Consider the following 112,286-nt stretch of genomic DNA (forward strand, 5'->3'; position numbering starts at 1 on the left):
GATGCGGGCGTGCGCTGGCTGGAACCAGCATGGAAAAGCATTATCTCTAACAAAGCTCTGCTGCCGATGCTGTGGGAAATGTTCCCGAACCACCCAAACCTGCTGCCAGCGTATTTTGCAGAAGATGATTTCCCGCCGATGGAGAAATACGTCGTTAAGCCGATTTTCTCCCGCGAAGGCGCGAACGTGTCGATTATCGAAAACGGCAAAACGGTGGAAGCGGTTGAAGGACCGTACGGCGAAGAAGGGATGATCGTCCAGGCATTCTATCAACTGCCGAAGTTTGGCGACAGCTATACGCTGATTGGCAGCTGGCTGATTAACGACCAGCCCGCCGGGATTGGCATTCGCGAAGATCGCGCGCTTATCACGCAGGATCTGTCACGGTTCTATCCGCATATTTTTGTAGAGTAAGATCTGCCGGGTGGCGGCTTCGCCTGACCCGGCCTACGGTTTTGTAGGCCCGGTAAGCGTAGCGCCACCGGGCATGTTTTCACCCTACCTGCACCGACAGCATACTCAAACTACCCATCTCAATACCATCGACCGGGAGTGTCACCGGCTCCTGACCATCCCACGCGCCAAGAACGTACAGCAGCGGCAGGAAGTGTTCCGGCGTCGGGTTAGAGAGCGAACCGCCTTCGTGATCCAGATAGTTCACTAACGGGTGCTCTTCACCCGGTCCCTGCCAGGTCAGATTGGCTTTCACGTAATCGTTGAAAGCAGTAGCCCACGGGTACGGCGTATTTTCACCGTGCCAGCGTGCCGTGCGCAGGTTATGCACCACGTTGCCGCTCGCCACCAGCATGATGCCTTCATCACGCAGCGTCGCCAGCTTACGCCCCATTTCCAGATGCCAGGCTGCCGGTTTGGTGCTGTCGATGCTGAGCTGCACCATCGGGATATCCGCATCAGGATACATTTTAATCAGCACGCCCCACGAGCCGTGGTCAAAGCCCCAGGCCTCTTTATCCAGCGCTACAGGAACAGGCGCCAGCAGTTCGACCAGACGCTCTGCCAGTGCAGGCGAGCCCGGTGCCGGATAGTGCGTGTCATAAAGCGCCTGCGGGAAGCCGCCAAAATCATGTATGGTTTTTGGCGTTTCCATGGCGGTCACGCCCGTTCCCCGGGTGAACCAGTGTGCAGATACCACCACAATCGCTTTCGGCCGCGGCAACGTCTCCCCCAGCTGACGCCAGGCGCGGGTATAGACGTTGTCTTCGAGAACATTCATTGGGCTTCCGTGGCCTATAAACAGGGCGGGCATACGGGAAGAAGTCATGATGATATCCTTACAGAAGGTGTTAATTTAATGGTGCTACATTACGCGCAATCTGGCGCAGATGAACGCAGATAAGCATGAAGATCATCATCAGGAAATTTGAACATCCGGAACAACTTAAGAAAAGATGAATGTCAGCGATGGGATTGAGCCTGGTTCTGCGCCAGGCAGCAGGCATCGGCGGTGGCAAACATACTAAAAATTAATAAATTCAATGAAAAAATAGTACTCACTGATAGTCTCTTTTTTTTACACGTATTTTTACATTTATTTATTTCCTGAAAGTCAACTTTTAAATAAGACATTATTATCGCTAATATGACCATTGTTTCACGCGACTGAAAAATCCATTTTTCGCTGTTAATCCGATACTAAAGATCACTTCAGATTATATTTTAATGTTGACTACATTTATTTTTAAGAGCAATTAATCGCACTCACTCTTTTTTCACAGGTATAATCTCATGGTAATTTTCTGAAAATTAATATTCAGAGTATGAATTCATTGGAAAAGGATATTTTCATGCATGCAGGTAAAAAAGCACTGTTAGCCGTTGCGATGGCAACAATTGTCTCTGGTTCAGCATTTGCCGCCGATCAGGGCTCCGGGAAAATTAAATTTAAAGGCGTTGTTATTGACGCGCCTTGCAGCATTGCACCAGACAGCGTTGATAAAGAGGTGGATCTCGGTGAAGTGACCACCGCCGTCATCAATGCAAACAAGAAGTCCACCCCCGTTGCGGTAGATATTAACCTGCAGAACTGCGTTCTGTCAGATCCCGACGATGAGACGGCGACGCCAATAACCAAAGTGGAAGTGACGTTCAGCAGCACCGCCACCTACGCATCAGATACCAGCCTTCTGAGCAACACCTATGCAAGCGGTGCTGAAAACGTCGGTGTCCGTCTGCTGGACAACGACGAAGCAAACATCACCCTTGGCTCGGCAAAAACGGTGGATCTGCTGCCTAATTCAGACACCCAGACGCTGCACTTTAAAGCGCGCATGGAAGTGCCAACAGGTACCACTGCCACCGCGGGCCAGGTTGAAGCTAACGCCAACTATGTGCTGATGTATAAATAACGATTAAACATGATCCGTTATACCGACTGGTGATGTTTACCAGTCGGCTTTTTTATTTATTCGAGTAACAGAATGATGAAAAATAAATCACAATCGATAATCATCATTACTGCCATCTTGCTTGCGCACGCCGCCTCTGCCACTGAATTTAATATTAATGCTATCGATAAAGATTTACGGTCTGGCATTGATCTCTCTCGCTTTAAAGAAGAGACGTCCGTTACGCCAGGACGTTATTTTGTCACCGTCGCGATCAACGATATTCCACTGGCAAACGGCTGGGAACTGACCTGGAAAGAGGTTGATAACAAAGCCGAAGTCTGTATTCCCGCAGAACTGGCAGACACCTTTGGCCTGCAGGACACTATTCGTCAGACCCTAACGCTTAAACAGGGCTGCGTGGATTTTACCCCGCAGGCGGATATTAAATTCCGCTTCGAGCAATCAACCCAAACGCTGCACGTCACCGTACCTCAGGCCATGATGCAATTTCGTCCGAACGACTGGATGCCCCCCTCCACCTGGGACAACGGCGTGGCCGGCGTGCTGCTGGACTACAACCTCTTTGCCAGCCATTATCAGCCACAGGAAGGTAGCAGCACGGATAACGCGAACGCCTACGGTACCGCAGGTGCCAACCTGGGTGCATGGCGTCTACGTAGCGATTATCAGTACAATCAAACGCATGCCGAGGGAGGGTCAACCCATAACGGCCGCTTCTCACGCGTCTATATGTTCCGTCCTCTGCCGACGCTTGGCGCGAAACTGACGCTGGGTGAGACAGACTTTCAGTCCGCTATCTTTGATGCCTTTACCTATACCGGGGCGTCGCTGATCAGCGATGAGCGCATGCTGCCCTGGTCTCTTCGCGGCTATGCACCGCAAATCGCCGGGATTGCGCAAACTAATGCCACCGTCACGGTGAGTCTCGCTGACCGCGTGATTTATCAAACTAAGGTGCCACCCGGCCCGTTTGTCATTCAGGATTTGAACCAATCCGTCCAGGGCACGCTGGACGTTAAAATTACCGAAGACGATGGCCGCGTGAGCACGTTTCAGGTGTCCGCCGCCTCCGTGCCCTTCCTGACGCGTAAGGGCCAGGTTCGCTACAAGCTTGCCGTGGGCAAACCCCGCGAAGATGCATCGCATGCCCTTGAAGACAGTGCCTTTATGAGCGGCGAGTTCTCGTGGGGCCTGTTCTCCAATACCTCACTGTACGGCGGCACGCTCGCCGATGGCGATAATTATCGCTCCATCGCAGCGGGCATCGGACAAAACCTCGCGCTGATCGGGGCCCTCTCCTTCGATGTGACCCAGGCGACCAGCCAGCTCCCGAACAAGCCCTCTCAGACGGGTTACAGCTATCGCTTCAACTACAGCAAACGCTTTGATACCACGGGAAGCCAGCTTACCCTGGCCAGCTACCGCTACTCCGACCCGCAGTTCCTCAGCTACGCACGCTTCCTGGACAGCGAAAATAATGACAGCCAGTCGGAAAAACAGACGTTTAGCATCACGGCCAGCCAGTACATTCCCGCGCTGTCACTCAATCTCTACCTTAGCCTGCTCCGACAGACCTGGTGGGACGAAGCGCCATCCAATACGGGCAGCCTGACCGCGGGGTATAACTTCGATCTGGGCCGCTGGAAAAACCTTGGCGTTTCGGCATCGTTCAGCAAAACCCACTATCAAGATCGCGAGGACGACAATCAGTTCTACCTGTCTCTCAGCGTGCCGCTGGATCCTGACCATCGCCTCAGCTATGACCTGCGCAACAGCGACAACCTGAGCCAGACCCTCTCGTGGTACGACACCTCTGACAAGAACAACACCTGGGGCGTTTCTGCCGGTACCGAAAGTCAGCAGACCGATGCAGGCGCGCAGTTCAGCGGAAACTACCAGCACTACTCCCCGCTCGGCGATCTCAACGTTTCCGGAAGTTATAAGGCGAATGACTACAGCTCCCTCAGCGCCAGCTGGAATGGGTCCTTCACCGGTACGGCAAAAGGCATGGCCCTGCACCGCCGCAGCTACGGCAACGAACCGCGTGTCATGGTGAGCACGGACGGCATCAGCAATATTCCGCTAAACATGTCGCGTGACCAGACCAACGCCTTCGGGATCGGTGTGCTTCCTTCGTTCTCCAGCTACTCACCGTCGAGCGTGCAGGTCAACCTGAACGATCTCCCCGAAGGCGTAGACGTGGATAACCGCGTCATGACTTCGACCTGGACAGAAGGGGCCATCGGCTACCGCCAGATCGCCACCCGGGCGGGAAATGATGTTCTGGGCATCCTGCGAACCGCGTCAGGCATGCCGCCGCTGGGTGCCCGCGTCCAGATGGCGGATAGCGGTAAAGACGTGGGTATCGTCGCCGACGAGGGCCATGTCTGGCTGGGCGCCGTACAGCCCGAGCAGCAATTCCTGGTAACCTGGGGCGACGCCAGCCAGTGTCGCTTCACGCTACCTTCACACCTCACTAACCTTTCGCAGCTTATGCTGCCGTGTCAGTAAATTATGATGAAACTCACTCCACTGAAAAGCCTGTGCCTGATGTTGATCGGTACAGCATTCGCTACCCAGGCGGCCATCAATCTGGATCGTACCCGCATCGTCTTTCCCGAAACCGACAAGGCCAGCAGCCTGAAGGTCGATAACCAGAGCAAAACGCTCCCCTATCTTGCGCTCTCCTGGATCGAAGACGAAAACGGTCGTAAGGAAGACAGCCACTTTATGGCGCTTCCTCCGATCCAGCGCATTGAGCCCGGATCGTCATCCCAGGTCAGGATCGTGAAGCAGGCGGCCACCAGCGCGCTGCCAAAAGATCGGGAATCGCTCTTCTACTTCAACCTGCGCGAAGTGCCACCAAAAAGCGCCAGCCTCGACGATGATCGCAGCGTCATGCAGGTCGCCATGCAGAGCCGTATCAAGCTGTTCTGGCGCCCGAAGGCTATCGTGAAAAAAGCAGGCGATCGTTCTGAAATGCGCATGGAGGTGACGGCAACGGCAAAAGGGCTGACAATTCATAACCCTACACCTTATTACCTCACCCTCGCCTGGCTAAGCAAAAATGGTAAAGCCATGCTGCCCGGCTTTGACAGCCTGATGCTGGCACCCTTTGCCAGCGCCTCTGTCACCACCGGCGGCTATCACGGCAGCTATTACAGCATTGGTTATATCGACGATTACGGCGCACTGCGAAAGCTTGACGCGACCTGTCAGGGGACGTCGACCTGCCAACTTAAGGATGCGAAGGCCACAAGCGATGCGAAAGCTCACTAATGTTTTGATCGCGATGCTGCTGGCGCTGCTGCCCTTAAAAGCCGCGCTGGCGCTCGATTGCTATCTGGGCGCTCAGGGCGGCCCGGTGGAAGAGACAAAAACGATCAGTCCGTTTGCTATCCCCAGCAATGCACAGGTGGGGCAAAAGATCTGGGAATCTGACGACATTAAAATCCCGGTCACCTGCAACCACGATGTGGCCGGCAGCTTCGAAAAAGAGGACGTCTATGCCTGGGTCAACCCCTATCCAGCCGCTTCCGACCCTTACTACGAGCTGGGGGTCACCTATGAAGGCATGGATTATGACGCGACGGGACAGCCAAACGGCGTAGATACCCGCCAGTGCCTTGATAATAACAACATCACCATGTACACCCCGGAACAAATCAAGCAAATGGGGTGGGAGAACCGGCTATGCTCAGGCAATGCCAATGATATTCACACCACGCGCACGTTCATTGCCCGACTGCGCCTTTACGTTCGTATAAAGGCCGTTCCGCCGCACGGCTATAAAAGTTCGCTGGGGGACTACGTCGTGGTGCAGTTTGACGGAAAAGGCGGGGTCAACCAGATGGCCGATGCAAAAAACCTCAAGTACCACATTAACGGATTAGAAAACATTACCGTCCTCGACTGCGGCGCAACGTTCAGTATTTATCCTGAAAACCAGGAGATTGATTTCGGTACCTTCAGTGCGCGCGACATCGTGAATCAGCAAACGCGCAACCGCACCTTTACGGTTAAAACCACGAAAGTGCAGGACGCCCAGTGTTCAGATGGCTTTAAAATGGACTCATCGTTTTACACGACGGAGTCGCTCTCCGAAAACGACACTGCCCTGTTGATTGGAAATGGCTTAAAGCTACGTATCCTCAATGGAACCCAGCCTTATACCTTCAACCACTACGAAGAGTATGCGGATTTCACCGGGAGTACGTTGAACTATGAACAAACCTATACCGCGGAGCTCTCCCCCGACGCGGGAAAAGCCATTCAGTCAGGTCCGTTCGAAACGGTGGTGCTGTTTAAAATTAACTACCACTAGCCACAAAAAAGCCGGGTTTCCCCGGCTTTTTCACATCAGCGGTTTCAGCTGGCTTTGCGCTCGTGCACCTGGCGGTACTCCACCAGATCTTCAATCGTGACTACCGGCATGTTGTGCAGACGCGCAAAGGTAATGCACTCCGGCGCGCGCGCCATGGTGCCATCATCGTTGGTCAATTCACACAGCACGCCAGCAGGTTTAAAGCCTGCCAGGGTCACCAGATCGATAGTCGCTTCGGTATGACCACCACGGGTCAGCACGCCGCCCGGCTGCGCACGCAGCGGGAAGACGTGGCCAGGACGGTGCAGATCGGAGGGTTTCGCCCCATCCGCAATGGCTGCACGCACGGTGGTCAAACGGTCAGCCGCCGACACACCAGTGGTTACGCCATGTGCAGCTTCAATGGTCACGGTAAAACCGGTCCCAAAGGCGCTGGTGTTGTTTTCAACCATCATTGGCAGATCAAGCTGCTGGCGGCGTTCTTCGTTGATACACAGGCATACGATGCCGCTACCGTGACGGATGGTCAGCGCCATCTGCTCAACGGTCATGTTTTCGGCAGCGAAAATCATGTCGCCTTCGTTTTCACGGTTTTCATCGTCAAGCACCATCACACCGCGGCCTTCGCGCAGTGCATCCAGTGCATGTTCAACACGTTGAATTGAAGTGCCAAAAGAGGAAAGTAGCGTCTGATTCATGGTAAAAAAACCTCATTAACATTATGGTTACCAGAATCAGGGCAGTCTTAGGAGCGCCGAACAAGCGGCAAAAAGATAACGTGAGCGGGCCCATGCCCGACTGGATCGTTACTCTCTCCCATCCGGACTCTAACCGTCGGCCCCGGAATTACACCGGATCTGCTGACCTTTGAGTAGTCACCCAAAGCGCTCGCGGGCTTTCAGCGTGAAGCTGATTTACCGCCGGTGGGGAATTTCGCCCCGCCCTGAGAATAAGCGAGATAACTATAACGCTATTGATTATGCTGGGCAATGCATAAGCATCAAACAATTTTGTTTACCCCGGGCATGACGCGCTACAATGGACACTGACACCTTTCCATCAAGGGAAACGACAATGATTGACCCAAAGAAAATTGAGCAAATTGCGCGTCAGGTTCATGAATCCATGCCAAAAGGCATTCGTGAATTTGGTGATGACGTTGAGAAGAAAATCCGCCAGACGCTGCAGGCGCAGTTGGTTCGCCTTGATTTAGTTAGCCGCGAAGAGTTCGACGTGCAGACGCAGGTTCTGCTGCGCACCCGCGAGAAGCTGGCGCTGCTGGAACAGCGTCTGAGCGAGCTGGAAAACCGTCATGCACCGGATGAAGTGAAGCCGGCACCGGCGATTCCACCGGTGGATGATCAGGCATAAGTGCGGCCTGTTGTGCCCGGTGGCGCTTCGCTTACCGGGCCTACATGATCCCGGCGCAGCCGCCACGCGACATGAAAAAAACGGGCCAACTGGCCCGTTTTTTTTACTGACTGTCTTTCTGGATCTTCCTGATGATGTTGGTGGTTGAACATCCGTCCTCAAAGTTGAGCACCATCACTTCACCACCGTTGGCCCAGACCTCTTCGCTACCTGCGATTTGCTCCGGCTTGTAATCACCGCCTTTGACCAGCAGGTCCGGCAGAATGCCAGCAATCAGGCGCTGCGGGGTATCTTCTTCAAACGACACCACCCAGTCCACCGCTTCCAGCGCGCCGAGCACAATCATGCGCTGCTCCAGCGGGTTCACCGGACGTGTTTCGCCTTTCAGACGTTTGGTCGACGCATCGCTGTTGACCGCCACAATCAGACGATCGCCCAGCTTGCGCGCATTCGCCAGATAAGAGACGTGACCCGCATGCAGAATGTCGAACACGCCGTTGGTCATCACCACTTTCTCGCCGCGTTTACGCGCAGCGGCAACAGCCACTTTCAGCTCGTCTTCGGTCATGACGCCAAAACCGGTGTCGGCACGCCCGCGCACCGCGTTTTCCAGCTCGATAGGGGAAACGGTTGAGGTCCCGAGTTTGCCGACGACCACACCCGCCGCAGCGTTCGCGAAGTAGCAGGCCTCTTCCAGGGAGTTACCCGCTGCCAGCGTCGCCGCCAGCACGCCGATCACCGTATCACCGGCACCGGTCACGTCGTACACTTCCTGCGCCTGGGTTGGCATATGTAGCGGCGCTTTGCCCGGCTGCAGCAGCGTCATCCCCTGCTCGGAGCGGGTCACCAGCAGCGCAGACAGCTCGAAGTCAGCAATGATCTTCATGCCGCGTTCAACCAGTTCTTCTTCGGTTTTGCACTTGCCCGCCACCGCTTCGAACTCAGAGAGGTTTGGCGTCAGCAGCGTCGCGCCGCGATAGCGCTCAAAATCGGTGCCTTTCGGGTCAATCAGCACCGGCACGTTAGCCTTACGCGCCAGCTGAATCATCGTCTGCACGCTCGCCAGCGCACCTTTCGCGTAGTCGGACAGCACCAGCGCACCGATATTACCCAGCGCCTGGTTAATGCGCTCGTGCAGCGGCTCAGGATCAACGCCTTCAAACCCTTCTTCAAAGTCGAGGCGGATCAGCTGCTGGTTGCGCGACAGCACGCGCAGCTTGGTAATCGTTGGGTGGGTCGGAACAGAAACGAAGTCGCACTTCACGTTCACGTCCGCCAGCGACTTGCTCAGCGCACGCGCCGCATCGTCGATGCCGGTCAGGCCAACCAGACGCGACTGTGCGCCCAGGGAGGCAATGTTCATCGCCACGTTTGCCGCGCCGCCGGGACGCTCTTCAATGGTGTCGACCTTAACCACCGGTACCGGCGCTTCCGGAGAGATACGGCTGGTTGGCCCATACCAGTAGCGATCCAGCATCACATCCCCGACAACCATTACTCCAGCACGTTCAAACTCTGGCAGTGTTACTTTCATTCCTGACTCCAGAAAGATTCACAATTTGCGCGCGATAATATCACACTTGATTTGTTACGCACGGCTCCACCAGCCATTTCTGCCAGCTTGCCGTCACCTGGGCGCGCTCTGCGGCAAAACAGTCCAGCGCGACATGTCCCGGCTGCTCCTGCAACGCCAGGTGATGAAGTTCATCGCGCAGCGTGGTGTAGGCGCGGGTTAAGGCCTGCGCCTCTTGCTCGTCCATAATATCGTTTTGCGCCAGCAGTTCCAGAATGCGCACGTTATCCGACCAGCGCGTCAGCTTCGGCTTATCGTGTGCGTGCAGCAGCACCAGATACTGAGTGATAAATTCAATATCGGTAATACCACCCTCGTCGGCTTTAATATCAAAGCGATCGCGATGCTTATTGCCCAGATGCGCGCGCATTTTCTCGCGCATCTCGCGCACCTCGGTCTGCAACGTACTGCCCTCGCGCGGGGTGGTCATGACCGCCCTGCGAATCGCATCGAACTGCGCGTGCAGCTGCGGATCGCCATAGACCACGCGGGCCCGCACCAGCGCCTGATGCTCCCACGTCCAGGCTTCGTTTTTCTGATAATCGGCGAAGGATTCCGTTGAGGTCACCAGCATGCCCGCCGCGCCGGACGGGCGCAGGCGCGCATCTACTTCATACAGAATGCCGGACGAAGTGCGGGTGCTGAACAGGTGCATAATGCGCTGGGCCAGGCGCAGATAGAACTGACGCCCGTCGATTTCGCGCTCGCCGTCGGTCATCACGTCCGCCGGGCAATCATGCAGGAAGATCAAATCCAGATCGGAACTGTATCCCAGCTCCCAGCCGCCGAGCTTGCCGTAACCCACCACCGCGAAGCCGCGCCCTTCTCGATCGGCCAGATGTTTTGGCTGACCGTAGCGGGCCACCATCTGCCCCCACGCCTGATGGACAACCGCGTCAATAATCGCTTCCGCAAGCCAGGTTAAGTGATCGCTCACTTTCATCACCGGCAGCGTTCCGGCAATATCGGCCGCCGCCACGCGCAGCATCTGTGCCTGTTTAAACTGGCGCAGCGCCTCAAGCTGTTGCTCTTCGTCCTCTTCAGGCACGCGCAGCAAATACTGGCGCAGCTCGTCACGATACGCATCCGTCGCCGTCGGCTGATAGAGCGTGTTCGGGTCGAGCAGTTCGTCCAGCAGCAGCGGGTAACGCGCCAGCTTGTTCGCCACCATCGGCGACGCGGCGCAGAGCGTTATCAGGTGCTTCAGCGCGCCCGGAAACTCGCTCAATAGCTCAAGATAGGTGGTACGCGTGATAATCCCGCTCAGCAGCGGCATCATGCGCGACAGCGGCACCGGCGCGTCTTCTCGCGAGCAGACCTCGCTCAGCAGATGCGGCATCAGATGATCCAGCACCTGACGACCGCGCGGCCCGATGGCGCGTTTGTTCAGTTCGAGACGGAAATCGGCAATTAAGGCCACCACACGATGACGGGCATCATCGCTTAAGTGCGTCAGCACCGGCGTGGTGTCATCTTCCTGGAGCGCATCCTGCCACAGCTCGCGCCAGTGCTCGGAGAGCGCATCATCCGGGGATTCACTTTCATCGTCGCCAATCAGATCGTTAAAGATGCGGCGCACGCCTGCCATGTGTGCGTCCAGCGTTTCGGTCAGTGCCGCCCAGTCGTCCGCACCCATGCCCCAGGCCAGACGCGCCCGGTTCAGCTCATCGCCCGGCAATGTCTGCGTCTGCTCGTCATTGATGCTTTGCAGCAAATTTTCCAGACGGCGCAGGAAAAGATAGGCTTCGCGCAGGGTTTGCGCGTCGCCATCCGGCAGCAGGTGCAGTTGCTCAATGGCGCTCAGCGTCGGCAGGAGCGAGCGCGACTGCAGCGACGGCTCTCGCCCGCCGCGAATGAGCTGGAAGACCTGAACGATAAATTCAATTTCACGAATGCCGCCCGCGCCGAGCTTAATATTGTCCTTCAGCCCACGGCGGCGGACCTCGCGGGCAATCATCCCTTTCATATTACGCAGGGACTGGATCACGCTGAAATCAATGTAGCGGCGGAAAACGAACGGGCGCAGCATGGCGCGAAGTTCGTTAGCATAAGCGTCGTCGCTGTCGCCCATGATCCGCGCTTTGACCATTGCGTAACGCTCCCAGTCGCGTCCCTGCTCCTGGTAATAATCCTCCAGCGCGGCAAAGCTCAGCACCAGTGGACCGCTGTCGCCAAACGGGCGCAGGCGCATGTCCACGCGGTAGACAAAGCCGTCCTGCGTCGGCTGGTCCAGTGCCTTGATCAGACGCTGGCCGAGGCGGGTAAAGAACTGGGCGTTGTCCAGCTCGCGGCGCCCGCCGCGCGTCGAGCCGTTTTCCGGCCAGGCAAAAATCAGGTCGATATCTGAGGAGAAGTTCAGCTCGCAACCGCCCAGCTTCCCCATCCCCAGAATCAACAGCGGCTGCGGAACCCCTTCTTCACTGCACGGCGTGCCCCACTCTTTACAGCAGGCGGCGTAGAGCCAGTCTCGCGCGGCGATGATCAGCGTTTGCGCCAGCTCGCTCAACTGCTGCAACGTACTCTCTTCGCTCACCAGCGCCAGCGACTGCGCCCAGGCAATGCGTACCATCACCCGGCGGCGAAACTGACGCAGAACGCGCATCAGCGTCGCTTCATCAGCCACATCTGCCAGCGCGGCTTGCAGCCAGCTGGCATACTGCCGCCACTCGTTCGCCTGCGGCGGTGCGCTCTCCAGCTCTGCCAGCCAGTCCGGGTTGGCACTCACACTTTCCTGAACAAAATCACTGAACGTGAGCACGCTTTTGGCCTGCTCACTTAACGATGACGCCGGTAAAGACTCGGGCAGACGTTCGCAAACGGTCTGCCAGTGCTGCTGTAACTGCGAAGAAAGCGGCATATCAGGGGTTCCTTGCCAGAATTAACGTTTTCCGCTGTGCAGCCAGTACGGATCCTGCGAAATGGCCTCGTTGCGGAAATGCTCGATCTCAATCTGCTGACGGGTTTCAATGGCATGCTTGAGCCCCTGCCAGTTTTCCAGCCAGGCCTGCGCCTTCACGCCCTCATACGCCCCCGACAGCAGCAACATGCTGTCGATATTACGCGCCAGACGGGGAAGCTGATCGCCGTACTGGTCACCCAGCGGATGTGCAAAGGTCGTTCTCAGCTCGGCAGCGTGACGGGATAGATGGATATCCGCGAAGCGTTTAAAATTATCCGCGATTTTGGTCTGCGCTTTTGCATCCAGGAAGCTGCGCCAGCCGCGCGTCACCAGAAACTCGGTCAGCGCCAGTTTTGCCGCGGCGTTTTGCGGGCTGTAGATCACCGTTTGCGCGGAGACATCGGAATGCATCAGCGTTTCAGTTTGGGTCAGCAGGTCACGTAAGTGAGCACTTGCTTTACGCGGTACGATACCGCCAAACAGTGCCAGGGCATGACGCACCAGCCCAATGGCGGCCAGCACCTGTTTGCTGGCATTTTTCACGTTACGCGCCCAGAGTTCCTCATGGTACTGCCATTGAGAGAGGGCCAGCTCCAGCGCCGCTTCCATGCCCTGTTCAATGCTGGCCTTCGGAACAACACGCAGAATCGGGGTCTCTCTCAGCAGGCGTGGCGCATTCCCGGCCGCCAAATGGTAACCGCGCGCCGCTTTGCTCAGGCTGCCCTGACGTAAACCCGGCTGGCTCACCAGCTTGCGCGCCAGTTTCAGCACGTCGCTCGCATCTCCTTCCAGCAGTTCCAGCTCCAGCTCGCAAATAGGCTCCTGGCACTCACCCGCCTTCACTTCGCCTAAATCCAGCGCGATTTCAATGCGGCTCTTACCTTCCGTCACCAGCCATTTCTCACGGCAAAAATCGGTGCTGAACAGCGGCTGTACCTGCTCTGCCAGCGTGGCAGGTAGTCCACCTTCCGGCCAGACCTCCGCCGGGAAACGATCCAGCTCAAGTTCTGGCTTACTGATGTCGATATTGTATTCCGGGCGCTGGTGCAAACCGCCGACCACGCGGCCGGCGATTTTCATCGTCATCTCGTAGCGCCCGTTTGCGCCGCGGATGCGCAGCCCCATATCGTGGCTACGCAGCCAGTTGTCCGGCGTTTCGTAGTAGATGTTGAGCAACTGTACGGGTTCATGGTGCTCGCCGGAGAGCGTATGCAGATGCTGGCGGAGCGCGTCAACGCTGTCTTTTTCGACGATAAATTTTAATTCGATTTCCTGAGCCATAGCCTTGTACTTTTGCGGGCGTCACAGACGCGTCAATGAGGGCGAACTTCCTCGCCATTTGTTTGTCAGTACATAGTATTTTGCGCCAAATTGCCATGCAATGAGCAATTTGACGGGCGTAAATGTGTAGAGTCGTGACACAGATGATTCTGATTGCTGACGAATGCTTTGCGTAGAGACACTGTTGCCACTACTATCGTTCCACTATTTATGAAAATAACGACTAATGATGCTTAAATTACGCCTGATTGGACTTACTTTACTCGCTTTTAGCGCCGCAACCGCAGTGCACGCTGAAGAGAAGCGTTACGTTTCTGACGAACTGAACACCTGGGTACGCAGTGGCCCCGGAGATAATTATCGCCTCGTGGGCACGGTGAATGCCGGCGAGGAAGTCACCCTGTTACAGACCAACGCGGACACCAACTATGGTCAGGTTCGCGACAGTACCGGTCGTACTTCCTGGATCCCGCTGAAAGAGCTGAGCACCGTACCAAGCCTGCGCACGCGCGTTCCGGATCTGGAAAACCAGGTGAAGACCCTGACCGACAAGCTGAACAACATCGACGGTACCTGGAACCAGCGCACCGCAGAGATGCAGCAGAAAGTGGCACAGAGCGACAGCGTGATTAACGGTCTGAAAGAAGAGAATCAAAAACTCAAAAACGAGCTGATCGTCGCGCAGAAAAAGGTAAACGCCGCGAATCTGCAGCTTGATGACAAGCAGCGCACCATCATCATGCAGTGGTTTATGTATGGCGGCGGCGTGCTGGGCGTGGGTCTGGTGCTGGGTCTGGTCCTGCCGCATCTTATCCCAAGCCGCAAGCGTAAAGACCGCTGGATGAACTAATTCGTCTTCTCTGCCAGACTTACGTATCATTCTGGAAAAGAGAAAACGGGAGAGTTGGGCGTGAAGAGTTATCTGGTCGGTGGTGCGGTACGTGATGCGTTGTTAGGTCTGCCGGTCAAAGATAAAGACTGGGTTGTCGTTGGCGCCACCCCGGAAGAGATGCTCGACGCGGGCTACCAGCAGGTAGGCCGCGATTTTCCCGTGTTTCTTCATCCGAAAAGCCGCGAAGAGTACGCTCTGGCGCGTACCGAACGGAAATCCGGCTCCGGCTATACGGGTTTCACCTGCTACGCCGCGCCGGATGTGACGCTGGAGCAGGATTTGCTGCGCCGCGATCTCACAATTAACGCCCTGGCACAGGACGAAAACGGCCATATCATCGATGCCTACGGCGGGCAGGATGACCTGCGCAACCGTCTTTTACGTCACGTCTCCCCGGCATTTTCTGAAGATCCGCTCCGCGTTCTGCGCGTGGCGCGCTTTGCCGCGCGTTACGCCCATCTGAGCTTCCGCATTGCGGATGAGACGATGGCGCTGATGACGGCCATGACCGAGGCGGGCGAATTAGAACACCTGACGCCGGAGCGCGTCTGGAAAGAGACGGAAAATGCCCTGACCACCCGCAACCCACAGGTCTTTTTCCAGGTCCTGCGTGACTGCGGCGCACTGAAGGTGCTGTTCCCTGAAATCGACGCGCTGTTTGGCGTACCCGCGCCGGCAAAATGGCATCCGGAAATTGATACCGGCGTGCACACGCTGATGACGCTGAGCATGGCGGCCATGCTCAGTCCTGAAGTAGACGTGCGTTTTTCCACCCTCTGCCACGATCTCGGCAAAGGCTTAACGCCGAAAGAATTCTGGCCACGGCATCATGGTCACGGCCCGGCAGGCGTAAAGCTGGTAGAAGGGCTTTGCCAGCGCCTGCGCGTGCCGAATGAGATCCGTGACCTGGCAAAACTGGTCGCTGAATTCCACGACCTGATCCACACCTTCCCGATCCTGAAACCCGCCACTATCGTGAAGCTGTTCGATAATATCGACGCCTGGCGCAAGCCGCAGCGCGTGGAGCAGATCGCACTCACCAGCGAAGCCGACGTTCGCGGCCGCACCGGGTTTGAAGCATCCGATTACCCGCAGGGGCGACTGCTGCGCGAAGCGTGGATTGTGGCAAAAGCGGTGCCGACGAAAGACGTTGTCGAGGCAGGATTTAAAGGCCCGGAAATTCGTGAAGAGCTGACGAAACGGCGAATTGAGGCCGTAACGGCGTGGAAGGAAAAGCGTTGCCCTCAGCCGAAAGACTGAGGGCAGTGGGTCATCAGAAGAAGACCACGTAAACGGCAGCCGCGACAATAAAGCGGTAGATCGCGAACGGAATGAACGAGATACGCTTAATCAGCTGCAGGAAGGTTTTGATGGCAATCAGCGCCACGATAAAGGCGGTGATAAAGCCCACGGCAAACATCGGAATGTCACCCGTGGTCAGGAAGCCAATGCTTTTGTAGAGATCCAGCGCGGTGGCGCCCATCATCATTGGCACCGCCAGCAGGAACGAGAACTCCGACGCCGCGTAACGGCTCACGCCCATCAACATCCCGCCGGAAATCGTTGCCCCAGAACGGGAGAAGCCCGGCCACAGCGCCAGACACTGGAAGCAGCCAATGATAAATGCCTGACGATACGTCATATCGTCCAGCCCTTCCGCACGCGGGGTTTTAGGCTTCAGCACTTCGGCAGCAATCAGCAGGAAGCCACCGACCACCAGCGCGTACATCACGTTAATAGGGTTAAACAGCGATTTGATGGCATCGTGGAAAACCAGGCCCAGCACCACTGCGGGGATCATCCCGAGCAGAATATGAATGAGCGTCAGGCGTCCCGAGCCTTCGCCTTCACGCTGCGGCAGACGGCCAAAGTGGATGCCGATCAGGCCAAACAGGCGACGCCAGAACATCACGACCACCGCCAGAATAGAACCGAGCTGAATGACGACTTCAAACGTCTTTGCGGTATCGCCTTCAAAGCCCAGCAGATGGCCAACGATAATCATATGGCCCGTACTGGAAACTGGCAAAAACTCCGTCAATCCTTCGACCACACCCAGTATTGCCGCCACCAGCAGCGAGTGCATATCGCTCATCTATAAACCCCTAAAAAGATATAAAAAAACGGTCGCCCCAACGGCTCCCGTGAAAGATACAGCTATAAGACCGATATAACCTAAAATGGTTTAGCAATTATGACGTTAAATCTTGCCTTTCAGATTTGTGCCACGCTCGATAATCACGCCCACATTGGCCGCACGCGCTACCGCTCCCGGCTTGCTCAGCTTGATGCGCACCCACGGTGAGTTGAATTTGGTCAGCAGCAGTTCCGCCACCTCTTCCGCCACACGTTCCACCAGCGCAAAACGCTGTCCTTCCACATGGCCGATGACCGTTTCACTGATGTCGGCGTAGCTCAGACAGTCATTCACATCATCGCTTTTTGCTGACTTGCGGTTGTCCCAGCCCATTTCGATATCGAACACTAACTTCTGCTCGATGGTCTGTTCCCAGTCGTAAACACCAATTGTGGTGATTACCGAAAGTTGCTCTATAAATACAATATCCATCACGACCTGCCTGCTTTTTGGCTAAACCGGATACCACTTCCGGCGAATTATGCGTATTATCCACAGATGCTGAGAATACAGATACATTTTCAAAACGGAACAGCGTTATGAGTGCAATCGCGCCTGGAATGATCCTCCTCGCCTATCTTTGCGGCTCAATCTCCAGCGCCATTCTGGTCTGCCGCATTGCCGGGTTACCTGACCCGCGTGAAAGTGGTTCCGGGAATCCGGGAGCGACCAACGTACTTAGAATTGGCGGCAAGGGAGCAGCCGTAGCGGTTTTGATTTTTGATGTTCTGAAAGGGATGCTACCCGTCTGGGGCGCTTATGCGCTGGGCGTCACGCCGTTCTGGCTGGGGCTCATTGCGATTGCGGCCTGCGTCGGCCACATCTGGCCCGTTTTCTTCGGTTTTAAAGGTGGTAAAGGCGTTGCAACCGCCTTTGGCGCTATCGCCCCTATCGGCTGGGATCTTACCGGCGTAATGGCGGGCACCTGGCTGCTCACCATCTTGCTGAGCGGTTATTCCTCGCTCGGCGCCATCGTCAGCGCGCTCATCGCCCCGTTTTACGTCTGGTGGTTCAAACCCCAGTTCACCTTCCCGGTGTCAATGCTCTCCTGCCTGATCCTGCTGCGTCATCACGATAATATTCAGCGTCTGTGGCGTCGTCAGGAGACCAAAATCTGGACGAAGCTCAAGCGAAAGAAAAAAGATCCGGAGTAAAACGCGCAACGCCGGCAGCAGAAAACGTATCCATAAGCGACTCATATGACAGCCTTCATTTCCGCCAGGGCATACTGAAACGTATCCCGATGGTGTGGAAATGGATGCAGCATGTTAGCAGCTCAGGTTACTGATAATACGTATAAAGGCTGGCAGGCATCGCTTGCCCTGCTGTTTTGTCACACCCCTGAGAAAACCCTCCTGCACGCCGCCCACCACGTCGGGCCGCTCACCGTTCAACGCCCGTTTTATCCCGAAGGGGAAACCTGTCACCTCTATTTACTGCATCCGCCCGGCGGCATTGTGGGCGGCGATACGCTGGACATTTCCGTTCGGCTGGACGCCAAAAGCCACGCGCTTATCACCATGCCCGGCGCCAGTAAGTTCTATCGCAGCAGCGGCCCGCAGGCCTGTCTGAATCAACACTTTTATCTCGATGATGGATCCACGCTGGAGTGGCTGCCGCAGGATACCATCCTCTTTCCCGGTGCCAATGCCGCACTGCGCTCCGTCTTCCACCTGAAGGCCTCCAGCACGCTGCTGGCGTGGGAGTTGTATTGCCTGGGTCGCCCGGTAATCGGTGAAACCTTCAGCCACGGCACGCTGGAGAGCCGCCTTGAGGTCTGGGTAGACGATGAACCGCGCCTGATTGAGCGTCAGCACCTGAGCGACGGCGATCTTGCGCCCGTTGACGGACATCCGTGGCTCGGAACGCTGCTGTTCTATCCGGCCGGGGAAACGCATCTTGATACGGTCCGCGAGCGCCTCGCACCGCTGGGAAATTATGCAGGTGCAACGCTTACCGACGATCTGCTGTCGGTGCGTTTCCTCTCCCACGATAACCTGATATGCCAGCGGGTGATGCGCGACATCTGGCAGTCGCTTCGCCCGCTTCTCACCCCTAAAAATGCCTGTTCGCCGCGTATCTGGCAGACATAAGAGAAACGTTATGGAACTGACCCCCAGAGAAAAAGACAAGCTGTTGCTGTTCACCGCCGCGCTGGTTGCCGAACGCCGCCTTGCGCGCGGGGTTAAGCTCAATTATCCGGAATCGGTCGCGCTGATCAGCGCCTTTATTATGGAAGGCGCGCGCGATGGCGAAACCGTCGCCTCGCTGATGGAAGCGGGTCGTCACGTACTGACGCGCGACCAGGTAATGGAGGGCGTACCGGAGATGATCCCGGATATTCAGGTGGAGGCCACCTTCCCGGACGGCTCCAAGCTCGTCACAGTCCACAATCCGATCGTCTAAGGAGCACGTCATGATCCCTGGCGAATACCAGATCCAGCCCGGCACGGTTGCCCTCAACGTCGGGCGTGAAACCCAACAAGTGATTGTTGAAAACCACGGCGACAGGCCGATACAGGTCGGATCGCACTATCACTTTTACGAGGTCAACCCGGCGCTGAAGTTCGACCGGGAAGCCACCAGAGGCTACCGGCTGAATATTCCGGCAGGCACCGCCGTGCGTTTCGAGCCCGGCCAGAAGCGGGAAGTCACGCTGGTACAGGTGACGGGCGCGCAGCGTATTTTCGGGTTTCGCGGCGAGGTGATGGGGGAGGTGAAAAATGGCTGACATTTCACGCCGGGCGTATGCCGATATGTTCGGCCCCACCATCGGCGATAAAGTGCGGCTGGCCGACAGCGAGCTATGGATCGAAGTGGAAGACGATCTCACGGTCTACGGTGAAGAGGTCAAATTCGGCGGCGGAAAGGTGATCCGCGACGGTATGGGCCAGGGGCAGATGACCGCCGACGACTGCGTAGATCTGGTGCTCACCAACGCGTTGATCGTCGATCACTGGGGGATCGTGAAAGCCGATATCGGCGTCAAGAACGGGCGGATCTTTGCCGTCGGTAAAGCCGGTAACCCGGATATTCAGCCCGGCGTGACGATCCCAATCGGCGCCGCAACGGAAGTGATTGCCGCCGAAGGGAAGATCGTGACCGCGGGCGGGATCGACACCCATATTCACTGGATCTGCCCGCAGCAGGCGGAAGAGGCGCTGGTTTCCGGCGTGACCACCATGATCGGCGGCGGCACCGGCCCTGCGGCGGGCACCAACGCCACCACCTGCACGCCAGGGCCGTGGTACATCGCGCGTATGCTGCAGGCAGCCGATACGCTACCAGTGAATATCGGCCTCCTCGGCAAAGGTAATGGCTCTAACCCGGACGCCCTGCGCGAGCAGGTCGCGGCTGGCGCTATTGGGCTGAAGATCCACGAAGACTGGGGCGCAACGCCCGCGGCGATCAACTGCTCGCTGGAGGTTGCCGAAGAGATGGATATTCAGGTGGCGCTGCACAGCGACACGCTGAACGAGTCCGGGTTTGTCGAGGACACGCTGGCCGCGATTGGCGGGCGCACCATCCACACCTTCCATACCGAAGGCGCGGGCGGCGGCCATGCGCCGGATATTATCACCGCCTGCGCGCATCCGAATATTCTGCCCTCCTCCACCAACCCGACGCTGCCCTACACGGTGAACACCATCGACGAGCATCTCGACATGCTGATGGTCTGCCACCACCTCGACCCGGATATTGCCGAGGACGTGGCGTTTGCCGAGTCGCGCATTCGCCGGGAGACCATCGCCGCTGAAGACGTGCTGCACGATATCGGCGCGTTCTCGCTCACTTCGTCAGATTCACAGGCCATGGGCCGCGTGGGAGAAGTGATTATCCGTACCTGGCAGGTTGCGCACCGCATGAAGGTCCAGCGCGGCGCCCTGCCGGAAGAGACCGGCGATAACGACAACTTCCGCGTGAAGCGCTATGTCGCTAAGTACACCATCAACCCGGCGCTGACCCACGGCATCGCCCATGAGGTCGGTTCCATTGAGGCGGGCAAGCTGGCGGATCTGGTGGTCTGGTCACCGGCGTTTTTTGGTGTCAAACCTGCCACCATCGTCAAAGGTGGAATGATCGCCTGCGCGCCGATGGGCGATATTAACGCCTCGATCCCCACGCCGCAGCCGGTGCATTACCGCCCGATGTTTGGCGCGCTGGGTGCCGCGCGCCACGCCACCCGGCTGACGTTTATCTCCCAGGCCGCCAGCGCGAACGGCGTCCCGCAGCAGCTCAATCTGCAAAGCGCCACGGCGGTGGTGAAAGGCTGCCGGACGGTGAAGAAGACCGACATGATCCACAACGGTTTACTGCCCAATATTACCGTCGATTCGCAAACCTACGAGGTGCGCGTCGACGGTGAACTGATAACCAGCGAACCGGCCGACGTTCTGCCGATGGCGCAACGCTATTTCCTGTTCTGAGGAGTGATGATGATCTATTTAACCCAACGCCTGGACCACGCGCACCCGATTACCGCCAGCGTGACGCTGCCGATTGACGTGCGGGTGAAAAGCCGCGCCCGTGTGGCGCTGAACGACGGCCGCGACGCCGGGCTGATGTTGCCGCGCGGCCTGCTGCTGCGCGGGGGCGACCTGCTGACGACAGACGACGGTAGTGAGGTCATCGAAGTGATCGCAGCGGCAGAGTCGGTCTCCGTGGTGCGCTGCGCCGACCCGTTCCTGCTCGCCCGCGCCTGCTACCACCTGGGCAACCGCCACGTGCCGCTGCAGATCATGCCCGGCGAACTGCGCTATCACCACGATCACGTTCTCGACGACATGCTGCGCCCGTTCGGGCTGGAGGTGACCTTCGACTCCCTGCCGTTTGAACCGGAAGCGGGCGCCTATGCCAGCGATGCCCACAGCCATAGCCACTCTCACGCTCATTCACATTAAGGATTAATTATGCGCAAGCTCCTCCCCCTGTTACTGCTGGCCTTTTCCGTTCCGGCGCTCGCCCATCCAGGCCATGGTGCCGACAGCTTCCAGGCCGGTTTTTTCCATCCCCTGACCGGGCTCGATCACCTGCTGATGCTTACCGGCGCGGGCGTGCTCTCGGCGCTGAGTGGCCGCAAACTCCTGCTACCGTTTGCCACTCTCGGGATGATGCTCGTTGGCGCTGTTGCAGGCAGTCTGCTCGGCGGATTTAGCGGCATGGAGATGCTGATTATCGCCTCGCTGGCGGTCTGCGGCGTGATGATGTTTAAAACTGAAAACCGTCTGCTGCTGGCGGTACCTGCTCTGGCGATGTTCCACGGCTGGGCACACGGTGTGGAGATGTCCGGCCACAGCTTCTGGCTTTTCACCAGCGGGTTTATGTTCGCCAGCGCCACGGTGCTGTGCGCCAGCTTCGCGGCAGGTTTACTGCTGCGCCGTCATGACGGCCTGCGTAAAACGTTCGGCGGTGGGTTGATTGTCTCTGCCCTGCTGGCGTTGATGAGCTGATGGAGCACGCCCGCCAGTGGCTGCGCCTGATGCAGCTCTCCAGCAGTAGCCTGCCGGTTGGGTCGTTTACCTGGTCGCAGGGGCTGGAGTGGGCGGTAGAGGCAGGCTGGGTCACGAATGCCGACGCCTTTAAACGCTGGCAAATCCAGCAGATGGAGCAGAGCTTTTACTGCGTCGATCTGCCGCTCTTTACTCGCCTGTATCTCGCCTGCGAACAACAGGATTGGGTGGCGGCAAAACGCTGGACGGCATACCTGCTCGCCTGCCGGGAAACGCGCGAGCTGCGCGATGAGGAGCGCAACCGTGGCGCGGCCTTTACGCGCCTGATTAAAAGCTGGGAGCCAGACTGCCCGACTGAATGGCTGACACTGTGTATGCAGAGCCAGCTCTGCGGCATGGCGTGGCTCGGCGTGCGCTGGAGCATTGGCGCGCGCGAACTGGCGCTCAGTCTCGGCTACAGCTGGATTGAGAGCGCGGTGATGGCGGGCGTTAAGCTGGTGCCGTTTGGGCAGCAGGCGGCGCAGCAGTTGATTATCGACCTGAGCGACCACTTCGCCGCCGGGTTCGAAGAGGCATTTTTACGTGACGACGACGCACTGGGCGCAGCCACGCCGCTGTCTGCCATCGCCTCCGCGCGGCACGAAACACAATATTCACGACTATTCCGTTCCTGAGGAGTCAACATGGCTGATTACAAACATCCCCTGCGCGTCGGCGTCGGCGGCCCGGTAGGGTCGGGTAAAACCGCCCTGCTGGAAGCGCTCTGCAAGGCAATGCGCGATACATATCATCTTGCGGTAGTCACTAACGATATCTACACCAAAGAGGATCAGCGCATCCTGACCGAGGCGGGCGCACTGGAGCCAGAGCGCATTGTTGGCGTGGAGACCGGCGGCTGCCCGCATACCGCCATCCGCGAAGATGCCTCGATGAACCTGGCGGCGGTGGAAGCGTTAAGCGAGAAATTCGGCAATCTGGACCTGATCTTCGTCGAAAGCGGCGGGGATAACCTGAGCGCGACGTTCAGCCCGGAACTGGCGGATCTCACTATCTACGTGATAGACGTGGCCGAAGGGGAAAAAATCCCGCGTAAGGGCGGGCCGGGGATCACCAAATCTGACTTTCTGGTGATCAACAAAACCGATCTCGCGCCCTACGTGGGTGCGTCGCTCGACGTGATGGCGCGCGATACCAACCGCATGCGTGGCGAACGTCCGTGGACGTTTACCAATCTGAAAGCGGGTGACGGTCTGGCGACGATTATTGCGTTTCTGGAAGAAAAAGGGATGTTGCGGGTGTAATGCGGTTTATCGCCGGGTGGCGGCTTCGCCTGACCCGGCCTACGGTTTTTGTAGGCCCAGTAAGCGCAGCGCCACCGGGCAAAAAACTCACGCCTCAGGCAGTTCCGCCAGCGGCCAGCGCGGACGCACGGACACGCTCAGGTCAGACGTTGCCCCCGCGTTAAGACGCACCATCCCGGCGTAAGCGATCATCGCGCCGTTATCGGTACAGAACTCTGGACGGGCATAAAACACTTCCCCGCGACGCTTTTGCATCATCTCAGCCAGCTTCGCGCGCAGCGTGCGGTTGGCGCTGACGCCGCCCGCCATCACCAGACGCTTAAAGCCGGTCTGATCCAGCGCGCGCTTGCACTTGATCATCAGCGTATCGACCACCGCATCTTCGAACGCGCGGGCGATATCGGCACGGGTCTGTTCGCTGTCGTCGTTATTACGAATCGTATTCGCCGCGAAGGTTTTCAGCCCGGAGAAGCTGAAGTCCAGCCCTGGACGGTCGGTCATCGGACGCGGGAAGACAAAGCGCCCTTCCGTTCCCTGCGACGCCATTTTCGAGAGCATCGGGCCGCCAGGATAATCCAGCCCCAGCAGCTTGGCGGTTTTGTCGAACGCTTCACCGGCGGCGTCGTCGATCGACTCGCCCAACAGCGCGTATTTGCCAATGCCCGTTACGCTAATCAGCTGCGTATGACCGCCGGAAACCAGCAGCGCAACAAAGGGGAACTCAGGCGGATTCTCTTCCAGCATCGGCGCCAGAAGGTGACCTTCCATATGGTGAACCGGAATGGCCGGCACGTCCCACGCGAACGCCAGCGAACGGCCTACCGTCGCGCCAACCAGCAGCGCACCCACCAGACCCGGACCCGCGGTATAGGCCACGGCATCAATATCAGTTGAACGTAACCCGGCCTCTTTCAGCGCCGCCTGAATCAGGGGAACCGTTTTACGCACGTGGTCACGAGAGGCCAGTTCCGGCACGACGCCGCCGTAGTCAGCGTGCAATTTCACCTGACTATACAGTTGGTTGGCCAGAAGGCCTTTTTCGTCGTCGTAAATGGCGATGCCGGTTTCATCGCAGGATGTTTCAATACCCAGTACACGCATGACTTGTTTTACCTCGTTTCACTACCGCGCAGTGTAGAGCCTGGGCGGGGTGATGTAAAACTTTGTTCGCCCCAGGAAGAAGGCTCGTGTATACTCCTCACCCTTATTAAAGTCCCTTTCAAAATCGCATCGGTGCTTTACAAAGCAGCAGCATTTGCAGTAAAATTCCGCACCATTTTGAAATAAGCTGGCGTTGATGCCAGCGGCAAACCGAATTTATTAAAGGTGAGAGTTACATGCCGGTAATTAAAGTACGTGAAAACGAGCCGTTCGACGTAGCACTGCGTCGCTTCAAACGTTCATGCGAGAAAGCAGGTGTTCTGGCTGAAGTTCGTCGTCGTGAGTTTTATGAAAAACCAACGACCGAACGTAAGCGCGCTAAAGCTTCCGCTGTGAAACGTCACGCGAAGAAACTGGCTCGCGAAAACGCACGCCGTACTCGTCTGTACTAATCGCTTGAGGGCCTCAGCCCTCAATTGACAGACAGAGTAGTAGTCGTAAGGCCGTGCTTCCGGAAGGAATGCGCGGCTTGTTTTCGTTTATAAGTCGCTTAAATTTTTGGGGCATATGGCCGGAAGAATCCCACGCGTTTTCATCAACGATCTGCTTGCCAGAACCGACATCGTCGATCTCATCGACGCGCGGGTAAAGCTGAAAAAGCAGGGCAAGAACTACCATGCGTGCTGTCCGTTCCATAACGAAAAAACCCCCTCTTTCACCGTTAACGGTGAAAAGCAGTTCTACCATTGCTTTGGCTGTGGCGCACACGGTAATGCCGTCGATTTTTTGATGAACTACGACAAGCTCGAGTTCGTTGAAACCGTCGAAGAGCTGGCGGCGATGCATAACCTTGAAGTGCCGTATGAAGCAGGCAGTGGGCCAAGTCAGATCGAGCGCCATCAACGGCAAACGCTGTATCAACTGATGGATGGCCTGAATTCGTTTTACCAACAGTCTCTTAAGCACTCTGCGGCTGAGCCTGCGCGTCAATACCTGACAAAGCGCGGACTGAGCGACGATGTGATTGCGCGTTTCGCTATTGGTTACGCCCCGCCCGGCTGGGACAACGTGTTAAAACGTTTTGGCGGCAATAGCGAAGATCGTAAGTCTCTCATCGACGCAGGCATGCTGGTCACCAACGACCAGGGACGAAGCTACGACCGCTTCCGTGAACGGGTGATGTTCCCGATCCGCGATAAGCGTGGCCGGGTGATTGGTTTTGGTGGTCGCGTGCTGGGTGATGCCCTGCCGAAATACCTCAACTCCCCGGAAACCGATATTTTCCATAAGGGCCGCCAGCTTTACGGTCTTTATGAGGCGCAGCAGGATAACGCGGAACCTCCGCGTCTTCTGGTCGTCGAAGGCTATATGGACGTTGTCGCGCTGGCGCAGTACGACATTAACTACGCGGTGGCGTCATTAGGAACGTCCACGACGGCAGACCATATCCAGCTGCTGTTTCGCGTCACCAACAACGTGATTTGCTGTTACGACGGTGACCGCGCAGGACGCGATGCCGCCTGGCGTGCGCTGGAAACGGCGCTACCGTATATGACCGACGGGCGTCAGCTACGCTTTATGTTCCTGCCGGATGGCGAAGATCCGGATACGCTGGTGCGTAAAGAGGGCAAGGCGGCGTTTGAAGCGCGGATGGATCAGGCTCAGCCGCTCTCCACGTTTCTGTTTAACAGCCTGATGCCGCAGGTGGATTTAAGTACCCCTGACGGGCGCGCGCAGCTCAGTACGCTGGCGCTGCCGTTAATCAGCCAGGTGCCCGGCGAAACGCTGCGTATCTATCTGCGTCAGGAGTTAGGCAACAAGCTCGGCATTCTGGATGACAGCCAGCTTGAACGTTTAATGCCTAAACAGGCTGAAAACGGCACGGTTCGCCCCGCGCCTCAGCTAAAACGCACAACCATGCGTATACTGATAGGGTTACTGGTACAAAACCCCGAACTTGCGCCGCAAGTGCCATCGCTGGCGGGTTTGAACCACGAAAAATTGCCCGGACTTGGCTTATTTTCAGAACTGGTCAACACGTGTTTGTCTCAGCCAGGTCTGACCACCGGACAACTTTTAGAACATTATCGCGGCACAAAAGAGGCCGCTACCCTTGAAAAATTGTCGATGTGGGACGATATAGCAGATAAGGACATTGCAGAAAAAACGTTCACCGACTCGCTCAACCATATGTTTGATTCGATGCTTGAGTTGCGCCAGGAAGAGTTGATAGCTCGCGAGCGCACGCACGGCTTAAGCAGCGAAGAACGCCGGGAGCTCTGGATGATTAACCAGGAACTGGCGAAGAAATAAGTGAAAGACAAAAGTATTTAACGGCTTAAGTGCCGAATATCGATCGGGGAGCCCCCGGCAGCCGCACTGAGAGGCAGCGGCAAAAATATAAGTACGCCCTCGCTTTAAAGGTTGGCAGCCCCATCGCCGACACCAATCAAACGAATTAAGTGTGGATACCGTCTTATGGAGCAAAACCCGCAGTCACAGCTGAAACTTCTTGTCCAACGCGGTAAGGAGCAAGGCTATCTGACCTATGCCGAGGTCAATGACCATCTGCCGGAAGATATCGTCGATTCAGATCAGATCGAAGACATCATCCAAATGATCAATGACATGGGCATTCAGGTGATGGAAGAAGCACCGGATGCCGATGATCTGTTGCTGGCTGAAACCTCCAACAATACCGACGAAGATGCGGAAGAAGCTGCCGCACAGGTACTGTCCAGCGTTGAATCTGAAATCGGGCGTACCACTGACCCGGTCCGCATGTACATGCGTGAAATGGGTACCGTTGAACTGTTGACCCGCGAAGGCGAAATTGACATCGCAAAACGCATCGAAGACGGGATCAACCAGGTTCAGTGTTCTGTTGCCGAATACCCTGAAGCGATCACCTATCTGCTGGAGCAGTACGATCGCGTTGAAGCGGAAGAAGCGCGCCTGTCTGACCTGATCACCGGGTTTGTTGACCCGAACGCGGAAGAAGATCTGGCGCCTACCGCGACTCACGTTGGTTCCGAACTGTCTCAGGAAGAGATGGATGACGACGAAGACGAAGATGAGGAAGAAGACGACGACAGCGCGGACGATGACAACAGCATCGACCCGGAACTGGCGCGTGAGAAGTTTGCCGAGCTGCGTACCCAGTACGAAGTCACGCGTGACACCATCAAAGCGAAAGGCCGCAGCCATGCCGCCGCGCAGGAAGAGATCCTGAAACTGTCTGAAGTATTCAAACAGTTCCGCCTGGTGCCAAAACAGTTCGACTACCTGGTAAACAGCATGCGCGTGATGATGGATCGCGTACGCACCCAGGAACGCATCATCATGAAGCTGTGCGTTGAGCAGTGCAAAATGCCGAAGAAGAACTTCATCACCCTCTTCACCGGCAACGAAACCAGCGAAACCTGGTTCAACGCCGCTATCGCGATGAACAAGCCATGGTCTGAAAAACTGCACGACGTGAAGGACGATGTCTATCGTGGTCTGCAGAAGCTGCATCAGATTGAAGAAGAGACCGGCCTGACCATCGAGCAAGTCAAGGACATCAACCGTCGTATGTCTATCGGTGAAGCGAAAGCCCGCCGTGCGAAGAAAGAGATGGTTGAGGCGAACTTGCGTCTGGTTATCTCTATCGCCAAGAAATACACCAACCGTGGCCTGCAGTTCCTGGATCTGATCCAGGAAGGCAACATCGGTCTGATGAAAGCGGTAGATAAGTTCGAATACCGTCGTGGTTACAAGTTCTCCACCTACGCTACCTGGTGGATCCGTCAGGCTATCACCCGCTCTATCGCGGATCAGGCGCGCACCATCCGTATTCCGGTGCATATGATTGAGACCATCAACAAGCTCAACCGTATCTCCCGCCAGATGCTGCAGGAGATGGGCCGCGAGCCAACGCCGGAAGAGCTGGCTGAGCGCATGCTGATGCCGGAAGACAAGATCCGTAAAGTGCTGAAGATCGCCAAAGAGCCAATCTCCATGGAAACACCAATTGGTGATGATGAAGATTCGCATCTGGGTGATTTCATCGAGGATACCACCCTCGAGCTGCCGCTGGACTCTGCCACCACCGAGAGCCTGCGCGCTGCGACGCACGACGTTCTGGCCGGCCTGACCGCCCGTGAAGCAAAAGTGCTGCGTATGCGTTTCGGTATTGATATGAACACCGACCACACGCTGGAAGAAGTGGGTAAACAGTTCGACGTGACCCGCGAACGTATCCGTCAGATCGAAGCGAAGGCGCTGCGTAAGCTGCGTCATCCAAGCCGCTCTGAAGTGCTGCGTAGCTTCCTGGACGATTAACCTGTCCTGACAGTGAAAAAGCTCCCTTCGGGGAGCTTTTTTTTTGTGTATTCCATCTTCCTGTGGGCTGTGGGATCCCAGTAATTTATAAGCAGAAGCAATAACGTTGTTTCAGAGCGAATGCAGGCTTTCAGCGATGCTCTGATCCGGCTGTAAATCGCTGAGGCGTTTTCTGCAGGCCGGGGCGAGGCGCATGGATGCGCCGAGAGGGCGGGCTTTACAGGGACGTTACCTCCGCCCGTCCCCGATAAGCCGGAAGGAATAAGCCGAGGGCACCGCGAAGCGGCGATTTACCGCCGGGAGCCCGGGTCGCCAGGGTGGTGGCGACTGAGCCACCCTGGCACGTTCACAGGTCATGTCGTGACAGAGTAGCAAGGAACATAAAGTGAACGGAATGACCACCACAGCCGTATATTCCCCTCACCCTAACCCTCTCCCCGGAGGGGCGAGGGGACTGTTCCGTGCTGCTATAACGTTGTGGAGATCCCTTAGTCATGTGAGGTGAGGGCGTCAGGCCGCAGAACCCCTAAAGCCCCCGCACCATTAGCGCCTCATCCAGCTCCCGATACGCCTCCACCAGCTTATCCAGCGTTGCCCTGTTGAGCCCGCTCGGGTTCGGCAGCACCCACACCTGCGTCACGCCGATGGTGATGCTCTGCTTACCCCATTTAGCGCCGCGCTGACTAAACGCCTGCTCGTAGGCCTGCTTGCCGAGGATCGCCAGCGCTGCGGGCTGATAGTCCTCAATCTTTTTGACCAACTCCCGTCCGCCGCTGCGGAGCTCATGCAGATTGACCTCGCTCGCCTGCACCGTCGGGCGCTCAACAAGCATAGTAATGCCGCAGCGCGTATCCAGCAGGTGCTGTTCCTCTTCGGGCCTGAGTAATCTGTCGGTAAACCCGGCCTGGTGGATCACTTTCCAGAAGCGATTGCCCGGATGGGCGAAGTGAAAGCCGGTGTGCGCCGAGGACTTACCCGGGTTGATTCCGCAGAACACCACCCGCAGGCCAGGGGCCAGAATATCGTTGATCATTTTTACTCCCGATCAATCCATCGTAAGGGAAGTATAAAGGATTGATTATGCATTGTTTATAAAAACAGCAGGCAGGTGTGAATGGCTGGATTGCTGTAGAGAGTTACTTTATAATTCACCGCCACGGCCCCTTAGCTCAGTGGTTAGAGCAGGCGACTCATAATCGCTTGGTCGCTGGTTCAAGTCCAGCAGGGGCCACCAAATTTTAGCTTTAAAATCAAAAATTTAAGCCACTCAAATGAGTGGCTTTTTTTATTGGTTATTTTGAGCCGGTGGCGTAGCCGCTAACTTCGCGCCAGTGAAGCCGTTCGGACACTCTCAGAGGCGCCGGGCGTCGCAATCAGACGCTCCACGGACTCCATCGTCACGAACGTACAGCTGCAGTCCACATTGGTACACTGGTGGTAGCGCTCTTTGGTATTTTCACTGAGATAGCGACTGGTACGCGCATGCGCTGAATGCTTGCACTTAGGACAATGAAACATGTACCCCTCCACTTGATTCACATTTTGTGAATCAATAATACCCAAAATAAAACCAATAGCAACTACATTACTCACTATCAACAGTAAATTTTTCGTCGCTGACGTTCAGCTCAAGCTTAAGCTGCGTGGTAAATCCGCTATCGTTGAGGGTATGCACCACCTCGCTGATGATCCACGCCTGCTCGTCAATGACGCGTTTAAAACCGTTTACCAGCACCGGCGTTTCGGGGAACAGATCGGCGCGTCCCAGCGCAAGCTGGATGGAAAACTCCACGGTTCCCCGCTGAAGCGCGCGCCACTTCGCCTCTGCAGCCCTGAGCGCCTGTTCTTCAGAGGCATAAACCGTGGTGAGCTCAAATACGTTCTCCGCCGATCCCACCAGCCTCTCTTGCGGTTTCTGCTCCTTGCCTGCTGCTCCCGCTACCGGTGCGGCGGCATCCGGGTGGTGCAGTGCTTCTGTCTGCTGCCCTCCGGACTGACGATTAATACTCAATTGAGGATTTTGTTGTTTGGGGTCACGCGTTTGCAGCCATTTGGCCGTTACGCCGGAATAATTTTCACGGTCAGCTACGGAAAAAAGGTGCTTATCTCCATCCCCACGTTCAATCATCATTAAGGAAAGCGGAGTGCCGCTGGCCGTCACGGCCTGGCCCGCTTTCATAAAGATAATCTTCCCGGCTTTGATTGAAACAAATGCTCCATTACGTTCAGCAAGGCGGGAGAGGAACGCCGCGTCTGTCTCCTGAGACTGGTCAATATGAGAGATGGCGATGGATGCAAGCCCCGACCCGACGCTGGCGGTCAACTGGTTACGCTGAGCGATGGTATCGACTATCGCGCCAATCGTCGTGTCATGCCACGACTGTTCGCGCCGCACGTTTAGCTTTCCACGAAAATCTGCGCTGAATCCCTGGATGGTCAGCGTGTCCGGCGCGCCCCGGAATCGAATCGAATCAATCGTAAAGTCCCCTTTCTCCTCGAGCGGGGTTCCCTCCCATCCCAGCCATAAGGACAGCCTTGCCCCCCGGGCAGGCAAGTCCAGCAGCCCGTCGGAATCATCCAGTTGAATATCCAGCTGATCGGCTTCCAGCCCCCGTTTGTCGGTCATGGTCAGGCTGATAAGACGATGGCTGAAATTTTGCGTGATATCACGATCGTCAAGCTTAAGCATAAAATCAGGGGCGATTTTTCCACCCGCCCGGATATTCATTTCGGTGATCATCCCACCAGCCCTCCAATGCTATTCCGTGCGCTTTCCACCAGCTCTGAGGCCTGCGTTCGCAGGTCGCCAAACGTCGTCATCAGCGATTCATCCACGCGTTTAAGCTCCAGAGTAAAATTAATTTTTCGAGCGGTACCGTCACTGTAAAAATCCGAATGCGTGTGCGTGACTTTCTCAATGATAAACATGCCATGAATGATGCCGGTACCGTCTATCAACGGCCATGCCCGCCCCTCATTCGCCATCAGCTCAACCGCCTTGAGCGAAAGCCGCCCTCCCGTGAGTTCCGGGTAAAGTAAGCCGGAGAGGCTAAAGGATGTCTCACCTTCGCCAAGGTACTGCCAGGCTTTGGGTTTCCCGATGCGAGCGCTGGATGCCCAGCGGTAGTCTTTTGTGAATATCATTGACTGATACGGTAAGGTTCGTCGTTCAAAGACAAACAGACCCAGCACCATTAACATTTTCTCTCTCCTCAACTATACATAAAGCTGGATTGCTGCCGTCTCGCTTTATCCTGTTCAATATTATCTATCGTCTCCCGGATTTGACGCGTCAGATCCATTCCGGAGGCCGTGCCCCCCTGCAGCGTGATGTTATATTCGCTTTTACTCTGATCGACGTAAGAGCGTCCTCCAGTAGCGATGGTCGGCTGATACCCCAGGCTGCCGCCAGAGATCCCCGTGCCCGGAATATAAGCGCTGCCCGCCGGTGAGGATGCCGATTCTGCTTTTGCCGCAGCGGCGTCGAGATCGCCCGACTCGTTTTTGATAATACCGAGCTTCTCCAGCAGCCAGCTGGCCTTACCGCTCAGGCTGTTAAAGAGATTCAGCGGTGCCATTAGCGCCTCTCCCAGCGCCTGCCCAAAAATCACGCCTGCATTTTTACAGCCATCCAGCGTTTCCTGCGTCGCCTTAATCGGCGAGATCAGGTCAGTGAACCACTGCCAGATACCGCCCACCTTCTCCGAGATAACATCAAATACCGTCATCAGCGGTGAGAACAACTCGCCTAACGGTGCGAAGGCCGCCGAAAGCCCCTCCATCACGCCGCCAAAGAAGGCGCTGATGGGCTCCCAGTATTTGAAAATGAGTAATGCGCCTGCGGCAATCGCTGCGCCAAGGGCAATCACCGGCCAGCTAAGGGCACCCAGCACCGTCATGATGGCGCCGCCCACCACGCTGAATACCGTTCCCAACATCCCGGCTGCGGTAATGACCATATTGACGCCCGTCAGAACCGGGCCGATAGCCATACCGACTCCCCCCAGCACGCCTGAAAACGCCTGCGCACCGACAACGATGCTGGCGAGGGTCTGCGTCAACGCGGGGTTGGCATTCACCCAAAGGGAGGCCGTGCTAAGCCAGCCGGTTGCGGTTGTTATCAGTTTACGCAGAGCGCCATCCGCTTTATCGAACACGTCAATCTTCAACCCGCTCCACGCGGCCTGAAATCGGTTGATATCGCCGTCAAGATTATCGGTCTGCACGGACGCCGCAATCGCGGTACTGCCTTTTGCCCCCTGCAACTGCTGGCGTTTTTCATCAAGCGATCCATCACCCGCAGCGGAAGCCAGCGCCCCCGCGGCTTTTATGGCATCCGGCGTCTGAACGTGACGCAACATCGCGCTGAGCGCGTCCCCGGCGGCGGCGCCTTTCATCCCTTTTTCCGCCAGAACGCCCAGCAGCGCGGTGGTCTCTTCAAGCCCCATACCGGATGCATCCGCAGCGGGCGCAGCGGAGGTGACGGCCGCCACCATCTCAGCGAGGCTGGTATTTGAAGAGGTAGAACCGCGCATAAGCACATCTGCGATGCGTCCCGCGTCCGTATCGGCCAGGCTATACGCGGCCTGCGTGCTGGCGATCATATCGGCCGCTTTAGCCGCGTCGACACTCCCCGCCAGGCTGAGGTTGACCGTTGGCGCGGTGGCCGCAAGCAGCCCATCGGCGTCATAGCCTGAACGAGTCAGTTCGGTTTGTGCCCGGAGGACCGTATCTGCAGGTACTCCGGTGCTGGCGCTGACCTCCCGCGCCTGCTGGCGAATCGCCTCAAGCCGGGAATCCCCCTTCGCCAGGCCAAGGTTTGCCTGAATGGCCGACATCTGCTTTTCAAAGCTGATGCCAGGCGCCATAAACCGGGACGTCTGGTCAAAGCCCGCTTTTGCCATTCCCACCCCCGCAGTCGCCAGCTGGTTCACCCGCGCGGTAACGCGTTTGCCTGACTCGTAGCGATTCTGAACGGTACTCAGCCGCTCCTGCTGCTGATTGACGCGGGCCAGCGCATCCCGCTGTCGGTTAAGCTGCTGCGTTTTTTCGCTGATGTGAGTTCGTAAACGACGCTCATCAGACGAGAGCGTGCGCGTGTTGACTCCCGCCTGAGCGAGTTCAGCGCGCTGACGCTGTAACGAGTAGCGTAAGCTGTTGTACTCAAGCTTAAGGTCGGCCGCCGATTTTCGGGCTGCAGTCAGCGCATCAGCCTGCGCCTGGCTGGGGTTTTGCGTGTTTTTAAACTGCACCGCCAGCGCCGCGGCCTGCTGTTTCGCCTGAGCAAGCGACTGCTCCGTCGTGGCGAGCCGGGCATTTGCTTTTCTGAAGCCGTTAATGCGCCCCGCCTGCTCATCGAGCGCCCCCAGCGCCGTCTGTGAATCACGGATATCGCTTGCGAGAGTGCGGCTCGCGTTATGGAGAGCGTTAAGCGGTCGGGTTGCCCGGTCGACTGCCTTAAGCAGCTCCTGAAGTCTGACATTATTACTCATGGTGGTTTCCGCTTCGCTGCAGCGCTTTTTCGCGCCATAAGAGGAGTTCGGTCACGCTCAGGGAGTACAGTTCTGACGGCGGCCAGTGAAAGATCACCGCGATATCCGCCATCAGATCGTCGACCGACAGGTTTTCGGGAAATTTCAGCGAGCCGAAGCCGGTGACAAAAAACCGATCACCTTACCTGCAAAAGAGAGCAGATCGCAGGCATCCAGGCGCGCGACCTCATGCTCGGTCAGTGCTGGTGAGGTCATTCGCGGCAGCACCTTGATCAACGCATCGACATCGGATTGCGCCAGCGACGCCAGCGATACCCCACGCAGGGTTCCCGCATTGGGTTTTGCAACGGTCACTTTTTCAATTTTTTGCTCGCCGCGCAAAACGGGGCTATCAAGCGTGACGATGTATGGATTTTCACTTTCGTTCATGGTGGTCTCGTTGATATTTTCCATTTCGATACTCTTCAGAAAGTTAACTTACCGGCCGGCGATCCCGGCCGGTTAAAGGGTTACAGGCCGATGGCCTTACGGTGTTCTGCCAGGCGATCAACGCCATCGACTTTCAGCACCATGTTGATGATGTCGATTTCAATGATCTCTTTGCCATCGATGGTCAGCTGGTAGTACGCGCATTCGGTGGACATCTTGGTGGTGCCGCTCTCGCCCTGCTTGTTTTCACCGCCATCAAACTCTTTGTGACGGCCGCGCATGACGATTTCGACGGCGGAGATTTCGCCGGTATCATCGCGCTGATAAGAGCCGGTAAAGCGCAGAGGCACGCTGTCCGCGCCCGGAGAGGCATACTGTGCCCACAGCGCGGCGTCCGGCAGACCGCCAACGGTCCACTCCAGCGCCAGGGCATCATCGTCCAGGCCAAGGTCAACAGAGACCGAGCCCGGCATGCCGCCACCGCGATACTTCTCCAGCTTGCGGGTAAGTTTGGGTAAGGTGACAGACTCAACAACGCCCATATAGCTCAGGCCATCGTTGAACATATTCAGATATTTCAGTTTGCGTGGTAACGCCATGCTTCAGCTCCTTAGCTATTAACCGAATCTGACAGGTCAGCCAGATAGGTATCGGTGATGCGCTGGCGCAAGGTCAGATTTTCCAGCGGCGGGACAGGGGTGTAGTCGTAATCGATATACAGTTTCCCCGCTTTCAGGGTGGATGCATCGTTCGATTCAGGGTCATACCAGCAGGAGCCGTCAACGATATAGCCGTTGGTTTTGAGCTCGCGGAACTTGGCATTGATACCGGACACGATGTCGCGGATAAGCGTAGGGGTAATGGGTTTATCCATCGCCCATGCATGCGCTTCAGCCATGGTATCGGCCAGCACCTGTGCGGTACGGGTGTAGTTTTCAAAGACGAATAACGGATCGTCTGAACAGGTACGGTTGCCCCAGAATTTGAATCCATCGTTACGAATCAACGTGGTGACACCGGCCTGGTTAAGCAGGTTGGCATCGGTCGCTTGCTCCTGCAGATCCCAGGAAACAGAGGCGCTTACGCCCGTGACGCCGTTGACGCCCACGTTCGACAAGGTTTTATGCCAGCCCATTGTCTGGTCGATTTTGGCGCGCAGGCCAAGGGCGCGAGCGGTCGCCCATGCCATCGTCGTCGCATTCGTGGTGGTATCCCATGCCAGAAAATCAGGGTGGATAACCATCAGCTCGCGCTGGCTGAAGTTTTTGCGGTACTCGATCGCGTCAGAAATGGTTTTACAACCCCATGCGCTGACATAGCCGAAAGCGCGCAGGCTCTGGCACATTGCGGCCAGTGCGGTTGCCACTTCCTGAGAGTCCAGCCCCGGTACGCCGAGAATACGCGGCTTAACGCCGGTGACCGTTTTCGCGGTCAGAAGCGCCTTCAGGCCGGTGTATTTGCCGTTTTCGTCGGTAGTACCGATGATGTTAGAGATAGTCTCTTTCTGCGCCGCTTCAGGATCTTCCGGGTCGTCGATACCTTCGGCAACACGCACAACCACAACGACCGGCTTGCACTGGTCAGCGATAGCCTGGAGGGAAGCGGACAGCGTCCCCTGTTTACCAGCTTTCGCAATGGCGGATTGCACATTAGTAATGAGCACGGGCTCGTTAAGAGGAAATGTCTGTTCGTCAGCATCGCTGGCCGTACAGACCATGCCGATGATTGCCGTCGAGACGGTGGAAATAGTGCGGGTGCCATCGTTGATTTCAATGACTTCCACGCCGTGGTGATAGTCGCCCATCCGTTTAACTCCTTCGTTTAGTGGTGAGGCTATTGTCTGCGGAGAGCGTGATTGATGCGACGAATTGGGGTTGGGGAGAGGATTACACAACAAACGAAAAACCCTCCGGATGGAGGGTTTGGGGTCAGGCTGGGCGTTTGGGCCATTGAATTTCTGGCGCTTTGCTGGTATCAACACGATTGAGCAGAACCCTGTATTTTTTCCATTCGACTAACAATTCAGACTCTTCTTTTGTGGCCATACCCAGGCCGGAAGCATCCTCCAGCGGGGCAATTGCTGTTGTTGCGGCACTCATAAGGCTCTGTTTTTTTGATTCAGCCTGATAAACATAATTGACGGGCACAGGAATTATTTTTTCACCATCAAACATCCATTCTCCTTTGTCACTAAGGCCATCAGGAACAAGTTTTTTGCTGATATCGGCAACCGATTTACCAATCGGCCAAAGCATAGACACATCATATGAATAACGCGTGATAATGCCCTTCTCATCATATTCGAACTTTAACTTATCCTTATCAAATAAAGCTTGAGACTCATACCAATCCTTATCATCCTCTGAAACAAGGTTTGCTATGTTGTAATCCTGAATTTGTTCTGTACCAGCCAGACGGAATTTTTCAATAATCATAAAACACCTTCATGAAGTAATTGTTTTCCATGTACCGTTTATATTTATCTGTAAGGCGCGGGTATACCACACGGAATAACGTGCATCACCATTGTTACTGTTTCGACCCGTTATGAAACTTCCTACTGGTGCATCAATATCGGCTGAACCGCTTGAAGCCGACCCCATGCTTCCCCTTGCGCCAACACGCATGCCAAGAACAGTTGTTGTTTTAAGCGGATAACGCCCATCCGATTCAGCTTTAGTGTAAGCCTGACCAGCAGGTGTGTAACTACCTTTTGCCTGAAACCTCGAATCACTTTCAGTTTTGGTGTAATAGCGGGCGTCAAAATACTGAAAGTTTGTTAAGTTCAGCTTACCTATGGTTAAATCACCAGAAGACAAGCTAACCGCTAAAGGGCGAAGGCCGTTATAATTACCATACTGGTCACCGCTGTTAGTCAGCATGAGATATAAATTACTCCCATCCTGCCGCCAGAATGTACCGTAATTACCGTACACCATGCGATAGCTGTTGGCAGAAATACTTTGAAATTCTGCTGAGTTTCTTACTACCCCACTTACAGCGGTGCTGCCCGCCAATGGGATCGCACTAACATCTATTGCCGTAGGTTTATTTTCCGCGTCATATTGTTTAGTCCAGGCTGACCACGTTCCACTGTAGAGGGTTCGAATGTAGGTGCGAGAACTATTATAAATCCGATAAATTTGTGTATTACCGGCATGTTTATATACCTCAAGCGAGCCGGCATTCGATTCAGGATAGTTTTTACCTGTCTGTGCCTGGGCATTCGCTGGCTGGTAATACAGCCCGGGGGTGGTATAGGCATTAAGATCCTCTGCATTACCAATCCCCACAGCCTGACCGTTAAAGATATCCTGTGCAGTAACATTAATGTCGCCTGTTAACGCACGGCCATTAACCTTACGCCCAGACGGTACTCTCCCATTGGCATTATCATTGGCTGCCTTAACCGATTTTGCTGTTGCCGCTAGCGTCTCAGACGCGCTATCGGTTGCACTGCTAAGCTGAACGATGCCCTTTTGCGTCGTCGTTGCATCTGCAGCCGTATACTTCCCTTTCGCCAAATCATACGCTGCCTTCACCGCCTTCGGCGTCGCCGCCAGCACCTCAGAGACACTATCAATAGCGCTGCTTAGCTGGACAATTCCTTTGCGCGCAGTTGTCGCATCCACCGCGGTGTACTTACCATTTGCCAAATCGTACGCCGCCTTCACCGCTTTCGGCGTTGCAGCGAGCACCTCGGAGGCGCTGTCGATTGCGCTGCTAAGTTGTGTAAAACCCTTAGCGGCAAGGGTCGCGTCCGGATGGCGCCGCGACTGTTCATGCTCCGCGAGCTTACCGTCTACATAATCCTGCGTCGCCATCACCGTTGAGGTGTCAATCGTCAACTCAACCGAAGAAATATCGCTCACCATAATGACCATACGTACAGTCTGTGCGCGTCCCGAGCCCTCTTCCAGCTTGGGCTTGTAACTTTCTGCCATATTCCCGACCGCAATCAGCGTCCCGGTATCGTCATACAGCCCCATCTCGCGCATCCAGAAACCGCCAACCTCAGGAGGAATCAGCAGCTCCGCCACGACATAGTTTTTATTCTTTTTGTCCTGGCTAATTTTATTCAGCGCATGCCGCCAGACTTCATTGACGAGTTTCGTCTGGTTTGCGTTTGGCGCTGGCAATGTACCGCCACCGTCACCTACGGCCATCGCCGTAAAGTTCACTTTCTTGCCGTTCGGGACGGTCGCGGCAGCCAGTTTTTCGGCACCGGCTTTGGTGATAACCGTTTTATATTTCACTGTCATTGTGCTCTCACTTATCCGGGATAAACCGTGATGATGTCGCCGTCATAGCTCAGGGCACCGGTGTAGAGATAACCCGGTATGTCCTGGATGATATTCAGGCCAATAAGGTGGCGGCTGGCAGGCTTTGCATCAGCAATAAGCCTCTCCATTTCGTAATACATTTCCTCGGTGATGCCCGTATCCAAGACGCCGATATCAAGGCGAAAGGTGCCGGGCGGATCGTTGGTTTGCCACCATTCGGTGACGTTGATCAGATAGCCAAGCGGTTCCACCACACGACGCACGGCGCCAATCGTCCCCTTATGGGCATGAATAAACCACGCCGCGCGAATCACATCCCGCCTGGTGGCTTCCGGCCAGTTCTCATCCCAGCGATCAACCGAAAACGCCCACGCCAGCCAGGGCAGCAGATTCGCCGGGCAAGTGTCCGCACTCCAGAGATGCCGCAGCGGAACAGGCGTATTTTCAATGTCTGCACAGGCGCGCGCGGCCGCCACCTCAAGAGATGACGAGCCAACCGGTAAAAGGCGGGTATTACTCATCGTTCCCCCCCACGGTTACGCTGTAGTGGCTGCACCATGAGGCCTGAGTTTCATCAAGTACAATGTCAGCCGCGGGCGCGGTCAGCTCTACGCGTTGCACCCCTTCAACATGCAGTGCCGCGTAAATGGCGGACTTGCGAATATCGCGTCCAAGCCGATGTTGAGCCGTGATATAGGCCTGTAACCGGGCTCTTGCCGCGCTGAGTACAGGTTCACTTTCAGGGCCGGGAAAAAGGAAAAGCGATGCCTCAATTCGGTAGTCAACAATGTTGGCCGACTGGACGGTCACACGGTCGGCAACGGGCCTGACGTCCTCATCGTTCAGCGCATTGCGAACAACGGCGAGCAGTTCCTCAGAAGCCACGCCGTTATTCTCCCGGGAGAGCACAGAGACCGTGACGTTCGCCGGCTGTGGACTGATAACGGAAATATCCGCCACCCGGCCATCTGCACTGCGACCGTGGAACTGATAAGCGCCCGTCGAACCGGCCACGCTCAGCCCTTCCGGCGCTTGCTGGATGCGCAAACGAAAGTCGGTATCAGACTCCATCACAGCTGGCGTGGGCGGAAACGTCGTATCGTCGGCGGGGGTAATGACCAGACGCGCAAGGTTAGCGTTAGCCCCAAGCTGGTCGAGATCGCGGCCGGCAGCGTAGGCCAGCATGACCGCACGCGCGGCCTCGTTCACGCGCTGGCGCCACATGACCTCCCGATAGGCGTTCTCCTGCAGCAGCTTCACAATCGGCTCTGATTCCAGCGTCAACGTCCGTGCAATCGCCTCTCGCTCCTCTTCCGGATAGAGCGAGACAAAGGTGGCCTTTCGTTCTGCCAACAGCGTTTCATAATCCACCTCCTCCACGACATCAGGCGCGGCGAGCTGGCTCAGATCAACAATAGCCATAGCGTTTAACTCAGTGAAATGGTGATAGAAAAAGATTGTCCGGAAGTCGGGCGCGTGCCGGTGATATCGACATACAACGTCCCGTCATTCTCCGAACGCTCGAAAGTGATGGCCGTCAGGCTGATCCGCGGTTCCCATTTCTGGATAGCGGAATAACATGCCGCCATGATTTGCAGACGCAGCGCAGGGCTCTGTGGCCTGTCGATCATCGCCGCCAGCAGCGAGCCGTAATCCCGGCGCATAACCCGCGAGCCGACAGGCGTCACCAGAATATCGCGCACGCTCTGCCGGATGTGTTCTGCCTCTGAAATGCTGAGCCCGGTCTGCCTGTTCATCCCCCTGTAACGCACCGTCATTGTGTCCCCTTAGTCCAGCTTCCGCCGCTTTGCACACTGCCGTGCGCGTGGTTGTCCACCTGCACCCCGTTGGAGGTGAATTGACCGCCGGAATGCGCAATATTCCCGGCCATTACCCCGCCCTTCTGCACCTCAAGCGAGGCGGTAATTAACTTGTTGGTACACACCACCTCAGGCGTATCCAGCGTGATGCGGGACGTTGACGTCAAACGCACCTCCGGCACGGTGGCGGTCAGCGATTCAGAGGCGGTAATGTCGGCTGTTTTAATACCTGAAACCGTCAGCGCCCCGCGTTCGGGTTCGTACTCGATCACCGCGCCGTCAGGAAACGAGACGTGGAACGCATCAGGCGAACCGGACGGCGCCGGATGGTCATCCGAGAAAATACCCGGTAGAACAAAGGCGGTATCGAGCTCGCCGCCGATGGCCAGCAGCAGTACCTGTTCTCCCTCGGAAGGGGCCCACCACACGCGAGAACGTCCCGCACGACAGGTTAGCCAGTTCAGCCAGGTGGTTTTCATCCCACCGGTCTGCACACGACAAAGCCCTCTGTTGAGGTCAACATCGGTTACAACACCGATACGAATAAGATTGCGGATCGCGCGAGCGATGCCGTTCATGGAAGTTAGCGTATTCATAAGAAGAGAATGCCGTTCAGAAAGAACGGCAGCAACGAGACGGGGTTTGGTGCGGGATGAGACAACAAGCTGGCAAGACAACAGACCGCAGGCGGCCCTCAGCGCGGGGAAATTACGCCTCCCACTCGCTGACCAGCTCCCCGTTGATGTATAGGGCCTTCGGACGCGTGACGGGCTCCGGCAGCGGCGGTTCGGGGGAATACGTTGCGTGCAAACCGCCCTCTTCCTGAGAAACAAGAATGCGCTCGGTTAATTGTACTTTGATGCTGATATCCATCGTATCGTCATCGTTTAAAACGATCGTGAAGGAACAGCCGTTTTTGCGGCCTTCATCGAGGGTAAAAATGTCCGGCTGGTTTTCCCCAAGCCAGGCCACTACCGGGACGAAAACGCCCTCGCTGTCGCCGGAGAAGCTGTTGACCTTCGCATTCAGCTCATAGTGCTTTTCAAAGGAGAGCGAGGAGGCCAGCCGGGCATCGATATTGCCGCTGCCGACCGACATCTGCAGCCGATCCGGGTTTGCTTTCAGTTGGGGAATCGCGTCAATTAATGCCTGACGCAGGCTCTTGAGTTTGTGCATCGATTTTATCCTGACAGTCTTTAATGGTTTCAACCTGCAGCGCGCAGGCGATAAGGGCATACTCAAGCCTGCGAATATCTGCGCTGAGATCGCCGTTAGTGGCGGGTTCGCTTCCCGGCATCGGGCAGCGGCTCACCTTCGGGCAGGCGTTGTAAACAATGGGCTGCAGAGGCGCAGGCGGTGCGGGTGTGCAACCGGCGGACAGCATCAGGCAACTGAGTGGTATACCAGCGGCGTAACGCGTCATTTTCATTGAGTAATCTCCCGATAGTCGCTTCCCGTCTCGCGCGTTCCTCACTCGCAGTGAGCAGTTCTTCACGAAGCCTGACCTGAGCGACTTCATGTGTTCGGGCAACCCGTTGCGACAGGGAAAGCTGTTGGTTAAGCGTGGCGAGGGCGTTTTTTTGTTCACTGGCAACCCGGTTCGCGCTGGCTAAGGAACGGGACAGCGTCAGGTTGTCATGCCGAAGCCACAGCGTGATAGCCAGCAGACCGGCCAGCAACAGCATCAGGACTTTCACGGCAGCCCCTTCATGCACCAGGCCTTCTCGCGGATACGACGATTTTCCAGCCCGGCATTTTTAACGCCATTCACATATACCCAGCGGGTAAGTTGCCCGCATGCCTGCGACCACTGTTTACGCTTAATAAACGACACCAGGGTCGAACGGCAGGCGGCGCCCGTGCCAACATTAAACGTGAAACTCACTAGCGCGTCGTAGACCCGGGGTGGCATCTCAACCGACGCGCACGCTGCCAGCCGACGTTCAACATTGAGCACATCAGCGACCAGATTTACCGCTGCCTCACGCTCGGTAATATCCCGTGCAGGCACAACGTTTGCCGTGTGGCCAATGCCAGACGTCCACACGCCAGCGCTACACCGGTAGGGCGAGAGGCGACATCCTTCGAGATCGGCAATCAACGCCAGCCCATCAGGGGACGTTTTCAGTAACCGAAAGTCAGGTATCAGCACCGCCAGGGCCAGCACGCCGGCGACGCTGCAACGCTTAATGATTGAGTTCACGAATACTCTTCTTATCGAGTCCAAGAGACTGGAGATAGCGCCAGGTTTTTCGTTTGAACCAGTAATTCGTCAGCGCGGTAAAAATGGCGCACAGACTTCCCACGTACAGCGCGACTTTTTCAGGAGACATCGCCCCGAACCAGGCCAGTGCCACGGCCAGCCAGTAGGCGATAAACGTGGTGATTTTCTCCAGGCTCAGTCCCATAGGTTTACGGATTCTTTTGTGGGGGCGCTATCAACCTCCGGCATCTCTACCGGCGTGCCATGAGGCAAGATAACGCCTGATTCGGCGAGGCCAGAATTGGCCTTCAGAACGGCTTCAACGACGCCTGCCGTGCGCCCATAAAAACGGGCGCAAATGGCATCAAGCGTGTCCCCCTGCATTGCATAGATCTTCATCAGACGCTCCCAACATCCGGTTTTCCAGGTACTGTAGAGTTTCCTGGGCCAGCGGCTTTTTCGCTATCGATGAGAGATGGGCAATCCCGGACACAACAGACCGTCCGCGAGCAACAATGCGCGGTTTAAGGGAAACGCAAAATCTGAATGAAGTGTTCGTTCCGGGTAATGACGCAGGGCTAGCGCCAGCTTTCATCTTCCCAGACTTCCCGGAGAATAGAATCCAGCGCCTCGCGATCGGCCTCCCTTTCAAGCCCCTGGAGCTCAACCCCCGTTACCGACCCTATTTTCACGGTTACCCGCGATGAGGGAAACAAGGCTCCTATCCTGCGGGTCAATTCACACTGAAATGCCTCAACGATGGACTGGCCAATCAGCTGATCTTTATCGAGCGTGATGTTCACCCGAACATTGCTCTCTTTTTTGATTCGTTCCGGAACAGGCGATGCCGAGAAAACAACGGTGAACGCGTTGTTCTTGATTAAATTTCCCCGCGCAATCTCAGCAATTAAATTCAGGGCAATTTCACGATCTCTCTCCTGACACGTTCCTTCTGTCGTCAGTCGCGCAATCATCTCGACTCGTTCAATCATGACTTGCTCGTTCAACTCTCTGTCCACACAACCTCCACCACGAGATACTGTATAAACATACAGTAGCACGTATTCATAAAAAGAGTGAAGCGAAAAATCAGAACACTTTACGGTATGTACATGATATCGATGGAGATTAGCATGCTCGCTGGGTTAACAGATCCGTTAAATGCCCAATACGTTCAAGGATTTTCCGCCTCTTTTCCTGATAAGAACACGCTGCCGGAAATAGCGCTCCGTCAGCTGCGCCTCGACACCATTTGGTGTGAAAGCGGCTGACGCCGCCCGCCATAAGATGCAGCGCCTCGGCACGGCTAATGACGATCCCGGTGGCGAGGCGTATCTCGTCAATCACCCTCTCAGGTATCCCGTTCTGTGGATCCCGCTCATAGACAACGGGGGTTCTCGCGCCGGGCCGAACGCGTTTGATGCGTTCGGTTAATGCCCGTCTCGCACGCCGGTTAAGGGGCTGTGAGAGATCGTTCACCGTACAGTTATTGACAGAACTCCGAGAGGGCACGGGGACATCCTGACGATCCACGGCCCGCTTCGGCACAATTTTCCACTGCGTGAGCCGGGTTAAAATCGGGCTGCCCGCGCCGACGGCGGAGTCGTACACGCCGCGGATGCAGATCGTTTCCTCGCCGTACTGGTTAAACCCGACGCGCGGCGCATACAGCGTGCGTACCTGTAAATCATCGCGACGGACAAATGGCCCGCCCTGCGCGGTGACGTAACCCGCCCAGTCCCCAGCGTCGGCAGCTTCATGGACGGCGGCAAACTCCACGCTCAAACCGCGCACGGCCTCGTTATCAGCCAGACGGCGCAGCTCGCGATAGACCGTGACCGGCGCCCCGCCGATAAACTGAAACTGGCGAATGTGCCAGCGTCCCGCCCAGGCTGAAACAGCAGAAGCCGTCTCCTTCAACAGCCCACCGCTTTCATAATCGGTCTCACCATCGAGCGCAAAGCCGTCGATATTCTTTGAGATGTATTTGGCAACATAGCCGGTCGCGCTGCCCTTCAGGGGATCGATCGCCTCCGCGTGAAAACGTGCCTTTCTGGCACTTTCGCTACGCAGTTCTGTGGCCTCTTCCTGGCAGGCATAATCATTCATAATTTGGCGAACGTGCCCGACATCTTCCGGCAGCATAAACATCAGCATGTGCCAGTGGGGCGTGCCGTCGTGATGAGGTTCCGCAACGCGGATACCAAAAATTCGGCGCTCCTCACGGTGCAGCTTTGCGCGGATGCGCGCCCACAGACGGGTGAAGTAGCTTTGCGTATCCGCCGGGCTGGCCCCGTTCCACTTCGCGTTGGGGTAGCCTGATTTCACCGTCGCGTGATATGCCGAAGGCGCGGTTAAGGTATAGAACTCGCCCACATAGCCCAGTGCCTGGCAGATATTTTCAAACCCGCGAATGCGGGTCATCAGTTCACAGCGACGTATCGCCGGGTTAGCGACCGAGGTATCGATTTTTTCAATCAGGCTGATGCGGTTGCCCTCTTCATCTTCGAGTTCCATGCCCTTAAGAAATTCACGGGTGCGGCGCTTCTGCTCGCGCCATTCGGTCACGCAGCGCTTGCTCGCATACGCCGTTCTTGTTTTGCTGACGTTGCCAAGGGCAATCTGTAAATGCTCGCGCCAGGCAGACGCAATCCGACGCAATCGCCCGCGCCACCACGTCTCTGAAAACAGGCGGATCACCGCTGCGGCAACATCGTCTTTGTTGAAAAACGTCTTCGACACCCGTTCCCAGTGTGGAGGTGACACCTTGAACTGCCGGGCGATCAGGCCGGCGCGCTGATACCAGACGTAAAGCGTCTGGTATTCACCCAGGTCAGCATCATTTATATTCGCCAGCTCACCGCGAATAAAGCTGGCGATATCTGCGGCCAGCAGGTCGATATCCGCGCGGGACATATCCGCAAGTCGGTTAAAGCGTGCAACCAGATCAACCATGCGGGAAGCTAGATATTGCTGAAGCGGAGTGTCGAAATGGCCGTCAAACACGGCCCTGGCGACCGTGTCATGCAGGCCTGCGCAGGCATAGCGTTCAGAGACCAGCCGCAGACGGGGTAACATCCTGTTGCAGAAACGGACCAAAAAGGCATTGGCATGCGGGCTGCCCTGACGCTGTTCGAGGTCATCAACCGTGCGCCAGACGTCGAAACGCACGCAGTCAGGTTGCAGGGAGAGGGCAATCCTTGCCTCCCGTAGCGCCGCGAAAAAACGATCGCGGCGCTGCTGCTGGGCATGGGAAAGGTAAGGGCTGGCAATGGCCGACCGTGGAGCATTCCACGGATACGCAAATGACGTAGCCAACTCACCCTCCCCGGATATGTTTATTTTTCATCTCCGCAATCTCCTGGCAGGTGATGCACAAGGCCACACCAGGCACCGCCATTCGGCGCGCCTCCGGTATCGGGGCCTCGCAGTCCTCGCAAAGGAAACGCGAGGGCGTTGCGGGCCGTCTGCGGGCGCTATTAATATGCCGCTCTCTGTCTTCCTGCTCGCGCGCTTGCGCAAGATCGATAAAATCGGCCATCAGTGCAGCTCCTGGGATTCACGTTCGTAGCGAGCCGCCTCGTGGCACAGCAGTTCGGCAACGTCTTCTCCGCTCATGCCGGTTTTATAGATATGGCTTGCCAGCGCCTCCAGGCGCAGGGAGACCGCGAGGGCTCGCGCGCAGCGTTCCTCTGTTTTTGCCTCCGCCAGCAGGCGTTTCAGTTCCTCACTTCCGGTCGGATAAGGGCGGTTTTCACTGTTTCGCATCACGCGTTCTCCTTAAATTCAGGCAATAGAATGCCCGGCGGGTTTACGCCATTAGGTTTGTGGTTGGGTTATATCGGCATGGTCAGCCGTTCAGGAAATAAACTCACGACAGCACGAAAATGGTTCATGGCATTAATCAGCGCCTTTTTCTCCTCTGTCGTCAGCTCACTGATATCGCACTCATGACGGGCGACGGGTAATCTCGCCAGGAAAAAGATGGCGGCCAGCGCCCTGCCGTTCTCCTCAAAACAGGGATCGCGCTTATCGCGCATCTCTGCCATAAACCGTGCCAGCTCTTTTCCGCTATCGTTCCCGTATCGGGCACGCAGTTCTGCGATGTGGTTAAGCCCGTTAAGACGAGCCCCCACGCTGAGTGGAACGCTTGCACGGGCAGCCTCTATCGCCATATCTCCCCTCGCGTAAATTCACGCACGCCAGTGCGCTGAAAACGGGCAGAGCACGGTTTTTTCCGCCGTTTGATGATTGCGATTTCAGATGCCATGCTGCATGATTCCCATTTTGATAATGTCTGCAATCAATAGCCTCTGTTTGCCAACGTCTGCTGCTGATTGCTCGAATTTGCAATGATATTAATACCCAAATGAGTATTAGTAAACACTCAAAGGAATATATTTTGATCTTAGATTCTCAAGTGAATAATGAAGAGTTACTCGATAGAATCTGTCAGGTATATGGTTTCACGCAGAAAATTCAGCTGGCACGCCACTTTAATATCGCCGCCAGTTCGCTTCAGAACCGCTACGCACGCGGTACCATCTCTTACGACTTTGCGGTTCAGTGCGTGCTGGATACCGGCGCCAGCCTTCGCTGGCTGATGACCGGACAAGGTGCGCAATTTGAAGGTAACCCCGCGCCGGGCGATCCTGTGTCAGTATCCACATTCACACTCAGTGATGGAAGACTGGAAGAAAATACCACTTTGAGTATTGATTCTACTTTCTTTAGTAAACCACTGGCGCGCGGCATCGCCGTCCGGGCGGAAGGTAAGCTGCACTTTATCGAGAAAGAGGCGTCGTTAACCGACGGCGTGTGGCTGGTTGAGATTGAAGGCACCGCCAGCATCCGCGACTTAACGCTGCTTCCGGGTAAAAAACTCCACGTGGCGGGCGGCAAAGTGCCCTTTGAATGCGGTATCGACGAGATAAAAACGGTGGGTCGCGTGGTGGGTATTTACAGCGAGGTGAGCTGAGGGCGGTTAGTAAACATTCGCCGCCAATGGGGGCGCTCGCTTGCGGGCAGGACACGGATAAAGTGAGCGCGACACAACCACTCATTAAAGAAATCCCCCATCGCGCCGATCATCATCCGTGTGTATTATTTCCTGTAGCGTTGCCCACAACTACCCTTAACTCAAATACTTAAGCGCCAAAGCGAAAGGCATCATGAGCACACCGATCAAACGGCTAGAAATCATTAAAAATGCCATTGAACTGGAAGATGACGACATCATCCAGAGCCAGCTGACACGGCTGAAGAATGAAGCGTTTGACGATGAGCTACAGGCAATCGTCGTGGCGCTTGAGCAGAAGAACTACACCGCCGCCATCAGGGCCATTACCGCCTGGCTGCAAGGCCAGCGCGCCATCACCCCGTGGCGCGACCCGCAAGTGGCAGCCAGCAAGCTGGAGCTGAAGGCGCTGGAAGAGCGTCTGCGCGATCTCATCGATCGCCGCAACGCGCGGGTGCAGCAGCTTGATGAGTTCAACGATCTCTATTTCTCCCGTCTGGGTCCCCTGATGCAGCAGATCCTCGCTCTGCGTAAAACCCTGGCGGAGCTGAACCTGCGTCGTCAGCAGGCGGAGGCGCGTCGTCGCGAGGAAGATTACCGTCGCTGCCAGCGCTATATGGCGCAGGCGGTAGAGGTGCTGGCGACGCTCACCCAGCGCTGGCGCGATCTGCCAGCCGACTCCGTGCAGGCGGCTGAAGCGCGCAAGCATCTGGAGCAGCAAAGTAATTTGATTGCTAATTTGCTGGCCGAGGCGCTGGAGCTGGAGAGCGGCTTAACGCGCGAAGAGGAGCCTGCTCGCCAGGCGCGTGACGAAGCCAACGAAGAGTACGAGAAGTATCGCGAGCAACATCACGATGTCGAAATGCGGCTGCGCAAAGGGAAGCTCCTCTCTGAAGAAGATCAGAACGAACTCAAGCGTCTCTGGCGACAGGCGAGCAAACTCTGTCATCCGGACCTGGTGGCGGACGACCTGAAAGAGGAAGCCAACGCGATGATGGTGCAGCTCAACCAGGCCAAACAGCGTGGCGACGTCAAGGCTATTCGCTCGCTGGTCGCCCGCCTGCAGCAGGGCTTCGAGCCGCTGATGGCCAGCGACAGGCTGAACGATCTGGAACGTATCCGCAAAAAAATGGCGCAGGTACGCGAGCAAATCGACACCTTAGTGAACGAGCTGGCGGAGCTGGAGAAAGAAGAGTCCTGGCTGCTGGTGTCGTCGCTGAGCAATATGGAGGCGTACTTTGCTCAGCAGGAGAAAGCCCTGCACGAGGTTCGCGCCTCGCTCGAACACCAGGTGAACGAAGCGCAAATGGATTCAGCAGCCTGATTATTTAGCGTGCCAGTAGGCGCTGGCACGCACCAACTGTTGATCAATCGCGTCAGTGTCAAACTGACGGCTCAGGCTTTTTACTACCTTTCCTTCCCCGGTCAGCCAGATAAAGTACTCTTCCGCCGGAACGGTCAACGCCGCCAGACGATCCGCCACCGCCTGCTCGCTGTGGCCCACTACCCAGGTGATGTCGACGTCGCTCAGGTGCGCCAGATAGTCCTTATATGCGTCGTTCCCGACCGTTACTACCGCGTGAATTTCTGGGCGAACCGGCAGTTTAGCAAGACTCTCTAAGCGTCGACGTAGCGCAGGCATACCGGATTCATCACACACGTACAGTTGCCAGGCGTAATCTTCCGGCACCACCAGCGAACCGCGCGGCCCACCAATGGTCAACGTGTCCCCCGCTTTCGCCTCAACCGCCCAGTTGCTGGCAATGCCGCCGTCATGAATGAAGAAATCGAGCACCAGTTCATGGCGAGACTCATCATACAGCGGCGTATAGTCGCGCGTCTGCGGACGCACGCCGTCGCCCCAGTCGATGCCTTCATCAGTCACCACGGGTGGCACAAACACCGCCCCCGGTGCCGGGAAAAAGACTTTGGTGTGGTCGTCGAAGCCGCGGGAGCTAAACCCCTCCAGCGCCTCGCCACCTAATACAACGCGCTGGAAACCCGCGCTCACGCGTTCCACGCGGAGCACCGTCAGCTCGCGAAAACGCAGGTCATTACGAACACGCTGTGGGTAACGGGTAGATGCCATTTTTAGCCCCTTCTCTGATGAATACGATATATCTAAATTAATTTTTAAATGATAATGATTACTAATCAGTAAAAAAGCAAGATCTTTTAGATTGCATCTGAATATATCTTAGATATAGTTTAGATATATCAAATTGAAGGAATTACTATGCGACACGAACATGATGGCGGCGGACGCCGACCGCGCTTTTTCGGCCACGGCGATCTGCGGCTGGTGATTCTGGATATCCTGACCCGCAATGCGAGCCACGGCTATGAGCTGATCAAAGAGATTGAGAACCTGACCCAGGGTAATTACACCCCGAGCCCTGGGGTGATCTACCCGACGCTGGATTATCTGCAGGATCAGACCTTTATCACCATTACGGAAGAAGAGAACGGCAGAAAGCGAATTGCGATTACCGTGACGGGCCAGCAGTGGCTGGATGAGAACCAGGAACAGCTTGAGCACATACAGGCACGCATCAAAGCGCGTTCTGTCGGCTTCCAGCTGCGCAAAAAACCGCAGATGAAGCGGGCGCTGGATAACTTTAAAGCGGTGTTAGACCTGAAGGTGAATCAGGGAGAGCTCAGCGACGCGCAGCTTAAGCAGATTATCGGCGTCATTGACCGCGCGGCGCTCGAGATCTCCCAGTTGGATTAAGCCGGAGCGTGTTCGCTCACGCGGAAGACGCGTACCAGCTCTTTCAGGTGCATCGCCTGTTCGTTAAGCGATGCCGCCGCGGCGACGGACTCCTCCACCAGCGCGGAGTTCTGCTGGGTGGTGGCATCAATCAGGCCAATCGCGCTGTTAATCTGCGAGATCCCTTCCGTCTGCTCATGGCTGGCCTGGCGGATCTCACGCAGGATGACGTCCATCTCTTCCACGTTGCCCACCATCCCGTTGATCAGTGCGCTCGCTTTTTCCACCAGGTTCATGCCGTCCTGGGTCTGACTGGTGGAGCTCTCAATCAGCTCACGGATTTCGCTGGCCGACGACGCGCTCTTCTGGGCAAGCTGGCGCACCTCACCGGCCACCACCGCAAAGCCACGACCGTGCTCACCGGCGCGCGCTGCTTCCACGGCCGCGTTCAGCGCCAGAATGTTGGTCTGGAAAGCAATGGCGTCGATCAGGTCGATAATGTCGGACATCCGGTTCGACGTCTCGTTAATCAGGCGCATTTTGCTGGTCACCTGCTTCATCATCTCACCGTTGTTTTTGACCACCGTGGCAGCATCTGCCGAGAGGTTGGTCGCTTCGCCAGTGTGCGAGGCGGTGTTTTTCACCGTCGCGGTGATCTGCTCCATCGAGGCTGCTGTCTGTTCAACGGAACTTGCCTGCTCTTCCGTGCGCGCGGCGAGATCCTGGTTACCCGCAACGATCTGCGCGGCTGCGCTGGAGATATTCTCCGAGCCGGTTTGCACCTGCTGCACAATGTCCAGCAGACGGTTTTTCATCTCCATCAACGCATGCAGCAGTAAGCCCGTTTCGTCTTTGCCGTGCGGCGTGATGCTGCCCGTCAGATCGCCCTCTGAAATGGCCTTCGCAAAATTCACCGCCTCGCCGAGCGGACGGGTGATAGTGCGCACGATAAACCAGCCGATCAGGCTGCCTGCCGCGACGCTAAAGAGGGTGATGAGGATCAGCAGCAGTCGGTTAGACCTGAAATCCCCTTCTACCTGCGCGCCTGCACTCTGCATCTCGCTGTTTTGAATGGCAATCAGCTCCTTCACCTTCGCTTTATAAGCCTGCTGCACGGCAAGGGTGGTGGTCATCATCTCTTGAATGGCACCCGCACGATTGTTGTTCTGCACCGCCTGCAGGATGCGATAGCGCGAGTCCAGATACTGCTGGCGCACGCTGCGGATATCTGCCAGCACCTGCTGAGACTTTTCATCCTGCAACGCGTTGTTCAGCTCGCCCAGGATCACCGTGATGTGCTCGCTGATCTCTTTCAGGTGCTGCTGAGATTGCCCCGTGTAAGTGCCCTGCTCGTCCAGCAGCATCAGCTGTTGAGTGCTAATAAATTCCTGGAAGTTATCGATTAACTGGTTCGCTTTTACCGTGGTCGGATAATCACGGGTAATAATGGATTGCATCCCATTATTTGCCCGGTTCAGACTCAGCAGAGACAGGCTCGCGCTGATTGCCATCAGGACAATAAAGAAACCAAACGCCAGAAATAATTTCGTGCCGATCTTTACGTCATGTAAGAACATATTTACTCCATCGATGTGATTATTTCTCAGACGATCGCTGTTATCGGTAACGAATTCGCTAACTTTATGACTTTGATCGTTTTTTTATTTCATAACCATCACAATGGATAGGCAGAGGCTATTGATTTCGTCTCATCGATCGTTACCAGACCACCAGAAGCGTGTTTTGCAAAACAGCATCATGGAAAACTGACTTAGGCAGGAATAAATAACTGAGGAACTTTTTTTAGTTATTTAATATTATATTAACAATAAAGCACATTAATAGTCACAAGCAGCCATAAAAAAGCCGTTTATTCCTTACGGAATAAACGGCTTTTCCGGAACTTTACTGACTCAATGGAGCACGGTTACCGCATCCTTCAGACGCCCGGCACGGTGTTTCACCATGGCAGAAATGTGCGCGCTCTCCTCGACCAGGTCGGCATTTTTCTGCGTGATGCTGTCCAGCTCGGCCACCGCACGGGTTAATTCTGAGAGCCCGGTGGCCTGCTCGGAGGTGGAGTGACTGATCTGAGCGATAAGCTGCGTCACGTTTTTCACCTGCTCGACAATGTCATCCATCGTGCGGCCGGCGGCGTGCACCTGCTCGGAGCCGGACTGCACTTTGCTGGCGCTGGCATCGATGAGTTTACGAATATCGTTAGCCGCACTGGCGCTGCGGCTGGCGAGATGGCGGACTTCGCCCGCGACCACGGCAAACCCTTTCCCCTGCTCACCCGCCCGTGCCGCTTCAACTGCCGCATTGAGCGCCAGGATATTGGTCTGGAAAGCGATGTCGTTTATCAGGGAGGTAATCGAGCCAATTCGCTGCGTGCTGTCGGCGATGTCATCCATGGTTTTGACCACGGTCTGCATCGCATTGCCGCCCTTCGTCGCCGCACTGCTCGCGGCAACGGAGAGTTTATCCACCTCGGCGGCAGTTTCAGAGTTGCTCTGCACGGACGCGGCCATCTGGTTCATCGTTGCGACGGTCTGCTGCACATTCGCTACCGTCTGACGCGTACGATCGTTCAGATCTTCATTACCCCGGGCCAGCCTGTCGCTGCCGTCACGCACGCTCACCACCTGGCTCGAGACGTCGTTGATCAACCAGCGGCACATCAGCCCAAGCTGGCCTATCGCGCGCAGGGTCAGTCCCAGCTCGTCACTGCGGTTCAGATGCTGCACGCTGTTGCGCTCCCCGGTAGCCACCCTCAGCGCCTGTCGCGCCACGTTTTCGACCGGACGCACAATCTGTTGCTCAAACAGCAGCGTCCCCAGCAGCATGACCACCGCAGCCGCAACGAGCGGCATCCACCCTGCGGAGGTGGCGATCAGCGTGGCGGCGAGGACGGCAAAAAGCACCGCCATTACGCTACGCACCCGCCAGCGCAGCGGCATGGCCGGCAGTTTACCCAGCCAGCCCTTTCCCACCACCAGTCCTTTATGAATACGTTTCTTACAGCTGCCGTCATTCAGCGCGCGGTAGAGCGGCTCCACGGTGGCTATCTCTTCCGCCGTGGCTTTGGTGCGGATCGACATATAGCCCGTCACCTTCCCGTGACGCACCATTGGCACCGCATTCGCGCGCACCCAGTAGTGGTCACCGTTTTTGCGCCGATTTTTGACAATCCCGCTCCACGGTTCCCCCTGTTGCAGGGTGTACCACATATCGGCAAAGGCGGCTTTTGGCATATCAGGGTGGCGCACCATATTGTGCGGCTGGCCCGTCAGCTCATCAAGCGGGTAACCGCTCACCTGCACAAACGTGTCGTTGGCGTGAGTAATGTAGCTGTGGATGTCTGTGGTAGACATTAAGGTGGTGTCATCGTCCAGAGGATATTCATTCTGGGTGACATAGGTTGGAGAGGACATTGTGAGCATCCCTTGCAGGTTATTTGAATGTTAAATTTGTGGGTAATTGTTTTTTCGGCGGTAACCAATTTATCTTTAGTTGTTAAACTTGATGGAGATCGCAGATTTCACTTAAACCGCACTTTTTGTGAGAATTTATAATTCATTGATTTGAAATACTTTCTATTTGAAATTACCTGCAAAGCATGACCTGTTAACGCCCGCTTAAGTGGCATGCAGTGCACTCCTTTCGTGCAATTGCGCTTTTATGCCCCGTCCTGCACGTGCTGTGCCTTATCGCTAAATCCCGTTTCGGTTGTATCGGCATGATTAAATATTGTGCAACATTATTTTAACCTGGCGTTTATCCCGATTTTCGTTAAGTCCTCTGAAGTGGCGTAATCCCTGCAATACTTAAACCAGTATCATGTGATACGCGATCCCCGGGAGCATATTTTGAACAGGTTACCTTCCAGCGCCTCGGCTCTTGCCTGTACCGCGCACGCATTGAATCTCATAGAGAAGCAAACGCTCGATCATGAGGAGATGAAACAACTTAACCGAGAGGTCATCGATTACTTTAAAGAGCACGTCAATCCAGGATTTCTGGAGTATCGCAAATCTGTTACCGCCGGCGGGGATTACGGAGCCGTAGAGTGGCAAGCGGGAAGTCTGAACACGCTTGTCGACACCCAGGGACAGGAGTTTATCGATTGCCTTGGTGGTTTTGGTATCTTCAACGTGGGGCACCGTAATCCAGTTGTGGTTTCCGCCGTACAGAATCAACTTGCGAAACAACCTCTCCATAGCCAGGAACTGCTCGACCCGCTTCGCGCCATGCTCGCGAAAACGCTGGCGGCCTTAACGCCCGGCAAACTGAAATACAGCTTCTTTAGTAACAGCGGCACGGAATCGGTCGAAGCGGCGATTAAACTCGCCAAAGCGTACCAGTCGCCGCGTGGGAAATTCACCTTCATTGCCACCAGCGGCGCGTTCCACGGTAAATCCCTGGGCGCACTGTCGGCGACCGCTAAATCCACCTTCCGCAAGCCGTTTATGCCGCTGCTGCCGGGCTTCCGCCACGTGCCGTTCGGCGACATTAACGCCATGCGCACCGCGCTGAGTGAATGCCGTAAAACCGGCGATGACGTGGCGGCGGTGATACTGGAGCCGATTCAGGGCGAAGGCGGCGTGATCCTGCCTCCGCAGGGCTATTTGCCTGCCGTGCGTCAGCTGTGCGATGAGTTTGGCGCCCTGCTGATCCTCGACGAAGTCCAGACCGGGATGGGACGCACCGGCAAGATGTTTGCCTGCGAGCACGAGAACGTTCAGCCAGACATTCTGTGTCTGGCGAAAGCGCTCGGCGGCGGCGTGATGCCGATTGGTGCTACGGTAGCCACCGAGGAGGTATTCTCGGTGCTGTTCGACAACCCGTTCCTGCATACCACGACCTTTGGCGGTAACCCGCTGGCCTGTGCGGCCGCGCTGGCGACCATCAACGTGCTGCTGGAACAAAACCTGCCTGCGCAGGCAGAGCAGAAAGGCGACATGCTGCTGGATGGCTTCCGCCAGCTGGGCCGGGAATATCCGGATCTGGTGCAGGATGCACGCGGCAGAGGGTTATTGATGGCGATTGAGTTTGTCGACAACGAAATCGGCTATAGCTTCGCGAGCGAGATGTTCCGCCAGCGGGTACTGGTGGCCGGAACGCTCAACAACTCGAAAACCATCCGTATTGAACCGCCGCTGACGCTGACGATTGAGCAGTGCGAGCAGGTGCTGAAAGCGGCACGTAAAGCGCTGGCAGCACTGCGTGTGAGCGTGGAAGAGGCGTAAAAAGCGCCGGGTGACGCTACGCTTACCCGGCCTAAGCAAGCCCGGTAAGCGTTAGCGCCACCGGGCAGTTTTTTACCGGTGAAACTCCGCCACCGTCATGGTGAAGCGAAGCACGGTATCGCCTTCATTCCCGTAGCCGTGCGCCATTTCGGTTTTGGCGACCGCCGACGCGCCAGCCTCAACCTGCGTCACCGTCTCGCCCACCGTCAGCGACAATACCCCCTCGTTCACGTGTAGCAGTTCACATGTGCCTGCCGGGTGCCCCGGTGAAGAGAAGTGTTCCCCCGGCTGCATCTCCCACTGCCACAGTTCAATCATGTCCGGGCCAGCGGTACCCGCCAGTAATCTGGCAGAACCGCCCTTTGCGCCCTGCCACAGAACCGGGATGGCCTGTTTTTCAATAACATGCACGACTGGTTCGCTGGAGACGTTAACAATATCCGCCACGGAAACGCCCAGCGCGGCAGCCAGTTTGCACAGGATAGCGATACTGGGATTTGCGGCCCCCTTTTCGATTTCCACCAGCATGCCTTTGCTGACGCTGGCGCGGCGGGATAGCTCATCCAGCGACAATTTTTTATCTTTACGCCAGTTGCGGATGCGGTTCGCCACGGCCAGGCTTACCTGGGCAACATCGGCCCCCTGCTCAGTCATTATATTGACTTTATCAGTCATTGGTCACTACCATGGTATAAAACAGTCAATACAGGATTATTTATGTCTCTCGTTACGCCGTCAATAGACCCGCGTCTTGCCGGGATTGCCCCGGGCTTTCGGGCGCTGAGCATTCTGGTTGAAGCCGCACAGATTACCCATCCAGAAGTTGCCCCCGCCGCGCTGACGCAGGCTTGCCAGCAGGTGTTGAATGATGATGTACCGTGGGCACAAGCGCATCTCGCTGCATGGGATGAGGTATTTAAAAACTTTGGCGCGAAGCCAAAACGTACCCCCTGCTCAGCCTCCGCACTGCGAAAGCGGGTGCTTAAAGACGGTTCGCTACCTTCACTCGACCCGGTGGTGGACATCTATAATGCGGTCAGTATTCGCTACGCCATTCCGTTAGGGGGCGAGAATCTCGCGGCCTATTCCGGTGCGCCGCGCCTGACGCTGGCCGAGGGCAATGAACCCTTTGACACCCTGAAAGAGGGCCAGCCGGTGGTGGAATACCCGGATGCTGGCGAGGTCATCTGGCGCGACGATATGGGCGTCACCTGTCGTCGCTGGAACTGGCGACAAGGGATACGCACCCGTCTTGATAGCCAGGCGCAGACCATGTGGTTTATTCTCGAAAGTCTGCCAACGATGCCGTCAGGTGCGCTCGAAGAAGCGGGCGAGGAGCTGGTCAGCAATCTGCAACGATTAATGCCAGGCGCAACGGCTCAGGTTCAACTGCTGGAACTGTAAGAGGACAACACGATGTTTCACGGGTTAAGTGCGTTTCCGTTAACGCCCCTGAAAGAGGGGAAGTTTGACGAGCAGGCCTTTATCAACCTGCTGCGCCCCCTGATCGACGCGGGGGTGGATTCGCTGGGTATTCTGGGTTCAACGGGCAGCTATGCCTACCTCACGGTTGAGGAGCGCACGCATATTACCCGCTGCGCGGTGGAACATGCCAATGACATTCCGGTCATGGTCAGTATTGGCGCACTGAGGCTGGATGACATTCTGCGTCTGGCTGAGCACGCGCAGAAGGCGGGAGCATCCAGCGTGCTGATGGCACCGGTGTCGTACCAGCGTTTGACGACGGACGAGGTCTATTCGCTATATGAGACGGTAACTCGCCAGCTCTCCGTCCCGCTGTGCGTTTATGATAATCCCGCCACCACCGGGTTTGAGTTTAGCGACGAGCTGATGTTTGCCGTGGCGGCGCTGCCCAATATTGGCTCGGTGAAAATGGGCCACATGCCGGAGGATGTGTCGCAGGTGCGGGCGCGTCTTCCGAAGACGGTCACGCTGGGGATAAGCGGCGACTGGCGGGCAGCATCCGCCCTGCAGGCCGGGTTTGACGTCTGGTATTCCGTCGTCGGCGGGCTGTTCCCTCAGGCGGCACTGGCAATTGCGCACTCGAAGGACAGCATGGAATCAGAACGTCTGGAGCCACTGTGGGCGCTGTTCCGCCGTTACGGCAGCGTGCGGGTGATGGCAGCGGCAGCCGAGATGATGGGAAAAGTGGAGGCACCGGCGCTCCCCTTCCCACTGCAGGCGATTCAGGGCGAGCCGCGCGAGGCGCTTGCTGCGATCCTGGCGGATCTGAAGCTGGCCTGAAAAATGCCGGGTGGCGCTAGCGCTTACCCGGCCTACAAAGCCTTCACTACGTTTTCTACTCCGGCAACAACCCCACAAAACTGCGTTTTTTGCGCGGCTCCGACATCAGGTCCTCAAGCTTATCCACGCACGCCAGATAGTGCGGCGTCTGCTTATGCGCCAGCACCGCCGCTTCGTCTTTATAAGCTTCGTAGATAAAGAACCGGGTTTTCACCCTCGGATCCTGCAGAACGTCAAAACGCAGGTTTCCCGGCTCCTTAATCGCCCCTTCATGGTTGGCGCGAAACACCGTCAGAAACTCGTCCACCCGCTCGGGTTTGATGTTGATCTCCACTAACGTCACGTTCATTTTGCTTCTCCCTGTTTCTCTTCCTGCCAGAACTGGAACGCTTCACGGGCGCTCATGTTCTCGTGAACCACTTTTTTCACTGCCTTCAGCATGGCGAGCGGCGCGCTGGACTGGAAAATATTGCGCCCCATGTCCACACCGGATGCGCCCTGGTCAATCGCGCGCCAGCACATCTCCAGCGCCTCGTGCTCCGGCAGCTTTTTGCCGCCGGCGATGACGATCGGCACCGGGCAGCTGGCGGTGACTTTTTCAAAGCCCTCATCCACATAATAGGTTTTGACGAACTGCGCCCCCATTTCGGCGGCAATGCGGCTGGCAAGTGAGAAATACCGCGCGTCGCGCGCCATCTCTTTCCCCACTCCTGTCACCGCGAGGGTTGGCATGCCGAAGCGGGCACCGGCGTCGACAAGCTTGATGATGTTGTTGATCGACTGATGCTCGAACTCGCTGCCAATGTAGACCTGTGCTGCGACCGCGCAGACGTTCAGCCGGAGCGCATCTTCCATTGCCACCGCCACGCACTCGTTGGACAATTCGCCCAGAATTGAGTTACCGCCGGAGGCACGCAGCACAACCGGTTTGTTGGTGGCCGCAGGCACGGTGCTCCGCAGGATACCGCGGGTACACATCAGCACATCGGTTTCGCCAAACAGCGGCGCGATGGAGAGATCGATACGCTCAAGGCCGGTGGTCGGCCCCTGGAAATAACCGTGGTCAAAGGCCAGCATCACCGTGCGGTTGCTTTGCGGGTTGAAGATGCGCGAAAGCCTGGACTGCATCCCCCAGTCCAGCGAACCACAGCCCTTCAGGGTAAACGGCACATTTTGCTGTGGCGTGCCGATGCCAAAATCCTTCCCGTCTTTGATGTCGTCTAAATCAGCCATTTGTTCCCCCGTCAGAAATCGTATTTGTTGATGTTCTCTTTAGTGAACACCACGCGTTCCGGCAGCAGCACGATGCCGTTACCTTTCGCCTCATACTGGTAGCCCTGCACGCTGTTCGGTTCGACCTTCAGCGTACCGATCTCTTTCACGTCCACGCTGTCGCCAACGTTAAGATCGCCTTTTTTCAGTAAACGATCGGCGACATTGACCGCAATTTTGCCCTGTTGCACCACGTCCCACAGGCCGAAGGCTTTTACCGTGCCGCGCTCCACGTATGGACGCATGACGTTTGGCGTGCTGAACCCGACAATCGCCACCCCTTCCCGCTTCAGGTTTTCTGCTGCCTGCGCAGCGGCAGGCAGGGCGTTGGCATCCGGGGCGATGATCGCATCCAGATCCGGATACGCTTTTAAGATCCCCTCGGCGGTTTGCAGGGATTTGGTGGCATCGTTATAGCCAAACTGAGTGGTCACGATCTGCCACTGAGGATGATCTTTCTCGATTTTAGCCTTCGCCTCTTTCACCCACTGGTTCTGGTCGGTGACCGTTGGGCTGGAGTAGAAGAATGCCACTTTGGCATTCGGTTTGGTGACCTGCTTGCCCGCCATCTCCACCAGCAGGCCGCCGAGCTGTTCCGGCGTCCCCTGGTTGATATATATGCTGCGGCACTCCGGTTTGGTGTCGGAATCCCAGGTCAGCACTTTGACGCCGCGCTGCATCGCGCGTTTTAAGGCCGGGCAGAGGCCGTCCGGCGACACGGCAGAGACGATAATCGCGTTGTAGCCCTGGTTAACGAAGTTGTTGATGAGCTGCACCTGGCCGGAAACGCTCGGCTCGGTTGGACCGTCATAGGTGACGTCCACCCCGAGGTCTTTCCCCGCCTCTTTCGCACCGTTGCCGCCGCTGGTGAAGAAGCCAACCCCCACCAGTTTCGGGATAAAGGCAATCCGATCCGCCGCCTGCGCCGAGGCGAAGCTGAGGGCCATTGCCAGGACTATCAGTTTTGTTTTCATCTTACGCTCCGGAAAGTTTTCTAAAGAGAGAACGCACCCATTCGCGGTGCAGACTCAGCGAACGCCCCATCACCACCACAACCAGCAGCGCTCCTGAAAGCGCGCTCGATACCTGGTTGGGGATGCCGACCATCTGTAAACCCTGTTGCAGGTACCCCACCAGCAGCGCCGCCAGCGCCGTACCGACAACCGAACCTGACCCGCCGTAGATATTCGCCCCGCCGAGTACGGCGGCGGTGAGCGCAGGCATCAGCAAATCGCGCCCCAGATCTGACCGCGCGGAACCGAAATAGGAGACCATGACCAGCGCGGCAATGGCCGAGGCCACGCCCACCAGACCGTACAGCGCGTAGGGCATACCGTTAACCGACAGCGCCGCATAGCGTGCCGCACGCGGGTTCTGGCCAATCAAAAACAGATGACGGCCAAAGCGCCCGCGGTGGGTAATCAGCCAGAAGAAAACGGTAATCACAGCGAACAGCACCAGCGGGAGCGGCAGGCCAACGACCGTGAGATTCGCGAACGCGGTAAAGCTGTCCGGGAAGCCGCCGATGCCCTCATAGCCTGTCGCCCCCGCCATGCCGGAAAGCAGCAACGCCCCGCCACCGTAGAGATAGAGCGTGCCGAGGGTAATCACCAGTGGACTGATGCCGGTGTAGTGGATCAGCGCCGCATTCACCAGCCCGCACAGCAGGCCGAGCAGCAGCGTCAGCGGAATGGCCACCGCCATCGGCCACCCGGCCTGCATCATCACCCCCAGCGCGATGGCGCACAGGCCGATGGTCGAACCCAGCGAGATGTCGATCCCGCCGCTGATAATGACAAGCGTGAGCGGCAGCGCCACGATACCGATACAGATGAAGTCGCTGGTGCTGAACAGCAGCATATTGATGTCGAGCATGCGCGGGTTAATGGCGCCAAAGAGCAGGATCTCCAGCACCAGCAAAACCAGCAGCGCGCTTTCCCAGTTAAGCTTCATTTACGCCACCTCTTTTTTGCGTTTGGGAAAGGGAGTGACGTGCTTTCCCCCTCTGTGACCTGGCTGGAAGCGGCCGTATTTCAGCGCCCGCTGATGGCGCGCCAGCGCCTGACGCAGCCGCCCGTCGAGCACCAGTACGCCCAGCAGCACCAGCCCGGCGATAAAGTCATTCCACCAGGCTGGCAGCCTGAACAGCACCAGTACGGTGTCGATTTGGGTGAGGAAGAAAGCCCCAAGCAAGGCACCGATCAGCGTGCCGGTGCCGCCCAGCAGAGAGATCCCCCCGAGCACGCAGGCGGCGATGGCCTTCATCTCCAGCCCGCTGCCGGTCTGGTTGGGGACAAAACCAATTTGCGCGGCAAAGACAATCCCTGCGCAGGCCGCCAGCATGCCGTTCAGGGTAAAGGCGAGCATGCGGGTGCGGTTCACCGCTACGCCCAGCTGACGCGCGGCGGCGAGGTTATCCCCCACCGCGTAGAAATCACGGCCGAACGCGGTACGCGACAGCGTCCACGCGCCCGCGGCTGCGATAATTAACACCACCATACCGAGTGGCGACATGCCGATGGCAAGCGGTTCAGAGAGAGATTTCAGCCCCGGCGGCAACCCTTCAATCCACTTCCCGCCCGTCCAGAGCAGCATCGCCCCGCGATACAGCCCCAACGTGCCGAGGGTGGCGACAATCGCCGGGATGCGCAGCCCCACCACCAGCACGCCGTTGAACGCCCCGGCCAGTGCGCCAATCGACAGTGCGAAGAGGATGGAAACGGGCAGGCTGTAGCCGCCATTGAGCGCCACGCCGACGGCGATTGCCGACAGCCCAACGGTCGAGCCCACCGAGACGTCAATATTGCGGGTCAGCATGACCAGCGCGGCACCGATGGCCAGCAGGATCAGGATCTGGGCACTGGCGAAGATCATCCCCAGCGTTTGCAGGCTGAAGTAAGACGGGTTCAGCACCACCAGCACGGCAAACAGTGCCAGAATGGCGAGAAACGCGCTCAACTCACGGTTCTTTAATAAGGTCTTCATGATTGCCCTCCGAACGCCAGCGCCATCATCCTGTCGAGGCTAACGGCATGGCGCGGCAGCTCACCGCTGAGTACGCCCTGATGCATCACCAGCACGCGATCGGCAAGGCCCGGGAACTCATCGAGATCGCTTGAGATCATCAGTACCGCGACGTTCTGCGCGGCCACGCTTTTGATGAGCTGGTAGATATCGGCGCGCGCGGAGACGTCCACGCCACGCGTCGGTTCATCAACAATAAGGAGTAAAGGATTGGCCTCCAGACAGCGCGCCAGCAGTACCTTCTGCTGGTTGCCGCCGGAGAGCGTACGCACGGTTTGATCCGCATGGTTGAGCTTAATCCCGAGCGCACGGTGATAGCGCTCTACCACCGCCGACTCCCGCTTGCGCTGCTGCCAGAGAGACGGCTCGTTCAGCACCACGGTGTTCCAGCGGATCGGCGCGTCGAGGAACAGGCCGGAAACCTGCCTGTCTTCCGGCAGGTAAACCAGCCCTTTTTCCAGACGTGAACCAGGCGGCTCGGCAGTGATTTCCTGATTCTCCAGCCAGACCCGCCCCCCGCGCACCGGGCGCAGGCCGTAAAGCGTTTCGGCAAACTCGGTGCGCCCGGATCCCACCAGCCCGGCCAGGCCGACGATCTCACCGGCGAAGATCTCAAGACTCAGATCGATAAACCCCTCCCCGGTGAGATCCTCCACGCGCAGCACCGGGAAATCCTGCGGCTGGGTGCGGCGGTTGCCCGGCAACGCCAGCCACAGCTTTTGCGTCTCGCTCAGAGATTTTTCCCGACTCACTGGCGTCATGGCGGCAATCAGGGCGTTATCGTCAAACTGCGCGGTTTCACCGCTCAGCACCACTGCACCGTCGCGCATCACCGAGATGTGGCTCGAAAGCAGGCGAATTTCCGGCAGCTTATGCGAGATAAAAACAATGCCGACGCCAAGCGCCTGCAACGCGCGGATCTGGCGGAACAGGCGTTCGGTTTCGCCGGGCGTGAGCGAGGCGGTGGGTTCGTCGAGGATCAGGATCCTGGCGTTGCGCATTAGTCCGCGGAGGATCTCTACCATCTGCTGATCCGCCACTTCCAGTGTGCTGGCGGTGGCATCAAGGTTAAGCTGGCATTGCAGCTGCTGGAGCTTATCGGCCAGGCGCGGTTCCAGATCCCGTTCACGGGGCAGGCGAAAGAGGATGTTTTCCCGCACCGTCAGGTTGGGGAACAGCAGCGGCTCCTGCGGTACCAGATAAATGCCGAGCTTATGCGCCTGCGCTGGCGTAAGCCGTGCAAAAGACTCCCCCGCAACCGAAAGTTCACCGCTGTCGGGCGTTTCAACTCCGGCGATGATCTTCATCAGCGTCGATTTTCCCGCGCCGTTCCCGCCCATCAGGGCGTGTACCTGGCCCGCGAGCAGCGTGAAATCAATGCCTTTTAACACCGGCACGCCCGAGAACTGCTTGCTGATCCCCCGCGCTTCAATAAGTGGTGTCATCATCGCTCCGCTATTGAACAAATGATTTTTAGATTTAATAATGTTCAAAAGCGTAGACGGTGAACTATATTTACAACCGTGCAGGGATCACAGTTTTATTGATTAAGATCCAGATAAAACAGAAACCCGCTTAAAGATCCGTTTTGTCGCGTGGCTCACATTTTCCCTTCGCGTCATCACGAACATATGATCTAAATTTTTATAAGAGTTCAATTATGAGCGATAAACGCACTGCGGAAGAAGGACGGTTTGCCGGGCTGGCGCTGGCGGAAGAGGAGCTGGTGGCGCGCGTGGCCTGGTGCTATTACCACGACGGGCTGACCCAGAACGACATCGGTGAGCGACTCGGGCTGCCGCGTTTGAAGATCTCCCGTCTGCTGGAGAAAGGCCGCCAGTCCGGGGTGATCCGCGTGCAGATCAACTCCCGTTACGAGGGCTGTCTGGCGCTGGAAACCGAACTACAGCAGCGCTTTGGGCTGAAGCTGGTGCGCGTGATGCCCGCCCTGAATACGCCGCCGATGAACGTGCGGCTGGGCATTGGCGCGGCGCAGTCGCTAATGGGCGTGCTGGAGCCCGGCCAGCTGTTGGCGGTGGGATTTGGTGAAACGACCATGAGCAGCCTGCAGCACCTGAGCGGCTTTATCAGCTCGCAGCAGATCCGCCTGGTGACGCTCTCCGGCGGCGTCGGGCCGTATATGACCGGTATCGGCCAGCTGGACGCGGCCTGCAGCGTCAGCATGATCCCCGCCCCGCTGCGCGTGTCATCCGCCTCCGTTGCCGGGATCTTAAAACGTGAAACCAGCGTGCGGGACGTGATCCTCGCCGCCACCGCCGCCGACGTGGCGGTGGTTGGCATTGGTTCGGTGAACCAGCGCCGTGACGCCACGATACTGCGCTCCGGCTATATCAGCGAAGGTGAACAGCTGATGTACGCCCGCAAAGGCGCAGTCGGCGACATTCTCGGTTATTTCCTTAATGCCGAGGGGGAATGCGTTGAGGAGCTGGAGATCCATAAAGAATTACTCGGCGTCACGCTCGATGAACTGGCGCAACTGCCCACCATCGTTGGCGTGGCCGGCGGGGAAGAGAAAGCCGATGCGATTTATGCCGCACTTAAGGGTCGCCGTATCAATGGCCTGGTGACGGAGGAGACGACAGCCCGCGCGGTGCTGGCCCTGACGTAACGGGGATGCCCTGCGCTAACAACGAGGCAAGCTCATGAGTTACCTTTTAGCGTTAGATGCAGGGACCGGCAGCGTTCGCGCCGTGATTTTCGATTTACAGGGCAGCCAGATTGCCGTCGGTCAGGCCGAGTGGAAGCACCTGAGCGTGGAGAACGTACCGGGATCGATGGAGTTCGATCTCGACACCAACTGGCGGCTGACCTGCCAGTGCATTCATCAGGCGCTGGAGCGTGCGCACCTGACCGCGGCGGATATCCAGTCCGTTGCCTGCTGCTCCATGCGCGAAGGGATTGTGCTGTACGACCGCAACGGCGAGGCCATCTGGGCCTGCGCCAACGTCGACGCCCGCGCCAGCCGCGAGGTGGCCGAGCTCAAAGAGATCCACGACAACCGCTTTGAATCCGAAGTGTATGACGTCTCCGGGCAAACTCTCGCCCTGAGCGCCATGCCGCGCCTTCTGTGGCTGGCGCACCATCGCCCCGACATCTACCGCAAGGCCGCGACCATCACCATGATCAGCGACTGGCTGGCGGCGAAGCTTTCCGGCGAGCTGGCGGTGGATCCCTCCAATGCGGGCACCACGGGCATGCTCGATCTCTTTTCCCGCGACTGGCGTCCGGCGCTGCTCGACATGGCCGGGCTGCGCGCCGATATTCTCTCCCCGGTGAAAGAGACCGGCAGCGTACTGGGAGCCATTACCCATGAAGCCGCGCAGCAAAGCGGCCTGCGCGAAGGCACGCCGGTGGTAATGGGCGGTGGCGATGTACAGCTGGGCTGCCTGGGGCTGGGCGTGGTCCGCGCCGGACAAACGGCGGTGCTGGGCGGCACCTTCTGGCAGCAGGTGGTGAACCTGCCGCAGGTGCGCACCGATCCCGATATGAATATCCGCGTGAACCCGCACGTCATCCCCGGCATGGCCCAGGCGGAGTCGATCAGCTTCTTCACCGGGCTGACCATGCGCTGGTTCCGCGACGCCTTTTGCGCAGAAGAAAAGCTGATTGCCGGGCGGATGGGAGTGGACACCTATACCCTGCTGGAAGAGATGGCGAGCCGCGTGCCGGCAGGCTCCCATGGGGTGATGCCGATCTTCTCCGACGCGATGCATTTCAAGCAGTGGTACCACGCCGCGCCGTCGTTTATTAACCTCTCTATCGACCCGGAAAAGTGCAACAAAGCGACGCTGTTCCGTGCCCTGGAAGAGAATGCGGCAATCGTTTCGGCCTGCAACCTGGCGCAGATTTCGCGCTTCTCCGGCGTGACGTTTGAAAGTTTAGTTTTTGCGGGCGGAGGGGCAAAAGGCGCCCTGTGGAGTCAGATCTTAAGCGACGTCACCGGGTTGCCGGTACGCGTGCCGGAAGTGAAAGAGGCGACAGCGCTCGGCTGCGCGATTGCGGCAGGCGCAGGCGCGGGATTATTTGCAGATATGGCCTCAACGGGCGAGCGGCTGGTGAAGTGGAGCCGCGAGTTCACGCCAAATCCCCAGCATCGTGAGCTGTATGACGGCATGATGCAAAAATGGCAGGCGGTGTATGCCGACCAGCTTGGGCTGGTGGATAGCGGGCTGACCACATCGATGTGGCAGGCCCCGGGATTGGTACGGGCAGCGGCGCCGTAAAATACGCCGGATGGCGCTGCGCTTATTCGGCCTACGGTTTTGTAGCCCCGGTAAGCGCAGCGCCACCGGGGAAGTTCTTTGAGATCTATCACAATCATTCGATCCCGCTTTTACCTTTCCGCTGCCGCTGGCTAAATTAGTAACTCATCCGACCACATAACAATAATTTTACACTGGAAGAGACTATGAGCCGCTACCCGTCGTTGTTCGCCCCCCTGGATCTGGGGTTCACCACCCTTAAAAACCGCGTGTTAATGGGCTCGATGCACACTGGGCTGGAAGAGCGTCCGGACGGTGCCGAGCGTCTGGCGGCCTTCTACGCCGAGCGCGCGCGGCATGGCGTGGCGCTGATTGTCACCGGTGGCGTAGCACCTGCGTCTTCAGGCGTGACGATGGAAGGTGGCGCGGTGTTGAACGATGCGAGCCAGCTTGCACATCACCGTATCGTTACCGACGCGGTTCACAAAGAGGGCGGCAAAATCGCCCTGCAAATCCTGCACACCGGGCGCTACAGCTATCAGCCGAAACTGGTCGCGCCGTCGGCCATTCAGGCGCCGATTAACCGCTTCACACCGCATGCCCTCAGCCACGACGAGATCATAGCGCTGATTGACGACTTCGCCCGCTGCGCGGCGCTGGCGCGTGAAGCAGGTTATGACGGCGTCGAAGTTATGGGCTCAGAAGGTTATCTGATTAACGAATTCCTTGCCGCCCGCACTAACCAGCGCGAGGACGAATGGGGCGGCGACTATGTCCGCCGCATGCGCTTTGCCGTTGAAGTTGTGCGCGCGGTGCGCGAACGAACAGGAACAGATTTTATTATCATCTTCCGCCTGTCGATGCTCGACCTGGTGGAGGGCGGCGGGACGTTCGACGAAACCGTGCAGCTGGCGCAGGCGATTGAAGCCGCTGGTGCCACCCTCATTAACACCGGGATTGGCTGGCACGAAGCCCGTATTCCGACCATCGCCACACCGGTGCCGCGCGCGGCATTCAGCTGGGTGACGCGTAAGCTGAAAGGCAAAGTGTCTGTTCCGCTGGTCACCACCAACCGCATTAACGACCCGCAGGTGGCGGACGATGTGATATCGCGCGGCGATGCCGACATGGTGTCGATGGCGCGGCCGTTCCTTGCGGATGCCGAGCTGCTGTCCAAAGCGCAAAGCGGACGCGCGGATGAGATCAACACCTGCATCGGCTGTAACCAGGCCTGCCTGGATCAGATCTTCGTCGGCAAGGTGACCTCCTGCCTCGTCAACCCGAGAGCCTGCCACGAAACTAAAATGCCGGTCGTTCCGGCGGCCAGCATAAAACGCCTGGCCGTCGTGGGCGCAGGCCCGGCGGGCCTGGCGTTTGCAGTGAATGCCGCCTCGCGCGGCCACAGCGTGACGCTTTTTGACGCTGCAGGCGAGATTGGCGGGCAGTTTAATATCGCCAAACAGATCCCCGGCAAAGAGGAGTTCTACGAGACCCTGCGCTACTACCGCCGGATGATCGACCTGACGGGCGTCGAGCTCCGGCTCAATCAGTTTGTCAGCGCGGCGGATCTGATCGGTTTTGATGAGGTGATCCTGGCGAGCGGGATCGTACCGCGAACGCCTGCGATCGCAGGTATCGATCATCCAAAAGTGCTGAGCTATCTCGACGTATTGCGTGACAAAGTGCCGGTCGGGAAAAGCGTAGCGATTATCGGCTGCGGCGGAATTGGCTTTGATACCGCCATGTACTTAAGCCAGCCGGGTGAGGCTACCAGCCAGAACATTGCCGAGTTTTGCGTGGAATGGGGTATCGACACCAGCCTGAGCCAGTCCGGCGGCCTGCGTCCGGAAGGACCGCAATTGCCGAAAAGCCCTCGTCAGATTGTGATGCTGCAGCGTAAAGCCAGCAAGCCGGGCGAAGGACTGGGTAAAACCACGGGCTGGATCCACCGGGCAACCCTGCTTTCACGCGGGGTGAAGATGATCCCGGCGGTGAGCTACGAAAAGATCGACGACGAGGGTCTGCACGTTACGATCGGCGGTGAACCGCAGCTGTTGCGTGTGGATCATGTGATTTTGTGTGCCGGGCAGGAGCCGAGAAGGGATCTGGCGGATCCGCTGCGCGAAGCCGGAAGAACGGTGCATTTGATTGGCGGATGCGATGTGGCGATGGAGCTGGACGCACGGCGGGCGATTGCACAGGGGACGAAGCTGGCATTAGCGATTTGATTTCTTTCCCGGTGGCGCTGCGCTTACCGGGCCTACAAAACCGTAGGCCTGTGCAAGCGCAGCGCCGCCAGGCAAAACAACCTTAACGACGACGCCCCAGCTTCACCGCCTTCAGCACCACAAACTTGTTGTTCGTCGCGATGGTGACGCAGTTGCCAAAAATTTTCTTCAGCTTGTGGAAGTAGTCCAGGTGGCGGTTCGCCACGATATACAGCTCGCCGTTGATTTTCAGACAGCGGCGCGCGTGGTGGAACATCTCCCAGGCGACGTTATCCGTCAGAGCATGCTTCTGATGGAACGGCGGGTTACAGAACACGGCGTTGAAGCGGAACGGCTCCACGCCGGAGAGCGCGTTGTTGATCATAAACTCGCAGCGATCCAGCGCCTCTGGCAGGTTAGTTTCCACGTTCAGACGGCTGGAGGCCACCGCCATTGGCGATTCGTCGCTAAACACCACGCTGGCGTCCGGGTTTTTCGCCAGCAGCGTCAGGCCAATCACACCGTTCCCGCAGCCCAGGTCGACGATCTCCCCTTCCAGATTTTCCGGCAGATGTTCCATAAAGAAGCGTGCGCCGATATCCAGGCCGGTACGGGAGAAGACGTTCGCATGGTTGTGGATGGTCCAGTCGGTGCCTTCCAGCTTCCAGCTCAGCGTCTCTGGCGCGTCGGCCAGCTCCGGTGCGCTAAACGTACAGTTGATCAGGCGCGCTTTTTTCCAGGCAAGCGTAGTGGTGGTTGGACCGAGGACTTTCTCGAACAGCTCCAGCGTCGACGTGTGGATATCGCGTGCCTTGGCGCCCGCGATAATACGGGTTTCTGGCGTGACGACTTTTCGCAGCGCGCGCAGCTGTTGCTCCAGCAGCGCCATGGTTTTTGGCACTTTAATCAGCACCACACCCGGCGCATGCGGGTACTCCGCGGTGCTGTCGAGGAACTTCACGCTGGATTCGTCGATTTCGTTATGGCGCAGGTTTTCACGCGTCGCCAGCTCGCTTAAGTAAGAATCGCCGATGCTGTAAGGTTTGTGCTCCGCCAGCGCGCAGCCCAGCGCGCCGAATGCATCATTCAGGATCAGAACCGGCCCGAGGATTTCGGTATCATCCAACTGCTGCAGCAGATACTCATCCGCCGCTTCCCACGCCTGAAGCGGGTTAACGTCGTCCGTTTCCGGGAAACGTTTAAGGTTGAGTGAACGGAAACCGTTGTCTAAGTGGCTCATCGGCCCTCCTGAATGGTAAAATTTGGCGTATCCCTGAAAAGGGTGCGTGAGTATACCCGTTTTATTGTCGATTTGGGGCGTTGATGAACCAACTTACTTATCTCCAGGGCTACCCGGAGCATTTACTTTCTCAGGTTCGCAGCCTGATTGCCGAGCAGAAGCTGGGCGCGGTGCTGGAAAAACGCTACCCCGGTACGCACGATTTCACGACCGATAAAGCCCTCTGGGGGTATACGCAGGATCTAAAAAGCCGGTATCTGAAGAGCGCGCCGCCGATCAACAAGGTGATGTACGACAACAAAATCCACGTTCTGAAAAACGCGCTCGGCCTGCACACCGCTATCTCCCGCGTGCAGGGCGGCAAGCTGAAAGCCAAAGCCGAGATCCGCGTGGCGACGGTTTTCCGTAACGCACCGGAAGCCTTTCTGCGGATGATCGTGGTCCATGAGCTGGCGCACCTGAAAGAGAAAGAGCACGACAAAGCCTTCTATTCCCTGTGCTGCCACATGGAGCCGCAGTATCACCAGCTGGAGTTTGATACCCGGCTGTGGCTGACGCATTTATCGTTAAAGAGTAATGCGCAGTAACGCACGCGAATTGTCATGATGACGTGCTACAGTGGTTAAAGGTTCCCCGCTACGGAGTACGTAAACGTTTATGATACGTTTCGCAGTCATTGGAACGAACTGGATCACGCGCCAGTTCGTCGACGCCGCCCACGAAACCGGCAAACTTAAACTCACCGCAGTCTATTCCCGCAGCCTTGAGCAGGCGCAGAGTTTTGCGAATGATTACCTCGTCGAGCATCTCTTCACCTCTCTCGACGAGATGGCGCAAAGCGACGCCATAGACGCGGTGTATATCGCCAGCCCGAATTCCCTGCACTTCCCCCAAACGAAGCTGTTTCTCAGCCATAAAAAGCATGTGATTTGCGAGAAGCCGCTGGCGTCGAATATCCAGGAAGTGGAAGCAGCCATCGCGCTTGCCCGCGAAAACCAGGTGGTGCTGTTCGAAGCGTTCAAAACGGCCAGCCTGCCGAATTTCCTGCTATTGCAGCAGTCGCTGCCGAAAATAGGCAAAGTGCGTAAAGCCTTCATCAACTATTGCCAGTACTCGTCGCGCTATCAGCGTTATCTGGACGGCGAGAACCCCAATACCTTTAACCCGGCCTTCTCTAACGGCTCGATTATGGATATCGGTTTTTACTGCCTGGCCTCTGCAATCGCGCTGTGGGGCGAGCCGCACGGCGTCACGGCCACGGCCAGCCTGCTGGAAAGCGGTGTGGATGCGCACGGGGTCGTGGTGCTGGATTACGGCGATTTCAGCGTCACGCTGCAGCACTCTAAAGTCAGTGATTCTGTGCTGCCGAGCGAAATTCAGGGCGAAGCCGGGTCGCTGGTGATTGAGAAGATTTCCGAGTGTCAGAAAGTGAGCTTTGTGCCGCGCGGCGGTAAAGCGCAGGAGCTGACGCAGCCTCAGCATATTAACACTATGCTCTATGAGGCAGAGGTCTTCGCCCGTCTCGTGGAAGACAACGAAGTGAATCACCCGGGCCTCGCGGTGAGCCGCACCACGGCGAAGCTGCAAACGGAGATCCGCCGTCAGACCGGCGTGGTGTTCCCGGCAGACGGCGTGGGCGCAGAGGCTATCGCGTAAAGCTGTGTAATGAAAAGGCGCAGACCATTGACGAAACCGATGGTCTGACATATTTTGTTACCTGCAAAGGGGAGTAACTTCTTCGCCGGTGGATCGTCATTACGATGCGTGCAAAATCGCATCCGGTCGCCGGGCAACCTTCGTGGTTGTAAGTGAGACCTTGCCGGAAGGCGAGGTCTATGCATAAAAAGCTAACGGCTATCGTCTTCTGACCATAGCCGTTTTTGTTTTTTATGTGTAAGGAAAATAGTATGCATTCTGTCGGCACTCCAATGTTGTGGGGCGGATTCGCGGTTGTCGTGCTCATCATGCTGGCGATCGACCTCTTTTTGCAGGGGCGTCGCGGTGAGCACGGCATGTCCATAAAGCAGGCCGCCGTCTGGTCCCTGGTATGGGTCACCCTCTCTCTGCTCTTCTGTGCTGCCTTCTGGTGGTACCTGGCCTCAACCGAAGGCCGCGCGGTGGCCGATCCTCAGGCGCTCGCCTTCCTCACCGGCTATCTGATTGAAAAAGCCCTCGCGGTCGATAACGTCTTCGTCTGGCTGATGCTGTTCAGTTACTTTGCCGTGCCTGCGGCGCTTCAGCGCCGTGTGCTGGTCTATGGCGTGCTGGGCGCGATTATCCTGCGTACGATCATGATCTTCGCCGGTAGCTGGCTGATTACCCAGTTCGAATGGCTGCTGTACGTCTTCGGCGCGTTCCTGCTGTTCACCGGGGTCAAAATGGCGCTGGCGAAGGAAGATGAAACCGGTATTGGCGAAAAGCCGCTGGTCAAGTGGTTCCGCAGCCACCTGCGCATGACGGATAAGATCGAGAGTGAGCACTTTTTCGTGCGCAAGAACGGTCTGCTGTTTGCGACTCCGCTACTGCTGGTGCTGATTCTGGTTGAGCTGAGCGACGTGATTTTCGCCGTAGACAGCATTCCGGCCATCTTTGCGGTGACGACAGATCCGTTCATCGTCCTGACCTCTAACCTGTTCGCGATCCTTGGCCTGCGCGCCATGTACTTCCTGCTGGCAGGTGCCGCAGAGCGCTTCTCGATGCTGAAGTATGGCCTGTCGGTGATCCTCGTGTTCATCGGTATCAAGATGCTGATCGTCGATTTCTACCATATCCCGATCGCTATCTCGCTCGGCGTGGTGTTCGGCATTCTGATCGTGACGCTGATTATCAATACCTGGGTTAACCGCCAGCACGATAAGAAGCAGCAGGTTTAGTGCGTTTTGCCGGGTAAGCTCAGCGCCACCCGGCACTTCCGTTAACCAATAGTTAAAAAACATGACGCAACACGTAAAATCCAGCATTTTACTCTTCCGCCTTGCCCTGCTTTCCCTGATACTCAACCAGGCAAACAAATACTTACATCCGGACATAAATGTGACTTAGAGCACATACAGGATGGAACGCAATTTCACTCAGGAATAACGTATGAGCACACAATCAAGCGGTCTGTTCGCGCGCCTGGCGCAGGGCAGCCTCGTTAAACAAATTCTCGTCGGGTTGGTACTGGGCATTCTGCTGGCAATGGTGTCAAAACCCGCTGCAGAAGCCACCGGGCTTCTCGGCACCCTCTTTGTTGGCGCCCTGAAGGCCGTCGCACCGGTTCTGGTTCTGATGCTGGTCATGGCCTCCATTGCCAACCACCAGCACGGACAAAAAACCAACATTCGCCCTATTCTGTTCCTGTATCTTCTGGGAACCTTCTCCGCTGCCTTAACGGCCGTGGTATTTAGCTTCCTGTTCCCGTCTACGCTGCACCTGACCAGCGCGGCCGGTGACATCACACCGCCGTCCGGCATTGTGGAAGTGCTGCGCGGTCTGCTGATGAGCATGGTATCCAACCCCATCACGGCGCTGATGAACGCGAACTACATCGGCATCCTGGTCTGGGCGATTGGTCTGGGCTTCGCGCTGCGTCACGGCAACGAGACCACGAAAAATCTGGTCAACGATTTATCGAATGCCGTCACCTTTATGGTGAAACTGGTGATTCGTTTTGCGCCAATCGGTATTTTCGGGCTGGTCTCCTCCACGCTGGCCACCACCGGTTTCGACGCGCTGTGGGGCTACGCGCAGCTGCTGGTTGTTCTGGTCGGCTGTATGCTGCTGGTGGCGCTGGTGATCAACCCGCTGCTGGTGTTCTGGCAGATCCGCCGCAACCCGTATCCGCTGGTGCTAACCTGCCTGCGTGAGAGCGGTGTGTATGCCTTCTTCACCCGCAGCTCTGCGGCAAATATCCCGGTTAACATGGCGCTGGCGGAGAAGCTGAATCTGGACCGCGATACCTATTCCGTGTCGATCCCGCTAGGTGCGACCGTGAACATGGCGGGCGCGGCAATCACCATCACCGTGCTGACCCTGGCAGCGGTACATACCTTAGGTGTTCCGGTCGATCTACCAACGGCGCTGCTGCTGAGCGTGGTGGCTTCTCTGTGTGCCTGTGGCGCGTCCGGCGTGGCGGGTGGCTCGCTGCTGCTGATCCCACTGGCATGTAACATGTTCGGTATCCCGAACGAGATCGCCATGCAGGTTGTGGCCGTCGGCTTTATCATCGGCGTATTGCAGGACTCCTGCGAAACGGCGCTGAACTCCTCCACCGATGTGCTGTTCACCGCAGCGGCCTGTCAGGCGGAAGACGCGCGTTTAGCGAAGAACGCTCTGCGCAGTTAAAAAGAAAAGCCCGGTGGCGGCTACGCCTTACCGGGCCTACAAGGTAAATGCAAAACGGCAACATGTGTTGCCGTTTTTAATGTTTGTACCCTCTCCCCGTGAGAGGGCCAGGGTGAGGGCACCAGCCCGCACTCAACCTAAAGCGTCACACCACTCTTAAAGATCGCCAGCTCGCGAAAATCGTTCTTCTCATTGCAGGTCTGTCTGCCGCTGGCAAACGCCACGATGGCGTCCACAAACTCCGTCAGCAGCTGCGGCATCGCTTTGCCGTGAATCAGCTGGCCTGCGTCGAAATCAATCCAGTGCTTTTTCTTCGCCGCCAGCTCGCTGTTGGTCGCGATTTTGACCGTCGGCACAAAACCACCATACGGCGTGCCGCGACCGGTACTGAACAGCACCATGTGGCAGCCAGCCCCCGCCAGCGCGCTGGTGGCGACCGCATCGTTACCCGGTGCGCTCAGCAGGTTCAGACCGTGGGTTTTCAGGCGCTCGCCGTAACGCAGGACGTCCACGACCTGGCTTGCCCCCGCTTTCTGGGTACAGCCGAGGGATTTCTCTTCAAGCGTCGTGATCCCGCCCGCTTTGTTACCCGGCGACGGGTTCTCATAAATCGGCTGATTATGGGCGATGAAGTACTGTTTGAAGTCGTTCACCATGGTGACGGTCTTCTCAAACGTCTCTTCGTCGCGGCAGTGGCTCATCAGAATGCGCTCTGCGCCGAACATTTCCGGCACCTCGGTCAGCACCGTTGTGCCGCCGTTAGCGATCACGTAATCCGAGAAGCGGCCCAGCATCGGGTTCGCCGTGATGCCGGACAGGCCATCGGACCCGCCGCACTCCAGACCAAACTTCAGCTCGCTTAGCTTGCCCGGCTGGCGTTTATCGTGACGCATCACCTCGTACAGCTGGTGCAGATGTTCCACGCCCGCCTCCACTTCGTCATCCTGGTGCTGACACACCATAAAATGAACGCGCGCCGGGTCAAATTCGCCCAGCGTGTCGCGGAAGGCATCGACCTGGTTGTTTTCACAGCCGAGGCCAATCACCAGCACCGCTCCCGCGTTAGGGTGGCGCACCATGTTTTGCAGCATGGTGCGGGTGTTGATATGGTCGTCGCCGAGCTGCGAACAGCCGTAGGTATGGCTGAAGAGATGTACGCCGTCGGTACCTTCAGCATCGTGAGTTTCTTTCAGAAAACGCATCTGGATCTGGCGTGCAATGCCGTTCACGCAGCCGACGGTTGGAAGGATCCACAGCTCGTTGCGGATCCCCACCTCACCGTTCGCACGACGGTAGATCTGCACGTCCCGATCCGCCGCCTGCTCTTCTTCCGACTGAAAATCAGGTTGATAGCTGTACTCGTCAAGATCGCTCAGATTTGTGCGGGTGTTGTGGGAATGAATATATTCACCCGGCGCAATATCCGCCAGTGCATGACCGATGGGCAAGCCGTACTTCACCACGTTCTCCCCTTTCGCAATGGGGATCAGGGCAAACTTGTGTCCACGCCCAACGGCCTGGCGTAACGTCACCGACTGGTTGTTGAAGGTCACTTCCGTCCCTTCGGTCAAATCTGCCAGCGCGACGGCAACGTTATCCAGCGAATGGATTTTGATGTATTGCATATCAACCTCAGACGGCCTTAGTTCAGTTCAATGGCGAAGTAGTCACGCGCATTGTTAAAGCAGATGTTTTTCACCATGTCGCCCAGCAGCTGGATATCGGCTGGCGCTTCGCCTGCATGAACCCAACGGCCAATCATCTGGCACAAAATGCGGCGGAAATATTCATGGCGCGTATAGGACAGGAAGCTGCGGCTGTCAGTCAGCATGCCGACAAAGCGGCTCAGCAGGCCAAGCTGTGCCAGCTGCGTCATCTGACGCTCCATGCCATCTTTCTGGTCGTTGAACCACCAGCCGGAACCGAACTGCATCTTGCCCGGCATCCCTTCGCCCTGGAAGTTGCCAATCATGGTGCCCAGCACTTCGTTATCGCGCGGGTTCAGGCAGTACAGGATGGTTTTGGGCAGCAGGTTTTGTTCGTTCTGTTTGCTCAGCAGTTTAGATAACTCTTCCGCCAGTGGGCGATCGTTGATGGAGTCGAAGCCCACGTCAGCACCGAGCAGTTTGAACTGACGCTGGTTGTTGTTGCGCAGCGCGCCGATGTGGTACTGCTGTACCCAGCCGCGACGGGCGTATTCCGCACCGAGGAACACCAGCACCGCCGTTTTAAACTGCGCCACGTCGTGCTCGTTAAGCGTTTCACCCGAGAGACGACGCGCCAGAATGCTGTCCAGCTCGGCTTCGCTGGCGTCCGCAAACAGCACCACGTCCAGCGCATGGTCAGAGACTTTACAGCCATGTGCCGCAAAGTGGTCCAGACGTTTGGTCAGCGCGGTTTGCAGATCGGCGAAACGGCGGATATCGGTATCGGACACCTCGGCCAGCTTCGCCATGTAATCGTTGAAGGTGGCCTGTTCGATGTTGAAAGCTTTGTCCGGGCGCCAGCTTGGCAACACTTTGATATCAAACGAAGTGTCTTTAGCAACTGCCGCATGATGCTCCAGCGAATCGACAGGATCGTCGGTAGTTCCAACCATCTTCACGTTCATCTGCTTCATGATGCCGCGTGCGGAGAAGTTATCCTGCGCCAGCAGTTCGTTGCACTGGTCCCAGATTTCATCCGCAGTAGCAGGTGAAAGCAGTTTGCCGGTGATGCCAAACGGACGGCGCAGTTCCAGATGGGTCCAGTGAAAGAGCGGGTTGCCGATGGTGTGTGGAACGGTCGCGGCCCAGGCGTCAAACTTCTCGCGGTCGCTGGCGTCGCCGGTACACAGGCGCTCAGCCACACCGTTGGTGCGCATCGCACGCCATTTATAGTGGTCACCCTTCAGCCAGATGTCATACAGGTTTTTGAAACGGTAATTTTCGGCAACCTGCTGCGGCGGCAAGTGGCAGTGGTAGTCGAAAATCGGCTGGTCTTTGGCATAGTCATGGTACAGACGGCGAGCAAATTCGGTATCTAGCAGAAAATCGTCGGTCATAAACGGCGTCATTATCGTCATCCTCATTACGGGAGCGTCAGAAAGCGTATGTTCATATGCTGCAAAGTTATCACACCAATTTCCATCGGCAGACGTTTTTTTCGTGAGTAAGATCAATAAACGCCAACAAATAAATCCCCCTGAATGACGTAAACTCTTCTCCACCCCGCGCCAGTACTGGCTTCATCCGCAAAGCAGAATGCCCACACAAATAATCATACATTTGTGATGTCACTCACCTTTTAAAGTTGTATGACAAGTTATCTTTTCGCCGTCGCAAACCATAAGCCGACGGAATGCATTGCCGGTGTGAAACATCGGATTTAACGGTACGGATACCGACTGAAAGACGCTTACTGATGGCAAAGTTCGGGCCGTTCCGGAAACACCTTCCGGCTACGCCCCTCCCGTTACACAGCTGCTCCCGGAAACGGTTGAGAGGTTGCCGTGCTCTGGCACGGAAATAACATAACGATGAGGTTTTAGATGCGTAAAATTAAAGGGTTACGTTGGTATATGATCGCACTGGTGACGCTGGGCACCGTGCTGGGCTACCTGACGCGTAACACCATAGCGGCGGCGGCGCCTACGCTAATGGAAGAGCTGCACATTTCAACCCAGCAATATTCCTACATCATTGCGGCCTACTCCGCGGCTTATACCATTATGCAGCCGGTTGCTGGCTATGTTCTGGATATTTTAGGCACCAAAATCGGCTATGCCTTCTTCGCCGTCACCTGGGCCATTTTCTGTGGCGCAACGGCGCTGGCAGGCAGCTGGGGCGGGCTCGCGCTGGCGCGTGGTGCAGTAGGTGCCGCCGAAGCGGCAATGATCCCGGCAGGGCTGAAAGCCAGCTCCGAATGGTTCCCGGCGAAAGAGCGTTCCATTGCTGTCGGATACTTCAACGTGGGGTCGTCGATTGGCGCGATGATTGCACCGCCGCTGGTGGTGTGGGCTATCGTGATGCACAGCTGGCAGCTGGCGTTCATTATCTCAGGCGTGCTGAGCTTCGCATGGGCAATGGCGTGGCTGATTTTCTACAAGCATCCGCGCGACCAGAAAAAACTCTCCGAAGAAGAACGCGAATACATTATTGGCGGTCAGGAAGCGCAGCATCAGGTCAACAACGGCAAGAAACTGTCCGTCTGGCAGATCCTGGGCACCCGTCAGTTCTGGGGTATTGCCCTACCGCGCTTCCTCGCTGAGCCTGCCTGGGGGACGTTCAACGCGTGGATCCCGCTGTTCATGTTTAAGGTCTACGGCTTTAACCTGAAAGAGATCGCGATGTTCGCCTGGATGCCGATGCTGTTCGCCGATCTGGGCTGTATCGTGGGTGGCTACCTGCCTCCGCTGTTCCAGCGCTGGTTTGGTGTGAACCTGATTGTCTCCCGTAAGATGGTCGTGACCATGGGCGCGCTGCTGATGATTGGACCGGGGATGATTGGCCTGTTCACCAGCCCTTACGTGGCTATCGCGCTGCTGTGCGTTGGCGGTTTTGCTCACCAGTCACTTTCCGGCGCGCTGATTACGCTCTCGTCTGACGTCTTCGGCCGTAACGAAGTCGCCACCGCTAACGGCCTGACCGGGATGGCGGCATGGACTGCAAGTACGCTGTTTGCGCTGGTAGTGGGTGCCCTGGCAGACACCATCGGCTTTAGCCCGCTGTTCGCCGTGCTGGCCGTCTTCGACCTGATGGGTGCGGTAGTGATCTGGACGGTACTGAAAAACAAATCCGCCGAGGAGCTGCAGAAAGAGACGCTCGGGAAACCGGCCACGCAGAGTTAGCATCGCTGTGCCGGGTGGCGGCTTCGCCTTACCCGGCCTACAAAACCCGTAGGCCCGTGCAAGCGAAGCGCCGCCGGGCATTAAAGGCCGCTCCGTAGCGGCTTTTTTCATGTCAAAATCTGGAGAGTGGCACGCAGAAGTGGTATAACAAATCATCTGCCGTACCCTGCCTGGAGCGCATATGGACATCACCGAACCACGTCGTTTATATCAACAACTTGCTGCGGAGCTGAAAGATCGCATCGAGCAAGGCGTCTATCTTGTCGGTGATAAACTCCCCGCCGAGCGTTTCATTGCCGATGAAAAAAGCGTGAGCCGTACCGTCGTGCGTGAAGCCATTATCATGCTGGAAGTGGAAGGCTATGTTGAGGTCCGCAAAGGCTCCGGTATTCATGTGATTTCCAATCAGCCTAAACACTCTCCGGTAACGGATGAAAGTCTGGAATTCGCCAGCTATGGTCCGTTTGAGCTGCTCCAGGCTCGCCAGTTAATCGAAAGTAATATTGCCGAATTTGCCGCGACGCAGGTGACCAAGCAGGACATCATGAAGTTAATGGAAATCCAGGAGAACGCCCGCAAAGAAAAATGTTTCCGGGATTCTGAGTGGGACCTGCAGTTTCACGTCCAGGTTGCGCTGGCAACCCAGAATACGGCGCTGGCGGCAATCGTTGAGAAAATGTGGACTCAGCGCGTTCACAACCCTTACTGGAAAAAACTGCACGATCATATCGATTCCCGCACCGTCGACAACTGGTGTGACGATCATGATCAAATCCTTAAAGCGCTGATTCGTAAAGATCCTCACGCGGCAAAACTGGCGATGTGGCAACATCTGGAAAACACCAAGCAGATGCTGTTCAATGAAACCAGCGACGACTTCGAATTTAACGCAGATCGCTATCTTTTTGCTGATAATCCAGTGGTTCATCTTGATACGGCACCCAGTGCCGCAAAATAGATGACCTTTCTGCTGGCAGGCGCTTCGCTGCGCCTTCCGGCTTAAGTGGGTAAGCAAAACATATATAGTGTCAGCCTTTGTAAATCCCCTCGCTCACTTCCAGGGCTTACGCCAAAATCACCTCACCCTGCAAATTCTGTGACGCAGAACGTTGGGCTTTGTTACAATTGGATTCACTTCGTTATTTTGTAAGTTAGTGCTTGCTAACCAGCCAATTAACAGGGAACAGTGTTGGCCACACCGCAATGTGTCCGCGAGCGACCATAATGAAATCACAACAATGTCGCCGTGCTGTTTGTCCCGGCTAACAGGCGTGACGTTAACCGATTTCCAGGAACACTGAATGGAACTTTTGACTCAACTACTGCAAGCCCTCTGGGCGCAGGATTTTGAAACGCTGGCCAACCCTTCCATGATTGGCATGCTCTATTTTGTCTTATTTATGATCCTGTTCCTGGAGAATGGTTTGCTGCCTGCGGCCTTCTTACCGGGTGACAGTTTGCTGGTGCTTGTCGGTGTGCTGTGTGCCAAAGGGGCAATGGCATTCCCGCAAACCGTTTTATTACTGACCATCGCGGCCAGCCTCGGCTGCTGGGTGAGTTATATCCAGGGAAGATGGCTGGGCAATACCCGGATCGTACAGAACTGGCTTTCTCATCTGCCGGCGCATTACCACCAGCGGGCGCATCACCTTTTCCATAAGCACGGGCTTTCCGCACTGCTGATGGGCCGCTTTATTGCCTTTGTGCGCACCCTGCTGCCCACCATTGCCGGGCTGTCCGGGTTGAGCAGCACGCGCTTCCAGTTCTTTAACTGGATGAGCGGCCTGCTGTGGGTGCTGATCCTGACGACGCTGGGCTATGCGCTGGGTAAAACGCCGGTCTTCATGAAATACGAAGATCAGCTGATGTCCTGTCTGATGCTGCTTCCAGTGGTTCTGCTGGTCTTCGGCCTGATTGGCTCGCTGGTCGTTCTGTGGAAGAAAAAGTACGGAGCGCGAGGTTAACGATGGTTATCTCTCCCCTCGCCCTGCGCCGTTCTGCCTGTGCATTCATTGTACTGATGTTCCTCTGCGCCCTTCTGCTGGCCTGGAGCGCGCTTTCACATGAGGAATCTACGCTGGCCATTCGTCCGGTTAATCAGGGCGCAAGCGTGCCCGACGGTTTCTCTGTCTGGCATCATCTGGACGCGAACGGGATCCGCTTTAAAAGCATTACGCCGAAAGACGATGTGCTACTGATCAAATTTGACTCCCGCACGCAAAGCGCCGCGGCGAAAGCGGTTCTTGACCGTACGCTGCCGCGTGGGTATATCATTGCCCAGCAGGAAGATGACAACCAGCCAGCGGCGTGGCTGTCATTGATTCGCGATACGTCGCATCGGTTTGGATAATTACCAGGATTCCGAATCTTTTCACTCACTTTGGTGAATCCCCCGTTTACTTACTATGCTTAAGTACGCGGAGCACCCCTCGAATGTACTCCGCATCATTCTGGAAAGCGGCTTACGCCGCAACACAATGGAAGGTTTCGATAATGAAATTCCGCATGACTCTGGCTCTGGCCCTTTTTTCTTTAAGCACAGCGACCTTCGCCAACTCTCTCTGTCAGGAGAAAGAACAGGATATTCAGCGTGAGATCGGTTATGCCGAAAAGCATAACAATCAGCACCGTGTTGATGGTCTTAAAAAAGCGCTGAGCGAAGTGAAAGCAAACTGTACAGACAGCAAGCTACGTGCCGATCATCAGAAAAAAATCGCTGAACAGAAGGACGAGATAGCCGAGCGCCGTCAAGACCTGCAGGAAGCGAAAGAGAAAGGGGATGCGGAAAAAATTGCTAAGCGCGAGAAGAAGTTGAAAGAAGCGCAGGACGACCTGAAAGCGCTGGAAGCTCGCGATTATTGAGTTAACGGAAATCTCAACAGGAGAGAATCATGTCAAAAGATACGACGTCTGAACATCTGCGCGCTGAACTGAAATCCCTGGCCGATACCCTTGAGGAGGTGTTGAACTCTTCCGCCGACAAGTCGAAAGAAGAAGTGAGCAAGCTGCGTAGCAAAGCGGAGCAGGCGCTGAAAGAGAGCCGCTACCGCCTGGGTGAAACCGGTGATGCACTGGCAAAACAGACCCGTGAAGCGGCGGCTCGCGCGGACGAATATGTGCGCGATAATCCATGGACGGGGGTAGGTATTGGTGCCGCCGTCGGTGTGGTACTGGGTGTTCTTCTGACGCGTCGTTGATATGGAAGATCCTCGTCACGCACAAGGGCCTGCTAACAACGTCCTCGGCATCGGCCAGCGTATTTTAACCACGCTGGTCGGGATTGCCGAAACGCGCGTCCGGCTGGCAGTGGTCGAGCTGGAAGAGGAGAAAGCAAATCTCTTCCAGATGCTGCTGATGCTCGGCCTGACCATGCTCTTCGCCGCGTTTGGTCTGATGAGCCTGATGGTGTTAATCATCTGGGCCATTGATCCGCAGTATCGACTCAACGCGATGATTGCCACCACCGTCGTTTTGCTGGTCGCCGCGTTGATTGGCGGCATCTGGACGCTGCGCAAAGCACGCAAGTCGACTTTCCTGCGCCATACACGTCAGGAGCTGGCTAACGATCGCGCCCTGCTGGAGGATGACAAGCCGTGAGCGACAAAGCCGAACGTCAGAAGCGCAAAGCCTACCTGTTGAGTCAGATCCAGCAGCAACGGCTGGATCTTTCTGCCAGCCGTCGCGACTGGATTGACGCGACGCGGCGGTTTGACCGTGGCTGGAATACCTTTCTGAGCCTGCGTTCATGGGCGCTGGTCGGCAGTAGCGTAATGGCTATCTGGACGGTTCGTCATCCAAATATGCTCATCCGCTGGGCACGCCGCGGTTTTGGTGCCTGGAGCGCCTGGCGTCTGGTGAAAGCGACGTTGCGTCAGCAGCAGCTGAGGTAGCCTTCTCGCCGGGTGGCGGCTTCGAGGTAAAAGCAAAACGGTAACTCAGGTTACCGTTTTTGTTTTTGCGCCCTCTCCCCGTGGGAGAGGGTTGGGGTGAGGGCACCAGCGCGCACCTGTTTTTACTCAATATCTTTGAAGAAGATTGACAGTTTTCCTTGCTAACAATTGTCACCCGCCCCGTTTATTATCCTCTCCATCGACAGCAAATCCGCGGTATCTACCCGGAATTGCACACAAATAAAGTTCAGCCGCTGATGTGGTTTCCTGGAGAGTAAAATGAAAAAATTAGAAGATGTTGGTGTACTGGTAGCGCGTATTCTGATGCCAATCCTGTTTATCGTAGCGGGTTGGGGAAAAATCACCGGTTATGCGGGTACCCAGCAGTACATGGAAGCCATGGGCGTGCCGGGGTTCCTGCTGCCTCTGACCATTCTGCTTGAGTTCGGCGGCGGCCTGGCGGTTCTGTTCGGTTTCCTGACCCGTACCACCGCGCTGTTTACCGCGGGCTTCACCGTGCTGACAGCGTTCATCTTCCACAGCAACTTTGCGGAAGGCGTGAACTCTCTGATGTTCATGAAAAACCTGACCATCGCGGGTGGCTTCCTGCTGCTGGCAGTCACTGGCCCGGGCGCATACAGCATCGACCGCCTTCTGAATAAGAAGTGGTAAGCACGCTATACTGAATAAACACAAAGCGAGGAGACATCTCCTCGCTTTTGCTATCTGACGGAGGAGAAAAAATGGGACAACTCGTAGACGGCGTCTGGCAGGATGTCTGGTATGACACAAAATCCACCGGAGGACGCTTTAAGCGCTCTGTTTCGGCCTTCCGTAACTGGCTGACCGCCGATGGCGCACCTGGCCCGAGCGGTGAAGGCGGCTTCGCGGCCGAGAAAGATCGTTATCATCTTTATGTTTCTCTGGCCTGCCCGTGGGCACACCGCACGCTGATTGTGCGCAAACTTAAAGGCCTTGAATCCCTCATTCCGGTTTCGGTGGTCAACCCGCTGATGCTGGAAAACGGCTGGACGTTTGACAGTGATTTCCCCGCCGCGACCGGCGACGATCTTTACCACCACGATTTCCTCTACCAGCTTTATTTGCGCGCCGATCCGCACTACACCGGACGCGTTACTGTCCCGGTACTGTGGGACAAGAAAAACCAGACGATTGTCAGCAACGAATCTGCGGAAATCATCCGCATGTTCAATACCGCGTTTGATGCACACGGCGCCCGCGCCGGGGACTACTACCCGGTTGAGCTGCGCGATAAAATTGACGAGCTGAACAGCTGGATCTACGACAACGTCAACAACGGTGTCTATAAAGCCGGGTTTGCGACCAGCCAGGAAGCCTATGACGACGCGGTCGGGAAAGTGTTTGAATCGCTGGAGCGTCTGGAGCAGATCCTCGGCCAGCATCGCTATCTGACAGGCGACCGCCTGACGGAAGCCGATATTCGTCTGTGGACCACGCTGGTGCGCTTTGATCCGGTCTATGTCACTCACTTTAAGTGCGACAAGCATCGTATCAGTGACTATCTGAACCTGTATGGTTTCCTGCGCGACATCTACCAGATGCCGGGCATTGCCGAAACGGTCGACTTCGACCATATCCGCACCCACTATTTCCGCAGCCACAAGACCATTAATCCGACGGGCATTATCTCCATCGGCCCGTGGCAGGATCTGGATGAGCCGCACGGTCGCGACGTGCGTTTTGGATAAATATCAAGGGCATCACCAGATGCCCTTTTTTAATTCACAATCTCCATCTATCCTTATCTCGATCGCTTAAAAAACAAGTGATTGACCGATTATTGAGGCAAGGAAAAATGGACTGGTATTTAAACGTACTGCGCAACTATATTGGATTTGGTGGCCGCGCCCGCCGCAAAGAGTACTGGATGTTCATTCTGGTGAACTTCATCTTCGCGCTGGTGCTAAGCATCGTGGATAAAATTCTGGGCTGGGAGTGGGCGAGCGGGGAAGGCGTTCTCACCTCAATTTACGGCTTATTTATTCTGTTGCCTTCCTGGGCCGTGCAGTTTCGACGCCTCCACGATACCGATCGTTCGGCGTGGTGGCTGTTGCTGCTGCTGATCCCGATCGTGGGATGGATTGTGATTTTGATCTTCAACTGCCAGTCCGGTACGCCGGGCGAAAACCGCTTTGGTCCGGATCCTAAGATCGCTGCGTAAATTATTGCCCGGTGGCGCTTACGCTTACCGGGCCTACACGCTTATTTGTTGTGGTGCGCAAAGAGTTTGGGTATTTCGCGCAGGCACCACGATTTGGCTTCGCCCATGCTGTCGCGACGCCAGGCCATAATAATGTCCACTTCGCTGGTGTACTCCGGGCTCACAACGCGCAGACGCCCTTCCGCAATATCTTTTTCCACAAACGGATACGGCATGGTTGCCACGCCAAGCCCGGCCAGCAGCGCCTGTCGTTTGTCTTCCAGTGAAGTGACCGTCAGACGAGGCTGTTTATCCAGCAACTGCACCGTCAGCACCGGACGTTCACGCGCGGTATCAGCGACCGCCACGCCGCGATACTTCACGCGCGTCACCTCAGAGAGCGGCTCTGGCTCCTGGTGAATCGGGTGATTGGGTGCGGCAACGTAAACGTTCATCACGCTGTAGAGCTTGCGCGAGTTGATTTCCGACGACGAGCGGAAGTGCATATCCGGCGCAATAACGATATCCGCCCTGCCCGTCTCCAGGCGCTCCCACGCGCCTGCCAGCACTTCGGTAATGATCGACAGCTGCGTGTTCGCTTTATCAGCCAGACGGTCAACCAGCGGGAACAGCGCTTCAGTAGGCACCAGCGCTTCGGTCACTAACGTCAGATGGGTTTCCCAACCGCGCGCCAGCGCTTCGGCATCGGTCGTTAACTTATCCGCCGCTTCCAGCAACACGCGACCGCGCTCCAGCAGCATTCGGCCCACGTTGGTGAATTTTGTTCGATGACCGGAGCGGTCAAACAGCACCACGTCCAGCTCCTCTTCCAGCTTCTGCATGGTGTAACTCAGCGCCGACGGAACGCGCCCCAGTTCATCAGCGGCTGCCGCAAAACTGCCGCGCCGGTCAATCGCGTCCATGACGCGAAGCGCCTCAAGCGTCAATGCTCTCTCTTTAGCCATCTCGTTCTCATTCAGGAAATTTGAACATACCGGGCAGAATATCTGGCTAACAATGCAGCGTCCATACCTTTACCATTGTTTTAGTGTAAAGAGAGGTCAAGTTTATGATTACGACAAGAACAGCTAAACAGTGCGGACAAGCCGATTTCGGCTGGCTGCAGGCCCGCTACACCTTTTCTTTTGGACACTACTTTGACCCTAAACTCCTCGGTTACGCTTCATTACGCGTGTTGAATCAGGAAGTGCTCGCCCCTGGCGCGTCCTTCCAGCCGCGTACGTACCCGAAAGTCGATATCCTGAACCTGATCCTGGAAGGCGAGGCAGAATACCGCGATAGCGAGGGCAATCATGTCCAGGCAAAGGCTGGCGAAGCGTTGTTAATTTCGACGCAGCCGGGCATCAGTTACAGCGAGCATAACCTCAGCAAAGATAAAACGCTGACCCGTATGCAGTTGTGGCTGGACGCCTGCCCTGAGCGGGAAAATCCGCTGGTACAAAAGGTAGATTTAACGGGCGATAAGCAGCAGCTGATTGCGTCGCCTGATGGCAGCAAAGGCAGCCTGCAGCTGCGTCAGCAGGTATGGCTGCATCATATCGAACTGAAGAAAGGTGAGCAGGCGAGCTTCCAGCTTCATGGGCCGCGTGCGTATTTACAGTCCATCCACGGTACGGTGCATGCGGTAACGCATACGGAAGAGAAAGAGGCGCTCACCTGTGGTGACGGGGCGTTTATTCGTGATGAAGCGAATATTACCCTGGAGGCCGATACGGCATTGCGGGCGCTACTGATTGATTTACCGGTGTAATTAACCTTACCCCTCTCCCAAACGGGAGAGGGGTATTCTTTACACCTTACTCGCCATAATCTCGATAATCTGCCGATCCGTTGCCTGCATCGAGCGGCACGCCAGTGCGCACAGGTTGGAAATAGACTGTTCCACATCGTGCGCCACAATCCCCTCATTGCCCGTTACGGCAGAATCGTCCAGCGCCATCATGACTGCTTTCCAGGCACTGTTGACGCTGGTGGAGACTTTCATCGCGCAGCTATTGGAGGCGCCATCACAGATCATCCCACTGACATCCCCGATCATACTGCCGATTGCCATCGCAACCGTCTTGTAGCTTCCGTCCATCAGCCACGCCATACCTGCCGCTGCGCCCATTGCCGCCGTCGTTGCTGCACACAATGCGGACAAGCGCGGAAGCTGGTAGTGGATATAAATGGCCGACAGATGTGAAAGCATCAGCGCCCGCGCCAGCCGCTCGTCGTCAGCCTGAACGTGTTCAGCCACAACAACAACCGGCATAGTCGCGGTGATCCCCTGGTTTCCTGACCCGGAATTACTCATCGCTGGCAGTGTCGCACCGCCCATGCGGGCATCCGAGGCCGCGCTAGTGCGGATAACAATATCTGAACCCAGATCCTGTGCCATCCATCCGCGGGTGCGCTGTTTATCGAGCGTCGCACCAATGTGCAACCCCCATTGCCCGCTGAGCCCTTCACGTGAGAGCGCATCGTTCAAACGCCCGGCATCAAGGATAAACCGGATCGCATCGAACGGGACCTGCTCGACAAACTCCAGGATCTGCGAAAGCGTCGTGGTTGACAGCACCGCCAGGGGGTCACTCCCTGCCTCTGCCTGTTGATCGTCCAGCCTGAAGCGCGTTTCGCCCTGACACACCACCTCCACCACACGGGTATGCCCGCCCGCGATAGTCACCATCGCCGAGGCATCACCGGCGTATACACAGGCTCGTGAATAGAGAATCTCTTCGCACGGTTCCTGAAGTTTCACCTGCACCTGACCGGCATTCAGCAGCGCTTTAGCCCGTACCAGCGCATCCGCGCTGGCATCTTTCAGTACCTCCAGCCCCGCCTGCGCATTACCACCGATGGCGCCCAGCGCCGCCGCAATCGGCAACCCGACCATTCCGGTACCCGGCACCGTTACGCCCAGCCCGTTCTTCATCAGGTTCGGCGATACCCACGCCTCAATCTGTGTTACGTCGCCTGACAGGTGCTCTGCGGCAATTGCACAAGCCAGCGCCAGAGAAACGGGTTCGGTGCACCCCAGTGCAGGTTTAACTTCTTCCTGCACCACGCGAATAAATTGATTCCATAAAGGATGAGTTTGCTCAGACATCGTTACGACCTTAATTACCCTCAGGAGAATGCGAGGAAAGGAGAAACACAAAGCAGCAGCCCGGTGATAACAATAATCACCAGCGACACGCCTTTATATTTATGCAGTGCTGGCACTTTATAGACCAGCCATGCAGGGATCAGGCAGCCCACCATGCCGAAGATAGGGCTACAAATGGAGGTGAAGCTCAATACCGGCGCGTTTAAGACAATCGCGCTCCAGGCCAGCAGAATGGCGAATAACATGATGCCGCGCTGAACGGTGCTTTCATTGATTTTCTCTGTTGGCATTTTGCGGCGCAGGACGTTCATCACGATCCCCTGCGTGGCCTCACGAAAGCCCAGATAGACGCCGAAGAACGCCGTCATCACGGCAAAGATATTGAGAATTACGCTGACGATTTTGACCCAGCCCGCACCGTCGCCGCTGATAAATTGCGCCGCGATCGCCAGGGCAGAGATATTCTGCTCGTAGGCTTTGACCGCTTCGTCGTGTCCCATTGCCAGGGTGAAAGAGACAGCGTAAAAGAAGACCGTCACAAACAGTACGCCAAAAGCGATATTCATTGCCCGCAATGCTTTGTGTCGCGCCACTTCAACGGACTTTTCCCGTGAGCGGTACGAGATAACCATCGGGCTTAAAGTCTGAATAAACAGAATGGAGGTTAAGGTAAAGGGCAACGTAATAATGGCGTTTTTAATCAGCAGACCCACCGGTGGCAGCATGCCCACATTGGCTAAATGCCAGAGGCCAATCATCGACAGCCCCAGCGCGGCAACCACGAATAGTTTGGTCAGCACCATCAGGCTGGAGACCTTAAACAGCAGCTTTTCACCGCGTGAAGAAATGGCGACCAGAATGCAGATCAGGAATAAACCGTAGAAGGGATTGTCAGACAGTAACCCGTCGGTCACACCGAAAGTATGCAAATACGATGCGCTGTCGTTGGTGATGGCAGTGGAATAAACAAACATCCAGATCACCAGCATCACGAAATAGAGCGCACCTAATAGGATGCCCCAGTTTTTACCTAAGTAACCGCTAATTACGCTTGGGTAGTCTTTGCATTCCGGAGACTCCGCCAGCGTATTAATAAACAAACGCTGGAACAGATACATGGCCGGATAACCAATAATCGACGAGAGCAAAAAGACCCACAATCCCATTAATCCAACCTGCACAGGGAGAAAAACAATCCCCGCGCCGATGGCCATCCCGATACTCATGATGACCCACCCCGTGTCGGTGCTGTCGAATTTAATCGCTTCTCGCCACTCGCTTTCACTCATTCCCGCCCGCCTTGCCGCAGGGGAATCATTCACAATCACACTGCTGTTTGTTGCCGTTTCCATTGGGTACTCGCTTATTTTGTAGGGTAAACAGTTGTTTTTATTAGATTCCGATCGCCAGCGATTGCGAGTCAGAGAATGCAGGTGCTTGTTATTGGTGTGGGAAGATCATATCCGGAGCGAGGGAGAAAAAAGTCACAAGTTTTATGGGGATTTTCAAAGACTGGAGGAAAAATTTCCTTTTTTAATTCTTTAAATGCATAACTTTTCTAAAAGTGACGACGATCAAGAAATAAAAACCCGCGCCGTGCGCGGGTAGGAAATCACTCAGCCAGCGCGTTAGCCATATCAGTTTTGACCTGCTTACGCTGCTCCGGCGTCAGCACCTGGCTGACGTCAAAGTAATATTTCACGCGGTAATAACGGGTCTGCTCTTCAATTTTGCTGAAGGCGGTAAGCTGGCTTTTCACCGTGCTTTCGTCCCATTTACCCGCCTGGAACATGTCGATCAGCGCACCGTCCTTCACGCCCGTCATTGGGATCTTGCTGACGTTTTGCTCCAGTTGCTGATGCAACTCTTTAATCTTATTAATCTGCTCATTGCTGAGCTTCAGGTGCTGTACCAGCGGATCCTGCGATGGAGACGGGGCTGCCTCAACGTTCGCGGCCTGCGCGGTAAAACTGCACACCGCCAACGACGCTGCAATCAAAGCAATACGGGTCATTTTCATCATCTTACTGTCCTTACATTTTGTTATTGGGAAAAGCAGGAACATTGTTTTTCAAGAGCGGATGAATATGTGTGAGTAATTATATAAACAATTTTGTATGTTTAGCGGGCAAAAAAGTGCCCCCTGCGTTGAGGGGGCATGTGAACACACTTTTAGATAGATTGAGTAAACGTCCTCGATATCACATCCTGCTGCTGCTCGCGCGTCAGGGCATTAAAGCGCACGGCATAGCCTGAAACACGAATGGTCAGATTCGGGTAATTTTCCGGATGCGCAATGGCGTCCAGCAGCATTTCCCGGTTCATTACGTTGACGTTCAGGTGCTGCCCGCCTTCAATGGCCGCTTCATGGTGGAAGTACCCGTCCAGCAGCCCCACCAGGTTGGTTTTGCGCACCAGCTCATCTTTGCCCAGCGCCTGCGGCACGATAGAGAAGGTGTAGGAGATCCCGTCCTTCGCATAGGTGAACGGCAGCTTGGCCACCGACGTCAGCGAGGCCACCGCCCCTTTTCTGTCACGGCCGTGCATCGGGTTCGCGCCAGGGGCAAACGGCGTGCCGCCGCGGCGACCGTCCGGCGTATTCCCGGTCTTCTGACCGTAAACCACGTTGGAGGTAATGGTCAGAATAGACTGGGTCGGCACCGCATTGCGATAGGTCGGCAGCGCCTGAATTTTCTTCATAAAGCGCTCAACCAGGTCGCAGGCGATGCTGTCCACGCGGTCGTCGTTGTTGCCGTACTGCGGATAGTCACCTTCGATGACGAAATCAACCGCCAGACCGGTGTGGTCGCGCACCGGTTTCACCGTGGCGTATTTAATCGCGGAGAGAGAGTCCGCCGCGACCGACAGCCCGGCGATGCCGCAGGCCATGGTGCGATAGACGTCACGGTCATGCAGCGCCATCAGTGAGGCTTCGTAGCTGTACTTATCGTGCATGTAGTGAATGAGATTCAGCGCGCTGATGTACTGCACCGCCAGCCAGTCCATAAAGTGATCGAGGCTGGCCATCACGGTGTCGTAATCCAGCACCTCATCCAGCAATGGCGCGGTTTTCGGGCCGACCTGAATCTTCAGCTTCTCATCCACTCCGCCGTTGATGGCGTACAGCAGCGTTTTCGCGAGGTTGGCGCGGGCGCCAAAGAACTGCATCTGCTTGCCGATCACCATCGGGCTGACACAGCAGGCAATGGCGTAGTCGTCGCTGTTGAAGTCGGCTCGCATCAGATCGTCGTTCTCGTACTGCAGTGAGGAGGTGACAATCGACACCTGCGCGGCGTATTTCTTAAATGCAATCGGCAGCTGTTCAGACCAGAGGATCGTCAGATTGGGCTCCGGCGCAGGCCCCATGGTGTGCAGGGTGTGCAAATAGCGGAAGCTGTTTTTGGTCACCAGCGTGCGGCCGTCCAGCCCCATTCCGCCAATCACTTCCGTCGCCCAGATCGGATCGCCCGAGAAGAGCGTGTCGAACTCCGGCGTGCGCAGGAAGCGGACCATGCGGATCTTCATGATGAAGTGGTCGATCAGCTCCTGCGCCTGCGCCTCATTTAGCCGTCCGGCCTGCATGTCGCGCTCAATGTAGATATCAAGGAACGACGCCGTGCGTCCCAGCGACATCGCCCCGCCGTTCTGGGATTTCACCGCCGCCAGGTAGGCAAAGTAGACCCACTGCACCGCTTCCTGCGCGTTCATCGCCGGACGCGCAATATCAAAGCCGTAGTTCGCCGCCATCTGCTGGATCTGGAGCAAAGCACGCTTGTGCTCCGCCAGCTCTTCACGCAGGCGGATCGTCGCTTCGAGATCGTCACCGCGTTCCAGCTTCGGCTGGAGATCCGCAAACTGCAGCTCACGCTCGCGCACCAGATAGGTGATGCCGTACAGCGCCACGCGTCGGTAGTCACCGATGATGCGCCCGCGTCCGTAGCCGTCCGGCAGACCGGTCAGCACGCCGGATTTACGGCAGCGCATCATCTCCGGCGAGTAGACGTCAAACACGCCCTGGTTATGGGTTTTACGCAGGTCGGTAAACAGGTATTCAAACTGCGGATCCATCTCGCGGCCATAGGCTTCAAACGAGCTGCGGATCATGTTGATCCCGCCATACGGATGCAGGGCGCGCTTGAGCGGTTTATCGGTTTGCAGCCCGACGATCGTCTCCAGATCCTGATCGATATAACCCGGCCCGTGAGCGGTAATGGTGGTGGCAATGTTAGTATCAAAATCTACCGGGGCGTGGGTGGCATTCTCCTGACGAATGCCGACCATCACCTTCTGCCACAGCGCCGTCGTTGCTGGCGTCGCCTGCGCGAGGAAAGCTTCGTCGCCTTCATAAGGGGTGTAGTTATGCTGAATAAAATCGCGCACGTTGACGGCGTTTTTCCATTCTTCACCGCGAAAGCCAGCCCATGCGTCGCTGTAGGGCGCGACGCCTGTATCGATTGTTACGTTCATGTGTTTCTCGCTATATCAGGCGTAAGCCGCAGCCGGAGTGACCTTCCCAAGACGGAGGGCGTCCAGCGCGATCATTTTTTCTTCATTGGTAGGGACAACCGCGCAGACTACGCGGGAGGAATCGGTGCTGATGACGCGCTCGCCCGCGCTGCCCGGCAGGGCATTTTTAGCCTCGTCGAGGAGGATGCCGAAGACCTTAAGATGCTCCGCCACCAGCGCGCGGATCAGTTTCGAGTTTTCGCCAATACCACCGGTAAAGATCACGCCATCCAGACGATGCAGCGATGCCGCGTGACCGGCGATATGCCGCGCAATCCGGTGGACAAAGGTGTGGATCGCCAGCTGCGCCCGTTGATTGCCTTCGTGCCAGGCTTTCTCCAGCGCACGTAAATCGGAGGAGATGCCGGATATCCCCAGCAACCCGGACTCTTTGTTAACCACGCGCTCCAGATCATCAAATGACTGGCCGGTTTGCTGGGCAATCCACGCCATCGCGCCAAAATCCACGTCGCCACAGCGCGTGCCCATCACCAGCCCTTCCAGCGGCGTCATGCCCATGGAGGTATCGACGCTCTCACCGTTGCGCACCGCGCAGATGGAGGCCCCGTTACCAAGATGAGCAATCACCAGCCCGCTGTCGTCGGGGGACAGCCCGAGAAGCGTATGCGCCTGTCCGGCCACGTAACGATGGGAAGTGCCGTGAAAACCGTAACGCCGTACGCCCAGCGCTTCAAAATAGCGGTACGGCAAGCCGTACAGATACGCCTGAGGCGGCAGCGTCTGATGGAAGCTGGTATCGAATACCGCCACCTGCTGCACGCCCGGGAACAACCGCTCTGCGGCTTCCACGCCGCTTAAGTTGGCGTAGTTATGCAGCGGTGCCAGCGGGGAAACCTGACGGATCTGCTCAATCACCTCTTTCGTAATCAGGGTCGACTCGCTGAAGAGGTCGCCGCCGTGCGCAATACGGTGGCCAATTAAGGCCACGCTGCTCATCAGGTTGCGCTTCTCCAGCTCCAGGGCGATGGCTGCCAGCGCCCCTTCGTAGTCCTGGTGAGCCAGTTTGACTGGCTCACCCCCGTTCACGGAAATAAAGGCCTTTTCGGTGTTGATACCGTCCGCAATGCCCGTCATCAGGGTCTCACAGCTGCTGGCGTCGAGCACCGAAAACTTAACAGAGGACGAACCGCAGTTAATAACCAGTACTACCGGAAACTCAATCATCATATGACTCCGCTCTTCCTGAGCTATGGGTTAGAACAGTTTGTAAACAATATTCAGAATGGTCAGCAGGCCCACAACCGTGACGAAGATGTTCTCGGGTTTGCCCTTATATTTCGCCATGGCTGGCGCTTTGCGGATGGCGTACATCGGCAGCAGGCACAGCAGAGAGGCGATGATCGGTGCGCCCATGGCTTCGATAAGGTCGAGAATGTTCGGGTTGGCATAGGCCACAACCCAGGTGGAGCCCATGATGAAGACCATGCTGATGGTGTTCAGCTTGCCAACGGAAACCTTCTTCTTATCCCCCTTATAACCGAACTTGAGGATCAGGCCGTTCAGCCCTTCCAGGGTGCCCAGATAGTGCCCAAAGAAGGATTTAAAGATAGCGACCAGCGCGATGATGGACGCACCGTATTCCAGCACCGTGGCAAACGTCGATTTGGTTCCCGACATGGAGGCAAAGTGGTTCGCCAGATAAGAGAGCACCGGAATGTTCTGCGCTTTGGCATCCGCCATGTTCTGCGGAGAGAGCGTAAACAGGCAGCTAAAGGCGAAGAACATCACTACGGCGACCATCAGCATGCTGGCGCGACCGATGATTTTGGAACATTTCTGCTCGGTAAACGCTTTACCGAACTCGGGCTCGTACTCTTCACGCTTGGAGACCACAAATGAGGAGACGATGGGCGAGAAGTTGAAGGAGAAGACCATGATGGAGATCCCCAGCCACACCGTGACCAGAATGCCGTCATGACCGGTAAAGGAAATATCGCTCAGGTTGACCTGGTCGATCACCGCCGAGTTCCAGTATGGGATCAGCGACAGGGAAATCAGCACCAGGCTGGCGATGAACGGGAACACCAGGAAGCTCATCACCTTCACCATCAGATCTTTACCAAACCAGATCACAAAGGCCATCATCAGCAGCAGGAACAGCGCCACTACACCACGGTTCAGCGCAGGCAGCTGGAGCTGGTTTTCCCAGAACGTCATAAAGGTGTTGGTAATGGTCACGCCGTAAATCCACAGCAGTGGGCAAATGGCAAAGAAGTAGAGGAAGGTGATGACCACCCCGCCGGTCTTGCCGAAGTGCTCTTCCACCGTTTCGGTAATGTTGCCTGAGACATTACTGCCGGACAGGCACAGACGCGCCAGCGCGCGGTGACAGTAAAATGCAATCGGGAACGCGAGGACCAGCATCAGCAGGATGGGGATCAACCCGCCAAAGCCTGCGCGAATAGGGAAGAACAGCACGCCTGCGCCAATGGCGGTTCCGAACAGGCCCAGCGTCCAGGTGGTATCAGACTTACGCCAGGAGGACGTTTTTGTCTGGCCAACGATAATGCTTTCTGTGTTGCTCATAGGTCACCTTTATGCGTCAACGAAGCCGGTAATTTGGGAAACACGGGAGAGATCGATATTGCCGCCGGAAATAATGCAGACGGTTTTTCGGCCCTGAATATAGTGGTCAAGTTTGCCGCTTAATAATGCCGCGCAGGCCAGCGCGCCAGCACCTTCCGTCACCACTTTATTTCGCTGAATAAGCGCAATCATGCTGTTGCGAATATCGTCTTCGCTCACCAGCACAATGTCATCAACCAGTTCGCGGACGATTTCGAAGGTTAATTTACCCGGACGAGATACGTCGCAACCGTCAGCTAATGTACCGGTGACGCGATGGTTGGTGATTTCTCCGGCCTGGTATGATGCCGCCATCCCATGAACATTTTCAGACTGTACGCCAATAATATTAATGGTCGGGTTAATGGATTTAATGGCCGTTGCAATCCCGGCAATTAATCCGCCACCGCCGATGGGAACAATCACGTTATCCACATCATACAAATCTTCAAGAATTTCCAGGCCAATGGTGCCCTGTCCGGCGATCACTTTCGGATCGTCATACGGCGGGATAAAAATGCGCCCTTCCATCTCGACGATTTCACTCACTTTCGCGATGGTGTCGTTGAAGTTCTCGCCGTGCAGCACCACTTCAGCCGAGTAGTCACGCGTCGCGGCTACTTTAGACTTTGGCGCGCCCATCGGCATCACCACTTTGCCGTCAATGCCGAGCATTGCACACGAGAGCGACACACCCTGCGCGTGGTTTCCCGCCGAGCAGGCGACGACGCCCTTACGCTTTTCAGCATCGGTCAGCGAGCTTAATTTATTAAACGCACCGCGAATTTTAAACGAGCCGGTACGCTGCATATTTTCAAACTTCAGGAATATTTCACCCTTACAGCGCTCGCTGAGATAATTCGAACGCGGCATGCCGGTTTTATAGATTTTACCCGCCAGGCGTTTTCTGGCGTCCTGAATATCTTCAATCGTTACCGGAAGGTCGTAGGTAATGTGCATAATATCCTCGTTATAATAATTCATTCTTTTCAGGCAAAGTCAGGGTATCAGAGCATAAAATTATCTCTGGGTGTTTTTTATAAAATGTTTATTGCTTCTAAGGAGATCAATATTTCATCGTCGTCTTTCACCGGTGAGTGAGGCATATTGTTTTGCCAGTTCAACCAATACTGACGCGGATTTTTTAATTCTGTAATTTTTCGACCACACGGCGGCATAACGCGCCACGGGTAATTCATCCTCTACCGGCAGAACAATAAATTGATCCGAGCCGAACGGAGCAATCATGTCGCGTGGAATCACCGTCAGATAATCGGCATTCAGGACAAGGTTATAAATGGTGACCACGGAATCGGTCTGGACGATGTTTTCAATACTGATGTGGTTGTCTTGCAGAGTGGTCAGAAGTTCTTTGTAGTAGCCCATATCGGTTTGCGGCATCACCCACTGCTCATGCGTGAGCGATGCCAGTGTCCTCGGGCCGGTGCACGTTCGTGATTTACTGGCGACCAGCACAAATTCTGACTCAAACAAGGGCTCGACGTGCAGATCCTGCAGCAGCATCTCATCACTCAGCGTGCCGATGGCAAAGTCCAGACGCCCGTCACGAATGGCCGGAAGGAAAGAAGAGAGCTGTGCTTCATACATGGAGACCCGCGCTTTCGGGAACACTTCCTTGAATTTTTTGATCATTTCGGACAGGAAGGTGAAACCAATCAGTGATGGGTAGCCAAAGGAAACGTCCATCACGGTGCTGAAACTCAGGCTGTTGATCTCGCTCACCATGTTTTTCATTTCGCGGGTGATCGACTCTGAGTAGGAGAGCAGCACCTGGCCTGCGGCAGTCAGTTTTACGCCCGTGTTTTTACGCACCATGACTTCCACGCCGAAGTAGGATTCGATATCGCTGATAATTTTGCTGACGGCGGGTTGCGTCAGACCCAGTTGTCTTGCTGCAGAACCTATGGAGCCACTTTTAATGACTTCCTGAAATACCACGAGGTGCTGTGTTTTCGGTAGAATAATAGTGTTCATAATATTCTGCGCTTATTTCCCTATGACGCAGCGGATTCTACCCAATATTGTTTAAGGGGGTATGTGCTGTTACTCACAATTTGCCTTCCCGTGTTATTCACCGGAACAACAAAAAACACAAAAATCCTTTACAATCAATCAGATAAGAATGTCGAATCACACCATTACGCTGATATCGATCAACAAAACCAACAGTAATAAATTTATTTTATGGCGATAACCTGGATAAATTTTCCTGCGTTAACAAAATCAATAAAGACGATCTTTCAGGCAATTAAAGACCAATAAATAACCGTTATTCAGTTGAAACATTCTTTCAATTTATCAAATTTTACAGATGCTTTTAGGCTGGCTTTCGATAAAAAGAGGAATACGTCACACATTCGCAGGATGAATGTTTTTAAATGCAATATGTAGATATCAAACATGAAAACATATTGATTCATTAAGACAACAATCACAACAAATTAACAACACTGTGGATTAACCCCTTTTCAGCGCGAAATTTTGTGATAACGATCGCCTGTAGATTGCTTGAGGCCATTGAAGAGATAAAAACAGTGAAATGTGCTTAATGTCGCAAATATGAGAATTGATGTCGTTTGTGGGGTTGTCGGGTGGCGCAGCACTTAACCGACCTACAACCTCCTGAAAGCAAAAACCCCGCCGAAGCGGGGTTTTTTAAGAAGTTGAAGCTGACCGATAAGCCGGGTTCTGTCGTGGACAGTCATTCATCTAGGCCAGCAATCGCTCACTGGCTCAAGCAGCCTACCCGGGTTCAGTACGGGCCGTACCATGTGAACCCCTATTTGGCCTTGCTCCGGGTGGAGTTTACCGTGCCACGGACTGTTACCAGCCGCGCGGTGCGCTCTTACCGCACCCTTTCACCCTTACCTGATCCCGCTTGCGCGGGCCATCGGCGGTTTGCTCTCTGTTGCACTGGTCGTGGGTTTCCCCCCCAGGCGTTACCTGGCACCCTGCCCTATGGAGCCCGGACTTTCCTCCCCTCCGCCCGTCTCCCCCGAAAGGGACGACGACGAAGCGGCGACTGTCTGGTCAGCTTCGGCGCGCAGTATAGAGGGTTTGCGCGCCGCTGTCACCTTCAGGTGCAGACAAGACGTAATTAACGCGCGACTTCTACCTTTGCCAGTTTTTCGTAGTAGCACGCAATCGCGCTGTGATCGGCCGTGCCCAGACCATCTGCACGCAACGCCTGCATCATCTCCATCACCGCCGCGGTCAGCGGCAGCTGTGCGCCTACGCCGTGGGACGTATCGAGCGCGTTCGCCAGATCTTTAATGTGCAGATCGATACGGAATCCCGGCTTGAAGTTACGGTCCATCACCATCGGCGCTTTGGCATCCAGCACGGTACTTCCCGCCAGACCACCGCGAATCGCCTGATAGACCAGGTCCGGGTTAACGCCCGCTTTGGTTGCCAGCGTCAGCGCTTCAGACATCGCGGCGATGTTCAGCGCCACAATGACCTGGTTCGCCAGCTTGGTCACGTTGCCCGCGCCAATTTCCCCCGTATGCACCACGGAGCCTGCCATCGCTTTCATCAGGTCATAGTATTTATCGAAAATAGCTTTATCCCCGCCGACCATCACCGACAGCGTGCCGTCGATCGCTTTCGGCTCACCGCCGCTGACCGGCGCGTCCAGCATATCCACGCCCTTCGCTCTTAGCGCCTCGCTGATTTCACGACTTGCAAGCGGTGCGATAGAGCTCATATCAATCAGCACCAGGCCGGGCTTCGCGCCCTCAATGATGCCGTTCTCCCCCAGCGCGACCTCTTTAACATGCGGGGAGTTTGGCAGCATGGTAATGATGACATCGCACTGCTCAGCAATCGCTTTGGCGGTGGAGGCGGTTTCTGCGCCAGCCGCCATCACCTCGGCCACAGATTGCGGATTATGATCGGAGACCACCAGTGAGTAACCCGCTTTGATGAGGTTCTTACTCATTGGTTTACCCATGATCCCCAGGCCAATAAAACCCACTTTCAGCGTCATAACTGTTTCCTCAATGATGGTTATTTTTTAAAAGCGTCCGCTAATTTCTGCGTCGCTGAGCGGAACACCCCGAGATCGCTGCCGACGGCAACAAAGGTGGCTCCCCACTCCAGATAACGTCGGGCGTCGGCTTCAACCGGCGCCAGTATGCCGCTCGGTTTACCGTGTGCTTTGGCGCGAGCAAATATGTGCTGGATCGCACGCTGCACGTCAGGGTGGCTGGCATTGCCCAGGTGGCCAAAGGCGGCAGCCAGATCGCTTGGGCCGACAAAGATACCGTCCACACCGTTTGTGGCTGCAATAGCGTCGAGGTTATCAACCCCCTGCTGGCTCTCAATCTGCACCAGAACAGTGATGTTGCTATTGGACTGCGCGAAGTAGTCCGGCACGGTGCCGAACATGTTGGCGCGGTGTGAGACGGAGACGCCGCGTATCCCTTCCGGCGGGTAGCGCGTTGACGCCACGGCCAGCGCCGCTTGTTCCTGGGTTTCCACAAACGGGATGAGGAAATTGTAGAACCCGATATCCAGCAAACGTTTGACGATCACCGGGTCATTGGTTGGCACTCGCACCACCGGGGCGCTGGCGCTGCCTTTCAGGGCCATCAGTTGCGGAATAAAGGTGCTGATATCATTTGGCGCATGTTCGCCGTCGAGCACCAGCCAGTCAAAACCAGCAAGGCCCAGCACTTCAGTACTTATTGGGTTTGCCAGCGCAGACCAACAGCCAATCTGGATCTGGTGCGCCGCAAGGGCCGCTTTAAACGTATTCGGGAAGATATTGTTATTCATCACTTATACCTTTTTAATTCCGCAGTTTGAGCCGGGATTATTTATTGCGAAACATATTGTTTTTATATTTATTTCTCTGACTGAATGTTGGCAATATAAAATCGTCCTTCAGTATAATCGTCACTTCACTACAGCACATTGTTTTTATGCTCAAGTATTGCGCCTCATTTCAACGCCATTTTGAGCATCTGCCCAACGCTGTGGGCGCTAATGCACAGAATCAGGGATTAGTCAGCCTGACGCGATCGCGATCACATTTTTACCGGTCTTCTGCTGACATTCTTTATTTCCTCGAGAATAAAACGATTATCCAACGGGTTAAATTTACTATCTGACACTTTGCCGGAGAAATGTGAATAATGGCCGATATTGAAATGAGAGAGGCATCGCCGACGGCGTTTTATATAAAAGTTCACGATACGGATAACGTGGCGATTATTGTCAATGACAATGGCTTAAAAGCGGGAACACGCTTCCCGGACGGACTGACGTTAATTGAACATATTCCCCAGGGGCATAAGGTCGCACTGGTCGATATTCCTGCCCATGGGGAGATCGTGCGTTACGGTGAAGTCATCGGCTATGCCGTTCGCGCAATTCCGCAGGGAAGCTGGATTGAGGAGTCGCTGGTTGAACTGCCAAAAGCGCCACCGCTGAACACCCTGCCACTTGCCACCCGCGTACCGGAACCGCTTCCCCCACTGGAAGGCTATACCTTTGAAGGCTATCGCAATCCGGACGGCAGCGTCGGTACCAAAAATCTTCTTGGTCTCACCACCAGCGTACACTGCGTGGCGGGCGTGGTGGATTACGTGGTGAAAATCATCGAACGCGATCTGCTGCCGAAATACCCGAACGTCGATGGCGTGGTTGGCCTGAACCATCTCTATGGCTGTGGCGTAGCGATCAACGCGCCAGCGGCGGTCGTGCCGATCCGTACCATTCATAATATTGCCCTCAACCCGAATTTTGGCGGCGAGGTGATGGTGATTGGTCTGGGGTGCGAAAAACTGCAGCCTGAGCGTCTGCTCCAGGGTACCGAAGACGTCAAAGCCATTCCGGCAGGCGAGGCCAGCATTGTACGCCTGCAGGACGAACGCCACATTGGGTTCCGGTCTATGGTCGACGATATTCTGCAGGTTGCTGAGCGTCATCTGGATAAGCTCAACCGACGCCAGCGCGAAACCTGCCCCGTGTCTGACCTGGTGGTGGGAACCCAGTGCGGCGGCAGCGATGCGTTCTCTGGCGTGACGGCCAACCCGGCGGTGGGCTTCGCGTCCGACCTGCTTGTTCGTTGCGGTGCGACGGTGATGTTCTCTGAAGTGACCGAAGTCCGTGATGCCATCCATTTACTGACGCCGCGCGCCGTCAATGAAGAAGTGGGCCAGCGCCTGCTTGAGGAGATGGCCTGGTACGATAACTATCTCGACATGGGTAAAACCGACCGTAGCGCGAATCCGTCTCCGGGAAACAAAAAAGGGGGCCTGGCGAACGTCGTGGAAAAAGCCCTGGGTTCGATTGCTAAATCCGGCCAAAGCGCGATTGTGGAAGTCCTCTCTCCGGGACAGCGGCCGACCAAACGCGGCCTGATCTACGCGGCAACGCCTGCCAGCGATTTTGTTTGCGGCACCCAGCAGGTGGCATCCGGCATTACGGTGCAGGTCTTTACCACCGGACGCGGCACGCCGTATGGCCTGATGGCAGTCCCGGTGATCAAAATGGCGACGCGCACCGAGCTGGCAAACCGCTGGTACGACTTAATGGATATCAACGCGGGAACCATCGCCACCGGAGAAGAGAGCATTGAGGACGTGGGCTGGAAGCTATTCCACTTCATTCTGGACGTGGCAAGCGGGCGGAAGAAAACGTTCTCGGACCAATGGGGATTACATAACCAGCTGGCGGTGTTTAACCCGGCACCAGTGACGTGAGTTTACTATAAACCTCTTTCAGCATGGCTTCGGCCATGCTTTTTTTTGTTTTCGATTCTTTCGCATTCTTATCTTTCATTTCGAATCTTTCATTTCTAAGATACCAATCACAAAAAAGCATTCCGAAACCCTATATTGTCTTTCGCACAAACAAAACGAAAGGTTTCGGAGGAAAGATGTATATCATCTCGTCAAAAGCGATGCTGATAAAGGCACAGCGTGAAGGTTACGCGGTCCCTGCATTTAATATTCATAATCTCGAAACACTGCAGGTAGTCGTCGAAACGGCCTCAGAGATGCGGTCTCCTCTGATTGTCGCGGGCACGCCCGGTACGTTTAGCTATGCCGGAACCGGGAATGTGGTAGCCATTGCTGGCGATCTAGCCAAAACGTACAACCAGCCACTGGCGATCCACCTCGATCATCATGAAGATTTCGACGATATCGCGCAGAAAGTACGGAGCGGGATCCGCTCTGCAATGATCGACGGCTCTCATCATCCGTTCTCTGAAAACGTATTGCTCGTAAAGAAAGTGACGGACTACTGCCACCGCTACGACGTTAGCGTAGAGGCTGAACTTGGCCGTCTTGGCGGTCAGGAGGATGACCTTGTCGTCGACAGCAAAGATGCGCTCTACACCAATCCACAACAGGCTCGCGAGTATGTTGAGCTGACGGGTATCGACTCGCTGGCTGTAGCCATCGGCACCGCGCACGGCCTGTATAAAGCTACGCCAAGGCTGGATTTCGAACGCCTGGCAGAGATCCGTAATCTGGTTGATATCCCGCTGGTACTGCACGGTGCCTCAGGATTGTCGACAGAAGATATCCGTAAGGCTATTAGCCTCGGGATCTGCAAGGTCAATGTCGCCACAGAACTCAAAATCGCCTTCTCGAATGCGCTGAAAACCTATCTCGCTTCATATCCCGATGCCAGCGACCCCCGTCATTACATGGTACCCGCCAAAAGTGCCATGCAAGAGGTCGTACGCAAGGTTATTGCCGATTGTGGTTGTGAAGGAAAGCTCTAACAACGAAAGATTAATGCCCTAATCCGGAGGAAATGTGAAAGATATTATTGCCCGCCATAAAGCGGGAGAGCATCTCGGTATTTGTTCTGTCTGTTCCGCACACCCGCTGGTCATTAAAGCTGCACTGCGTTTTGATTTGAATACCGACAATAAAGTGCTGATTGAGGCCACTTCAAATCAGGTGAATCAGTTTGGCGGCTATACCGGCATGACTCCTGCTGATTTTCGCGATTTTGTATTGAATATCGCCAGGGACGTTGGTTTTCCCCGAGAACGCCTGATTCTTGGAGGGGATCACCTGGGGCCTAACTGCTGGCAAAACGAACCGGCTGAAGCCGCGATGGAAAAATCCGTTGAGCTGATCAAAACCTATGTCGCTGCCGGATTTACCAAGATCCATCTGGATGCTTCCATGTCATGCGCCGACGACCCCGTCCCGCTAGCACCAGTAGTGGTAGCCCAGCGGGCTGCACAGTTATGCAAAGCTGCAGAAGAGACGGCTAATGAGGAACAAAAAGCGGCACTAACCTACGTTATTGGCACTGAAGTTCCCGTACCGGGTGGGGAAGCCAGCAGTATTAACTGCGTGCATGTTACCTGTGTTGAAGATGCCGCACAGACGCTCGATACCCACCGCGCTGCCTTTAGCGCACTCGGTCTGGAAGATGCTATGACACGCGTGATCGCTATCGTGGTGCAACCGGGCGTGGAGTTCGACCATACCCAAATCATTCACTATCAACCCCACGCGGCCGAGGCACTATCCGGCTGGATCCGCCAGACACCAATGGTCTACGAGGCGCATTCAACCGACTACCAGACCCGTCAGGCTTATCAGGCCCTGGTGCGCGATCACTTCGCGATCCTGAAAGTGGGCCCGGCGCTCACCTTTGCTCTGCGTGAAGCCATCTTTGCCCTGGCACAAATGGAGAGAGAACTTATCGCCCCTGAGCAGCGCAGCCACGTGCTGGAGGTGATTGACGAAGTGATGCTGAACGAGCCGGATTACTGGAAAAAGTATTACCGTCCAACCTGGAGCCAGGCGATGGTGGATATCCATTTCAGTCTTTCTGATCGCATTCGCTACTACTGGCCGCATCCACGTATCCGTCAGGGCGTGGAGAAATTACTCACCAACATGAGTAATACCTCCCTACCGCTGGGTCTTATTAGCCAGTTTATGCCCGTTCAGTTCGAACGATTGTCAATGAATGAGATCGTTGCAACACCGCACAATCTCATCATCGACAAAATACAGGATGTATTACGTGCCTATCGATTTGGCTGTACCCCTGAATACGTCTGATGCCCGGAGAGTCTATGAGTCACGTTTTTGTCCGTACCGGAATTGAGTTTGAAAACTGTCAGCTTGCGCTGGCACACATTGGTGAGGAGATGTTGGCGAAAGGTGTTGTGCATGCCACTTACCCAGCCGCACTTCTCGAAAGGGAGATCAACTACCCCACCGGCATAACCCTTGAACGCCATGCGGTTGCAATCCCGCATTGTGAGGCGGTACATGCCAAAATCCCCGCGATTTACCTGATTCGCCCGGACAAACCGGTGAATTTTCAGCAGGCTGATGATGATGGAGAGGTCGCCGTTTCACTCATCATCGCATTAATTGTTGAAAACCCTGCGGCGCAAATAAAACTGCTGCGCCGTCTTTTCAGCGAGCTACAAAACCCGGACACGCTGGACCTGTTGTTGGTCACACCAGCCGATCGCCTGGCTGAGCAATTCCGGGAGACGATCCTTGAGCCTGACTCCTGTGCACAGGCTTCATAACATACTGATAATAAAAAGGAGTACCCTATGAAATGTAAAGTTATTGTTGCCTGTGGTGGTGCCGTAGCAACCTCAACCATGGCGGCTGAAGAGATCAAAGAACTGTGTGAAGCCCACCATATAGCGCTTGATCTGGTCCAGTGTCGTGTGACGGAAATTGAAACCTATATGGACGGTGCAGACCTCATTTGCACCACGGCAAAAGTCGACAGATCGTTTGGTGACATTCCGGTAGTTCATGGGATGCCGTTTGTATCGGGCGTCGGTATCGAAGCCCTGCAACAAAAAATCCTCACTATCCTCGAGGGGTGAAATCATGTTTACCGAAATCATGCGGTATATCCTCGACCTCGGTCCCACCGTCATGCTGCCCATCGTTATCATTATCTTCTCAAAACTTTTGGGGATGAAACTGGGCGATTGCTTCAAGTCCGGCCTGCATATCGGCATAGGCTTCGTGGGAATTGGATTGGTCATTGGCCTGATGCTCGACTCCATTGGTCCGGCAGCTAAAGCGATGGCAGAACAATTCCAGATTAACCTTCACGTAGTGGATATCGGCTGGCCAGGTTCTTCACCCATGACCTGGGCCTCACAAATCGCACTGGTGGCGATCCCGATAGCGATCGGCGTCAATGTCATCATGCTGGTCACTCGTATGACCCGTGTAGTTAACGTGGACATCTGGAACATCTGGCACATGACCTTCACCGGCGCAATGCTGCACCTGGCCACTGGCTCTTACTGGCTGGGGATCCTTGGTGTGGTGGTTCACGCAGCCTTTGTCTACAAGCTGGGTGACTGGTTTGCCAAAGACACGCGAGACTTCTTCGGCCTGGAAGGAATTGCTATTCCACACGGCTCGTCGGCGTATCTCGGTCCCGTCGCGGTGCTGGTCGATACGATTATCAACCACATTCCAGGTCTTAAGCGGATCCACTTTAGCGCAGACGATGTCCAGAAACGTTTTGGTCCGTTTGGCGAACCGGTCACCGTCGGTTTTGTCATGGGACTGGTCATTGGCATGCTGGCAGGCTACGACGCGAAATCCGTTCTGCAACTGGCAGTGAAAACCGCTGCAGTGATGCTGTTGATGCCGCGGGTCATCAAGCCGATTATGGATGGCCTGACGCCGATTGCTAAACACGCTCGCAAACGCCTGCAGGCCAAATTTGGTGGTCAGGAGTTCTTAATTGGTCTTGATCCCGCACTGCTGCTGGGTCATACGTCAGTGGTTTCCGCCAGTCTCATTTTCATCCCGTTAACCATTCTGATCGCGGTGCTGGTGCCAGGTAACCAGGTGCTACCTTTTGGCGACCTTGCGACTATCGGTTTCTTCGTGGCAATGGCGGTCGCGATTCACCAGGGTAATCTGTTCCGTACACTCATCTCCGGCGTCATCATCATGGGGATCACACTATGGATCGCCACACAGACCATCGGCCTGCATACCCAGCTTGCACAGAACGCTGGTGCGTTAAAAGCAGGTGGGCTTGTGGCATCCATGGATCAGGGTGGTTCGCCAGTCACCTGGTTGCTCATCCAGCTCCTTACCTGGCAAAACGTGGTGGGATTCATTGTGATTGGCGCGATCTACTTCACAGGCGTACTGCTCACCTGGCGACGTGCCCGGACGTTTACGACGGCAGAGAAAACCGCCGCTAACCCGCAAAGCCAGACGGTATCTTAATATCCGGGGAGCCATGCTCCCCTTCTTTTCTGGAGTAAATCATGAAATCAGTGGTAATTCACGCTGAGGGCAGCGTGCGCGTTGAAGAACGTCCGATCCCTCAAATACAGGATGCGGATGAAGTTCTGGTGCGCATTGTTTGCTCAGGGTTATGCGGCTCAGATATCCCGCGTATTTTTGCCAAAGGGGCACACTATTACCCTATCATCCTGGGCCATGAATTTAGCGGACACGTCGAAGCCTGTGGTGCAGATGTAAAGGACCTCCAGGCGGGAGATGCTGTGGCCTGCATTCCACTTCTGCCCTGTTTTTCCTGCCCAGAGTGTGGGCAAGGCTACTACTCGCTGTGTAAGCAGTACCAGTTTGTCGGCTCACGCAGTGACGGTGGCAATGCCGAATATATTGTCGTGAAGCGCGCGAACTTGTTCCGCCTGCCAGCAGAGATGGCAATCGAAGACGGGGCATTTATCGAACCTGTCACCGTAGGTTTGCACGCGTTTCATCTGGCTTCAGGCTGCAAAGGTAAAAATGTCATTATCGTCGGAGCGGGGACGATCGGTCTGCTGGCGATGCAGTGCGCGTTGGCGCTCGGGGCAAAGAGCGTAACTGCGATTGATATCAACGACGATAAACTCGCCCTGGCGAAAACACTGGGTGCGACTCAAGTATTCAACAGCCGTACCTTGAGCACCGATGACATTCTCAACGCGCAGAGTGACAGTCGATTTGATCAACTGGTACTGGAGACCGCAGGAACACCACAAACTGTCTCGCTTGCCATTGATATTGCTGGCCCTCACGCACAAGTTGCGCTGGTCGGTACATTGCATCATGACCTGAATTTATCTGCCGCAACCTTTGGTAAAATATTACGTAAGGAACTGACGCTTTTGGGTAGCTGGATGAACTACTCTGCACCGTGGCCAGGGGAAGAGTGGGAAACAGCAGTCCGCCTGCTCACCGGGAAAAAACTGCAACTGGAGCCGCTCATTGCTCATACTGGCGACAGTGAAAGCTTCGCTCAGGCCGTGCAGGCACTGAATGGGGCACCGATGCAGGGCAAAATTATGCTGCGTTTCGCCTAATCTCTCGAGCCAGCAACCTGAGCTGGCTCACATTTACTTTCGAATATAGCCTTACACCTTTCGCATACCTTCGATTAGAATAGGAACAGTTAATTATCAGGCAAATCAATATGAACTCATTTGAGCGAAGGAACAAAATCGTTGACCTCGTCAACGCTCAGGGTAGCGTGATGGTGCAGGATCTTTCTAACCTGTTCGGCATCTCGGAAGTGACCATTCGAACCGACCTGCGCCTGCTGGAAGAAAAAGGCTTAGTCACGCGCTTCCATGGAGGCGCAGCAAAACCAGGCAGTAACCTGGCTGAAAGTGAGAATCAGGAAGTCATACTGGAGGAGCGTTACCAGCTGGCAAGCGACCCGAAAAAACGTATTGCTCAGGCCGCTGCTGCCCTGATCGAAGAAGGAATGACGATTATTTTAGACAGCGGCAGTACCACTATGCTGATAGCCGAAGCCCTGTCGAGAAAAGCCAATATTACCGTCATTACCAACAGCTTGCCCGCTGCGTTTGCTCTTTCGGAAAATAAAGATATTACGCTGGTGGTTTGCGGCGGCACGGTACGCCATAAGACGCATTCAATGCACGGTACCATTGCCGAGCGTTCGCTTGCAGGTATTAGCGCGGACTTGATGTTTGTTGGGGCGGACGGTATTGATGCGACAAACGGCATCACCACCTTCAATGAAGGCTATTCCATCAGCAGCGTGATGGCCGCCGCCGCCCATAAAGTGATTGCCGTACTCGATGCGAGCAAGTTTAATCGTCGCGGGTTTAACCAGGTACTGCCAATGGAGAAGATTGATTGTGTGATTACGGATGATGGGATCGGAAAACATGATAAAGATCTGCTGAGCAAAACGGGCACTGAGGTCATTACGGTTTAGCTAACAACGCAGGTCAGCGCATGACCTGCGCAATTTTCTTTTCCGACATTTGTACCGACATTTGTACCGACATTTTATAAAGTTGCAGGCAAAGTAAGGCGCAGCCGCCGCCCGGCAAAAAGACGGCTGGGGCTTACTCCCCCTGCTGCTCCAGCGCGTACTTATACAGGGCATTCTTCTTCACGCCGTGAATTTCCGCCGCCAGCGCAGCCGCTTTTTTAAGCGGCAATTCGGCCTGTAGCAATGCCAGCGTGCGCAGCGCATCGGCTGGCAGGGCATCCTCTTCTGCTTTATGCCCTTCGACAATCAGCACCATTTCACCTTTGCGGCGGTTTTCGTCTTCCTTCACCCACGCCAGCAGTTCACCCACCGGTGCGCCGTGAATGGTTTCCCAGGTTTTGGTCAGCTCGCGCGCCAGCACGACGTAGCGGGACTCACCCCAGACGGTAACCATATCGTCCAGGCTTTCCAGCAGGCGGTGGGTGGATTCGTAGAAAATCAGGGTGCGCGGTTCCGCTTCCAGGTCTTTTAAGACGTCGCGACGGCCTTTGGATTTGGCGGGCAGAAAACCTTCATAGCAGAAACGGTCAGACGGCAGACCTGCGGCGCTTAACGCAGCAATCGCGGCGCACGGTCCCGGCAGGGGCACAACGCGAATGCCGGCTTCACGGCAAGTACGCACCAGATGGTAGCCGGGGTCGTTAATCAGCGGCGTTCCCGCGTCGGAGACCAGCGCAATGTTCTGCCCCTCCTTGAGCTTCGCCACCAGCGTGTCGGCTTTTTGTTGCTCATTGTGATCGTGCAGGGCAAACAAACGGGCGTTAATCGCGAAATGCTGCAGCAGTAAACCGGTATGACGAGTGTCCTCAGCCGCAATTAAATCAACGGCTTGCAATACAGTGAGTGCACGTTGGGTAATATCAGACAAATTCCCGATAGGAGTAGGTACAATATAAAGCTGGCCTTGAGAATTATCTGCCGTTTCGTGTTGTTTCATTGTTTCGTCCGTATTGCCGATTTAATATTGAGCATTGCGTAAAAAAATCACTGGATACAGTATGGTACCGTTAACGTTTCTTCGAAAAAAAGCCACGCGCAGCGTGCCGCTTCTGCTGGCAGCCCTGATCTTTGCAGGCTGCGGCACCCAGGCACCTGACCAGAGCACCGCCCATCTTGAGGGTTCCGCTCAGGCTGATTCTGGCTTTTATCTGCAACAAATGTCGCAGAGTTCAAATGATACCAGGATCAACTGGCAATTACTCGCCATTCGTGCACTGCTGAAAGAGGGAAAAACCCAGCAGGCTGCAGAGCTGTTCGGCCAGCTGCCGAAAGATCTTAACGATACCCAGCGTCTTGAGCAGAGCCTGCTCTCTGCCGAGCTGAAGGTCGCGCAGAAAGAGTATGACGGCGCGAAAAAGATCCTGGGTAGCATCGACCTGAGCGCGCTGGATAAAAACCAGCAGGCACGCTTCTGGCAGGCGGGTATCACCGCTGAACAGGGGCGTCCTTCCCTGACGCTGCTCCGCGCGCTTATCGCTCAGGAACCGCTGCTTGCCGGTGCCGACAAGCAGAAAAATATTGATGCCACCTGGCAGGCTCTTGCCGCCATGACCCCGGATCAGGCAAAGGCGCTGGTCATCAACGCGGATGAGAACGTGCTGCAGGGCTGGCTTGATCTCCAACAGATGTGGTTTAACAACCGCACCGACCCTAAGATGCTGAAGGCCGGTATTACCGACTGGCAGACTCGCTACCCGCAAAACCCGGGCGCCAAAATGCTGCCAACCCAGCTGGTGAACGTGCAGAACTTTAAGCCAGCATCGACCAGCAAAATTGCACTGCTTCTGCCGCTGAATGGTCAGGCGGCGGTGTTTGGCCGTACGATTCAACAGGGCTTTGAAGCGGCGAAAAACGGCACTATGCCGGTGACGGGCAGCGCGGTGCCGGTGCAGGCAGCACAGGCGGCCAACGTGAACGATGTTGTCAGCCCTTCCGCCGCCGAGACCAGCGATCTGACCACGGCGCAAACCCCGGCGCAAGGCACGATGCAAAACCCGGTGACCGCACCGACGACGCCTCCGCCTGCTGCAGCACCAGCAACACAGGCGCCAGTGGAGACACCTGCTTCCCCTGCAGCGCCTGAGGCATCAACAGAACAAACTCAACAACAGCCAGCACAACCAACCACTCCCCCTGCCGCGCAGCCGCAGGCCGTGGCGACCACCAGCGCTAATCTTGGCACCGAACTGAAAATTTACGACACCAGTTCGCAGCCGCTTGACCAGGTACTGGCTCAGGTGCAACAGGACGGGGCGAGCATCGTTGTCGGTCCGCTGTTGAAAAACAACGTGGAAGAGCTGATGAAGAGCAATACCACGCTAAACGTGCTGGCGCTCAACCAGCCGGAGCAGGTTCAGAACCGGGCCAATATTTGCTACTTCGCGCTCTCTCCGGAAGACGAAGCTCGCGATGCGGCACGTCATATCCACGAGCAGGGTAAACAGGCTCCACTGTTGCTCATCCCGCGCAGTACGCTGGGCGATCGCGTAGCGAATGCCTTCGCCGATGAGTGGCAGAAGCTGGGCGGCGGTATCGTGCTGCAGCAGAAATTCGGTTCCGTCTCAGAACTGCGCGCGGGCGTAAACGGCGGATCGGGTATCGCGCTTAATGGCAGCCCGGTGACCGCCAGCCTGCCACAGCAGCAGGGCGTGACCATTGGTGGGCTGACCATCCCTGCCCCACCTACCGATGCGCAGATCGGCGGCGGTGGAAAAGTGGATGCGGCTTATATCGTTGCCACACCGCAAGAGATCGCCTTTATCAAACCGATGATTGCGATGCGTAACGGCAGCCAGAGCGGCGCAACGCTCTATGCCAGTTCCCGCAGCGCGCAAGGCACCGCTGGCCCGGATTTCCGTCTGGAAATGGACGGCCTGCAGTACAGTGAAATTCCGATGCTCGCGGGCAGCAACCCGGCGCTGATGCAGCAGGCGCTGAGCAGCGTACGTAACGACTACTCACTGGCGCGTCTGTATGCCATGGGAGTCGATGCATGGGCGCTGGCGAACCACTTTACCCAGATGCGTCAGGTACCGGGCTTTGAGCTTAACGGCAACACCGGCGATCTGACCGCGACGCAGGACTGCGTGATCAACAGGAAGTTATCATGGCTCAAATACCAGCAGGGACAAA

The 112,286-nt window shown here is 56.1% G+C and carries 114 protein-coding genes, 1 tRNA gene, 1 other RNA gene and 1 riboswitch (3 of these 117 running past the window's edge); of the genes, 56 read left to right on the forward strand and 60 right to left on the reverse strand.

Annotated elements, in window-relative coordinates:
* Positions 1-414, forward strand: the final stretch of a protein-coding gene (locus ACOTY9_RS13300) for a glutathionylspermidine synthase family protein (protein WP_023337808.1). Its footprint begins 747 nt before the window's first position; only the last 414 of its 1,161 coding nucleotides appear in the window; its start codon lies beyond the left edge, outside the window; it ends in the stop codon at positions 412-414.
* 79 nt (positions 415-493) lie between these two features.
* Here the strand turns inward: ACOTY9_RS13300 and ygiD are convergent, their stop codons facing one another.
* A complete protein-coding gene (ygiD, locus tag ACOTY9_RS13305) occupies positions 494-1,282 on the reverse strand; it encodes a 4,5-DOPA dioxygenase extradiol (protein ID WP_014885262.1) in 789 nt (262 codons plus the stop codon).
* Between the two features lie 523 nt (positions 1,283-1,805).
* On the opposite strand from ygiD, the gene ACOTY9_RS13310 reads away from it, so the two are divergent.
* From ACOTY9_RS13310 to ACOTY9_RS13325, 4 genes are all read left to right on the forward strand, one after another.
* A complete protein-coding gene (locus ACOTY9_RS13310; protein ID WP_014885263.1) occupies positions 1,806-2,366 on the forward strand; it encodes a fimbrial protein in 561 nt (186 codons plus the stop codon).
* 75 nt (positions 2,367-2,441) lie between these two features.
* Positions 2,442-4,880, forward strand: coding sequence for a fimbria/pilus outer membrane usher protein (locus tag ACOTY9_RS13315; RefSeq protein ID WP_348565960.1), 2,439 nt, complete (start codon positions 2,442-2,444; stop codon positions 4,878-4,880).
* 6 nt (positions 4,881-4,886) lie between these two features.
* Positions 4,887-5,648, forward strand: a complete 762-nt coding sequence (locus ACOTY9_RS13320; protein ID WP_250128399.1) for a fimbrial biogenesis chaperone — start codon at positions 4,887-4,889, stop codon at positions 5,646-5,648.
* Positions 5,632-6,693 carry a type 1 fimbrial protein gene (locus ACOTY9_RS13325; RefSeq protein WP_014885266.1) on the forward strand — a complete coding sequence of 354 codons (1,062 nt, stop codon included), beginning with the start codon at positions 5,632-5,634 and terminating at the stop codon, positions 6,691-6,693. The genes ACOTY9_RS13320 and ACOTY9_RS13325 overlap by 17 nt, the downstream gene beginning before the upstream one ends.
* Before the next feature lie 44 nt (positions 6,694-6,737).
* Here the strand turns inward: ACOTY9_RS13325 and ribB are convergent, their stop codons facing one another.
* Positions 6,738-7,391, reverse strand: coding sequence for a 3,4-dihydroxy-2-butanone-4-phosphate synthase (ribB, locus tag ACOTY9_RS13330; RefSeq protein WP_348565927.1), 654 nt, complete (start codon positions 7,389-7,391; stop codon positions 6,738-6,740).
* 106 nt (positions 7,392-7,497) lie between these two features.
* Positions 7,498-7,648: riboswitch (FMN riboswitch) on the reverse strand.
* A gap of 119 nt (positions 7,649-7,767) precedes the next feature.
* On the opposite strand from ribB, the gene ubiK reads away from it, so the two are divergent.
* A complete protein-coding gene (gene ubiK, locus ACOTY9_RS13335; RefSeq protein ID WP_348565928.1) occupies positions 7,768-8,064 on the forward strand; it encodes a ubiquinone biosynthesis accessory factor UbiK in 297 nt (98 codons plus the stop codon).
* 103 nt (positions 8,065-8,167) lie between these two features.
* On the opposite strand, the gene hldE is transcribed toward ubiK, so the two are convergent.
* The 3 genes from hldE to ACOTY9_RS13350 are packed head-to-tail and all read right to left on the reverse strand — an operon-like array spanning position 8,168 to position 13,817.
* On the reverse strand, positions 8,168-9,598 hold the full coding sequence (hldE, locus tag ACOTY9_RS13340; protein WP_023337812.1) for a bifunctional D-glycero-beta-D-manno-heptose-7-phosphate kinase/D-glycero-beta-D-manno-heptose 1-phosphate adenylyltransferase HldE: 1,431 nt from the start codon (positions 9,596-9,598) through the stop codon (positions 8,168-8,170).
* A 40-nt stretch (positions 9,599-9,638) separates the two neighbouring features.
* Entirely contained in the window at positions 9,639-12,494 is a 2,856-nt protein-coding gene (glnE, locus tag ACOTY9_RS13345) for a bifunctional [glutamate--ammonia ligase]-adenylyl-L-tyrosine phosphorylase/[glutamate--ammonia-ligase] adenylyltransferase (RefSeq protein WP_248187800.1), read from the reverse strand.
* A gap of 21 nt (positions 12,495-12,515) precedes the next feature.
* Complete coding sequence (locus tag ACOTY9_RS13350) at positions 12,516-13,817, reverse strand: inorganic triphosphatase (RefSeq protein WP_058690393.1); 1,302 nt, start codon at positions 13,815-13,817, stop codon at positions 12,516-12,518.
* Between the two features lie 229 nt (positions 13,818-14,046).
* Between ACOTY9_RS13350 and ACOTY9_RS13355 the strand changes: the two genes are divergently transcribed.
* Both ACOTY9_RS13355 and ACOTY9_RS13360 read left to right on the forward strand, forming a co-directional pair.
* On the forward strand, positions 14,047-14,667 hold the full coding sequence (locus ACOTY9_RS13355; RefSeq protein WP_014885272.1) for a TIGR04211 family SH3 domain-containing protein: 621 nt from the start codon (positions 14,047-14,049) through the stop codon (positions 14,665-14,667).
* A gap of 60 nt (positions 14,668-14,727) precedes the next feature.
* Positions 14,728-15,969 (forward strand): multifunctional CCA addition/repair protein, encoded by a 1,242-nt coding sequence (locus ACOTY9_RS13360; protein WP_014885273.1) that lies wholly within the window; start codon positions 14,728-14,730, stop codon positions 15,967-15,969.
* A 13-nt stretch (positions 15,970-15,982) separates the two neighbouring features.
* Here ACOTY9_RS13360 and bacA read toward each other — a convergent pair whose 3' ends face one another.
* Together bacA and folB are read right to left on the reverse strand one after the other, a co-directional pair.
* Positions 15,983-16,804: an undecaprenyl-diphosphate phosphatase gene (gene bacA, locus ACOTY9_RS13365; protein ID WP_023337815.1), complete on the reverse strand. Its 822-nt coding sequence runs from the start codon at positions 16,802-16,804 to the stop codon at positions 15,983-15,985.
* 105 nt (positions 16,805-16,909) lie between these two features.
* Complete coding sequence (folB, locus tag ACOTY9_RS13370) at positions 16,910-17,278, reverse strand: bifunctional dihydroneopterin aldolase/7,8-dihydroneopterin epimerase (RefSeq protein WP_014885275.1); 369 nt, start codon at positions 17,276-17,278, stop codon at positions 16,910-16,912.
* A 107-nt stretch (positions 17,279-17,385) separates the two neighbouring features.
* On the opposite strand from folB, the gene plsY reads away from it, so the two are divergent.
* From plsY to ureG, 9 genes are all read left to right on the forward strand, one after another.
* On the forward strand, positions 17,386-18,000 hold the full coding sequence (gene plsY, locus ACOTY9_RS13375; RefSeq protein ID WP_014833311.1) for a glycerol-3-phosphate 1-O-acyltransferase PlsY: 615 nt from the start codon (positions 17,386-17,388) through the stop codon (positions 17,998-18,000).
* A 111-nt stretch (positions 18,001-18,111) separates the two neighbouring features.
* On the forward strand, positions 18,112-18,939 hold the full coding sequence (locus tag ACOTY9_RS13380; protein ID WP_045134842.1) for an urease accessory protein UreD: 828 nt from the start codon (positions 18,112-18,114) through the stop codon (positions 18,937-18,939).
* A gap of 10 nt (positions 18,940-18,949) precedes the next feature.
* Positions 18,950-19,252: an urease subunit gamma gene (locus ACOTY9_RS13385; RefSeq protein ID WP_003862556.1), complete on the forward strand. Its 303-nt coding sequence runs from the start codon at positions 18,950-18,952 to the stop codon at positions 19,250-19,252.
* Positions 19,253-19,262: 10 nt separating this feature from the next.
* Positions 19,263-19,577, forward strand: coding sequence for an urease subunit beta (locus tag ACOTY9_RS13390; protein WP_014885277.1), 315 nt, complete (start codon positions 19,263-19,265; stop codon positions 19,575-19,577).
* Entirely contained in the window at positions 19,570-21,273 is a 1,704-nt protein-coding gene (gene ureC / locus ACOTY9_RS13395) for an urease subunit alpha (protein WP_088127293.1), read from the forward strand. Before ACOTY9_RS13390 ends, ureC begins: the two co-directional genes overlap by 8 nt.
* Before the next feature lie 9 nt (positions 21,274-21,282).
* Positions 21,283-21,747 carry an urease accessory protein UreE gene (gene ureE, locus ACOTY9_RS13400; protein ID WP_023337818.1) on the forward strand — a complete coding sequence of 155 codons (465 nt, stop codon included), beginning with the start codon at positions 21,283-21,285 and terminating at the stop codon, positions 21,745-21,747.
* Positions 21,748-21,756: 9 nt separating this feature from the next.
* A complete protein-coding gene (locus ACOTY9_RS13405) occupies positions 21,757-22,296 on the forward strand; it encodes a HupE/UreJ family protein (RefSeq protein ID WP_014885280.1) in 540 nt (179 codons plus the stop codon).
* Complete coding sequence (locus tag ACOTY9_RS13410) at positions 22,296-22,970, forward strand: urease accessory protein UreF (RefSeq protein WP_336228260.1); 675 nt, start codon at positions 22,296-22,298, stop codon at positions 22,968-22,970. The genes ACOTY9_RS13405 and ACOTY9_RS13410 overlap by 1 nt, the downstream gene beginning before the upstream one ends.
* 9 nt (positions 22,971-22,979) lie before the next feature.
* Entirely contained in the window at positions 22,980-23,597 is a 618-nt protein-coding gene (ureG, locus tag ACOTY9_RS13415) for an urease accessory protein UreG (RefSeq protein ID WP_014885282.1), read from the forward strand.
* 87 nt (positions 23,598-23,684) lie between these two features.
* Here ureG and tsaD read toward each other — a convergent pair whose 3' ends face one another.
* Positions 23,685-24,698: a tRNA (adenosine(37)-N6)-threonylcarbamoyltransferase complex transferase subunit TsaD gene (gene tsaD / locus ACOTY9_RS13420; RefSeq protein WP_014885283.1), complete on the reverse strand. Its 1,014-nt coding sequence runs from the start codon at positions 24,696-24,698 to the stop codon at positions 23,685-23,687.
* A gap of 236 nt (positions 24,699-24,934) precedes the next feature.
* Here tsaD and rpsU point away from each other — a divergent pair, with 236 nt between their 5' ends.
* From rpsU to rpoD, 3 genes are all read left to right on the forward strand, one after another.
* Positions 24,935-25,150, forward strand: coding sequence for a 30S ribosomal protein S21 (rpsU, locus tag ACOTY9_RS13425; RefSeq protein WP_001144069.1), 216 nt, complete (start codon positions 24,935-24,937; stop codon positions 25,148-25,150).
* 115 nt (positions 25,151-25,265) lie between these two features.
* Complete coding sequence (dnaG, locus tag ACOTY9_RS13430) at positions 25,266-27,011, forward strand: DNA primase (RefSeq protein ID WP_014885284.1); 1,746 nt, start codon at positions 25,266-25,268, stop codon at positions 27,009-27,011.
* 165 nt (positions 27,012-27,176) lie between these two features.
* A complete protein-coding gene (rpoD, locus tag ACOTY9_RS13435) occupies positions 27,177-29,021 on the forward strand; it encodes an RNA polymerase sigma factor RpoD (protein ID WP_014885285.1) in 1,845 nt (614 codons plus the stop codon).
* 526 nt (positions 29,022-29,547) lie between these two features.
* Here the strand turns inward: rpoD and mug are convergent.
* Complete coding sequence (mug, locus tag ACOTY9_RS13440) at positions 29,548-30,054, reverse strand: G/U mismatch-specific DNA glycosylase (RefSeq protein WP_014885286.1); 507 nt, start codon at positions 30,052-30,054, stop codon at positions 29,548-29,550.
* Positions 30,055-30,179: 125 nt separating this feature from the next.
* Here mug and ACOTY9_RS13445 point away from each other — a divergent pair.
* Positions 30,180-30,255 (forward strand) — tRNA-Ile (locus ACOTY9_RS13445).
* Positions 30,256-30,338: 83 nt separating this feature from the next.
* On the opposite strand, the gene ACOTY9_RS13450 is transcribed toward ACOTY9_RS13445, so the two are convergent.
* From ACOTY9_RS13450 to ACOTY9_RS13570, 25 genes are all read right to left on the reverse strand, one after another.
* Positions 30,339-30,539, reverse strand: a complete 201-nt coding sequence (locus tag ACOTY9_RS13450; protein ID WP_032635529.1) for an ogr/Delta-like zinc finger family protein — start codon at positions 30,537-30,539, stop codon at positions 30,339-30,341.
* Positions 30,540-30,606: 67 nt separating this feature from the next.
* Entirely contained in the window at positions 30,607-31,761 is a 1,155-nt protein-coding gene (locus ACOTY9_RS13455) for a phage late control D family protein (RefSeq protein WP_088127294.1), read from the reverse strand.
* Entirely contained in the window at positions 31,758-32,222 is a 465-nt protein-coding gene (locus ACOTY9_RS13460; RefSeq protein WP_047344533.1) for a phage tail protein, read from the reverse strand. The genes ACOTY9_RS13455 and ACOTY9_RS13460 overlap by 4 nt, the downstream gene beginning before the upstream one ends.
* An 11-nt stretch (positions 32,223-32,233) precedes the next feature.
* Entirely contained in the window at positions 32,234-34,513 is a 2,280-nt protein-coding gene (locus ACOTY9_RS13465) for a phage tail tape measure protein (protein ID WP_088127295.1), read from the reverse strand.
* Complete coding sequence (locus ACOTY9_RS13470) at positions 34,506-34,625, reverse strand: GpE family phage tail protein (RefSeq protein WP_023616176.1); 120 nt, start codon at positions 34,623-34,625, stop codon at positions 34,506-34,508. The genes ACOTY9_RS13465 and ACOTY9_RS13470 overlap by 8 nt, the downstream gene beginning before the upstream one ends.
* Positions 34,626-34,657: 32 nt before the next feature.
* Positions 34,658-34,966 carry a phage tail assembly protein gene (locus tag ACOTY9_RS13475; RefSeq protein WP_047027405.1) on the reverse strand — a complete coding sequence of 103 codons (309 nt, stop codon included), beginning with the start codon at positions 34,964-34,966 and terminating at the stop codon, positions 34,658-34,660.
* A gap of 56 nt (positions 34,967-35,022) precedes the next feature.
* Entirely contained in the window at positions 35,023-35,541 is a 519-nt protein-coding gene (locus ACOTY9_RS13480; RefSeq protein WP_023309235.1) for a phage major tail tube protein, read from the reverse strand.
* A gap of 11 nt (positions 35,542-35,552) precedes the next feature.
* Positions 35,553-36,746: a phage tail sheath protein gene (locus ACOTY9_RS13485; RefSeq protein WP_047625660.1), complete on the reverse strand. Its 1,194-nt coding sequence runs from the start codon at positions 36,744-36,746 to the stop codon at positions 35,553-35,555.
* 124 nt (positions 36,747-36,870) lie between these two features.
* Positions 36,871-37,377 carry a tail fiber assembly protein gene (locus ACOTY9_RS13490; RefSeq protein ID WP_176260260.1) on the reverse strand — a complete coding sequence of 169 codons (507 nt, stop codon included), beginning with the start codon at positions 37,375-37,377 and terminating at the stop codon, positions 36,871-36,873.
* Between the two features lie 9 nt (positions 37,378-37,386).
* Complete coding sequence (locus tag ACOTY9_RS13495; RefSeq protein WP_348565929.1) at positions 37,387-39,204, reverse strand: phage tail protein; 1,818 nt, start codon at positions 39,202-39,204, stop codon at positions 37,387-37,389.
* 11 nt (positions 39,205-39,215) lie between these two features.
* On the reverse strand, positions 39,216-39,746 hold the full coding sequence (locus ACOTY9_RS13500) for a phage tail protein I (RefSeq protein WP_032635515.1): 531 nt from the start codon (positions 39,744-39,746) through the stop codon (positions 39,216-39,218).
* Entirely contained in the window at positions 39,739-40,647 is a 909-nt protein-coding gene (locus ACOTY9_RS13505; protein WP_032635514.1) for a baseplate assembly protein, read from the reverse strand. The genes ACOTY9_RS13500 and ACOTY9_RS13505 overlap by 8 nt, the downstream gene beginning before the upstream one ends.
* Before the next feature lie 5 nt (positions 40,648-40,652).
* The gene (locus ACOTY9_RS13510) at positions 40,653-41,003 is read right to left on the reverse strand and encodes a GPW/gp25 family protein (protein WP_032635513.1); all 351 of its coding nucleotides are present in this window, start codon (positions 41,001-41,003) and stop codon (positions 40,653-40,655) included.
* Positions 41,000-41,641 carry a phage baseplate assembly protein V gene (locus ACOTY9_RS13515; RefSeq protein WP_348565930.1) on the reverse strand — a complete coding sequence of 214 codons (642 nt, stop codon included), beginning with the start codon at positions 41,639-41,641 and terminating at the stop codon, positions 41,000-41,002. The genes ACOTY9_RS13510 and ACOTY9_RS13515 overlap by 4 nt, the downstream gene beginning before the upstream one ends.
* A 112-nt stretch (positions 41,642-41,753) precedes the next feature.
* Positions 41,754-42,221: a phage tail protein gene (locus ACOTY9_RS13520; RefSeq protein WP_063862357.1), complete on the reverse strand. Its 468-nt coding sequence runs from the start codon at positions 42,219-42,221 to the stop codon at positions 41,754-41,756.
* Positions 42,184-42,429 carry an Rz1-like lysis system protein LysC gene (gene lysC, locus ACOTY9_RS13525; RefSeq protein WP_230679504.1) on the reverse strand — a complete coding sequence of 82 codons (246 nt, stop codon included), beginning with the start codon at positions 42,427-42,429 and terminating at the stop codon, positions 42,184-42,186. Before lysC ends, ACOTY9_RS13520 begins: the two co-directional genes overlap by 38 nt.
* A complete protein-coding gene (gene lysB / locus ACOTY9_RS13530; protein WP_176260255.1) occupies positions 42,317-42,742 on the reverse strand; it encodes an Rz-like lysis system protein LysB in 426 nt (141 codons plus the stop codon). The genes lysC and lysB overlap by 113 nt, the downstream gene beginning before the upstream one ends.
* A complete protein-coding gene (locus ACOTY9_RS13535; RefSeq protein WP_176260254.1) occupies positions 42,739-43,248 on the reverse strand; it encodes a lysozyme in 510 nt (169 codons plus the stop codon). The genes lysB and ACOTY9_RS13535 overlap by 4 nt, the downstream gene beginning before the upstream one ends.
* Positions 43,232-43,453 (reverse strand): HP1 family phage holin, encoded by a 222-nt coding sequence (locus ACOTY9_RS13540; protein WP_029741404.1) that lies wholly within the window; start codon positions 43,451-43,453, stop codon positions 43,232-43,234. Before ACOTY9_RS13540 ends, ACOTY9_RS13535 begins: the two co-directional genes overlap by 17 nt.
* Positions 43,444-43,647, reverse strand: coding sequence for a tail protein X (locus tag ACOTY9_RS13545; protein WP_032635504.1), 204 nt, complete (start codon positions 43,645-43,647; stop codon positions 43,444-43,446). The genes ACOTY9_RS13540 and ACOTY9_RS13545 overlap by 10 nt, the downstream gene beginning before the upstream one ends.
* A gap of 179 nt (positions 43,648-43,826) precedes the next feature.
* The gene (locus tag ACOTY9_RS13550) at positions 43,827-44,267 is read right to left on the reverse strand and encodes a DinI-like family protein (RefSeq protein ID WP_032635502.1); all 441 of its coding nucleotides are present in this window, start codon (positions 44,265-44,267) and stop codon (positions 43,827-43,829) included.
* A gap of 109 nt (positions 44,268-44,376) precedes the next feature.
* Entirely contained in the window at positions 44,377-46,566 is a 2,190-nt protein-coding gene (locus ACOTY9_RS13555) for a replication endonuclease (protein ID WP_221703830.1), read from the reverse strand.
* 1 nt (position 46,567) lies between these two features.
* Positions 46,568-46,789, reverse strand: a complete 222-nt coding sequence (locus ACOTY9_RS13560) for a TraR/DksA family transcriptional regulator (RefSeq protein WP_047344543.1) — start codon at positions 46,787-46,789, stop codon at positions 46,568-46,570.
* Positions 46,789-47,016 (reverse strand): DUF2732 family protein, encoded by a 228-nt coding sequence (locus ACOTY9_RS13565; protein ID WP_029741400.1) that lies wholly within the window; start codon positions 47,014-47,016, stop codon positions 46,789-46,791. The genes ACOTY9_RS13560 and ACOTY9_RS13565 overlap by 1 nt, the downstream gene beginning before the upstream one ends.
* Before the next feature lie 68 nt (positions 47,017-47,084).
* Entirely contained in the window at positions 47,085-47,423 is a 339-nt protein-coding gene (locus ACOTY9_RS13570; RefSeq protein ID WP_032635496.1) for a DUF5347 domain-containing protein, read from the reverse strand.
* 227 nt (positions 47,424-47,650) lie between these two features.
* On the opposite strand from ACOTY9_RS13570, the gene ACOTY9_RS13575 reads away from it, so the two are divergent.
* Both ACOTY9_RS13575 and ACOTY9_RS13580 read left to right on the forward strand, forming a co-directional pair.
* On the forward strand, positions 47,651-48,226 hold the full coding sequence (locus tag ACOTY9_RS13575; RefSeq protein WP_047027413.1) for a phage repressor protein CI: 576 nt from the start codon (positions 47,651-47,653) through the stop codon (positions 48,224-48,226).
* Positions 48,227-48,419: 193 nt separating this feature from the next.
* On the forward strand, positions 48,420-49,589 hold the full coding sequence (locus tag ACOTY9_RS13580; RefSeq protein ID WP_014885298.1) for a DNA repair ATPase: 1,170 nt from the start codon (positions 48,420-48,422) through the stop codon (positions 49,587-49,589).
* Here ACOTY9_RS13580 and ACOTY9_RS13585 read toward each other — a convergent pair whose 3' ends face one another.
* Positions 49,590-50,354: a siderophore-interacting protein gene (locus ACOTY9_RS13585; protein ID WP_023331344.1), complete on the reverse strand. Its 765-nt coding sequence runs from the start codon at positions 50,352-50,354 to the stop codon at positions 49,590-49,592. It lies immediately after the preceding gene.
* 147 nt (positions 50,355-50,501) lie between these two features.
* Here ACOTY9_RS13585 and ACOTY9_RS13590 point away from each other — a divergent pair, with 147 nt between their 5' ends.
* Positions 50,502-50,996, forward strand: a complete 495-nt coding sequence (locus tag ACOTY9_RS13590; protein WP_179121218.1) for a PadR family transcriptional regulator — start codon at positions 50,502-50,504, stop codon at positions 50,994-50,996.
* Here ACOTY9_RS13590 and ACOTY9_RS13595 read toward each other — a convergent pair.
* Complete coding sequence (locus tag ACOTY9_RS13595; RefSeq protein ID WP_176260252.1) at positions 50,993-52,552, reverse strand: methyl-accepting chemotaxis protein; 1,560 nt, start codon at positions 52,550-52,552, stop codon at positions 50,993-50,995. The genes ACOTY9_RS13590 and ACOTY9_RS13595 overlap by 4 nt on opposite strands.
* 336 nt (positions 52,553-52,888) lie before the next feature.
* On the reverse strand, positions 52,889-54,409 hold the full coding sequence (locus ACOTY9_RS13600; protein ID WP_014885302.1) for a methyl-accepting chemotaxis protein: 1,521 nt from the start codon (positions 54,407-54,409) through the stop codon (positions 52,889-52,891).
* Positions 54,410-54,844: 435 nt separating this feature from the next.
* Here ACOTY9_RS13600 and ygjG point away from each other — a divergent pair, with 435 nt between their 5' ends.
* On the forward strand, positions 54,845-56,224 hold the full coding sequence (gene ygjG, locus ACOTY9_RS13605) for a putrescine aminotransferase (RefSeq protein WP_023337828.1): 1,380 nt from the start codon (positions 54,845-54,847) through the stop codon (positions 56,222-56,224).
* Between the two features lie 72 nt (positions 56,225-56,296).
* On the opposite strand, the gene ACOTY9_RS13610 is transcribed toward ygjG, so the two are convergent.
* Complete coding sequence (locus tag ACOTY9_RS13610) at positions 56,297-56,899, reverse strand: helix-turn-helix domain-containing protein (RefSeq protein ID WP_014885304.1); 603 nt, start codon at positions 56,897-56,899, stop codon at positions 56,297-56,299.
* Between the two features lie 42 nt (positions 56,900-56,941).
* On the opposite strand from ACOTY9_RS13610, the gene ACOTY9_RS13615 reads away from it, so the two are divergent.
* Together ACOTY9_RS13615 and ACOTY9_RS13620 are read left to right on the forward strand one after the other, a co-directional pair.
* A complete protein-coding gene (locus ACOTY9_RS13615) occupies positions 56,942-57,628 on the forward strand; it encodes a B3/4 domain-containing protein (RefSeq protein ID WP_047344552.1) in 687 nt (228 codons plus the stop codon).
* Between the two features lie 12 nt (positions 57,629-57,640).
* Positions 57,641-58,489: a dihydrodipicolinate synthase family protein gene (locus ACOTY9_RS13620; protein WP_023331349.1), complete on the forward strand. Its 849-nt coding sequence runs from the start codon at positions 57,641-57,643 to the stop codon at positions 58,487-58,489.
* Positions 58,490-58,544: 55 nt separating this feature from the next.
* Here ACOTY9_RS13620 and lsrG read toward each other — a convergent pair whose 3' ends face one another.
* The 6 genes from lsrG to lsrA are packed head-to-tail and all read right to left on the reverse strand — an operon-like array spanning position 58,545 to position 64,230.
* Positions 58,545-58,838 carry a (4S)-4-hydroxy-5-phosphonooxypentane-2,3-dione isomerase gene (gene lsrG, locus ACOTY9_RS13625; protein WP_023331350.1) on the reverse strand — a complete coding sequence of 98 codons (294 nt, stop codon included), beginning with the start codon at positions 58,836-58,838 and terminating at the stop codon, positions 58,545-58,547.
* Positions 58,835-59,722 (reverse strand): 3-hydroxy-5-phosphonooxypentane-2,4-dione thiolase, encoded by an 888-nt coding sequence (gene lsrF, locus ACOTY9_RS13630; protein WP_283945157.1) that lies wholly within the window; start codon positions 59,720-59,722, stop codon positions 58,835-58,837. The genes lsrG and lsrF overlap by 4 nt, the downstream gene beginning before the upstream one ends.
* A gap of 11 nt (positions 59,723-59,733) precedes the next feature.
* Positions 59,734-60,735, reverse strand: a complete 1,002-nt coding sequence (lsrB, locus tag ACOTY9_RS13635) for an autoinducer 2 ABC transporter substrate-binding protein LsrB (RefSeq protein ID WP_014885310.1) — start codon at positions 60,733-60,735, stop codon at positions 59,734-59,736.
* 1 nt (position 60,736) lies between these two features.
* A complete protein-coding gene (gene lsrD, locus ACOTY9_RS13640) occupies positions 60,737-61,714 on the reverse strand; it encodes an autoinducer 2 ABC transporter permease LsrD (RefSeq protein ID WP_045134798.1) in 978 nt (325 codons plus the stop codon).
* A complete protein-coding gene (lsrC, locus tag ACOTY9_RS13645; protein WP_032635481.1) occupies positions 61,715-62,746 on the reverse strand; it encodes an autoinducer 2 ABC transporter permease LsrC in 1,032 nt (343 codons plus the stop codon).
* Positions 62,743-64,230 (reverse strand): autoinducer 2 ABC transporter ATP-binding protein LsrA, encoded by a 1,488-nt coding sequence (lsrA, locus tag ACOTY9_RS13650; RefSeq protein ID WP_050861463.1) that lies wholly within the window; start codon positions 64,228-64,230, stop codon positions 62,743-62,745. The genes lsrC and lsrA overlap by 4 nt, the downstream gene beginning before the upstream one ends.
* Before the next feature lie 215 nt (positions 64,231-64,445).
* Between lsrA and lsrR the strand changes: the two genes are divergently transcribed.
* From lsrR to ACOTY9_RS13665, 3 genes are all read left to right on the forward strand, one after another.
* Entirely contained in the window at positions 64,446-65,414 is a 969-nt protein-coding gene (lsrR, locus tag ACOTY9_RS13655) for a transcriptional regulator LsrR (protein WP_023338807.1), read from the forward strand.
* A gap of 34 nt (positions 65,415-65,448) precedes the next feature.
* Entirely contained in the window at positions 65,449-67,029 is a 1,581-nt protein-coding gene (lsrK, locus tag ACOTY9_RS13660) for an autoinducer-2 kinase (RefSeq protein ID WP_047625402.1), read from the forward strand.
* 185 nt (positions 67,030-67,214) lie between these two features.
* Positions 67,215-69,236, forward strand: a complete 2,022-nt coding sequence (locus tag ACOTY9_RS13665; RefSeq protein WP_023338808.1) for an NADPH-dependent 2,4-dienoyl-CoA reductase — start codon at positions 67,215-67,217, stop codon at positions 69,234-69,236.
* 82 nt (positions 69,237-69,318) lie between these two features.
* Here ACOTY9_RS13665 and rlmG read toward each other — a convergent pair whose 3' ends face one another.
* Complete coding sequence (gene rlmG, locus ACOTY9_RS13670) at positions 69,319-70,455, reverse strand: 23S rRNA (guanine(1835)-N(2))-methyltransferase RlmG (protein WP_248197345.1); 1,137 nt, start codon at positions 70,453-70,455, stop codon at positions 69,319-69,321.
* 83 nt (positions 70,456-70,538) lie between these two features.
* Between rlmG and ACOTY9_RS13675 the strand changes: the two genes are divergently transcribed.
* The 4 genes from ACOTY9_RS13675 to sstT all read left to right on the forward strand — a co-directional run bounded on the left by ACOTY9_RS13675 (position 70,539) and on the right by sstT (position 74,781).
* The gene (locus ACOTY9_RS13675) at positions 70,539-71,042 is read left to right on the forward strand and encodes a YgjP-like metallopeptidase domain-containing protein (RefSeq protein ID WP_023331357.1); all 504 of its coding nucleotides are present in this window, start codon (positions 70,539-70,541) and stop codon (positions 71,040-71,042) included.
* Between the two features lie 70 nt (positions 71,043-71,112).
* A complete protein-coding gene (locus tag ACOTY9_RS13680) occupies positions 71,113-72,111 on the forward strand; it encodes a Gfo/Idh/MocA family protein (protein ID WP_014885319.1) in 999 nt (332 codons plus the stop codon).
* Between the two features lie 251 nt (positions 72,112-72,362).
* On the forward strand, positions 72,363-73,328 hold the full coding sequence (locus ACOTY9_RS13685; protein WP_096217850.1) for a TerC family protein: 966 nt from the start codon (positions 72,363-72,365) through the stop codon (positions 73,326-73,328).
* 211 nt (positions 73,329-73,539) lie between these two features.
* On the forward strand, positions 73,540-74,781 hold the full coding sequence (gene sstT, locus ACOTY9_RS13690) for a serine/threonine transporter SstT (RefSeq protein ID WP_096217849.1): 1,242 nt from the start codon (positions 73,540-73,542) through the stop codon (positions 74,779-74,781).
* Positions 74,782-74,918: 137 nt separating this feature from the next.
* Here the strand turns inward: sstT and ACOTY9_RS13695 are convergent, their stop codons facing one another.
* Together ACOTY9_RS13695 and uxaC are read right to left on the reverse strand one after the other, a co-directional pair.
* Positions 74,919-76,406 (reverse strand): altronate dehydratase family protein, encoded by a 1,488-nt coding sequence (locus ACOTY9_RS13695; protein ID WP_348565931.1) that lies wholly within the window; start codon positions 76,404-76,406, stop codon positions 74,919-74,921.
* 17 nt (positions 76,407-76,423) lie between these two features.
* Positions 76,424-77,836 (reverse strand): glucuronate isomerase, encoded by a 1,413-nt coding sequence (gene uxaC, locus ACOTY9_RS13700; protein ID WP_348565932.1) that lies wholly within the window; start codon positions 77,834-77,836, stop codon positions 76,424-76,426.
* A 474-nt stretch (positions 77,837-78,310) separates the two neighbouring features.
* Here uxaC and ACOTY9_RS13705 point away from each other — a divergent pair, with 474 nt between their 5' ends.
* The 11 genes from ACOTY9_RS13705 to ACOTY9_RS13755 all read left to right on the forward strand — a co-directional run bounded on the left by ACOTY9_RS13705 (position 78,311) and on the right by ACOTY9_RS13755 (position 85,702).
* Complete coding sequence (locus tag ACOTY9_RS13705; protein WP_023331362.1) at positions 78,311-79,609, forward strand: MFS transporter; 1,299 nt, start codon at positions 78,311-78,313, stop codon at positions 79,607-79,609.
* 181 nt (positions 79,610-79,790) lie between these two features.
* Complete coding sequence (gene exuR / locus ACOTY9_RS13710; RefSeq protein ID WP_014885325.1) at positions 79,791-80,567, forward strand: transcriptional regulator ExuR; 777 nt, start codon at positions 79,791-79,793, stop codon at positions 80,565-80,567.
* 343 nt (positions 80,568-80,910) lie between these two features.
* Positions 80,911-81,573, forward strand: a complete 663-nt coding sequence (yqjA, locus tag ACOTY9_RS13715; protein ID WP_014885326.1) for a DedA family general envelope maintenance protein YqjA — start codon at positions 80,911-80,913, stop codon at positions 81,571-81,573.
* A 2-nt stretch (positions 81,574-81,575) separates the two neighbouring features.
* Entirely contained in the window at positions 81,576-81,959 is a 384-nt protein-coding gene (mzrA, locus tag ACOTY9_RS13720; protein WP_014885327.1) for an EnvZ/OmpR regulon moderator MzrA, read from the forward strand.
* 143 nt (positions 81,960-82,102) lie between these two features.
* On the forward strand, positions 82,103-82,471 hold the full coding sequence (locus tag ACOTY9_RS13725; protein ID WP_014885328.1) for a DUF1090 domain-containing protein: 369 nt from the start codon (positions 82,103-82,105) through the stop codon (positions 82,469-82,471).
* 29 nt (positions 82,472-82,500) lie between these two features.
* Entirely contained in the window at positions 82,501-82,806 is a 306-nt protein-coding gene (locus ACOTY9_RS13730; RefSeq protein WP_008503141.1) for a DUF883 family protein, read from the forward strand.
* A 1-nt stretch (position 82,807) separates the two neighbouring features.
* On the forward strand, positions 82,808-83,206 hold the full coding sequence (locus tag ACOTY9_RS13735) for a phage holin family protein (protein WP_014885329.1): 399 nt from the start codon (positions 82,808-82,810) through the stop codon (positions 83,204-83,206).
* Complete coding sequence (locus tag ACOTY9_RS13740) at positions 83,203-83,499, forward strand: YqjK-like family protein (protein WP_014885330.1); 297 nt, start codon at positions 83,203-83,205, stop codon at positions 83,497-83,499. Before ACOTY9_RS13735 ends, ACOTY9_RS13740 begins: the two co-directional genes overlap by 4 nt.
* Before the next feature lie 279 nt (positions 83,500-83,778).
* Positions 83,779-84,171: a DoxX family protein gene (locus tag ACOTY9_RS13745; RefSeq protein ID WP_014885331.1), complete on the forward strand. Its 393-nt coding sequence runs from the start codon at positions 83,779-83,781 to the stop codon at positions 84,169-84,171.
* Between the two features lie 71 nt (positions 84,172-84,242).
* Complete coding sequence (locus ACOTY9_RS13750; protein ID WP_014885332.1) at positions 84,243-85,229, forward strand: glutathione S-transferase family protein; 987 nt, start codon at positions 84,243-84,245, stop codon at positions 85,227-85,229.
* A 107-nt stretch (positions 85,230-85,336) separates the two neighbouring features.
* On the forward strand, positions 85,337-85,702 hold the full coding sequence (locus tag ACOTY9_RS13755; protein WP_014885333.1) for a DUF805 domain-containing protein: 366 nt from the start codon (positions 85,337-85,339) through the stop codon (positions 85,700-85,702).
* A gap of 41 nt (positions 85,703-85,743) precedes the next feature.
* On the opposite strand, the gene ACOTY9_RS13760 is transcribed toward ACOTY9_RS13755, so the two are convergent.
* Positions 85,744-86,646 carry a LysR family transcriptional regulator gene (locus ACOTY9_RS13760; protein WP_014885334.1) on the reverse strand — a complete coding sequence of 301 codons (903 nt, stop codon included), beginning with the start codon at positions 86,644-86,646 and terminating at the stop codon, positions 85,744-85,746.
* A 104-nt stretch (positions 86,647-86,750) separates the two neighbouring features.
* Here ACOTY9_RS13760 and ACOTY9_RS13765 point away from each other — a divergent pair, with 104 nt between their 5' ends.
* Positions 86,751-87,452 carry a pirin family protein gene (locus ACOTY9_RS13765; RefSeq protein ID WP_014885335.1) on the forward strand — a complete coding sequence of 234 codons (702 nt, stop codon included), beginning with the start codon at positions 86,751-86,753 and terminating at the stop codon, positions 87,450-87,452.
* 39 nt (positions 87,453-87,491) lie between these two features.
* On the opposite strand, the gene ACOTY9_RS13770 is transcribed toward ACOTY9_RS13765, so the two are convergent.
* The 11 genes from ACOTY9_RS13770 to garL form a co-directional block, all read right to left on the reverse strand.
* Positions 87,492-88,793 carry a serine dehydratase subunit alpha family protein gene (locus ACOTY9_RS13770; protein WP_014885336.1) on the reverse strand — a complete coding sequence of 434 codons (1,302 nt, stop codon included), beginning with the start codon at positions 88,791-88,793 and terminating at the stop codon, positions 87,492-87,494.
* A 20-nt stretch (positions 88,794-88,813) separates the two neighbouring features.
* A complete protein-coding gene (locus ACOTY9_RS13775; RefSeq protein WP_348565934.1) occupies positions 88,814-90,145 on the reverse strand; it encodes a hypothetical protein in 1,332 nt (443 codons plus the stop codon).
* Positions 90,146-90,405: 260 nt separating this feature from the next.
* Entirely contained in the window at positions 90,406-90,816 is a 411-nt protein-coding gene (locus tag ACOTY9_RS13780) for a hypothetical protein (protein ID WP_348565935.1), read from the reverse strand.
* A gap of 149 nt (positions 90,817-90,965) precedes the next feature.
* A complete protein-coding gene (gene pflB / locus ACOTY9_RS13785; RefSeq protein ID WP_023331367.1) occupies positions 90,966-93,260 on the reverse strand; it encodes a formate C-acetyltransferase in 2,295 nt (764 codons plus the stop codon).
* A gap of 15 nt (positions 93,261-93,275) precedes the next feature.
* A complete protein-coding gene (gene tdcD / locus ACOTY9_RS13790; protein ID WP_023331368.1) occupies positions 93,276-94,484 on the reverse strand; it encodes a propionate kinase in 1,209 nt (402 codons plus the stop codon).
* Between the two features lie 30 nt (positions 94,485-94,514).
* On the reverse strand, positions 94,515-95,846 hold the full coding sequence (tdcC, locus tag ACOTY9_RS13795) for a threonine/serine transporter TdcC (protein WP_045134790.1): 1,332 nt from the start codon (positions 95,844-95,846) through the stop codon (positions 94,515-94,517).
* 9 nt (positions 95,847-95,855) lie between these two features.
* Entirely contained in the window at positions 95,856-96,845 is a 990-nt protein-coding gene (tdcB, locus tag ACOTY9_RS13800; protein ID WP_096217841.1) for a bifunctional threonine ammonia-lyase/L-serine ammonia-lyase TdcB, read from the reverse strand.
* Between the two features lie 114 nt (positions 96,846-96,959).
* Positions 96,960-97,880, reverse strand: coding sequence for a transcriptional regulator TdcA (gene tdcA / locus ACOTY9_RS13805; RefSeq protein ID WP_348565936.1), 921 nt, complete (start codon positions 97,878-97,880; stop codon positions 96,960-96,962).
* Between the two features lie 687 nt (positions 97,881-98,567).
* Positions 98,568-98,944: RNase P RNA component class A (rnpB, locus tag ACOTY9_RS13810), an RNA gene on the reverse strand.
* Positions 98,945-99,003: 59 nt separating this feature from the next.
* On the reverse strand, positions 99,004-99,894 hold the full coding sequence (gene garR / locus ACOTY9_RS13815; protein ID WP_348565937.1) for a 2-hydroxy-3-oxopropionate reductase: 891 nt from the start codon (positions 99,892-99,894) through the stop codon (positions 99,004-99,006).
* A 20-nt stretch (positions 99,895-99,914) separates the two neighbouring features.
* Positions 99,915-100,685, reverse strand: a complete 771-nt coding sequence (garL, locus tag ACOTY9_RS13820; protein WP_023337841.1) for a 2-dehydro-3-deoxyglucarate aldolase — start codon at positions 100,683-100,685, stop codon at positions 99,915-99,917.
* Positions 100,686-101,044: 359 nt separating this feature from the next.
* Here garL and garD point away from each other — a divergent pair, with 359 nt between their 5' ends.
* The 8 genes from garD to ACOTY9_RS13860 all read left to right on the forward strand — a co-directional run bounded on the left by garD (position 101,045) and on the right by ACOTY9_RS13860 (position 109,094).
* On the forward strand, positions 101,045-102,616 hold the full coding sequence (gene garD / locus ACOTY9_RS13825) for a galactarate dehydratase (RefSeq protein ID WP_348565938.1): 1,572 nt from the start codon (positions 101,045-101,047) through the stop codon (positions 102,614-102,616).
* A gap of 176 nt (positions 102,617-102,792) precedes the next feature.
* Positions 102,793-103,647, forward strand: a complete 855-nt coding sequence (locus ACOTY9_RS13830) for a tagatose bisphosphate family class II aldolase (RefSeq protein WP_014885349.1) — start codon at positions 102,793-102,795, stop codon at positions 103,645-103,647.
* Positions 103,648-103,681: 34 nt separating this feature from the next.
* Entirely contained in the window at positions 103,682-104,953 is a 1,272-nt protein-coding gene (gene gatZ, locus ACOTY9_RS13835; RefSeq protein ID WP_348565939.1) for a tagatose-bisphosphate aldolase subunit GatZ, read from the forward strand.
* Positions 104,954-104,967: 14 nt separating this feature from the next.
* The gene (gene gatA, locus ACOTY9_RS13840) at positions 104,968-105,435 is read left to right on the forward strand and encodes a PTS galactitol transporter subunit IIA (protein ID WP_014885351.1); all 468 of its coding nucleotides are present in this window, start codon (positions 104,968-104,970) and stop codon (positions 105,433-105,435) included.
* 27 nt (positions 105,436-105,462) lie between these two features.
* Positions 105,463-105,747: a PTS galactitol transporter subunit IIB gene (gene gatB / locus ACOTY9_RS13845; RefSeq protein WP_348565940.1), complete on the forward strand. Its 285-nt coding sequence runs from the start codon at positions 105,463-105,465 to the stop codon at positions 105,745-105,747.
* A gap of 4 nt (positions 105,748-105,751) precedes the next feature.
* Entirely contained in the window at positions 105,752-107,125 is a 1,374-nt protein-coding gene (locus tag ACOTY9_RS13850) for a galactitol-specific PTS transporter subunit IIC (RefSeq protein ID WP_058690902.1), read from the forward strand.
* Positions 107,126-107,166: 41 nt separating this feature from the next.
* Positions 107,167-108,210 (forward strand): galactitol-1-phosphate 5-dehydrogenase, encoded by a 1,044-nt coding sequence (gatD, locus tag ACOTY9_RS13855; RefSeq protein WP_045281414.1) that lies wholly within the window; start codon positions 107,167-107,169, stop codon positions 108,208-108,210.
* Positions 108,211-108,320: 110 nt separating this feature from the next.
* Positions 108,321-109,094, forward strand: coding sequence for a DeoR/GlpR family DNA-binding transcription regulator (locus tag ACOTY9_RS13860; RefSeq protein ID WP_048997416.1), 774 nt, complete (start codon positions 108,321-108,323; stop codon positions 109,092-109,094).
* A gap of 133 nt (positions 109,095-109,227) precedes the next feature.
* On the opposite strand, the gene rsmI is transcribed toward ACOTY9_RS13860, so the two are convergent.
* Complete coding sequence (gene rsmI, locus ACOTY9_RS13865; RefSeq protein WP_014885356.1) at positions 109,228-110,091, reverse strand: 16S rRNA (cytidine(1402)-2'-O)-methyltransferase; 864 nt, start codon at positions 110,089-110,091, stop codon at positions 109,228-109,230.
* Positions 110,092-110,152: 61 nt separating this feature from the next.
* On the opposite strand from rsmI, the gene ACOTY9_RS13870 reads away from it, so the two are divergent.
* A protein-coding gene (locus ACOTY9_RS13870; protein WP_348565941.1) for a penicillin-binding protein activator crosses the window boundary here: on the forward strand, positions 110,153-112,286 show its 5' portion. It continues 17 nt past the right edge of the window; 2,134 of the gene's 2,151 nt are visible here — the first part of the coding sequence; it begins with the start codon at positions 110,153-110,155; its stop codon lies beyond the right edge, outside the window.
* Positions 112,261-112,286 carry the 5' portion of a YraN family protein gene (locus ACOTY9_RS13875; protein ID WP_014885358.1) on the forward strand. 370 nt of this gene lie beyond the right edge of the window, so only the first 26 of its 396 coding nucleotides appear in the window; it begins with the start codon at positions 112,261-112,263; its stop codon lies beyond the right edge, outside the window. Before ACOTY9_RS13870 ends, ACOTY9_RS13875 begins: the two co-directional genes overlap by 43 nt.

It is taken from the genome of Enterobacter cloacae complex sp. SHL012, from assembly GCF_049237505.1.
In the GTDB taxonomy this organism is placed as follows: domain Bacteria; phylum Pseudomonadota; class Gammaproteobacteria; order Enterobacterales; family Enterobacteriaceae; genus Enterobacter; species Enterobacter kobei.

Excerpts from the sequence above, each read along its gene's own strand:
- ygiD (WP_014885262.1), bottom strand. The coding sequence starts at position 1,282 with ATGACTTCTTCCCGTATGCCCGCCCTGTTTATAGGCCACGGAAGCCCA.
- ACOTY9_RS13310 (WP_014885263.1), top strand. The coding sequence starts at position 1,806 with ATGCATGCAGGTAAAAAAGCACTGTTAGCCGTTGCGATGGCAACAATT.
- ACOTY9_RS13315 (WP_348565960.1), top strand. The coding sequence starts at position 2,442 with ATGAAAAATAAATCACAATCGATAATCATCATTACTGCCATCTTGCTT.
- ACOTY9_RS13320 (WP_250128399.1), top strand. The coding sequence starts at position 4,887 with ATGAAACTCACTCCACTGAAAAGCCTGTGCCTGATGTTGATCGGTACA.
- ACOTY9_RS13325 (WP_014885266.1), top strand. The coding sequence starts at position 5,632 with ATGCGAAAGCTCACTAATGTTTTGATCGCGATGCTGCTGGCGCTGCTG.
- ribB (WP_348565927.1), bottom strand. The coding sequence starts at position 7,391 with ATGAATCAGACGCTACTTTCCTCTTTTGGCACTTCAATTCAACGTGTT.
- ubiK (WP_348565928.1), top strand. The coding sequence starts at position 7,768 with ATGATTGACCCAAAGAAAATTGAGCAAATTGCGCGTCAGGTTCATGAA.
- hldE (WP_023337812.1), bottom strand. The coding sequence starts at position 9,598 with ATGAAAGTAACACTGCCAGAGTTTGAACGTGCTGGAGTAATGGTTGTC.
- glnE (WP_248187800.1), bottom strand. The coding sequence starts at position 12,494 with ATGCCGCTTTCTTCGCAGTTACAGCAGCACTGGCAGACCGTTTGCGAA.
- ACOTY9_RS13350 (WP_058690393.1), bottom strand. The coding sequence starts at position 13,817 with ATGGCTCAGGAAATCGAATTAAAATTTATCGTCGAAAAAGACAGCGTT.
- ACOTY9_RS13355 (WP_014885272.1), top strand. The coding sequence starts at position 14,047 with ATGCTTAAATTACGCCTGATTGGACTTACTTTACTCGCTTTTAGCGCC.
- bacA (WP_023337815.1), bottom strand. The coding sequence starts at position 16,804 with ATGAGCGATATGCACTCGCTGCTGGTGGCGGCAATACTGGGTGTGGTC.
- folB (WP_014885275.1), bottom strand. The coding sequence starts at position 17,278 with ATGGATATTGTATTTATAGAGCAACTTTCGGTAATCACCACAATTGGT.
- plsY (WP_014833311.1), top strand. The coding sequence starts at position 17,386 with ATGAGTGCAATCGCGCCTGGAATGATCCTCCTCGCCTATCTTTGCGGC.
- ACOTY9_RS13380 (WP_045134842.1), top strand. The coding sequence starts at position 18,112 with ATGTTAGCAGCTCAGGTTACTGATAATACGTATAAAGGCTGGCAGGCA.
- ACOTY9_RS13385 (WP_003862556.1), top strand. The coding sequence starts at position 18,950 with ATGGAACTGACCCCCAGAGAAAAAGACAAGCTGTTGCTGTTCACCGCC.
- ACOTY9_RS13390 (WP_014885277.1), top strand. The coding sequence starts at position 19,263 with ATGATCCCTGGCGAATACCAGATCCAGCCCGGCACGGTTGCCCTCAAC.
- ureC (WP_088127293.1), top strand. The coding sequence starts at position 19,570 with ATGGCTGACATTTCACGCCGGGCGTATGCCGATATGTTCGGCCCCACC.
- ureE (WP_023337818.1), top strand. The coding sequence starts at position 21,283 with ATGATCTATTTAACCCAACGCCTGGACCACGCGCACCCGATTACCGCC.
- ACOTY9_RS13405 (WP_014885280.1), top strand. The coding sequence starts at position 21,757 with ATGCGCAAGCTCCTCCCCCTGTTACTGCTGGCCTTTTCCGTTCCGGCG.
- ACOTY9_RS13410 (WP_336228260.1), top strand. The coding sequence starts at position 22,296 with ATGGAGCACGCCCGCCAGTGGCTGCGCCTGATGCAGCTCTCCAGCAGT.
- ureG (WP_014885282.1), top strand. The coding sequence starts at position 22,980 with ATGGCTGATTACAAACATCCCCTGCGCGTCGGCGTCGGCGGCCCGGTA.
- tsaD (WP_014885283.1), bottom strand. The coding sequence starts at position 24,698 with ATGCGTGTACTGGGTATTGAAACATCCTGCGATGAAACCGGCATCGCC.
- rpsU (WP_001144069.1), top strand. The coding sequence starts at position 24,935 with ATGCCGGTAATTAAAGTACGTGAAAACGAGCCGTTCGACGTAGCACTG.
- dnaG (WP_014885284.1), top strand. The coding sequence starts at position 25,266 with ATGGCCGGAAGAATCCCACGCGTTTTCATCAACGATCTGCTTGCCAGA.
- rpoD (WP_014885285.1), top strand. The coding sequence starts at position 27,177 with ATGGAGCAAAACCCGCAGTCACAGCTGAAACTTCTTGTCCAACGCGGT.
- mug (WP_014885286.1), bottom strand. The coding sequence starts at position 30,054 with ATGATCAACGATATTCTGGCCCCTGGCCTGCGGGTGGTGTTCTGCGGA.
- ACOTY9_RS13450 (WP_032635529.1), bottom strand. The coding sequence starts at position 30,539 with ATGTTTCATTGTCCTAAGTGCAAGCATTCAGCGCATGCGCGTACCAGT.
- ACOTY9_RS13455 (WP_088127294.1), bottom strand. The coding sequence starts at position 31,761 with ATGATCACCGAAATGAATATCCGGGCGGGTGGAAAAATCGCCCCTGAT.
- ACOTY9_RS13460 (WP_047344533.1), bottom strand. The coding sequence starts at position 32,222 with ATGTTAATGGTGCTGGGTCTGTTTGTCTTTGAACGACGAACCTTACCG.
- ACOTY9_RS13465 (WP_088127295.1), bottom strand. The coding sequence starts at position 34,513 with ATGAGTAATAATGTCAGACTTCAGGAGCTGCTTAAGGCAGTCGACCGG.
- ACOTY9_RS13470 (WP_023616176.1), bottom strand. The coding sequence starts at position 34,625 with ATGGCGGATATCGCGGTGATCTTTCACTGGCCGCCGTCAGAACTGTAC.
- ACOTY9_RS13475 (WP_047027405.1), bottom strand. The coding sequence starts at position 34,966 with ATGGAAAATATCAACGAGACCACCATGAACGAAAGTGAAAATCCATAC.
- ACOTY9_RS13480 (WP_023309235.1), bottom strand. The coding sequence starts at position 35,541 with ATGGCGTTACCACGCAAACTGAAATATCTGAATATGTTCAACGATGGC.
- ACOTY9_RS13485 (WP_047625660.1), bottom strand. The coding sequence starts at position 36,746 with ATGGGCGACTATCACCACGGCGTGGAAGTCATTGAAATCAACGATGGC.
- ACOTY9_RS13490 (WP_176260260.1), bottom strand. The coding sequence starts at position 37,377 with ATGATTATTGAAAAATTCCGTCTGGCTGGTACAGAACAAATTCAGGAT.
- ACOTY9_RS13495 (WP_348565929.1), bottom strand. The coding sequence starts at position 39,204 with ATGACAGTGAAATATAAAACGGTTATCACCAAAGCCGGTGCCGAAAAA.
- ACOTY9_RS13500 (WP_032635515.1), bottom strand. The coding sequence starts at position 39,746 with ATGAGTAATACCCGCCTTTTACCGGTTGGCTCGTCATCTCTTGAGGTG.
- ACOTY9_RS13505 (WP_032635514.1), bottom strand. The coding sequence starts at position 40,647 with ATGGCTATTGTTGATCTGAGCCAGCTCGCCGCGCCTGATGTCGTGGAG.
- ACOTY9_RS13510 (WP_032635513.1), bottom strand. The coding sequence starts at position 41,003 with ATGACGGTGCGTTACAGGGGGATGAACAGGCAGACCGGGCTCAGCATT.
- ACOTY9_RS13515 (WP_348565930.1), bottom strand. The coding sequence starts at position 41,641 with ATGAATACGCTAACTTCCATGAACGGCATCGCTCGCGCGATCCGCAAT.
- ACOTY9_RS13520 (WP_063862357.1), bottom strand. The coding sequence starts at position 42,221 with ATGCACAAACTCAAGAGCCTGCGTCAGGCATTAATTGACGCGATTCCC.
- lysC (WP_230679504.1), bottom strand. The coding sequence starts at position 42,429 with ATGCTGTCCGCCGGTTGCACACCCGCACCGCCTGCGCCTCTGCAGCCC.
- ACOTY9_RS13540 (WP_029741404.1), bottom strand. The coding sequence starts at position 43,453 with ATGGGACTGAGCCTGGAGAAAATCACCACGTTTATCGCCTACTGGCTG.
- ACOTY9_RS13545 (WP_032635504.1), bottom strand. The coding sequence starts at position 43,647 with ATGAAGATCTATGCAATGCAGGGGGACACGCTTGATGCCATTTGCGCC.
- ACOTY9_RS13560 (WP_047344543.1), bottom strand. The coding sequence starts at position 46,789 with ATGGCCGATTTTATCGATCTTGCGCAAGCGCGCGAGCAGGAAGACAGA.
- ACOTY9_RS13565 (WP_029741400.1), bottom strand. The coding sequence starts at position 47,016 with ATGCGAAACAGTGAAAACCGCCCTTATCCGACCGGAAGTGAGGAACTG.
- ACOTY9_RS13570 (WP_032635496.1), bottom strand. The coding sequence starts at position 47,423 with ATGGCGATAGAGGCTGCCCGTGCAAGCGTTCCACTCAGCGTGGGGGCT.
- ACOTY9_RS13580 (WP_014885298.1), top strand. The coding sequence starts at position 48,420 with ATGAGCACACCGATCAAACGGCTAGAAATCATTAAAAATGCCATTGAA.
- ACOTY9_RS13585 (WP_023331344.1), bottom strand. The coding sequence starts at position 50,354 with ATGGCATCTACCCGTTACCCACAGCGTGTTCGTAATGACCTGCGTTTT.
- ACOTY9_RS13590 (WP_179121218.1), top strand. The coding sequence starts at position 50,502 with ATGCGACACGAACATGATGGCGGCGGACGCCGACCGCGCTTTTTCGGC.
- ACOTY9_RS13595 (WP_176260252.1), bottom strand. The coding sequence starts at position 52,552 with ATGTTCTTACATGACGTAAAGATCGGCACGAAATTATTTCTGGCGTTT.
- ACOTY9_RS13600 (WP_014885302.1), bottom strand. The coding sequence starts at position 54,409 with ATGTCCTCTCCAACCTATGTCACCCAGAATGAATATCCTCTGGACGAT.
- ACOTY9_RS13610 (WP_014885304.1), bottom strand. The coding sequence starts at position 56,899 with ATGACTGATAAAGTCAATATAATGACTGAGCAGGGGGCCGATGTTGCC.
- ACOTY9_RS13615 (WP_047344552.1), top strand. The coding sequence starts at position 56,942 with ATGTCTCTCGTTACGCCGTCAATAGACCCGCGTCTTGCCGGGATTGCC.
- ACOTY9_RS13620 (WP_023331349.1), top strand. The coding sequence starts at position 57,641 with ATGTTTCACGGGTTAAGTGCGTTTCCGTTAACGCCCCTGAAAGAGGGG.
- lsrG (WP_023331350.1), bottom strand. The coding sequence starts at position 58,838 with ATGAACGTGACGTTAGTGGAGATCAACATCAAACCCGAGCGGGTGGAC.
- lsrF (WP_283945157.1), bottom strand. The coding sequence starts at position 59,722 with ATGGCTGATTTAGACGACATCAAAGACGGGAAGGATTTTGGCATCGGC.
- lsrB (WP_014885310.1), bottom strand. The coding sequence starts at position 60,735 with ATGAAAACAAAACTGATAGTCCTGGCAATGGCCCTCAGCTTCGCCTCG.
- lsrD (WP_045134798.1), bottom strand. The coding sequence starts at position 61,714 with ATGAAGCTTAACTGGGAAAGCGCGCTGCTGGTTTTGCTGGTGCTGGAG.
- lsrC (WP_032635481.1), bottom strand. The coding sequence starts at position 62,746 with ATGAAGACCTTATTAAAGAACCGTGAGTTGAGCGCGTTTCTCGCCATT.
- lsrA (WP_050861463.1), bottom strand. The coding sequence starts at position 64,230 with ATGACACCACTTATTGAAGCGCGGGGGATCAGCAAGCAGTTCTCGGGC.
- lsrR (WP_023338807.1), top strand. The coding sequence starts at position 64,446 with ATGAGCGATAAACGCACTGCGGAAGAAGGACGGTTTGCCGGGCTGGCG.
- lsrK (WP_047625402.1), top strand. The coding sequence starts at position 65,449 with ATGAGTTACCTTTTAGCGTTAGATGCAGGGACCGGCAGCGTTCGCGCC.
- ACOTY9_RS13665 (WP_023338808.1), top strand. The coding sequence starts at position 67,215 with ATGAGCCGCTACCCGTCGTTGTTCGCCCCCCTGGATCTGGGGTTCACC.
- rlmG (WP_248197345.1), bottom strand. The coding sequence starts at position 70,455 with ATGAGCCACTTAGACAACGGTTTCCGTTCACTCAACCTTAAACGTTTC.
- ACOTY9_RS13675 (WP_023331357.1), top strand. The coding sequence starts at position 70,539 with ATGAACCAACTTACTTATCTCCAGGGCTACCCGGAGCATTTACTTTCT.
- ACOTY9_RS13680 (WP_014885319.1), top strand. The coding sequence starts at position 71,113 with ATGATACGTTTCGCAGTCATTGGAACGAACTGGATCACGCGCCAGTTC.
- ACOTY9_RS13685 (WP_096217850.1), top strand. The coding sequence starts at position 72,363 with ATGCATTCTGTCGGCACTCCAATGTTGTGGGGCGGATTCGCGGTTGTC.
- sstT (WP_096217849.1), top strand. The coding sequence starts at position 73,540 with ATGAGCACACAATCAAGCGGTCTGTTCGCGCGCCTGGCGCAGGGCAGC.
- ACOTY9_RS13695 (WP_348565931.1), bottom strand. The coding sequence starts at position 76,406 with ATGCAATACATCAAAATCCATTCGCTGGATAACGTTGCCGTCGCGCTG.
- uxaC (WP_348565932.1), bottom strand. The coding sequence starts at position 77,836 with ATGACGCCGTTTATGACCGACGATTTTCTGCTAGATACCGAATTTGCT.
- ACOTY9_RS13705 (WP_023331362.1), top strand. The coding sequence starts at position 78,311 with ATGCGTAAAATTAAAGGGTTACGTTGGTATATGATCGCACTGGTGACG.
- exuR (WP_014885325.1), top strand. The coding sequence starts at position 79,791 with ATGGACATCACCGAACCACGTCGTTTATATCAACAACTTGCTGCGGAG.
- yqjA (WP_014885326.1), top strand. The coding sequence starts at position 80,911 with ATGGAACTTTTGACTCAACTACTGCAAGCCCTCTGGGCGCAGGATTTT.
- mzrA (WP_014885327.1), top strand. The coding sequence starts at position 81,576 with ATGGTTATCTCTCCCCTCGCCCTGCGCCGTTCTGCCTGTGCATTCATT.
- ACOTY9_RS13725 (WP_014885328.1), top strand. The coding sequence starts at position 82,103 with ATGAAATTCCGCATGACTCTGGCTCTGGCCCTTTTTTCTTTAAGCACA.
- ACOTY9_RS13730 (WP_008503141.1), top strand. The coding sequence starts at position 82,501 with ATGTCAAAAGATACGACGTCTGAACATCTGCGCGCTGAACTGAAATCC.
- ACOTY9_RS13735 (WP_014885329.1), top strand. The coding sequence starts at position 82,808 with ATGGAAGATCCTCGTCACGCACAAGGGCCTGCTAACAACGTCCTCGGC.
- ACOTY9_RS13745 (WP_014885331.1), top strand. The coding sequence starts at position 83,779 with ATGAAAAAATTAGAAGATGTTGGTGTACTGGTAGCGCGTATTCTGATG.
- ACOTY9_RS13750 (WP_014885332.1), top strand. The coding sequence starts at position 84,243 with ATGGGACAACTCGTAGACGGCGTCTGGCAGGATGTCTGGTATGACACA.
- ACOTY9_RS13755 (WP_014885333.1), top strand. The coding sequence starts at position 85,337 with ATGGACTGGTATTTAAACGTACTGCGCAACTATATTGGATTTGGTGGC.
- ACOTY9_RS13760 (WP_014885334.1), bottom strand. The coding sequence starts at position 86,646 with ATGGCTAAAGAGAGAGCATTGACGCTTGAGGCGCTTCGCGTCATGGAC.
- ACOTY9_RS13765 (WP_014885335.1), top strand. The coding sequence starts at position 86,751 with ATGATTACGACAAGAACAGCTAAACAGTGCGGACAAGCCGATTTCGGC.
- ACOTY9_RS13770 (WP_014885336.1), bottom strand. The coding sequence starts at position 88,793 with ATGTCTGAGCAAACTCATCCTTTATGGAATCAATTTATTCGCGTGGTG.
- ACOTY9_RS13775 (WP_348565934.1), bottom strand. The coding sequence starts at position 90,145 with ATGGAAACGGCAACAAACAGCAGTGTGATTGTGAATGATTCCCCTGCG.
- ACOTY9_RS13780 (WP_348565935.1), bottom strand. The coding sequence starts at position 90,816 with ATGATGAAAATGACCCGTATTGCTTTGATTGCAGCGTCGTTGGCGGTG.
- pflB (WP_023331367.1), bottom strand. The coding sequence starts at position 93,260 with ATGAACGTAACAATCGATACAGGCGTCGCGCCCTACAGCGACGCATGG.
- tdcD (WP_023331368.1), bottom strand. The coding sequence starts at position 94,484 with ATGATTGAGTTTCCGGTAGTACTGGTTATTAACTGCGGTTCGTCCTCT.
- tdcC (WP_045134790.1), bottom strand. The coding sequence starts at position 95,846 with ATGAGCAACACAGAAAGCATTATCGTTGGCCAGACAAAAACGTCCTCC.
- tdcB (WP_096217841.1), bottom strand. The coding sequence starts at position 96,845 with ATGCACATTACCTACGACCTTCCGGTAACGATTGAAGATATTCAGGAC.
- tdcA (WP_348565936.1), bottom strand. The coding sequence starts at position 97,880 with ATGAACACTATTATTCTACCGAAAACACAGCACCTCGTGGTATTTCAG.
- garR (WP_348565937.1), bottom strand. The coding sequence starts at position 99,894 with ATGACGCTGAAAGTGGGTTTTATTGGCCTGGGGATCATGGGTAAACCA.
- garL (WP_023337841.1), bottom strand. The coding sequence starts at position 100,685 with ATGAATAACAATATCTTCCCGAATACGTTTAAAGCGGCCCTTGCGGCG.
- garD (WP_348565938.1), top strand. The coding sequence starts at position 101,045 with ATGGCCGATATTGAAATGAGAGAGGCATCGCCGACGGCGTTTTATATA.
- ACOTY9_RS13830 (WP_014885349.1), top strand. The coding sequence starts at position 102,793 with ATGTATATCATCTCGTCAAAAGCGATGCTGATAAAGGCACAGCGTGAA.
- gatA (WP_014885351.1), top strand. The coding sequence starts at position 104,968 with ATGAGTCACGTTTTTGTCCGTACCGGAATTGAGTTTGAAAACTGTCAG.
- gatB (WP_348565940.1), top strand. The coding sequence starts at position 105,463 with ATGAAATGTAAAGTTATTGTTGCCTGTGGTGGTGCCGTAGCAACCTCA.
- ACOTY9_RS13850 (WP_058690902.1), top strand. The coding sequence starts at position 105,752 with ATGTTTACCGAAATCATGCGGTATATCCTCGACCTCGGTCCCACCGTC.
- gatD (WP_045281414.1), top strand. The coding sequence starts at position 107,167 with ATGAAATCAGTGGTAATTCACGCTGAGGGCAGCGTGCGCGTTGAAGAA.
- ACOTY9_RS13860 (WP_048997416.1), top strand. The coding sequence starts at position 108,321 with ATGAACTCATTTGAGCGAAGGAACAAAATCGTTGACCTCGTCAACGCT.
- rsmI (WP_014885356.1), bottom strand. The coding sequence starts at position 110,091 with ATGAAACAACACGAAACGGCAGATAATTCTCAAGGCCAGCTTTATATT.